This window comes from Bacillus swezeyi, assembly GCF_030908325.1.
Taxonomy (GTDB): domain Bacteria; phylum Bacillota; class Bacilli; order Bacillales; family Bacillaceae; genus Bacillus; species Bacillus swezeyi.
Genome location: NZ_CP133085.1, coordinates 2983136 through 3098478 on the forward strand (window position 1 = coordinate 2983136; position 115343 = coordinate 3098478).

Annotated in this window: 106 protein-coding genes and 14 pseudogenes (2 of these 120 running past the window's edge); 38 read left to right on the top strand and 82 right to left on the bottom strand. The window is 42.4% G+C overall.

Annotated features, from left to right (window positions below):
- A protein-coding gene (locus RBH91_RS14745) for a GNAT family N-acetyltransferase (protein WP_307892047.1) crosses the window boundary here: on the bottom strand, positions 1-310 show its start. Its footprint begins 455 nt before the window's first position; the window shows 310 of its 765 coding nt (coding positions 1-310); its start codon is at positions 308-310; its stop codon lies off the left edge, out of view.
- A 72-nt stretch (positions 311-382) separates the two neighbouring features.
- Complete coding sequence (locus tag RBH91_RS14750; protein ID WP_076761942.1) at positions 383-748, bottom strand: Na-translocating system protein MpsC family protein; 366 nt, start codon at positions 746-748, stop codon at positions 383-385.
- A 296-nt stretch (positions 749-1044) separates the two neighbouring features.
- Here RBH91_RS14750 and fdhF point away from each other — a divergent pair, with 296 nt between their 5' ends.
- Both fdhF and RBH91_RS14760 read left to right on the top strand, forming a co-directional pair.
- Complete coding sequence (fdhF, locus tag RBH91_RS14755) at positions 1045-3984, top strand: formate dehydrogenase subunit alpha (protein ID WP_307892048.1); 2940 nt, start codon at positions 1045-1047, stop codon at positions 3982-3984.
- 21 nt (positions 3985-4005) lie between these two features.
- Positions 4006-4485, top strand: coding sequence for a helical membrane plugin domain-containing protein (locus tag RBH91_RS14760; RefSeq protein ID WP_307892049.1), 480 nt, complete (start codon positions 4006-4008; stop codon positions 4483-4485).
- Positions 4486-4568: 83 nt separating this feature from the next.
- On the opposite strand, the gene RBH91_RS14765 is transcribed toward RBH91_RS14760, so the two are convergent.
- Together RBH91_RS14765 and RBH91_RS14770 are read right to left on the bottom strand one after the other, a co-directional pair.
- Positions 4569-4748, bottom strand: a complete 180-nt coding sequence (locus RBH91_RS14765; protein ID WP_307892050.1) for a hypothetical protein — start codon at positions 4746-4748, stop codon at positions 4569-4571.
- Positions 4749-4930: 182 nt separating this feature from the next.
- On the bottom strand, positions 4931-5461 hold the full coding sequence (locus RBH91_RS14770) for a hypothetical protein (protein ID WP_076797442.1): 531 nt from the start codon (positions 5459-5461) through the stop codon (positions 4931-4933).
- A 475-nt stretch (positions 5462-5936) separates the two neighbouring features.
- On the opposite strand from RBH91_RS14770, the gene sigK reads away from it, so the two are divergent.
- Positions 5937-6662 (top strand): RNA polymerase sporulation sigma factor SigK, encoded by a 726-nt coding sequence (gene sigK, locus RBH91_RS14775; protein WP_003183729.1) that lies wholly within the window; start codon positions 5937-5939, stop codon positions 6660-6662.
- Between the two features lie 99 nt (positions 6663-6761).
- Here the strand turns inward: sigK and RBH91_RS14780 are convergent.
- The 3 genes and pseudogenes from RBH91_RS14780 to RBH91_RS14790 form a co-directional block, all read right to left on the bottom strand.
- Positions 6762-6970 (bottom strand): annotated as a pseudogene (locus tag RBH91_RS14780) (recombinase family protein); the annotation flags it as partial.
- Positions 6928-7106, bottom strand: a pseudogene (locus RBH91_RS14785) (hypothetical protein). The pseudogenes RBH91_RS14780 and RBH91_RS14785, both read right to left, overlap by 43 nt.
- Before the next feature lie 542 nt (positions 7107-7648).
- Positions 7649-8206 (bottom strand): helix-turn-helix domain-containing protein, encoded by a 558-nt coding sequence (locus RBH91_RS14790; RefSeq protein ID WP_307892051.1) that lies wholly within the window; start codon positions 8204-8206, stop codon positions 7649-7651.
- A 187-nt stretch (positions 8207-8393) separates the two neighbouring features.
- On the opposite strand from RBH91_RS14790, the gene RBH91_RS14795 reads away from it, so the two are divergent.
- Together RBH91_RS14795 and RBH91_RS14800 are read left to right on the top strand one after the other, a co-directional pair.
- Complete coding sequence (locus RBH91_RS14795) at positions 8394-8897, top strand: MFS transporter (RefSeq protein ID WP_307892052.1); 504 nt, start codon at positions 8394-8396, stop codon at positions 8895-8897.
- Entirely contained in the window at positions 8898-9560 is a 663-nt protein-coding gene (locus tag RBH91_RS14800; protein ID WP_307892053.1) for an MFS transporter, read from the top strand.
- A gap of 183 nt (positions 9561-9743) precedes the next feature.
- Here RBH91_RS14800 and RBH91_RS14805 read toward each other — a convergent pair whose 3' ends face one another.
- Positions 9744-10340, bottom strand: coding sequence for a TetR/AcrR family transcriptional regulator (locus RBH91_RS14805; RefSeq protein WP_307892054.1), 597 nt, complete (start codon positions 10338-10340; stop codon positions 9744-9746).
- 230 nt (positions 10341-10570) lie between these two features.
- Here RBH91_RS14805 and RBH91_RS14810 point away from each other — a divergent pair, with 230 nt between their 5' ends.
- Together RBH91_RS14810 and RBH91_RS14815 are read left to right on the top strand one after the other, a co-directional pair.
- Positions 10571-12031, top strand: coding sequence for a DHA2 family efflux MFS transporter permease subunit (locus RBH91_RS14810; RefSeq protein WP_307892055.1), 1461 nt, complete (start codon positions 10571-10573; stop codon positions 12029-12031).
- Between the two features lie 128 nt (positions 12032-12159).
- The gene (locus RBH91_RS14815; RefSeq protein ID WP_302895595.1) at positions 12160-13419 is read left to right on the top strand and encodes a cytochrome P450 family protein; all 1260 of its coding nucleotides are present in this window, start codon (positions 12160-12162) and stop codon (positions 13417-13419) included.
- A 464-nt stretch (positions 13420-13883) separates the two neighbouring features.
- Here the strand turns inward: RBH91_RS14815 and pdxR are convergent, their stop codons facing one another.
- Complete coding sequence (gene pdxR, locus RBH91_RS14820; protein ID WP_307892056.1) at positions 13884-15284, bottom strand: MocR-like pyridoxine biosynthesis transcription factor PdxR; 1401 nt, start codon at positions 15282-15284, stop codon at positions 13884-13886.
- A gap of 349 nt (positions 15285-15633) precedes the next feature.
- On the opposite strand from pdxR, the gene RBH91_RS14825 reads away from it, so the two are divergent.
- Together RBH91_RS14825 and RBH91_RS14830 are read left to right on the top strand one after the other, a co-directional pair.
- Positions 15634-16332, top strand: a complete 699-nt coding sequence (locus RBH91_RS14825; protein WP_307892057.1) for a GNAT family N-acetyltransferase — start codon at positions 15634-15636, stop codon at positions 16330-16332.
- A 242-nt stretch (positions 16333-16574) separates the two neighbouring features.
- Positions 16575-17211, top strand: a pseudogene (locus RBH91_RS14830) (GNAT family N-acetyltransferase).
- 315 nt (positions 17212-17526) lie between these two features.
- On the opposite strand, the gene RBH91_RS14835 reads toward RBH91_RS14830, so the two are convergent.
- The gene (locus RBH91_RS14835; protein ID WP_307892058.1) at positions 17527-18696 is read right to left on the bottom strand and encodes an MFS transporter; all 1170 of its coding nucleotides are present in this window, start codon (positions 18694-18696) and stop codon (positions 17527-17529) included.
- A 660-nt stretch (positions 18697-19356) separates the two neighbouring features.
- Between RBH91_RS14835 and RBH91_RS14840 the strand changes: the two are divergent.
- A pseudogene (locus RBH91_RS14840) lies at positions 19357-19663 on the top strand (sigma-70 family RNA polymerase sigma factor); the annotation flags it as partial.
- Positions 19664-19999: 336 nt separating this feature from the next.
- On the opposite strand, the gene RBH91_RS14845 reads toward RBH91_RS14840, so the two are convergent.
- The 7 genes from RBH91_RS14845 to RBH91_RS14875 form a co-directional block, all read right to left on the bottom strand.
- Positions 20000-21106 (bottom strand): D-TA family PLP-dependent enzyme, encoded by a 1107-nt coding sequence (locus tag RBH91_RS14845; RefSeq protein WP_307892059.1) that lies wholly within the window; start codon positions 21104-21106, stop codon positions 20000-20002.
- Positions 21103-21492 (bottom strand): RidA family protein, encoded by a 390-nt coding sequence (locus RBH91_RS14850; protein WP_307892060.1) that lies wholly within the window; start codon positions 21490-21492, stop codon positions 21103-21105. Before RBH91_RS14850 ends, RBH91_RS14845 begins: the two co-directional genes overlap by 4 nt.
- 21 nt (positions 21493-21513) lie before the next feature.
- Positions 21514-22473, bottom strand: a complete 960-nt coding sequence (locus tag RBH91_RS14855; protein WP_307894764.1) for an asparaginase — start codon at positions 22471-22473, stop codon at positions 21514-21516.
- Positions 22474-22511: 38 nt separating this feature from the next.
- Positions 22512-23615 carry a threonine synthase gene (locus RBH91_RS14860; protein WP_307892061.1) on the bottom strand — a complete coding sequence of 368 codons (1104 nt, stop codon included), beginning with the start codon at positions 23613-23615 and terminating at the stop codon, positions 22512-22514.
- A gap of 75 nt (positions 23616-23690) precedes the next feature.
- Positions 23691-24065, bottom strand: coding sequence for a RidA family protein (locus RBH91_RS14865; protein WP_307892062.1), 375 nt, complete (start codon positions 24063-24065; stop codon positions 23691-23693).
- Positions 24066-24070: 5 nt separating this feature from the next.
- The gene (locus RBH91_RS14870; protein ID WP_307892063.1) at positions 24071-24736 is read right to left on the bottom strand and encodes a helix-turn-helix transcriptional regulator; all 666 of its coding nucleotides are present in this window, start codon (positions 24734-24736) and stop codon (positions 24071-24073) included.
- 340 nt (positions 24737-25076) lie between these two features.
- Positions 25077-26030: a DMT family transporter gene (locus RBH91_RS14875; RefSeq protein WP_307892064.1), complete on the bottom strand. Its 954-nt coding sequence runs from the start codon at positions 26028-26030 to the stop codon at positions 25077-25079.
- A gap of 114 nt (positions 26031-26144) precedes the next feature.
- Between RBH91_RS14875 and RBH91_RS14880 the strand changes: the two genes are divergently transcribed.
- Both RBH91_RS14880 and RBH91_RS14885 read left to right on the top strand, forming a co-directional pair.
- Positions 26145-27026 (top strand): AraC family transcriptional regulator, encoded by an 882-nt coding sequence (locus RBH91_RS14880; protein ID WP_307894766.1) that lies wholly within the window; start codon positions 26145-26147, stop codon positions 27024-27026.
- Between the two features lie 229 nt (positions 27027-27255).
- Positions 27256-27469, top strand: a pseudogene (locus RBH91_RS14885) (MerR family transcriptional regulator); the annotation flags it as partial.
- Between the two features lie 120 nt (positions 27470-27589).
- Here RBH91_RS14885 and RBH91_RS14890 read toward each other — a convergent pair.
- The 3 genes from RBH91_RS14890 to RBH91_RS14900 all read right to left on the bottom strand — a co-directional run bounded on the left by RBH91_RS14890 (position 27590) and on the right by RBH91_RS14900 (position 29622).
- Complete coding sequence (locus RBH91_RS14890; RefSeq protein WP_307892065.1) at positions 27590-27940, bottom strand: DUF2200 domain-containing protein; 351 nt, start codon at positions 27938-27940, stop codon at positions 27590-27592.
- A 160-nt stretch (positions 27941-28100) separates the two neighbouring features.
- Positions 28101-28310, bottom strand: a complete 210-nt coding sequence (locus RBH91_RS14895) for a hypothetical protein (protein WP_307892066.1) — start codon at positions 28308-28310, stop codon at positions 28101-28103.
- A gap of 100 nt (positions 28311-28410) precedes the next feature.
- Positions 28411-29622 (bottom strand): MFS transporter, encoded by a 1212-nt coding sequence (locus tag RBH91_RS14900; protein WP_307892067.1) that lies wholly within the window; start codon positions 29620-29622, stop codon positions 28411-28413.
- Positions 29623-29727: 105 nt separating this feature from the next.
- On the opposite strand from RBH91_RS14900, the gene RBH91_RS14905 reads away from it, so the two are divergent.
- Entirely contained in the window at positions 29728-30549 is an 822-nt protein-coding gene (locus RBH91_RS14905) for a MerR family transcriptional regulator (RefSeq protein WP_307892068.1), read from the top strand.
- 198 nt (positions 30550-30747) lie between these two features.
- Positions 30748-31051, top strand: a pseudogene (locus tag RBH91_RS14910) (sigma factor-like helix-turn-helix DNA-binding protein); the annotation flags it as partial.
- Between the two features lie 780 nt (positions 31052-31831).
- Here the strand turns inward: RBH91_RS14910 and RBH91_RS14915 are convergent.
- The 7 genes and pseudogenes from RBH91_RS14915 to RBH91_RS14945 form a co-directional block, all read right to left on the bottom strand.
- On the bottom strand, positions 31832-32815 hold the full coding sequence (locus RBH91_RS14915) for an alpha/beta fold hydrolase (protein ID WP_307892069.1): 984 nt from the start codon (positions 32813-32815) through the stop codon (positions 31832-31834).
- A 351-nt stretch (positions 32816-33166) separates the two neighbouring features.
- Complete coding sequence (locus RBH91_RS14920; protein ID WP_307892070.1) at positions 33167-33748, bottom strand: TetR/AcrR family transcriptional regulator; 582 nt, start codon at positions 33746-33748, stop codon at positions 33167-33169.
- 106 nt (positions 33749-33854) lie between these two features.
- The gene (locus RBH91_RS14925; RefSeq protein ID WP_307892071.1) at positions 33855-35264 is read right to left on the bottom strand and encodes an MBL fold metallo-hydrolase; all 1410 of its coding nucleotides are present in this window, start codon (positions 35262-35264) and stop codon (positions 33855-33857) included.
- Positions 35265-35534: 270 nt separating this feature from the next.
- Positions 35535-36734, bottom strand: a complete 1200-nt coding sequence (locus RBH91_RS14930) for an FAD/NAD(P)-binding oxidoreductase (protein WP_307892072.1) — start codon at positions 36732-36734, stop codon at positions 35535-35537.
- A gap of 166 nt (positions 36735-36900) precedes the next feature.
- Positions 36901-37545 (bottom strand): response regulator, encoded by a 645-nt coding sequence (locus tag RBH91_RS14935; protein WP_307892073.1) that lies wholly within the window; start codon positions 37543-37545, stop codon positions 36901-36903.
- Positions 37520-38614 carry a PAS domain-containing sensor histidine kinase gene (locus RBH91_RS14940; protein ID WP_307892074.1) on the bottom strand — a complete coding sequence of 365 codons (1095 nt, stop codon included), beginning with the start codon at positions 38612-38614 and terminating at the stop codon, positions 37520-37522. The genes RBH91_RS14935 and RBH91_RS14940 overlap by 26 nt, the downstream gene beginning before the upstream one ends.
- A gap of 289 nt (positions 38615-38903) precedes the next feature.
- A pseudogene (locus tag RBH91_RS14945) lies at positions 38904-39567 on the bottom strand (MBL fold metallo-hydrolase); the annotation flags it as partial.
- 188 nt (positions 39568-39755) lie between these two features.
- Between RBH91_RS14945 and RBH91_RS14950 the strand changes: the two are divergent.
- Complete coding sequence (locus RBH91_RS14950; RefSeq protein ID WP_076762700.1) at positions 39756-40166, top strand: Lrp/AsnC family transcriptional regulator; 411 nt, start codon at positions 39756-39758, stop codon at positions 40164-40166.
- Positions 40167-40313: 147 nt separating this feature from the next.
- On the opposite strand, the pseudogene RBH91_RS14955 reads toward RBH91_RS14950, so the two are convergent.
- From RBH91_RS14955 to RBH91_RS14990, 8 genes and pseudogenes are all read right to left on the bottom strand, one after another.
- Positions 40314-40436 (bottom strand): annotated as a pseudogene (locus RBH91_RS14955) (poly-gamma-glutamate hydrolase family protein); the annotation flags it as partial.
- Positions 40433-40844, bottom strand: a pseudogene (locus RBH91_RS14960) (GTP-binding protein); the annotation flags it as partial. The pseudogenes RBH91_RS14960 and RBH91_RS14955, both read right to left, overlap by 4 nt.
- A gap of 100 nt (positions 40845-40944) precedes the next feature.
- Positions 40945-42609 carry a nucleoside recognition domain-containing protein gene (locus tag RBH91_RS14965; protein WP_307892075.1) on the bottom strand — a complete coding sequence of 555 codons (1665 nt, stop codon included), beginning with the start codon at positions 42607-42609 and terminating at the stop codon, positions 40945-40947.
- Positions 42603-43718 (bottom strand): NAD(P)/FAD-dependent oxidoreductase, encoded by a 1116-nt coding sequence (locus tag RBH91_RS14970; RefSeq protein ID WP_307892076.1) that lies wholly within the window; start codon positions 43716-43718, stop codon positions 42603-42605. The genes RBH91_RS14965 and RBH91_RS14970 overlap by 7 nt, the downstream gene beginning before the upstream one ends.
- A 304-nt stretch (positions 43719-44022) precedes the next feature.
- Positions 44023-45732 (bottom strand): urease subunit alpha, encoded by a 1710-nt coding sequence (ureC, locus tag RBH91_RS14975; protein WP_307892077.1) that lies wholly within the window; start codon positions 45730-45732, stop codon positions 44023-44025.
- Complete coding sequence (gene ureB, locus RBH91_RS14980; RefSeq protein WP_307892078.1) at positions 45729-46103, bottom strand: urease subunit beta; 375 nt, start codon at positions 46101-46103, stop codon at positions 45729-45731. The genes ureC and ureB overlap by 4 nt, the downstream gene beginning before the upstream one ends.
- Complete coding sequence (gene ureA / locus RBH91_RS14985; RefSeq protein WP_148957107.1) at positions 46100-46417, bottom strand: urease subunit gamma; 318 nt, start codon at positions 46415-46417, stop codon at positions 46100-46102. The genes ureB and ureA overlap by 4 nt, the downstream gene beginning before the upstream one ends.
- Before the next feature lie 794 nt (positions 46418-47211).
- Positions 47212-47655, bottom strand: coding sequence for a hypothetical protein (locus RBH91_RS14990; protein ID WP_307892079.1), 444 nt, complete (start codon positions 47653-47655; stop codon positions 47212-47214).
- 33 nt (positions 47656-47688) lie between these two features.
- On the opposite strand from RBH91_RS14990, the pseudogene RBH91_RS14995 reads away from it, so the two are divergent.
- Positions 47689-47853: pseudogene (locus RBH91_RS14995) on the top strand (sigma factor-like helix-turn-helix DNA-binding protein); the annotation flags it as partial.
- Positions 47854-47944: 91 nt separating this feature from the next.
- Here RBH91_RS14995 and RBH91_RS15000 read toward each other — a convergent pair.
- Together RBH91_RS15000 and RBH91_RS15005 are read right to left on the bottom strand one after the other, a co-directional pair.
- Positions 47945-48541, bottom strand: coding sequence for a class I SAM-dependent methyltransferase (locus RBH91_RS15000; protein ID WP_307892080.1), 597 nt, complete (start codon positions 48539-48541; stop codon positions 47945-47947).
- Between the two features lie 348 nt (positions 48542-48889).
- Complete coding sequence (locus RBH91_RS15005; protein ID WP_076762709.1) at positions 48890-49939, bottom strand: NAD(P)/FAD-dependent oxidoreductase; 1050 nt, start codon at positions 49937-49939, stop codon at positions 48890-48892.
- 371 nt (positions 49940-50310) lie between these two features.
- Here RBH91_RS15005 and desE point away from each other — a divergent pair, with 371 nt between their 5' ends.
- The 6 genes from desE to RBH91_RS15035 all read left to right on the top strand — a co-directional run bounded on the left by desE (position 50311) and on the right by RBH91_RS15035 (position 56758).
- A complete protein-coding gene (desE, locus tag RBH91_RS15010) occupies positions 50311-51369 on the top strand; it encodes a Delta(5) desaturase DesA (protein WP_076762710.1) in 1059 nt (352 codons plus the stop codon).
- Positions 51370-51493: 124 nt separating this feature from the next.
- Entirely contained in the window at positions 51494-52606 is a 1113-nt protein-coding gene (locus RBH91_RS15015; protein ID WP_307892081.1) for a two-component sensor histidine kinase DesK, read from the top strand.
- A gap of 19 nt (positions 52607-52625) precedes the next feature.
- Positions 52626-53225, top strand: a complete 600-nt coding sequence (gene desR / locus RBH91_RS15020) for a two-component system response regulator DesR (protein ID WP_006637695.1) — start codon at positions 52626-52628, stop codon at positions 53223-53225.
- Between the two features lie 725 nt (positions 53226-53950).
- Entirely contained in the window at positions 53951-54952 is a 1002-nt protein-coding gene (locus tag RBH91_RS15025) for a helix-turn-helix transcriptional regulator (protein ID WP_307892083.1), read from the top strand.
- Between the two features lie 20 nt (positions 54953-54972).
- A complete protein-coding gene (locus RBH91_RS15030; protein ID WP_307892084.1) occupies positions 54973-55767 on the top strand; it encodes an SDR family NAD(P)-dependent oxidoreductase in 795 nt (264 codons plus the stop codon).
- A gap of 823 nt (positions 55768-56590) precedes the next feature.
- Complete coding sequence (locus RBH91_RS15035) at positions 56591-56758, top strand: hypothetical protein (protein WP_307892085.1); 168 nt, start codon at positions 56591-56593, stop codon at positions 56756-56758.
- 245 nt (positions 56759-57003) lie between these two features.
- Here the strand turns inward: RBH91_RS15035 and RBH91_RS15040 are convergent, their stop codons facing one another.
- The 6 genes and pseudogenes from RBH91_RS15040 to rhaB form a co-directional block, all read right to left on the bottom strand.
- Complete coding sequence (locus RBH91_RS15040; protein ID WP_307892086.1) at positions 57004-58158, bottom strand: iron-containing alcohol dehydrogenase; 1155 nt, start codon at positions 58156-58158, stop codon at positions 57004-57006.
- 335 nt (positions 58159-58493) lie between these two features.
- Entirely contained in the window at positions 58494-59783 is a 1290-nt protein-coding gene (locus RBH91_RS15045; protein WP_307892087.1) for an MFS transporter, read from the bottom strand.
- Positions 59784-59856: 73 nt separating this feature from the next.
- Positions 59857-60171: an L-rhamnose mutarotase gene (rhaM, locus tag RBH91_RS15050; protein WP_307892088.1), complete on the bottom strand. Its 315-nt coding sequence runs from the start codon at positions 60169-60171 to the stop codon at positions 59857-59859.
- Between the two features lie 27 nt (positions 60172-60198).
- A complete protein-coding gene (gene rhaD / locus RBH91_RS15055) occupies positions 60199-61020 on the bottom strand; it encodes a rhamnulose-1-phosphate aldolase (protein ID WP_307892089.1) in 822 nt (273 codons plus the stop codon).
- A gap of 15 nt (positions 61021-61035) precedes the next feature.
- Positions 61036-62252: pseudogene (gene rhaA, locus RBH91_RS15060) on the bottom strand (L-rhamnose isomerase).
- A complete protein-coding gene (rhaB, locus tag RBH91_RS15065; protein ID WP_307892090.1) occupies positions 62236-63699 on the bottom strand; it encodes a rhamnulokinase in 1464 nt (487 codons plus the stop codon). Before rhaB ends, rhaA begins: the two are co-directional and overlap by 17 nt.
- A gap of 176 nt (positions 63700-63875) precedes the next feature.
- Between rhaB and RBH91_RS15070 the strand changes: the two genes are divergently transcribed.
- Together RBH91_RS15070 and amyE are read left to right on the top strand one after the other, a co-directional pair.
- Entirely contained in the window at positions 63876-64043 is a 168-nt protein-coding gene (locus RBH91_RS15070) for a hypothetical protein (RefSeq protein WP_307894834.1), read from the top strand.
- A gap of 409 nt (positions 64044-64452) precedes the next feature.
- Positions 64453-66477 carry an alpha-amylase gene (amyE, locus tag RBH91_RS15075; RefSeq protein WP_307894768.1) on the top strand — a complete coding sequence of 675 codons (2025 nt, stop codon included), beginning with the start codon at positions 64453-64455 and terminating at the stop codon, positions 66475-66477.
- A gap of 822 nt (positions 66478-67299) precedes the next feature.
- Here amyE and RBH91_RS15080 read toward each other — a convergent pair.
- The 4 genes from RBH91_RS15080 to RBH91_RS15095 form a co-directional block, all read right to left on the bottom strand.
- Entirely contained in the window at positions 67300-69894 is a 2595-nt protein-coding gene (locus RBH91_RS15080; RefSeq protein ID WP_307892091.1) for a heavy metal translocating P-type ATPase, read from the bottom strand.
- Positions 69895-69905: 11 nt separating this feature from the next.
- On the bottom strand, positions 69906-70226 hold the full coding sequence (locus tag RBH91_RS15085) for an ArsR/SmtB family transcription factor (protein ID WP_076763512.1): 321 nt from the start codon (positions 70224-70226) through the stop codon (positions 69906-69908).
- Positions 70227-70957: 731 nt separating this feature from the next.
- Complete coding sequence (locus RBH91_RS15090) at positions 70958-71143, bottom strand: DUF3986 family protein (protein WP_307892092.1); 186 nt, start codon at positions 71141-71143, stop codon at positions 70958-70960.
- A gap of 94 nt (positions 71144-71237) precedes the next feature.
- Complete coding sequence (locus RBH91_RS15095; RefSeq protein ID WP_307892093.1) at positions 71238-72065, bottom strand: alpha/beta hydrolase; 828 nt, start codon at positions 72063-72065, stop codon at positions 71238-71240.
- A 625-nt stretch (positions 72066-72690) separates the two neighbouring features.
- Between RBH91_RS15095 and RBH91_RS15100 the strand changes: the two genes are divergently transcribed.
- Positions 72691-73320: a hypothetical protein gene (locus tag RBH91_RS15100; protein WP_307892094.1), complete on the top strand. Its 630-nt coding sequence runs from the start codon at positions 72691-72693 to the stop codon at positions 73318-73320.
- 142 nt (positions 73321-73462) lie between these two features.
- On the opposite strand, the gene RBH91_RS15105 is transcribed toward RBH91_RS15100, so the two are convergent.
- Complete coding sequence (locus RBH91_RS15105) at positions 73463-74701, bottom strand: cytochrome P450 family protein (protein ID WP_307892095.1); 1239 nt, start codon at positions 74699-74701, stop codon at positions 73463-73465.
- Between the two features lie 202 nt (positions 74702-74903).
- Between RBH91_RS15105 and RBH91_RS15110 the strand changes: the two genes are divergently transcribed.
- Complete coding sequence (locus tag RBH91_RS15110) at positions 74904-75290, top strand: hypothetical protein (RefSeq protein ID WP_307892096.1); 387 nt, start codon at positions 74904-74906, stop codon at positions 75288-75290.
- On the opposite strand, the gene RBH91_RS15115 is transcribed toward RBH91_RS15110, so the two are convergent.
- The 8 genes and pseudogenes from RBH91_RS15115 to RBH91_RS15150 all read right to left on the bottom strand — a co-directional run bounded on the left by RBH91_RS15115 (position 75237) and on the right by RBH91_RS15150 (position 84308).
- Positions 75237-77270 (bottom strand): levanase SacC, encoded by a 2034-nt coding sequence (locus RBH91_RS15115; RefSeq protein WP_307892097.1) that lies wholly within the window; start codon positions 77268-77270, stop codon positions 75237-75239. The two genes, RBH91_RS15110 and RBH91_RS15115, sit on opposite strands and share 54 nt — an antisense overlap.
- Positions 77271-77291: 21 nt before the next feature.
- On the bottom strand, positions 77292-77474 hold the full coding sequence (locus tag RBH91_RS15120; protein WP_307892098.1) for a hypothetical protein: 183 nt from the start codon (positions 77472-77474) through the stop codon (positions 77292-77294).
- A gap of 16 nt (positions 77475-77490) precedes the next feature.
- Positions 77491-78318: a PTS fructose transporter subunit IID gene (gene levG, locus RBH91_RS15125; RefSeq protein WP_307892099.1), complete on the bottom strand. Its 828-nt coding sequence runs from the start codon at positions 78316-78318 to the stop codon at positions 77491-77493.
- A 20-nt stretch (positions 78319-78338) separates the two neighbouring features.
- A complete protein-coding gene (locus tag RBH91_RS15130) occupies positions 78339-79142 on the bottom strand; it encodes a PTS mannose/fructose/sorbose transporter subunit IIC (RefSeq protein WP_307892100.1) in 804 nt (267 codons plus the stop codon).
- Between the two features lie 15 nt (positions 79143-79157).
- On the bottom strand, positions 79158-79649 hold the full coding sequence (locus RBH91_RS15135) for a PTS sugar transporter subunit IIB (protein WP_307892101.1): 492 nt from the start codon (positions 79647-79649) through the stop codon (positions 79158-79160).
- The gene (gene levD, locus RBH91_RS15140; RefSeq protein WP_307892102.1) at positions 79646-80086 is read right to left on the bottom strand and encodes a PTS fructose transporter subunit IIA; all 441 of its coding nucleotides are present in this window, start codon (positions 80084-80086) and stop codon (positions 79646-79648) included. Before levD ends, RBH91_RS15135 begins: the two co-directional genes overlap by 4 nt.
- Before the next feature lie 209 nt (positions 80087-80295).
- The gene (locus RBH91_RS15145; RefSeq protein WP_307892103.1) at positions 80296-83094 is read right to left on the bottom strand and encodes a sigma-54-dependent transcriptional regulator; all 2799 of its coding nucleotides are present in this window, start codon (positions 83092-83094) and stop codon (positions 80296-80298) included.
- 799 nt (positions 83095-83893) lie between these two features.
- A pseudogene (locus RBH91_RS15150) lies at positions 83894-84308 on the bottom strand (YjdF family protein).
- A gap of 215 nt (positions 84309-84523) precedes the next feature.
- On the opposite strand from RBH91_RS15150, the gene RBH91_RS15155 reads away from it, so the two are divergent.
- Positions 84524-84712, top strand: coding sequence for a hypothetical protein (locus RBH91_RS15155; protein WP_307892104.1), 189 nt, complete (start codon positions 84524-84526; stop codon positions 84710-84712).
- Positions 84713-84916: 204 nt separating this feature from the next.
- Here RBH91_RS15155 and RBH91_RS15160 read toward each other — a convergent pair whose 3' ends face one another.
- Entirely contained in the window at positions 84917-85408 is a 492-nt protein-coding gene (locus tag RBH91_RS15160; RefSeq protein WP_307894769.1) for a YozF family protein, read from the bottom strand.
- A gap of 316 nt (positions 85409-85724) precedes the next feature.
- Between RBH91_RS15160 and RBH91_RS15165 the strand changes: the two genes are divergently transcribed.
- From RBH91_RS15165 to RBH91_RS15175, 3 genes are all read left to right on the top strand, one after another.
- Positions 85725-86009 carry a YrhK family protein gene (locus RBH91_RS15165; protein ID WP_076763489.1) on the top strand — a complete coding sequence of 95 codons (285 nt, stop codon included), beginning with the start codon at positions 85725-85727 and terminating at the stop codon, positions 86007-86009.
- Between the two features lie 63 nt (positions 86010-86072).
- Positions 86073-86327, top strand: coding sequence for a YciI family protein (locus RBH91_RS15170; protein WP_076763487.1), 255 nt, complete (start codon positions 86073-86075; stop codon positions 86325-86327).
- A gap of 719 nt (positions 86328-87046) precedes the next feature.
- The gene (locus RBH91_RS15175) at positions 87047-87394 is read left to right on the top strand and encodes a DUF4064 domain-containing protein (protein WP_076763482.1); all 348 of its coding nucleotides are present in this window, start codon (positions 87047-87049) and stop codon (positions 87392-87394) included.
- A 42-nt stretch (positions 87395-87436) separates the two neighbouring features.
- Here RBH91_RS15175 and catA read toward each other — a convergent pair whose 3' ends face one another.
- Positions 87437-88087, bottom strand: a complete 651-nt coding sequence (gene catA / locus RBH91_RS15180) for a type A chloramphenicol O-acetyltransferase (RefSeq protein ID WP_307892105.1) — start codon at positions 88085-88087, stop codon at positions 87437-87439.
- A gap of 232 nt (positions 88088-88319) precedes the next feature.
- On the opposite strand from catA, the gene RBH91_RS15185 reads away from it, so the two are divergent.
- Both RBH91_RS15185 and RBH91_RS15190 read left to right on the top strand, forming a co-directional pair.
- Entirely contained in the window at positions 88320-88880 is a 561-nt protein-coding gene (locus RBH91_RS15185; RefSeq protein ID WP_307892106.1) for a bifunctional transcriptional activator/DNA repair enzyme AdaA, read from the top strand.
- Between the two features lie 6 nt (positions 88881-88886).
- The gene (locus RBH91_RS15190) at positions 88887-89408 is read left to right on the top strand and encodes a methylated-DNA--[protein]-cysteine S-methyltransferase (protein WP_307892107.1); all 522 of its coding nucleotides are present in this window, start codon (positions 88887-88889) and stop codon (positions 89406-89408) included.
- A gap of 102 nt (positions 89409-89510) precedes the next feature.
- Here RBH91_RS15190 and RBH91_RS15195 read toward each other — a convergent pair.
- Positions 89511-89699 (bottom strand): annotated as a pseudogene (locus tag RBH91_RS15195) (aldo/keto reductase); the annotation flags it as partial.
- Here RBH91_RS15195 and RBH91_RS15200 point away from each other — a divergent pair.
- Together RBH91_RS15200 and RBH91_RS15205 are read left to right on the top strand one after the other, a co-directional pair.
- Positions 89694-89867, top strand: a pseudogene (locus RBH91_RS15200) (winged helix-turn-helix transcriptional regulator); the annotation flags it as partial. The pseudogenes RBH91_RS15195 and RBH91_RS15200 sit on opposite strands and share 6 nt — an antisense overlap.
- A gap of 76 nt (positions 89868-89943) precedes the next feature.
- Positions 89944-90609 (top strand): Type 1 glutamine amidotransferase-like domain-containing protein, encoded by a 666-nt coding sequence (locus RBH91_RS15205; protein ID WP_307892108.1) that lies wholly within the window; start codon positions 89944-89946, stop codon positions 90607-90609.
- 231 nt (positions 90610-90840) lie between these two features.
- On the opposite strand, the gene RBH91_RS15210 is transcribed toward RBH91_RS15205, so the two are convergent.
- Positions 90841-91674, bottom strand: a complete 834-nt coding sequence (locus RBH91_RS15210; protein WP_307892109.1) for a uroporphyrinogen-III synthase — start codon at positions 91672-91674, stop codon at positions 90841-90843.
- Between the two features lie 104 nt (positions 91675-91778).
- Between RBH91_RS15210 and RBH91_RS15215 the strand changes: the two genes are divergently transcribed.
- Entirely contained in the window at positions 91779-92735 is a 957-nt protein-coding gene (locus tag RBH91_RS15215; protein ID WP_307892110.1) for a cupin domain-containing protein, read from the top strand.
- Positions 92736-92793: 58 nt separating this feature from the next.
- Here the strand turns inward: RBH91_RS15215 and RBH91_RS15220 are convergent, their stop codons facing one another.
- Together RBH91_RS15220 and RBH91_RS15225 are read right to left on the bottom strand one after the other, a co-directional pair.
- Positions 92794-93756, bottom strand: a complete 963-nt coding sequence (locus RBH91_RS15220; protein ID WP_307892111.1) for an ABC transporter substrate-binding protein — start codon at positions 93754-93756, stop codon at positions 92794-92796.
- An 86-nt stretch (positions 93757-93842) separates the two neighbouring features.
- Positions 93843-94733 (bottom strand): LysR family transcriptional regulator, encoded by an 891-nt coding sequence (locus RBH91_RS15225; RefSeq protein WP_307892112.1) that lies wholly within the window; start codon positions 94731-94733, stop codon positions 93843-93845.
- Positions 94734-94854: 121 nt separating this feature from the next.
- Here RBH91_RS15225 and RBH91_RS15230 point away from each other — a divergent pair, with 121 nt between their 5' ends.
- Positions 94855-96075: an MFS transporter gene (locus RBH91_RS15230; protein ID WP_307892113.1), complete on the top strand. Its 1221-nt coding sequence runs from the start codon at positions 94855-94857 to the stop codon at positions 96073-96075.
- A gap of 225 nt (positions 96076-96300) precedes the next feature.
- On the opposite strand, the gene RBH91_RS15235 is transcribed toward RBH91_RS15230, so the two are convergent.
- The 3 genes from RBH91_RS15235 to RBH91_RS15245 form a co-directional block, all read right to left on the bottom strand.
- Positions 96301-99531 carry a bifunctional cytochrome P450/NADPH--P450 reductase gene (locus tag RBH91_RS15235; protein ID WP_307892114.1) on the bottom strand — a complete coding sequence of 1077 codons (3231 nt, stop codon included), beginning with the start codon at positions 99529-99531 and terminating at the stop codon, positions 96301-96303.
- A gap of 35 nt (positions 99532-99566) precedes the next feature.
- Complete coding sequence (locus RBH91_RS15240; RefSeq protein ID WP_307892115.1) at positions 99567-100142, bottom strand: TetR/AcrR family transcriptional regulator; 576 nt, start codon at positions 100140-100142, stop codon at positions 99567-99569.
- Between the two features lie 362 nt (positions 100143-100504).
- The gene (locus RBH91_RS15245) at positions 100505-101107 is read right to left on the bottom strand and encodes a class I SAM-dependent methyltransferase (RefSeq protein WP_307892116.1); all 603 of its coding nucleotides are present in this window, start codon (positions 101105-101107) and stop codon (positions 100505-100507) included.
- A gap of 308 nt (positions 101108-101415) precedes the next feature.
- Here RBH91_RS15245 and RBH91_RS15250 point away from each other — a divergent pair, with 308 nt between their 5' ends.
- Complete coding sequence (locus RBH91_RS15250) at positions 101416-101583, top strand: YjcZ family sporulation protein (protein ID WP_076763452.1); 168 nt, start codon at positions 101416-101418, stop codon at positions 101581-101583.
- Between the two features lie 174 nt (positions 101584-101757).
- On the opposite strand, the gene RBH91_RS15255 is transcribed toward RBH91_RS15250, so the two are convergent.
- The 7 genes from RBH91_RS15255 to RBH91_RS15285 all read right to left on the bottom strand — a co-directional run bounded on the left by RBH91_RS15255 (position 101758) and on the right by RBH91_RS15285 (position 106416).
- Positions 101758-101907, bottom strand: coding sequence for a hypothetical protein (locus RBH91_RS15255; protein ID WP_164470266.1), 150 nt, complete (start codon positions 101905-101907; stop codon positions 101758-101760).
- Between the two features lie 176 nt (positions 101908-102083).
- Positions 102084-102233: a YrzI family small protein gene (locus RBH91_RS15260; RefSeq protein WP_076763450.1), complete on the bottom strand. Its 150-nt coding sequence runs from the start codon at positions 102231-102233 to the stop codon at positions 102084-102086.
- 385 nt (positions 102234-102618) lie between these two features.
- Positions 102619-102852, bottom strand: a complete 234-nt coding sequence (locus RBH91_RS15265) for a YrhC family protein (RefSeq protein WP_076763448.1) — start codon at positions 102850-102852, stop codon at positions 102619-102621.
- Between the two features lie 86 nt (positions 102853-102938).
- Entirely contained in the window at positions 102939-104081 is a 1143-nt protein-coding gene (locus RBH91_RS15270) for a bifunctional cystathionine gamma-lyase/homocysteine desulfhydrase (protein ID WP_307892117.1), read from the bottom strand.
- 1 nt (position 104082) lies between these two features.
- Complete coding sequence (locus tag RBH91_RS15275; protein ID WP_307892118.1) at positions 104083-105006, bottom strand: PLP-dependent cysteine synthase family protein; 924 nt, start codon at positions 105004-105006, stop codon at positions 104083-104085.
- 50 nt (positions 105007-105056) lie between these two features.
- Positions 105057-105752 carry a 5'-methylthioadenosine/S-adenosylhomocysteine nucleosidase gene (mtnN, locus tag RBH91_RS15280; RefSeq protein WP_076763442.1) on the bottom strand — a complete coding sequence of 232 codons (696 nt, stop codon included), beginning with the start codon at positions 105750-105752 and terminating at the stop codon, positions 105057-105059.
- Between the two features lie 22 nt (positions 105753-105774).
- Positions 105775-106416 (bottom strand): class I SAM-dependent DNA methyltransferase, encoded by a 642-nt coding sequence (locus RBH91_RS15285; protein ID WP_307892119.1) that lies wholly within the window; start codon positions 106414-106416, stop codon positions 105775-105777.
- 185 nt (positions 106417-106601) lie between these two features.
- On the opposite strand from RBH91_RS15285, the gene RBH91_RS15290 reads away from it, so the two are divergent.
- The gene (locus RBH91_RS15290) at positions 106602-106805 is read left to right on the top strand and encodes a DUF2536 family protein (protein ID WP_307892120.1); all 204 of its coding nucleotides are present in this window, start codon (positions 106602-106604) and stop codon (positions 106803-106805) included.
- A 37-nt stretch (positions 106806-106842) separates the two neighbouring features.
- Here RBH91_RS15290 and RBH91_RS15295 read toward each other — a convergent pair whose 3' ends face one another.
- The 10 genes from RBH91_RS15295 to ruvX all read right to left on the bottom strand — a co-directional run.
- A complete protein-coding gene (locus tag RBH91_RS15295; protein WP_076763437.1) occupies positions 106843-107532 on the bottom strand; it encodes a YrrS family protein in 690 nt (229 codons plus the stop codon).
- Positions 107533-107596: 64 nt separating this feature from the next.
- Positions 107597-109351, bottom strand: a complete 1755-nt coding sequence (locus RBH91_RS15300; RefSeq protein ID WP_307892121.1) for a peptidoglycan D,D-transpeptidase FtsI family protein — start codon at positions 109349-109351, stop codon at positions 107597-107599.
- A gap of 54 nt (positions 109352-109405) precedes the next feature.
- Positions 109406-109882 carry a transcription elongation factor GreA gene (gene greA, locus RBH91_RS15305; RefSeq protein WP_076763434.1) on the bottom strand — a complete coding sequence of 159 codons (477 nt, stop codon included), beginning with the start codon at positions 109880-109882 and terminating at the stop codon, positions 109406-109408.
- A 238-nt stretch (positions 109883-110120) separates the two neighbouring features.
- On the bottom strand, positions 110121-110756 hold the full coding sequence (gene udk, locus RBH91_RS15310; RefSeq protein WP_076763433.1) for a uridine kinase: 636 nt from the start codon (positions 110754-110756) through the stop codon (positions 110121-110123).
- A gap of 4 nt (positions 110757-110760) precedes the next feature.
- Positions 110761-112029 (bottom strand): peptidase U32 family protein, encoded by a 1269-nt coding sequence (locus RBH91_RS15315; protein WP_307892122.1) that lies wholly within the window; start codon positions 112027-112029, stop codon positions 110761-110763.
- Between the two features lie 14 nt (positions 112030-112043).
- Positions 112044-112973, bottom strand: a complete 930-nt coding sequence (locus RBH91_RS15320; protein ID WP_307892123.1) for a peptidase U32 family protein — start codon at positions 112971-112973, stop codon at positions 112044-112046.
- Positions 112960-113631 carry an O-methyltransferase gene (locus RBH91_RS15325; protein WP_076763427.1) on the bottom strand — a complete coding sequence of 224 codons (672 nt, stop codon included), beginning with the start codon at positions 113629-113631 and terminating at the stop codon, positions 112960-112962. The genes RBH91_RS15320 and RBH91_RS15325 overlap by 14 nt, the downstream gene beginning before the upstream one ends.
- A gap of 183 nt (positions 113632-113814) precedes the next feature.
- Complete coding sequence (mltG, locus tag RBH91_RS15330; protein WP_307892124.1) at positions 113815-114909, bottom strand: endolytic transglycosylase MltG; 1095 nt, start codon at positions 114907-114909, stop codon at positions 113815-113817.
- A gap of 105 nt (positions 114910-115014) precedes the next feature.
- Positions 115015-115299 (bottom strand): DUF1292 domain-containing protein, encoded by a 285-nt coding sequence (locus RBH91_RS15335; protein WP_076763423.1) that lies wholly within the window; start codon positions 115297-115299, stop codon positions 115015-115017.
- A 13-nt stretch (positions 115300-115312) separates the two neighbouring features.
- On the bottom strand, positions 115313-115343 hold the 3' end of the coding sequence (gene ruvX, locus RBH91_RS15340) for a Holliday junction resolvase RuvX (RefSeq protein ID WP_076763421.1). The gene runs 386 nt beyond the window's last position; only the last 31 of its 417 coding nucleotides appear in the window; the start codon falls outside the window, past its right edge — the gene reads right to left on this strand; its stop codon occupies positions 115313-115315.

The window sequence follows — 115343 nt, forward strand, 5'->3', positions numbered from 1 at the left end:
GCGGCTCCTTCAATCCGCCTATTAAAAAAGCATCCCAATCTTCTGAAGCCGAAAGCACGGTAAAGCGCCCGCCATTCCTCTGCTCATTCAAATAATGAAGCCATTTGTCCCCTCCGGTGTCAGGAAGCGTCCCTGCGAGGTAGTAAATGCCTGACGAGGTTTGAAAAAGCGCTGTACGCGGGTATGCGGGATCGTCGGCAAAAATTTTCCCGGGAATGATTCCTTCGGCTAAAGCATGAGAAAATGTCGGACTTCCCTCTGTTAACATTTGTTTGGCTGTTAACATGTCTGCCGGTGTCAGTTGTATCATCCGTCTCTTTCCCTCCTATCTGAAAGAAAACCGCGTGCGTAGAGCTCGAGTGTTCCATCATACATGGTGTTCTTACCCGTTTGCGCAATTTTCGCCATCTATGTTGTGATCAAATATAAAAACAGAAACGGCAATGTCTTCTTGAATTTTAATGTCTGTAAATAGGTGCTCCAGCTTGGCGCCGACTAGCTGTTCCATACCCTCAGGCGCATGATTTGAATAGTGCTTCTGAATCAGGCTCGTCCTTGCCGCATGCACCATTTCTTTCCCTTCCGGCGTACTTGCGATAAATTGCTCGCTTGCGGTCAAGTTGCCGTAAAGCGTCGAAACCGCCATATTGTCGACAAATACCGTGTGAATCCGTTCCGGCCCTTTTCCAAACAGCTCTTTTCGAAGCTTGCGAATCATATCATTAAACTCGTGTATTTTTTTAGCCATCATTGTACCCCTTCCGCTAAAACCCTGTATGTCCCCACAAACACTTAACTTGGTTAAAATTTTCCTATTCTATTGAATTATAATAAATATCACTTTATAATAAAACCCAGTTGATGGATTTGTAATAAGAACCGTGTTATGAATCTATCTATTATCAAAATACAGGATTGGTCTGTTAGTAAGTCTTGCTAGTGAACTATTCCGCCATGTATGTTTATGCCGTCATCCAGGAAGGGGCCGGTATATCTGTACATGGCTTTTTTGTGATTTCTACACATTGATGGAGGGAAACAAAGATGGATGGAAAGTCGATCAGTGTCCGAATAGACGGCACAGAATTTGAAGCGCAGGCCGGGGCAACAATTTTGGACATTTTGAATGAAAATGGAATTGAACATCCGCAGATCTGCCATGTTCCTGAGACAGATCCGATTCAAACTTGTGATACCTGCATTGTCGAAGCAGACGGCAAATTAAAACGGGCCTGTTCCCTCAAAGCAGAGAATGGAATGTCTATCAATCTGTCAGGAGAACAGGTGAAAGAAGCGCAGAAGGAAGCGATGGACCGCCTTCTTGAAAACCATTTGCTCTATTGCACGGTTTGCGACAACAATAACGGCAACTGCACCCTGCATAATACAGCGGAAATGATGGGGATTGAAGAGCAGAAATACCCATATGCACCGAAGGAAGATCCCTCTATTGCCGTTGACATGTCACACCCTTTTTACCGCTATGACCCGAACCAGTGTATAGCTTGCGGACAATGCGTTGAAGTTTGTCAAAACCTGCAGGTCAATGAGACGCTCTCCATCGACTGGGAACGGGAACGGCCCAGAGTGATCTGGGATGACGGCGTTTCTATCAATGACTCTTCTTGTGTCAGCTGCGGACAATGCGTCACCGTTTGTCCGTGCAACGCCTTAATGGAAAAATCAATGCTCGGCCAGGCGGGCTTTTTGACAGGCATCAAAACAGATGTCATGGAACCGATGATTGATCTCGTCAAAGACGTGGAACCGGGCTACAGCAGCATTTTTGCAATTTCTGAAGTAGAAGCGGCCATGCGATCAAAACGCACTAAAAAGACAAAAACCGTCTGTACCTTTTGCGGTGTCGGCTGTTCATTTGAAGTTTGGACGAAAGGCCGGGATATCTTGAAGATTCAGCCTGTTTCAGAGGCGCCCGTCAACGCCATCTCAACTTGTGTGAAAGGGAAATTCGGATGGGATTTCGTAAACGCTGAAGAGCGGATTACAAAACCGCTGATCCGCAAAAACGATACATTTGTCGAATCGACTTGGGAAGAAGCGCTCGATTTCATCGCCCGGCGTTTAGATTCAATTCACCAGCAGTACGGAAAAGATGCTGTCGGCTTTATTTCTTCTTCGAAAATTACAAATGAAGAAAACTATTTGATGCAAAAGCTGGCCCGGCAAGTATTTGGCACAAACAATGTCGACAACTGCTCCCGCTATTGCCAGTCTCCGGCAACAGACGGACTGTTCCGCACGGTCGGAATGGGCGGTGATGCAGGGACAATTAAAGATATCGCGAATGCCGGCCTTGTGATCATCGTCGGCGCCAATCCGGCCGAAGGGCATCCGGTATTAGCAACCCGTGTGAAGCGCGCCCATAAACTTAGCGGACAAAAGCTGATCGTAGCCGACCTTCGCAAAAACGAGATGGCCGAGCGCTCAGATTTATTCATCAGGCCGCGGCAAGGAACAGACCAGGTATGGCTAATGGCTGTGACAAAATATATGATCGATCAAGGCTGGCATGATCAAGCTTTTATTGAAAATAATGTGAATTTCTTTGAAGAATATCAACAATCCCTTGAAACCTATACACTTGAATATGCAGAAAGCATGACAGGCATTGAAAAACAAACGCTGATCGACATCGCCGAAATGATCCGCGACGCCGATGGCACCTGCATCCTCTGGGGAATGGGTGTCACCCAAAATACCGGCGGTTCCGATACGTCAGCCGCGATTTCAAATCTGCTCTTAGCAACCGGAAACTACCGACGGCCAGGCGCAGGCGCATACCCGCTCCGCGGCCACAATAATGTCCAAGGCGCATGCGATATGGGGACGCTTCCGGGCTGGCTGCCGGGATATCAGCATATTAGCGATGATCAGGCGCGGAGAAAATTCGAAGAAGCTTACGGCGTGGCAATCGACAGTACACCGGGACTCGATAATATCGAAATGCTTCATTCGATTGAAAAAGGCGATATGAAAGCGATGTATATCGTCGGTGAGGATATGGCCCTTGTCGATTCAAACGCGAACCGTGTCCATGATATTTTATCAGGACTTGATTTTCTCATCGTTCAGGATATATTTCTTTCCAGAACAGCTCAGTACGCCGATGTTGTCTTGCCTGCGGCACCTTCGCTTGAAAAAGAAGGAACCTTTACAAATACAGAACGCCGCGTCCAAAGGCTGTATCAGGCACTTCCGGCGCTCGGAGACTCAAAGCCTGACTGGCGCATTATTCAGGAAATCGCCAATCGCTTAGGAGCAGGCTGGAACTACAATCATCCGGGGGACATCTTCTCAGAAATGGCGAGCCTGTCTCCCCTATTCGAAAAAGCAAGCTATGAGGTGCTTGAAGGCTGGAACAGCTTTCTATGGGGCAGCTTAACTGGAGAACATACACCGCTCCTCTATGAAGACGGTTTTAACTTCCCTGATCTAAAAGCGCGTTTTGTGCTCGCAGACTGGACGGAGCCGGCCGAATTCCCTGAAGCATACGACCTTCATATCAACAACGGCCGGATGCTTGAGCATTTCCACGAAGGCAATTTGACCAATAAATCATCCGGAATCCAAGCGAAAGTGCCTGACGTATTTGTTGAGGTCTCTCCAGAGCTTGCAAATGAACGGGGAATCTGCGACGGATCGCTTGTCAGGCTCATCTCACCGTTTGGAGCCGTTAAACTAACTGCGCTCATTACAGATCGGGTGCGGTCAAATGAGCTGTACCTGCCCATGAATTCGATCAGCAAAGAGTCAGCGATTAACTTTTTAACCGGCCCGGCGGTCGATGCGCGCACAAATACGCCCGCTTATAAACAGACAAAAGTGCGTATGGAAGTGCTCGGATCCTGTGAAGCGCCGCCGCTGCCGAAAACGAATCCGCGGAACAAAAAACGCCATCCGCAAAACGGGGCTGAAGTCGAACGGAAATGGAAGCGGCCGGGATACATCCATTTGACAGACTAAATGCAAGGAGGAAATCACACAATGGCCACTCCGATTACTGCCATCCAAAAGGAAAACAATTCTGATGAGGAAACCAAGCTTGAAAAGCTGGAAGAACTAAAAGCGCTTTTAGCAGAGAATGAAGACGCCGTCTCAAAAACGATGAAATTGCTCGGCGAACTGAACGGCCTTGGCGTGCTTGACGCCGCAGACAGCATGGTTCAGGCAAAAGAAGACATCGCCAAAATCGCCCTCGACCAGCTGTCACGGGAGCCCGCCAAAAACTTGATCAATACGGCGATCGCGGCCGGCGGGGCCCTCACAAAAGCCGATCCCGAAGTCATGGGCAAACTCTTGGAAGGCATCATCGCCGGTACAAAACAAGGACAGGATTTTTTAAAAGACGATAAAAAAGTCGGCATCCTTGATCTGCTGAAAGCCATGAATGACCCGGACATCAATCGGGCCGTCGGTTTCGGTCTTCAGTTTTTAAAAGGCATGGGAAAAGCGCTGAAAGAATAAAAATAAGACAACCGGCTCACCCTTTCATGGCCCTGAGCCGGTTGTCTTATTGGCCATAAAAGCGGTCTGCCGCTTCCAGCGCCTCATTTGCCGTGTGTTTCATCCTGTTTGTTCAGCGATTCTTTTAAAATATGAAAAACAGTTGTCACAAGGACTAAAATCATTAAACCTGTCGTCAGCGGGTTCGCAAATGTTTCCTGAATTCCGATCATAATGACGCTCAACACAATCAATGAAAGAATGAAAATGCGTTTGTTTTTCATCTGCCGTGCCAGACTTTTTTAATAACTTTTACCCCTTTTTCTTGGCCGTCCGGCACCCTCACCCCCTCATCTTTATTATCGCTCACCTGTTAACTTTTGTAAATGAACAAAAGTTGGAAGCGGTTGCAAAAGGTGCGGAATGGGTGGAAACAAAAAACCGATCATGAGGTAATGATCGGCTTTCAGTATGATATAAAAAATTTGCTGATCGTGATAAACAGCAGATTAAAGAAAACGAGCATACATCCAATGATAAATGCCTTCCCTGCACTTATTTCCAAGTCCCTTTTCAGAAAAATAACATATATGGCATTTGTCACAATGACATTTACCGCATTAATAAATGGTTGATTTAACAGCTCGAATGCATTGCCTTTGATCGGAAACCATTCATAAATCAAACACACAATCACAAACGGCATTGTTCCTTTTAATACATGTGAAAAATTTCTCATAAAAGATATCGTTTTATCAAACTGAAAAAAGACTAAAAAGATTTTATACAAACAAGATTGAAAGAAAATAAACAACACAGAAAATATAACGATAAGCAAATTGATCACAAAAAGAAAAAGGTCAATATTTTGAATATTTGAGTTTTCTAATTCATCTATTTTTGAATACAGGATGGATTGAGATACAATCTGAATCCCCACTGTATATAGCAAAATCAAAATGATCGTATTAACATGCCGTTTTAATCGTGTCAGCATGTATTCACCCCCTTGAAATCAAACTTTCAATAACAGCAGCTAAAAAAAAGCATATAGATGTCAATAAAACCGTTTTCCTTCTTGGAAAAATATCTTTTTGCACAAACGGAGAGTTTTTTCACTCTACTATTCAGCATATTTCTACCGTCCTTCAATCAAATCTACTGTAAATGGTATTTTAGTCCATACTGAATTTCAACAGTGATTTTTGCCTAGTTTTGTCTATCGATGTCGAAAAAATATTTTACTTTTAATAGAAACAAGTCAATCCAACTTTAGTCTAATTTTAAATTGAGTCAAATATCACGATTATTAACTATTGCTCATTCTCCATAGATGAGGAATGGATGCAGCTTTCATATCCGCCTAAATTGATCAACAGTAATTTTGCCCCGTACAGACACAGACAGCCCCCCTCCCACATACATTTATATATAGGCTTCTGCCTACATACATTTTGTGGAGGTGCCGATTAATGACAGGTGTTTTTGCAGCGCTCGGGTATGTCATCAAGGAACTTGTTTTTTTAGTATCATATGTGAAAAACAATGCCTTTCCACAACCGCTATCAAGCAGCGACGAAAAGAAGTACTTAGAATTGATGGCCCAAGGGGATGAGCACGCGAGAAACATGCTGATTGAGCATAACCTCAGGCTTGTCGCCCATATCGTCAAAAAATTTGAAAACACCGGGGAAGATGCCGAAGACCTGATCTCCATCGGAACAATCGGGCTGATCAAGGCGATCGAAAGCTATTCGGCCGGAAAAGGAACAAAGCTTGCCACGTATGCTGCGAGATGTATTGAAAACGAAATCCTCATGCATCTTCGCGCTTTGAAAAAAACGAAAAAAGACGTCTCCCTTCACGATCCGATCGGCCAAGACAAAGAAGGAAACGAAATCAGCCTCATCGATGTCCTCAAATCGGAAAACGAAGACGTCATCGACACGATCCAGCTCAACATGGAGCTTGAAAAAGTAAAAAAATACATCGACATCTTAGACGGCAGAGAAAAAGAAGTCATTGTCGGCCGCTTCGGCCTTGATTTGAAGAAAGAAAAAACGCAGCGCGAAATCGCAAAGGAGCTCGGGATTTCGCGGAGCTATGTGTCCCGGATTGAGAAACGCGCGCTGATGAAGATGTTTCATGAGTTTTACCGGGCGGAGAAGGAGAAGCGGAAGAAGGCTAAGGGGAAATAATTTAGAAGAGGCCGGATCTAATATTCCGGCTTTCTCTATTTCATTAAAGTTTCTTTTAAAAGAAATATAGGAAAGTGTTATTAAAAACATTTTTTGTCATCGATGATAAACTCTCCGAGAAAGTCGGTCAGGATCGTAACAAATGACTTGCTTATAAGTCCTTTACTTGCACCCTCCCTCAAGCGATTCAAAGCCGGACGTTCTAAAAGCTCACCAGAAAATCCTTCATCGGCATACTTCAGCACATCCTTAGTCCCTGCTTTCTTTATACAGGCCTCGATCTGGCTGTCGATGCTTGATCCCTTGATCGCTTGTTCCTCGGCCGATACCCTTACATATATTTCCATCACTCTGGATCTCCTTCCTATAAAGTTTTATTAAATAATGATAGCAATCGTTAATGCATTTGTCAGCTTGCGGTCCCTCGATGATTATCACCTTCAACATGCATCACCCTTTGGGTAATGCTATGTAACAGCTGTTTGTCCAAATGAGGAGATTTTAAATTAAACTACAGTTTTATTAAACGTTTCAATGAATATGCAAAAAATAAAAAACACCGATAGTTTGAAACAATCGATGTTTTGTTGAGACATTTCTACACTCCTTAGATCTTCAATAGGAGAGTTTTTATTTTCTATTCAAAGCCTATTAAATCAACATGCGCTTATTATCGTTTACAAAGATTTATTCTTATTTGAGAGTAAAAATGAGAGTAGTGTTTTCATTGCCAGTTAATTAATGCAATTTCAATATTACAAATTTTTATTGAAGGGACTATTTAAGAAAACATGAAAGAAAGAGGGCAAGAATTAGAAGAAACCCTGGTATATAACAGAATACTGCCCCTATTGTAAATAAAAAAGCTACCACATGTGGTAGCCTGATCTTAAATTAACTTGCTTTTCGAATTAAGATTATCCTCATCCGGTAGTATTAAAATAACCAGTGATAAACAAAAAATCCCTCTCTTGAAAAGTTTAGGCTTAAGAGCTTGTATAGGTTAAAGAGATCATTAAGTACACTTTTTCGTCTGAACGGTTTATGTACGTATGAATCTCTTCACCTTTAAATTTAATGACATCCCACTTGTTTAGTTGGTGTTTTTCCTCTCCAACTTTCATTTCCAATTGACCATTTAATACAAGTACGATTTCTTCAGATCCAGCCAAATGTGACTCACTGTACTCACTGTTTGGATCGATACATGCTCTATACCATTCAAGCGTGCCAAATGCCTTAAACAATGGGTTGATAAACCAATCATTATTTTGTCCCGCAAAGTGATGGGGAGGCACAAATCGGTGTACTTCAATTTCCTCTTCAAAAGTTAGTAAAGATGCTAATGGAATATTTAATCCTCTACATATTTTCCATAAGACATTTATTGTTGGGTTCGCTTCGCCTCTTTCAATTTTACCTAGAGTTAATTTACTGACATTGCTTAAATTAGACAACTCTTCCAAGCTAATTTTTTTACTTCTTCGAATTTCTCTAAGTTTAATCCCTACCTGATTGGATAAGTCAATATTTTCTTCCTTCACTTTTTCACACCTTTCGCATTGATTCTATCCAAAAAATATATTATAGTATACCTAATATATAACTATAGTATACATCCAAACAAAAAAGTTAACTATATTATATCAAATAATCATCTAAACTCATAAAAGGAGCGTTTATAATTATGAAAAAAAGGGAAACATTTATATAATTTGGAGCATCTTTTCTTTGTTTGTTATATCCATGAGCTTACGTGCTTCCATTACATCAATCTCTCCAGTTTTAAAAACTATTCAGGCAGACTTACAAATGTCTAATGTTTCGGTTGGTTTACTTACAGCCCTCCCAGTTTTTTGTATGGAGGTATTTGCTCCTGTGGCTGCAAAGCTTAGTCAACGATGGGGAATTGAATTGACCATTGCATTTTCAGTCTTATTAATTGGATTAGCAACAGCGTTGCGCTTTATGGCAACCTTCCCTTTTCTATTATTAATGACAGCTGTACTTACCGGAATTGGGATTTTAATAGCCGGTCCACTTATCTCTGGATATATAAAAAAACAACTCCCTAAATATTCATCTTCAATGATTGGTGTTTATTCAGCTGGAATGGACGTTGGAGCATCCTTAAGTTCTGGGTTGGTAGTGCCTGCTATGCATTCTTTTAATAATTCTTGGAACATCGCTTTAGCAATATGGGCTTTATTCGCTGGAATTGGAATAATTGTTTGAATGCCAATAATTAAAAAATCTAAACTAAAGAAAAGTGTAGAAGGGAAGTCTGTAAAACAAAAAAACCAATTACCTTGGAGAAATCGATATGTATGGCTGCTTATGGTGATTTTTGGCCTCCAGTCTGGCATGTATTATTCTTTTACAACATGGCTAGCTCCAAAAGTACAAGAAGTAGGTTTTAGTGACACATACGCAGCAACAACTGCTACTGTTTTTTCAATCATACAGATGATTTTCAGCTTCATCCCTATTTTAATTAATAATAGTTCAAATAGAAAACCTTGGATCATTCTATGTACTTTATGTTATTTTATCGGGATAATCACGTTAATAGCTGGAAGTATTTCACCCATTATTAGTGCTATTTTGACTGGGATTGGTGCCGGAGGATTATTTCCAATAGCAATGATCCTTCCTTTAGACGCAACAACTACACCAAGAGATGCTAGTCAATGGACTGCTATGATTCAATTCGATGGTTACATTATAAGTGGTGCTGTCCCTATACTCGTTGGGGTTGCAAAAGATATAACACACTCTTATAATTTTGCATTCTTATTATTACTTTTTGTTTCAATCATATTAATGCTATTAACTTTAAAAGTTAGGAAGAAGAAAGAATCTAATTTTCAAGTAAATGAGTTGAAAACAACTATGTAATATTTTTAACACTTTAAAAACTACCTGAAATAATTAACCCAGCTTCTCTATTGTAAAGATGAAGCTGGGTTTTTTATTTAGATATTCATCTCCATTTTCATCATTTCTATATGTTTTCACGAATTTATGGTTAAAAAATAGTGATTAAATTTGTGTCCATATAGATTAAGCAAACTTAACAATTTAAACCTTATCATGAATCCCTCTATAATGAAGGAGAGAAAATTGCTCAGCTAAAAATGATGGAGTATATGGTATGTCGTTTTGAAGCCATGAAATAATTGTCCCTATTAAAGCTGAGGATTCATACCAAACAAAAATGTCTTTTTTTACCATACTGGTTATCATGTGAGGTTCTTTCTCACTTCTTTCTAACCTGGAAACTAATACATCTTTCATAAACATCGATAGCCGTTCTCTAAAAATAGGCACTTTCCTAGAAGCTAGAATACTCTTATAAAACGTTTTATGTTCAGCTATATGCTCAAGTAAATGTTCCAGAATGCTCCAACTCCACTCATTTGTTGGAACATGATCCAATGGTGTCTTAAAAAGAAATGATATATCCTCAATCATATCGTCAGCCATCTTTTCCAGCATATCTGGAATATCACGATAATGAAGATAAAAAGTAACCCTATTAATCGTTGCTCTCTCAGCCAAACGATTGACAGTTATTTTTTGGAGGTCCATTTCCTCAAGTAATTCAACAAACGCATTTTTGATTAATTGCCGTGTACGGATGACGCGGGGATCTGTTTGAGACTTTTTCTTTTCCATGATATCTTGTTTCCTTTCTTCCCGAGTCGCAAAGCTACATTTTAAAGAGATATGTCGTATTTCTCTAAAGTAAACAACACAAAACTAATATATGTAAATTATTTTACACTTCATGGATATTTGTAGCTTGTGTACTCTTTACATTGTCCGTATAATTTCATTTACACACTGTTAATTATACAACATTTTGTAAATTAGTTCTATGATGGATTTGAAAGGATGAATACATTTTGAGTAAGAGTACTGCCATCAACGACTCTATCAAAAAAGGACCTATTATGTTTGTGATGATAATAGGCGCTTTCCTTGCTACCTTTAATCAAACGATTATGAGCGTTGCCATTCCGAAATTAATGAATGATTTTCATATTAATGCTTCAACTGCTCAATGGCTCACAACAGGTTATATGTTAGTAAATGGGGTTTTGATTCCTATTACAGCTTTCTTAATGAAACGTTTTACAACTCGCCAATTATTCCAGAGCTCTATGATTATTTTTCTTGTCGGAACAATTGCTTCTGCAATGGCACCCAATTTTGCTGTACTGTTAACCGGACGGTTGATTCAAGCAGCCGGCGCTGGAATTATTATGCCTTTACTCACGAATGTTGTGCTATCCCTCTTTCCTCCAGAGAAAAGAGGGTCTGCAATGGGCATGGTAGGATTAGCCATTATCTTTGCGCCAGCAATCGGACCGACTCTTGCCGGTTATGTTCTGGAGACATTTCCTTGGCAGGCTATGTTTTACGGAATGATCCCTTTTGCAGCTATTGTTATCATCTGTGGATTTATTTATCTGAAAAACGTATCCGAAACTGTCCGTTCTCATGTTGACATGATAAGTGTGATTCTTTCCACTATTGCATTTGGCGCTTTAATATACGGATTTAGTGAAGCTGGTAACAATGGCTGGTCAAGTACAGAAGTGATAGTTTCCATCTTTGCAGGAATTATCGCCCTTACCCTATTCACGTGGAGACAGCTCACCTCTCAAAATCCACTGCTGGATCTCCGAGCATTTACATACAAAATGTTTACCTTGACCACCATTATAAATCTAGGTATTACCATGATGTTGTATGCAGATATGATGATTCTTCCCCTGTACCTTCAAAATGCTCGCGGGTTTACGGCACTGGAGTCTGGAATCCTGATGTTTCCGGGCGCACTTCTCATGGGCTTGCTAAGTCCAGCAGTTGGAAAGCTTTTTGATCGGTTTGGAGCAAAATGGCTTATCATCAGCGGTATAACGATTATCATCCTATCAACGATAAGTTTTATTAGTTTAACGGATTCAACCAGCTATACGTATCTCATCCTAATGTCAACATTGCGCCGAATTGGAGTGGCAATGGTGATTATGCCTATTCAGACTGAAGGCTTAAACCAATTGCCATCGGGATTGTATGCACATGGCACGGCGATCTCAAACACGATTAGACAAGTAGCCGGTGCAATCGGAACTGCATTGCTTGTAACTGTTATGACAAACAGCACAAAGAATTTCCTTCAGGATGAGGCCGGTGAAACATCCAAGCATATGATGATGGAAGCTTCGATCAAAGGGGTAAATGACGCATACCTTGTCATTCTGATCATTGGAATCATTAGCTTAGTCCTTTCCTTCTTTATCAAACGTGCTAAAAAAGCTTCTGGAGACATGACTGTAAAAAAAACAGCTGAAATGTAGAAGGAAAGAACTGAAGTTTGAAATAAGGAGGTCATTATATGGTATATAACGTTATCTAAAGATTTCTTATTTTGTAATTGAGTCAGCAGAAGCTTTGCTAATAAACACATGGAGAAAGGAAGGCTATGATGAATCATTCAAATTCAGAGAACATCTTACCTGAGCAAAACATATTGGACGTATTTAGCGGTAGAAGTGAAGAAAATCAGTTTCATATATTCACAAAGATGCGCAACATGGGCGCCGTTATTCCTGTCACGTTTCCAATGGGCGAGACAAAACGCCAAGCTTGGATGGTTACGCGTATAGATGAAGCCATGCAAGTGCTAAAAGATCATGCCCGCTTTACTGTAGATGAGAGCTCTATCGACGGTACCAGCAACATGTGGAAAGCCCAAGCTGATTCATCTGCCCCTCCTACCTTCTTGACTAGAAAATCTTTAAATTCTGTTGATGATCCTGATCATCGGCGGTTACGCAGATTAGTATCCAAAGCTTTTACACCTAAATATATGGAAAGCTTGCGCCCTCGTGTACAAAAGATTGCTGACGAATTACTTGACCAAGTCCAACATAAAGGAGAAATGGACCTTGTCAAAGACTATGCCTATCCCCTGCCGATTAATGTCATTTCTGACATGCTTGGTGTTCCGAAAACAGACCAAGGAAAAATTCGTAGTTGGTCTGCTGCTATTGCACATGGCCTGGGACTGGGGAGGCAAGACCCGGGAGTGGCAGAGCAGATACGCGCCTTTGGGGAATACATCGCAAAGCTTGTAGCCGACAAACGTCAGCAGCCTGCAGATGACTTAATTAGCCAATTGATTGCCATTGAAGAGGAAGGTGACCGGCTCAGTGAAGAAGAACTGCTCTCCTTAATTTCGCTATTGATTTTTGCAGGTCATGAGACAACCTCTAATTTAATTGCGACTGGCTCTCTGATGTTACTCGATCACCCGGAACAACTAAAGAAGCTAAAAGCGGACCTTCATTTGGTGCCCGCAGCTGTAGAAGAACTGCTGCGCTTTGATGGCCCTGCCACAATTGCAGGACCGCGTTTTGCCACTGAAGATATCGAGCTCGCTGGCCAGCAGATCAAAAAAGGTGATGTGGTAATTCCTGTATTAAAATCTGCAAACCGGGATGAGTTACAGTTTGCAGATCCTGAAGAACTTGATATTACACGCACAATGAAACGTCATCTCGCCTTTGGCCACGGCATTCATATGTGTTTGGGAGCACCTTTAGCACGTGTAGAAGGCGACGTTGCGTTTACAACTCTTTTAAAACGCATGCCAAATCTCAGGCTTAGCATCCCTCGGGAAGATGTCGATTGGCATTTTATGCTTAGTTCACAAGGACTAACCTCCTTGCCAGTGTCTTTCTAAGAATTGCACAAGAAGCCAGAGGCTGGTTCTAAATACATGAATATCCGAGTTAAAAGAGAACTTAATATATAAGATGTCAAATAAAAACATACTATATTTATTGGTATGTTTTTTCTTTTATAAGCTAAAAAGAAACTAGTTTTCTGTTTCAGATGTTAAGTCATCATTAATAGCCGTCCCGTTTAAATCTTTACACGTTTAGTATAGAGATAGCAATGCACCTTTAGCTATAATAGTCATCACAATCAAACACCGTTTATCAAGACTAAATTAAAAAAGTCCTTAAAAAATATAAAAGAGCACATATTTACATGAATAATATGTGCTTTTCATTTCTTCAATTGAAGCGCCCGATTGTTGAATAAACCACTCTTCCTATTTATGATACAGTTCACCTTAACGTATATAAATGAGTTTTTCTACTATCCTCTTATTTGGATATATTGATTAAGCCAACATGTTTATTACTTACTGTTCTCTCTTGATGGGAGGCAGCTAGCAAGTAATCTGACTCCATTTTCAATTTCTTCAATTGATAATCCACCAAATCCCAACATAATATAGGAATCACCTTCGGGGTTTGGATGAAGCCAAAACCTTGACGGAGAATAAACTTTGACACCTTTTTGGAAACCAGCTTCGATCAACTCGTAGGCTGCTACGCCTTTTAGTTTCAATAAGATATGTAAGCCTGACTTTTCTCCAACAATTTTTACTTGAGTGCCCATATACTGTTCAATGCTCCTTAACAGAGTCTGATGTTTTCTTTGATAAATCTTGCGCATTCTTCGTATATGCCTCTCGAATTCACCGGATTGCATAAACAGGGCCATAGCCCTCTGAATAATAGGAGAGGCAGATTGTTTGTAAGCTGCGAACTTTCGTGTATATTGAACCATTAGAGAAGATGGAAATACAATATAACTTAATCGGGCTGAAGGTAGAAATGATTTAGAAAATGTACCTAAATAAATAACCCTTTCCTCTTCATCCAAGGATTTCAGTGAAGGAATCGGCTGTCCCCTGTATCGAAACTCGCTGTCATAATCATCCTCAATAATGTATCCCCCAGTTTGATAAGCCCATTTTAGTAAACGCATTCTTTTCGATATGGACATAATCATACCAAATGGAAATTGGTGAGAAGGCGTTAAATACGCGGCTTTTGCCTTGCTCATTTGAATATGCTCCATTGACAATCCGTCCTTCTCAAGAGGCACTGGTTCAATTTGGCATCCTTGGTCTTTTAAGACTGATCGAACTCCACTGTAACCGGGTTCTTCCATGGCCACGGTTTTTTCCTGGAGTGCTAAAAGACGGCAGATTAACGCCATGGAGGCTTGTGTTCCGGCCGTTACAAGAATCTGTTCTGGTGTAGAGCGTACACCTCTGGATTGCAGTAGATAGTTTGAAATCTCTCTCCTCAATGCAAAGTCACCCTGATTTTCCCCATAATGAAATACTTGATCAACTGCGTCTGACAGACATTTTTTCCACTGCTTCAAGGGAAACTTGTCAAGATCGATGTTTCCATATTTAAAATCCACAAGGACCTCGCTCGATTGTTTACTTTCCAACCTAATAGGATGTTCCACTACAATCGGGTGTAGTAAAGGTTTCTCAATCTCAGCTACCCATATTCCACTTTTAGGGACACTTTCTAGATATCCCTCTGATTGTAGCTGCTGATATGCTGTCTCAACCGTGTTTCGGCTAACCTTTAAATGAGCCGTTAGCTGACGAATTGATGGCATCTTCATTCCTGGCAAGAGCCTACCTTCCTCAATTTCATTCTTAATCCAATGATACAATTGACTATATAACGGCTCAGACGACTCCCTATGTAAAAATGGGGTAATTTCCACTGTTAACCCTCCGTCTGTCCCTATTGATTTTTTAAATTCTGTCACTTTTATTAGGTACAGAAATTCTCTAAAATGATTTTATCATTTATAAAGAAAGTTGGGATAAAAAAATGCATAAGATCCGCCAAGAAATTTAATATGTACAGATAATAAGAGGATTGATTTTACTCAAGATACGATCGGATAAATTGTTTGGATTATTCTTGAACTAGGTACTTTATTGGGAGAATTCTTACGCTGATGGAATCCCGAAAAGTTAGAGAAATCAATCTTATTAAACATTCAATGTAATATTAACAAGCATAAGTTCCCTACTTCGTGGGTTGATCTAAGAAAGGATATGTTAAGTATGCAAATTAACCAATTTGGACAAAAAATCGGTGAGCCAGTTGAGGGGTATCAACATCCGCTAGTTCCAACAAGAAACACAATAGCAGGAAAATACTGTACGTTAGAAAAGGTATCAATGAAGCATTTTGATGATCTGTACAAAAATGTTTATGGGCCCGATAGTGACGATAAACAGTGGACCTATCTGCCAACCGAAAAATTTACAAGTGAAAAGGAATTCGAAATTTTCTTATTAAAATTAATAAAATCAGAAGACCCTTTTTACTATGCAATAGTTGACAATGACACTAACGAGGCACTGGGCTCTTTTTCACTAATGAGGATCAATATCGAAAATAGTTCAGTGGAAGTTGGACATGTAATATACTCTGAAAGACTAAAAAAAACTAGAATTGCTACTGAAGCACAGTTTCTACTGGCGCGTTACGTATTCGAAGAGCTGCACTATAGACGTTATGAATGGAAGTGTGATAGTTTAAACGACCCTTCTAGAAAGGCAGCTCTAAGATTGGGATTTCAATATGAAGGAACTTTTAGGCAAGCACTTGTATACAAACAAAGAAATAGAGATACAGCTTGGTTTTCGATAATTGATAAAGAATGGCCCAATATAAAAAATCGGTTCCAAAAGTGGCTTTTGGAAAGCAATTTTGATGAATATGGAAATCAAATTTCAAAACTAGACAACCAGTTTTGAACAAGTTTTCTCTGGTCACACAGTGTTGCTATAGGGACATTACCAACAGACAATAATCACCCAACAGTAGCTGAAATCGCACTGGAAATGTTATGTAATTCCACTTGTCATTGTCAATGGAGATTCATCGGGACAAATACAACTCTTAATCACTAAATATATTCAACTCTCTGAAAGCAATGTTAAAGTAAAAGATACGTTGCAAAACAAACTAAATTATGTAATTTAAAGTATGTGACACCATGCTAATGCCAGTTACACTTCGTGGTCGCTTAGTCTGCTTAGAACCCATGACGATTGACCACGTTAATGATCTCTTGCTGCGGCCTCAGAAGATAGGTCAACTTACACCTATACTTATGTTCCAAATGGACAAGAAGATACTAAACGTTACATTGAAATTGCTCTAGCCGACTTTTCGAAAGGCCGTGCATTGCCATTTGTAGTTCGTCACTCGATACGGGCCGTATTGTCGGAACAACACGATTTCTTGATCTAGAAGTTTTTTCATGACCACCGGGCGTTGCAAGTGGGCCTTCACCCACAGATTTGACGCCACCAACTGTGGCAGAAATCGGTAGCACCTGGTATGCAGCTTCGTTTCAACGCACTGGTGTTAATACAGAGTGCAAGCTTCTGATGCTTGCCCATGCATTTGATTCGTGGAATACGATAAGAGTCACACTGAAAACTGACGCTCGTAACATACGTTCATGTTCTGCTATACAAAGGCTTGGTGCTACTTTTGAAGGCATTCGCAGGGTACACCTCCCTGCAAGTGATGGTAGCATTAGGGATACAGCTTATTTTTCAATCATTGCCGAAGAATGGCCTGCGGTGCGTACAAATCTCAAAGATCGGCTTGAAAAATATAACTGAGTAAAGCGAACGAGAATCAGAGTGTAATGAACATAAGCCGGAGCCTCTTGTTGAGCAGGAATCCGGCTTTTTTATGAAAAGTGGCTTAGCGTGCGAAATCCGCAATTTTTGTAGGTGGTCCACCTTGAAGAAGTCAAATAAAAAAAGTCAGCCTCATTTGAAAACGTACAGGAAATTTGACTTTTTTAGTTTGAAGTTAAGCTTTGTGCAAAAAATCCACGTTTCCTAATGTCACTTTTGATATCGTGAAATTTGGAAATAAAAACAATCCTATGACCCGTCTCGGCTGAACCCCAAATAGACCTCGTTCCGTGGTCATGTATCTGTTGAAAAAGCTGATTCTTTTTTGGCTTCTTGTACCTTTTGGTTACTAAGCACAAAACTTACGATTGCTGCAACGCTACAAACATATGGAAGTAAAGAATATCCCCAATTAGATATGACATAACCTCCAATCATTGAACCAATGGTAATACCAATATACAGAGCCGTATTATTCCATGCCATAACAATTCCTCGTTCTTTTGGATATTCCACAGCTAATCGTGCTTGGTATGATGTAAATCCTGCATACCCAACTAAAGCCCACATAAAAAGAAAGAAATAAACCCAATCACCAGATGAGAAGAATGTCCCTAAACAAATGAGTATTAAACTTAAGAAAATTAGCGTAGCCTTCGAAATTTTCACTTCTCCGAATTTATCTGTTAATTGCCCACTCGTAAGGCTCCCCAAAACAGCACCGACACCATAAAAAGCAACAGCTAGTGCGATTTCTGATGATGAGAATTTATTTTTGGAGTAAAGAGCTGCACCTAGATAAACATAAAGGGTATACATTGAAATCGCCCAAATGGTAGTAACACTTACAGAACCAAGTATTCTTAGCAGATTTCCTTCTAATAGGTTTCTTGTTAAATCATTTTTAGGAATAGATTCCCATGTTTTAAAATTCACTACCGCCAATATGGCTCCTATGATTGCCATTACAACAAATACTGAGCGCCATCCAAGAAAATGCTCTAATAACGTACCGATTGGCGCTCCTGCCCAAAGAGCAGTCAAGTGCCCTGAGACAACAATCGAAAGCCATGTACCTCTTCGATTGGGTGGGGCAGTATCTCCAATGATTGCGTATATCAAAGGAGTGATTGAAGCAACGGATAAACCAGCTAAAATACGGCTAACAATCAGCCATAAAAATGAAGGAGAAAATGCAGTTAGCGTATTAGAAATAGCGAACAGCAATAAGCCAAATGTAATCAATGTTCTCCGATTTTTTATATCTGAAAGCCAACCGAAGAAAGGAGCCGAAAAAGCATATGTAACTGCAAAAACAGTTACCATCCATCCAGTGGTCGATGCACTAACTTTATATACCTCTGAAATAAACGGTAATAATGGGGATACCACAAATAAATCAGTACCCATTAGAAACAAAGTTATCCAACCAACGCTTAAACTTATCCTCCCTTGCAACTTCATATAATCCCCCGTATGAAAAATATTTTTACATGTATATTCTCTAAGGGGCATAAAAGAACTTTATGTAAGTGGGACTACCCCAATAATATGAGGCAAATAAAAAACACCGATAGTTTGAAACCACCAGTGTTTTCTCGGACAATTACTTCGTCCATTAGGCCCTCAGTAAATTTGAAGTCATTCATTACATCCATTTACACAGTTTTATATTCATTTTAAGCACAAAATGGGCACAAGTTCAGGAATCCATCCAAATAGAAAAGGAAGGTCTAATCACCTTCCTCTTTATGCACCAACTCGATCTGCGGCAATTTTGAAACCGCCATTTGAAGCACTGTCTGCATCAACAAAGTGAATTTTAATAAACTAATCTCCAAATACTGCTTAATTACCAATTGAGAGAGTTGCCATGCAAATCAAAAAGTTATTGCGGTCTCACTGAAAATTTAAATTGCGGTGCCCTATTGCCTTTTTCTGCTAACGAAAACTTGTTAATATTCACATTACTAGTAGAGTGCAGGCTTGGGTATTTCATTCCTGCCTCGTTCAATTATTGCTGCACTAGTGTCTACTGGTGATTTACCTTAAACTTTATTTGAGCAAAAACAGTCAAACTCTTTATCGCTTTAACGAAACAAAAACGGATAACCTCTGGGAGTCAACGAAATCAGCCTCATCGATGTCCTCAAATCGGAAAACGAAGACGTCATCGACACCATCCAGCTCAGGCACAGAGCTTGAAAAAGTGAAAAAATACATCGACATCCTGGACGGCAGAGAAAAAGAAGTCATCGTCGGCCGGTTTGGCCTTGATTTGAAGAAAGAGAAAACGCAACAGGAAATCGCGAAGGAGCTCGGGATCTCGCGGAGCTACGTCTCCCGGATTGAGAAGCGGGCGCTGATGAAGATGTTCCATGAGTTTTACCGGGGGGAGAAGGAGAAGCGGAAGAAGGCGAAGGGGAAATGATGAAGAAGAAGCCGGTCTAAAATTCCGGCTTTTTTCAATTGCATTTCACTAAACCCTCAAAAATCTGCAAGCTTAGCCTTTCTTATATATACCTATTTTTATATTTTTCAACTTTATTATTTACACTTATTTTCATCATTTCTAAAATGGATACTGATTTAATCTAAAAATAAACTTTAGATAGCTATGTATTGTCACTGATGACAAATTCATCAGAATAGCCATCAGGAATCTTTATAAACGTTTCGTTAAAAACTGGTTAGTATTAAAAAGAGACCTTCAGTTTTAGAAGGTCTCTTATGTTTTAAATTATTTGTTTATAAGTTAATACTGTTATTATTGTAGCTTCCCTCTGCACTCTACCAAAATCTCTTCAAGGACTTTACCTTCCGAAATAAGATAGGCTTTTTCATGCAAGTTACATACCGGACAGATGTGATTTGGAATAATCCGGACTTTATCTCCAATGTTTACTTGTTTATTGAATTCTTCATGATAAATAATAGCATGTTCGTCAAACACATCATGAATATAGACATCTTCAAATTCTTTAATTTTGCCTAGACCTTTCGTTGCTGTCAGGCCTTTATTTCTTGTTTGGGCAGTAATTCCTTTTGCTCCCACATCCGTAATGACACGTTCGTTTGTTGGTTTGCTGATGATGGTTGTGAGTATAGTTGCCGCACACTTATCGTACGATCCAATGACATTTGATTGTGAGGCATCCATTAAAATGTACGTTCCAGGTCTGATTTCTGTTACCCCTTTTGGGATATCGAATTGAAACATAAATGGAGGAGTAGATCCTATGCTGACGACCTCTGGTTTAAGTCCTATTTCAGCTGCTAACTCGGCAAAATGTAACGTCCTGTCTACACTGGCAGTATAGAGCTCTTTACATTCCTCTACACTCTCAGCTTTATACGTATGTCCATCGTGAGAAAAAATCCCTTTTAAGTGCACATTATCACTTTTTTTCACAGCTTCCACTAATGTACGAAAATCCTTTTCCTCAATGATGCCTGACCGCTTTTCCCCAACTTCTATTTCCACTAGAACTTGTGCTTTTTTGTGATGTCCTGTAAAAACCTCATCAATTTCTTTTACTTGATAAACACTATCGATTCCAAATGAAATATTAATGGTTTCTGACAGTTTTTTAATTCTCTCAATCTTTGTTTTACCCACGATTTCATTGGCGATAAAAATGTCTTTCAAACCACTTTTCGCCATTATCTCTGCTTCACCCACTTTGGCAACGGTAATTCCAACAGCCCCGGCTTCTTCTTGTACTTTCGCCAGTCTAGGCATCTTATGAGTTTTCGTATGAGGACGTAAATTAACCTTATAATGATCAGCATATTCCTGCATGAATTTAATATTTTTATATAGAATATCTTTATCAATTAGAAGAGCTGGTGTATCTAATTCTAAATAATTCATTGTGCCTCCTCCTTTATCGCTGCAATGGCTTCAACTTCAACAAGACACCCGGCATATAAATGATTTGATGGAACAACAACTCTTGCCGGTTTATGATTGCCGAAGAAATGAGCATAAACCTCATTGATATCCGGCCAATACCCTACGTCTGGGGTATAAAGTCTGCATAATATCACATCTTCCTTGTCTAATCCCCGCTCTTTGAGGACAAGCTCCATATTTGCCAATGCCTGTTTTGCTTCTTCTTTTATGCCCCCAGCTGGAATTTTTCCGGTTTCCGGATTCATCGACAACTGTCCTGAAATATAGAGAACACCATTGTGTTCCATGGCTGGCACATAATGACCCCCATCACGTGTTGAATATTTTGTGTGTACAGGCTTCAATATAATCTCCTCCTATCATTCCTAATATTTAAAGCTAGCCTCATCAATCTTCTGGCCAGCAGCCAGCAAAACAGCCAGTTTGATCCTCGCTTTCTTACTGTCATAGCTGCCGCCTAGTATGATTCCTGCATCTTCATATGTTGAAGCACTTCCTTGGAATCCATATACTCCCTTGACTTCACCTTCGTCAGCACTTGTTGTCAGAACGACAGTAATCCCTATCTCTACTGCTTTCTTTGCACTTTCTAATATTGCTGGAGCCGTATGGCCTCTTCCCGGCGCCTCAATAATGATTCCTGCGCTTCCGCACTCAGCTGCATAATCTATAAACTTTCCGTCTGATCCAAGTGCACACTTGATAAGCTCTACATTTGGCAATGGTTGAATCAGCTGATACGCCTCACGCTTGATTAATCTTTGATGAATTGCGATCTCATCTTGATCGGCCGTTCCCAAATAACCGAATCCCGGTGAGAAAAACCCATCAACATTTGACGCATGCTGTTTTTTCACATATCGAGCAGCAAAGACCCTCTCATTAAACAACACTGTTACCCCTAAGCCTCTCGCATCAGGATGTGCCGCTAATAAGAAAGCTTGCCTTAAATTCACAAATGCATCCGTTCCTTCAAGTGTCGGTCCTCTTTGTGACCCCGTTAACACGACCGGCCTTTCGTCAGAAATAACCAGATCAAGGAAATATGAAGTCTCTTCAAGGGTATCTGTCCCATGCGATATCACAATACCAGCAACATCCTCACTCCGAAAAAAACGCTCTATATTTTCTTTTAGAATGTCAAGGTGATGAAAAGTCATATGACTGCTTGACATTTGAAAGACTGACTTGATTTCAATCTCTATATGAGAAGGCAGTCGACACATTTTAGAAAGCTCTTCACCTGTCATAGCACCTGCTTCTAATAGACCTGTTTCAGGATCAGGCTTACTTGCAATTGTACCGCCGGTACTCAGCAAAATGATTTTCCCCTTTTCTCAATAGTAAGATTTCCGTTTAGATATTAATTAGATTTAATCCCAGCACCGCATAATGGAATCACGATTTTTTCATTAAAAGCACGATTGTATTTTAAATAACCTGCATAGTTAGCAGCTGTTGTTGGCTCAACATAAAAGCCTTTACTAGCTAATGCTGTACGAGCTTTTAGAATCTCTTCCTCATTGGTTGTAATGATTTGGCCGTTTGTGGCACGGATGGCTTCTAATATTTGAGCAGATCTTGCCGGTTTGGCAATCGCGATGCCCTCTGCAAGTGTTCCGCTGTTTTCGACGGGTTGAGCAGCTTGTTGATTGTTGATAAATGCCTTTGCCAACGGCGCACAATTCTCTGCCTGTATCGCAACCAGTCTTGGCATTTTGTCTATACATTTGTTCTCTAGTAATTCTTTAAATCCATAGTAAACCCCAAGTAATAACGTACCATTGCCAACTGGAATAATAAGCGTATCCGGCGCTCCATTCATTTGTTCCCAAATCTCAAAGGCATACGTTTTTGTTCCTTCATAGAAATATGGATTATACACGTGACTGGCATAGAATTTTTTCTCTATATTCACAGCCTTTTGCGCTGCTTCAGCCACATCTTCTCTTGTGCCTTCAATTTCGCGAACGTTGGCTCCATGCGCTTTCACCTGTGCGATTTTCTTAGGCGATGTACCCTTCCCAAGAAATATGTCACATGCGATGTTAGCCCGCTTGGCGTAAGCTGCAATAGATGTCCCTGCATTTCCGCTGCTGTCAGCTATCACATGCTTCACTCCCAGCTCCTTTGCCTTAACCATTAATACAGCAGCACCGCGATCTTTAAAAGACAAAGTAGGCATCATATAATCCACTTTCACAAGAGTATTCGGCTCCCCGCTGTCTAACACGATGAAAGGTGTGTACCCCTCCCCCATCGTGATGCCGCTCCATATGGCGGAATCACGATCAAATGGCATAGCATCAATATATCTCCACATAGAAGGAATATCTTTGAGCACTTTTGAATCGGACCATTCTACTTTTTCTTTTACAAGGTCTAACACTCCGCCACACTGACATTTCCATACTTGTTCAGACACCTTGTATCTCGTTCCGCAAGAATGACATTGATACTTTTCCATTATTTTCAGACCCTTCCATTATATATTTTTTTATATTTTATATATTTTTTTATATGATATAGACAAAAAAATATATTACAGACTGGCGATTGCTTCAATTTCAACCTGAAAACCGTAATGCAACTCGTTCGTCGGAACAACTGACCGTGCTGGGCGATAATCGTGAAAAAAACCCTGACAGACATTGTCAACACGGTCTAATAAATTGATATCGTGAAGATATAGCGTCATCTTTAAAATTTTGCCTTTATGGCTGCCGGCTTTTTTTAAGATATACTCTATATTTGACAATGCCTGTAAAGTTTCTTCTTCAATGGTGCCAAATTTCTTTTTCTGAGTCATTGGATCAATGGCAAATTGCCCTGATACATAGACCGTGTTTTTATGAATCACAGCTAGGGCATAATGACCGTTCGATTTTAAATTCCCTGCTTCAAAAATACTCTCCACTCCGCTCACTCCGATTGTCTTTTTTTCACTTCATCTAAGTAGCTATAGACTGTTACCTTTGAAATGCCTAATTGTTCTGCTACTTTATCAACGGCACCTTTCATGAGGAATATCCCCTTTTCATCCATAAATCTGATCAGCTCGATTTTTTCCCGGCGTTTCATCAGGGAATGTTTGCGATTCGCTACAATTTGTTCAATTAACTGATTCGTGATCTCTTCTACATTCTGAATGGAGGCTTCCTGTTCCGTCGTATTCGGAGTTTGTATTTGATTTTTCTTTTCAGTGCCAGGCATAAATGTATCTAACATTTCTTTCATTTGAATCAAGACATTCATGTCATAGTTGATGCAAAAAGCCCCAATCATCTGCTGTTGGCCATCTCTAATGAGGGTAGTCGATGATTTTATTGTTCTTTGATCATCTGTTTGGATTTCATATCCAGCTAAGTAATCCTCTTTAAATTCATCGGATAAAAGAACCTTTTTCACCAAGTGATCAAAGGATTGTCCAACCTCTCTTCCTGTCACGTGATTATTCATTGTAAAAATGACGGAGGACTGTGGTGTTGTCAAATCATGAATGACAACCTCACAATATGGACCAAACATTTCCCCTATCGTTTTTGCAAATGGTATATAACTTTTTAAAATCTGTTTTGCTTCAGTCAAACCTAAACACCTAACTTTCATTTTCCTGCATTCATCTCATGTGATTTAATTCTTGAATTCATTATATAATTTTTTATACAAAAATGAAATAAAAATATATTTTTTTATACATGGGATTGATCATTCATTACACTCATTTGCATTTTTTTATTTATTTTGGCCACAAAATGGGCACTGGTTTTTGAGCTGTAAATAAACCACTAAATAATTGTTGTCGTATGTACATGTCACTGGTACCATGTCTGCTAAAGTGACCACAAAGTGTTTACAAAAAAAGCCCTCTTTAAGGGCGGCTAAATAGTAAGATGTTAATCCCACAGGTTCGTTTTTTCTTTTAACTTTAGCGTTTGCAAGATTCCCCAATCTTCAAAATAGATTTTTCACTCCGCTTAGAAGGCCCTTTATGTAAAGCCAATATCAGAGTGATTCCTATAATACATACAGCACCAATCCACTGAAAATAACCAAATGGTTCCTTTAACCAAACAACAGTTGTGACAACTGCTGATAGTGGTTCTAAACTGCCTAATAGGCTTGTTTCTTTGGGAGAAAGGCTTTCCAAACTTTTTATGAAGAACAAGAACGCAATCATTGTTCCAAATAATATAACAAATAAAATATATGCATATGCCTCAGCAGTTAAACTTTGAAAATCCAGTTGCCATGGCGGATGGATAAAGCTTAATGCAAAACCACCGATAATCATAGCCCAACCTACAACAACAAGAGAATCAAATTTATTTAATAAACCAACGGCATATAAAGTATAAAAAGCTGCCGCGAATCCTGATAAAACTCCCCATATTACTGCAGCTGCTGGTACTGAAAGTTGAGAAATTGAACCATTTGTTAGTAGAAAAAAGCACCCCGCCAGAGCAAGCAATACTGTTATGATATCTTGTTTGGTAAGAACAGTTCGTTTTCGCAAAAGCGAGTAGATAATGACGATTACTGGGGATAAATATTGTAATAACGTAGCAACGGCAGCATTCCCATGTTCAATGGATGCCATATATGTGTACTGTACAGCGAGCATTCCAAATAAGCCAAAAATAAGAAGCTGACAAGCTGACGCTTTGTTTTTCCAAACCTTAATAACCTGAGACCGATCTTTTCTGAACAATTGGAACATCAAGAGTAAAATGCCAGCCGTAAGCAAGCGTATCGTTACAAGCCAATTGACATCAATTTGATATCCTTGAAAAAGTTTTTTGGCTACAGTACCTCCAATTCCCCAACATGTTGCCCCTGTTATAACAAAGAACAATCCCATTCTCCTATTTGAATTATTCATATCTGATCCCTCGCTAATAAATATAATAATAGTGTTATAATAAGTTCAAAATCACATAAAAAATACTTAAATTGAATGAAAAAATATAAATATATTGAGGTGATACAGTTGCAAATAAAAGATTTTATGATTGATCCAAGCTTCAAGGAATTAACAGAACACCGCACGGTAGAGTTACCGATTGCATGTTACGAGACAAGGATCAATCAAAATATAAATGGCTATATACCGCTTCATTGGCATGACGAAATTCAATTTGTACTGATTTTAAAAGGAGAAGCCGTATTTCAAATAAATGAAGAAAAAATGGTGGTTCAAGAAGGGAATGGATTATTTATAAACAGTGGCTGCCTGCACATGGCAGAAGAAAAGGAGGGCTCGGATTGCACTTATATTTGCTTAAATGTTTCACCTCACTTCGTTGTAGCTCAAGAGCTGTATTCAAGCTATGTTCAGCCCTATATTTTTTCAACCAATTTACCCTATTTATTTTTGGATGGAAATCAACATTGGGCAAATAACATTCTACAGGCTGTAAAAAAAATAAATCAATTGCTTCAACAAAAGACATCACTCTATGAAATTGAAATTACCATGCAATTAACTTTAATGTGGAAAAACCTAGTCGTTAATGGTTTTCAATTGGAGTACGATCAATCTGAAATGATAAAAAGTCATCGAATGAAACAAATGTTAAACTGGATACATCTCCATTATGCTGAAAAAATTACATTAGAGGACATTGCAAAGGCTGGCCAATTAAGCCGTTCTGAGTGCTGTCGTTATTTTAAACGAATGCTAAATAAGACGCCATTAGGTTATGTAATGGATTATAGAATCCAAAAAAGCTTATTGTTACTGCAACACCTTGAAACCAATGTTACTGAAGTGTCTTATCAAGTTGGATTTAACAGTACTAGTTATTTCATAAGTAAATTTCAACAAGCTATGAAAATGACACCATTATCATACAAAAAAATTCATATGAGGCATTAAGTCATAAGGTTGATTCTACAATTTATAAATAAAGGGAGTCCCTGTTATGGTACTCCCTTTATTTATAGGCTGTTCAACTAGCCATTGGTGCCATGTTTGTTAGAATACCCATCCAAAGAGAGAATAATCTGTCCGTATATCCTCCACTTGGATATTGAGCATCCTTGCGACAAAATCGAGCTGGTCTATCTTCATGCTGAAGGAAGGTTCTTTTTGGCTCATGGTGAGAGTGTCGTCATTGAGGACATTAGGTTTGCCAATAAATAAACTACTTGATTTTTATATTCTCTTGAGGTATATACTCTGATTCACTTGCTGAAGGACCAGCAAACTGAAATTGACTGAAAAAAGAGGAATTGGCACGCATTGAGAGAAAGATCTCTCGGCGCATTAAACAAATGGAAGACGCAGTTAATATGCCGCTAGAAAACATTTCAAAATTAGTATACATTTTTTATAAAAAGTTTGATCATTTCAGGGCTGTGATCTATCACAATTGCTTTTAATAATTACTTAAAACTAAAGCTATATAAATGGAATCAGTGTTTCTTCGTTTTTAATTATTATTTCCGCAAAATCTTCTCCATCGCTTTTCCCTTTGCTAACTCATCGATTAGTTTATCCAAATAGCGAATTTCCTGCATCGTTGGTTCTTCAATATCTTCCACTCGGACGCCGCAGACTACACCTTTGATCAATGCCCGTGAAGGATTCAATTGGGGAGCTTCCGCAAAGAAGGTCTCAAAGTCTGTCTGTTTTTCCAGTTGTACTTCTAATTCTTCCTGGCTATATCCGGTCAACCAACGGATGATTTCATCGACTTCTGATTTTGTACGTCCTTTTTTCTCTGCTTTCGAAATATAATGGGGGTAGACTCTTGCGACACTCATTGTATAAATCTGATGTTTGGTCATGATACATCCTCCCTAAACCGTTAAATGGCCCGTTTGTTGAATTGTCACAATTCAGCTATTAACGTAATTGTATCAAACGAGTTATCGAACTTTATTTAAAATGATCAATCTTTATTATAAATTATCAAACTTTATTTCAAAGCCACTTTTAAAAAAGGCATCATGACCTTCTTTCTCCACCTAATTGCCAATTTTCATCTAATCGTGGGTCAAGATCAGCTTTCCGCACAACACGAGTTTTTCCTTGATGTCTAAGTCTGATGTTTTCAGCAGCAGCTCTAGTCGTCTCTTTAGCCTCTGGAGTATTTAAAACTTCAAAAAAAGTATCAACATCTTCACTCCCCCAAGCCTCAGTCACCCACTTATTCAATTATTGAATTTACCAAAACTGCTGCCCCCTGCCTACTTGAAATACATGATTCTCATGTTTTTCGTCCAGCTGATAAAATCAAAAATGGTTCCTCACACTTTTAAAGCGGTTCATTCAAGGCTGAACCCTCATTCGTTTTTTCTTTCCAAACCATTGTAAGACTCAGGCCGACAATCATAACGATACCTGCAAAAAGGAAAGGATAATGTATGTTAACATCAAACAGAATACCGCCCAGAGCCGGGCCGAAAATATTCCCTAAGCTGGTGTAAGTGGAGTTCATGCCTGCTACGAAACCCTGCTGGTTGCCGGCAACTTTGGATAAAAACGTTGTTAAGGCCGGGCGCAGCAAATCAAACGCCAGAAAAATAAAACAAGTTACAAGCAAAACGGCTAAAAACCCTGATATGACAGCAGATACGAAAGCTAAGACCGCACCGGTGATTAAGCAAAGTTGAATCACCCTTTTCTCTCCAAGTTTATTGACCAATTTCCCGAATAATAAAACTTGAATAATGACGGCAACGATCGAACTAATCGTAATAATGGTGGCGATATCCTTTGGCGTGAAGCCGAATTTATGATCAGAAAACAAGCTGAATACCGTTTCATAGGCTGATAAGCCGAAAGCCAGTACAAAGACAATAATAAATGCAATGAAATAGACTGGATGAATGGATTTTTTTAAGTCTTTGAAGAAATTGGATTCCTTTGTATTTGACAAGAGTTGTTCGCGCTCTTTTTTCGGCAATGACTCTTTTAATATAAAAACGGAAGAGACAGCGGCCAAAAATGCTAAGGCTGCAGCGAAGAAGAACGGCATGCGAATGCCATAGCCGGAAATAAACCCTCCAGCCCCAGGCCCAATTATAAAGCCGGTACTAATCGCTGCAGAAACATACCCCATAGCCTTTGACCTTTCCTCTAGGGTTGTAATATCTGCTACATACGCTGTTACGGCAGGCATGATAAAAGCGGCGCTTATGCCGCCCAATATCCTCGATAAATAAAGAATTGAAACATGGGTTCCTAAGCCGAAAATCAACTCTGAAATACTGAAGATCAGTAATCCGAAGACAATCATTTTTTTTCTCCCGAAACGGTCAGCCCATCTTCCCGCAAAAGGTGAAATCATTAACTGGGAAATAGCAAAAACTGCAACAAGATAACCCATGGTGCTGCCGGATAAATTCATGATATTCATAAAAGAAGGCATAACCGGAATAATTAAACCGATGCCAAGAAATGCTATGAAAATGTTGCTTAATAGTATAATGAATACCGTCTTTTGTTCTTTAATTGATTTTTTCATCTTAAAACTCCTCTTTTATCTATCCATCTCTTTGATGGTCGAAGCTTCTTTCAAGTACAATAAAATCATAAAGTATATGGTTACCGTATAGTCAAGGAGGTTTTTATGAGCGAAGATTTAAAAAAGTATTTCACCACAGGTGAGTTTGCCAAGCTCTGCCGCATAAAAAAACAAACTTTGTTTCACTATGACGAGATTGGTCTATTTTCTCCAGAAATAAAAAAAGAGAATGGTTATAGATATTATTCATATAATCAGTTTGAACTTTTTCAAGTTATCAATTTGTTTAAAGAGGTTGGTGTACCATTAAAAGAAATCAAGGCTCTCTTAAAAGGGAAAACACCAGGCAGGATCGTTCCGCTTCTTAAAGAAAAGTCGGCTGAAATTGAGAACGAAATTAAAAAACTGAAGTATTTGCAAAAGATCATACAGACGAAAGTGACTTTAACTGAACAAGCGTTAGAAACCGATTTCTCCTCGGTTTCATTTCAATATTTAGACGAAGAAAAATTTATGATAAGCAGAAATACATTACATTTACCGGAACGAAAATACATTGCAGCCATTTCAGAACTCATTCACTATGTAGAGTCTCATGCATTAAATGAGGGGTATCCTGTCGGCGGGATCTTTTCACGGGAACAAATTCTTAAAAAAGACTTCTATAATTACAATCACTTTTATATAAAAGTAAAGGAAGGAAAAGATAAGATAAACGATCATGTGAGACCAAAAGGTCTGTATGTAGTTGGATACCAAAAGGATGAAAAAGTTGAAAATACCTACAACAGAATGATTCAATTCATTGAAAAGAACGGGATGCAGATAGGTGAGTATGCATATGAAGAGTACATGCTTGATGAAGTGATGGTCGATGGATTTGAAAATCAAATCACCAAAATCCTCCTCCAAGTTAAAGAGATGTAACGTTAATTGACTGTGTTGTTTGCTGTAAACGAACATGGCACCAATGAGAATGCATTAAGTATTCGAAATTTTTTATAGTGAAAAACAGTGCCCGTTTTGTGTTAATGATAAACTTCAAACGTTTGATTTAAGCAGGCTTTTGAAACTGACGACAAGCGTTCACTTTTAGGGAATAAAAACGGATAACATCTAGTAGTAAACGAAATCAGCCTTATCGATGTCCTGAAATCGGAAAACGAAGACGTCATCGACACCATCCAGCTCAGGCACGGAGCTAGAAAAAGTCAAAAAATACATCGACATCCTCAAGGCCTAGAGAGAAAAAGAAGTCATCGTCGACCGCTTCGGCCATGATTTGAAGAAGGAAAAAACGCAGCGCAAGATCACGAAGGTGCTCGGGATCTCGCGGAGTTATATGTCCGGACCTGAGAAGCGCGCGCTGATGAAGATGTTTCATGAGTTTTATCGGGCGGAGGCGAGCGAAGAGGCTGTAATAAGATAAATCCGGTCTCTTTGTCTTTTTTCACTTTGTATTCTTAGAATAACTTTTAAACTTGGGTTCCATTAGCAAATACATGCCATTTCGTGAAGAATGCTATTCAAACGATCCTTCAATTTTGTATATGGCAGATGGTCATCACTCTTTTTCCATTCAAAAAGTTGAATGTCATTACTTATCTAGAAACGCCCGAAAGGTTCTAAACAAAAGAAAAACAGCACTAAAAGACCGGATTGAAAAATCCGGTCTTTTTATCAAATTCGTTTTCCATAATTGATGTATCGTTTTGGCACACGGCCGTTATAAGAAAAGGGATCGTAAGTCCTCTTTGTCATGCTGCAGCGTAAAGATGGAATTCATTTCTGAAGGTCCATATTCTTTAATTGATCGTTCTTTTTAGCTCTCCCGTTATGTGAAAGACGGAGATGCTTGCAAACTAGCCTTCCTCTAATGTTTGTTCTGTCTTCTTGCATATCCGTCGCCTTCCAGACTCCATAGCCTGTAAAAACGAGTCCGGCTGCAATGATGAGTATAGGAAAATACTTTTTTACACCTTCAACCTAATCCTGTACGTGGATATTGGAAGTTTGCTGTTGTCATAACGCTTCACCTTTAAATTATTTTATTCTATTTTTCTGCCCCGTTAACTCAATCGTCTGGCCAATCACGCAGTCAGGCTGTGTGATAGTGATAGTACGTTTCCCGTTCTGAATCGCTCTTGAGTCTAACCCGAACAGTTTGAAAACCCTCAATCGTAGCCATGATCGTCTCTGCTGTCACGCCTCAATCGAGACTGAAAAAGGCCGTCAGTTCTCCGGCCACCACTTCTGGCTGCTCTTCTGGGAGGAAGTGTCCGCAGAAGCTTATATTGCCGCCTTGTACATCTTGTACAAAAGCTCTGAGGGGAGTAACCATATCTGCGATAGAACCCTGATCAGCGCCAAGAGCGAGAATAGGTGTCTTTAGTTTTCCCAAGGCGCTTAGTTCGCGGTTTTGTTGAGCGGACATGGATGCGTCGCGGTAATAGGCGAGGCCGGCACGCAGCCCGCCTGCCTTCTTGAAAACGCGCAGATATTCCTCGATGTCAGCCTCTGAAAACACCTCTGGGTTCGCCGCCTTTCGGCGCAAGAACCAATCGAGATATTCACGCTCTCGACCGGCGATCAGCAGTTCGGGAAGATCCGGAACTGAATGAAATGCGAAATGCCAAGTTCGCCATGCATGCTCGGGGGCGGTTGGAAGAGCATCCGGTAATGTGATGCCTGGAATTCCTGCATCCATAAGAGCTAAGCGTTGAACCTCATCGCCAAACAGCGCCGCATAAGGATAGGCGACCCACGCACCAACATCGTGAGCGGCGAGAAAATATCGTTTTGTGCCAAGCTGCTGAAGAAACTTGTGCACCATGATGGCAAGGGTCTTCGTGTCATAGCCGACCGCAGGCCGATCGGAATCACCCTGTCCAGGCAGATCCAGTGCAATGAGCTTGAAGGTCGGAGCGAGCAGCGGCATCACTTTACGCCATGCGAACCAACTCTCCGGGAACCCAGCAAGAAGCACAACCACTTCACCGTTCTCATTACCGCCTTCTACGTAATGAAGCCTTACACCGTCAACAGTCTGAAAGTAGTGCTTGAAGCCGGCCAATGCCGGATCGAGTCGATGCGCCGGAAGCGCTTCAATCATCCTCTTCTCAGCCCGGGGCGTGGCAGACTCCTTCCCTGTCATTTGGTTTTTCTCATTTTTTCGATTTTCATTTGAACTCATCGCTAACACTCCTTAATTTGTCTAGTAAGCTATATTATGTTTTCACCTTGGAGATACCATATTGATGCTGTAAGTAAAAAATAGTTGGCACAGAGCGCCTTAGTTGTTAGGGTCAAGGCTATCATTTTGCTGAGAAGCTTCTAAGGGCATTTACCCACTTTTTCAAATCTAACTTGAATCAATTGAATTATTTTAATTTGGACCCTTTTTGTAATGAATGGCTAGTAAAACCTCCTTTTTGGACTGTTTAGTTCAAAAAGGATAAAAAAACTTCTTTTAACTGACTTACCACCGATCTGACTTAAGTTTTTTCGGACCGAAAAGTCCAAAAAACTCACAAAGAACCACCTGTTACGTAAACAGGTGAAAAATGCTCTCTGAAATGTCCTCGAGGAAACACGATTCCCCTTTGACACGCGACACCACGTTCATGCCATGATTGATTGCTAACAGTAGGCGAGCAGTTTTTCGGCTATTCAATGTAGATGAGAGTTCACCGGTCTCCTTCCCCTTCTCTAGGAAGTTATAAAAAGCCTCTTCCAGCTTCCCCATACTTTCCATTACAAGTGTCTTTGTTTCCTCATCCAAGTAGGCATAATAAATAGATAAATTAGTAATCAGACAGCCACCCGGCCAGTTTTCGGCCAAAGCTACCTCCCTGTGATAACGGAAATAGTCAGTCAACCCCTCCTTGACGGTTTTAGCATTCGCCAAAATGCTTCGTCTTTTCTCACCAACCAGTTGAGAGTAATATATTGCAGCTTCATTGAGCAATGACTGCTTATCACCAAAGGTTTCATATAGGCTCGACCGGCTAATACCCATGCTCTGCATCAAGTCGGGAATACTAGTACCATCGTATCCTTTACTCCAAAAGGTCTTCATAGCGGCTCTAAGTGCCTCTTCACGAACGAACTCCTTCGAACGTCCCAATGCCATCCCTCCTTTCAAAATGGAATATAACATTTCTGGACTGATAAGTCCAATATCTGTTCAAGACAATATATCTTAAGACGGAATATTACTCATATATGGCTTGTCACACGATCGCAAGACCTTCTTTCTGCCACTGAGCCATGCCGCCGCTCAAATTCAATACTTTTTTGAAACCGTTAGCTTGCAGGATACTGGCACCAATGGCGGATCGAGCTCCGGAACGGCATTGCATAAGGATCGGCTTGTCTCTTTTGATTTCATCCAGCCGTTCTTGGAGTGTTCCCAGCATGATATGCTGTGCGTTCGGAATGTGGCCTTCTTGCCATTCAGTCAGATTGCGAACATCAACCACGTGCACGAATCCGCCTTCCACTGTTTTTGCCATCTCCAACGGTGTTACCTCCCCATATGATTCGAGTGAAAACGCACCGCTTGCAAGGATTTTGGCACTGTCCATGAACCCTGCCACATTGTCTATGCCTACAGAGTGCAGCGCTTTTAGAAGTTCGTCCACTTCATCCGGGTTCGTCATGAAGGACACAGGACGATTGTAGTCGATAATCCAGCCTGCCCAGTTGGTAAAGGCTTTGTTAAGCGGAATGTTGATTGTACCTTCCACATGCCCTTTGGCAAATTCTTGGAAAGGACGGGTATCCACAATTTGTCCGTTTTCCAGCAAGTCTTTCACTTGTTCCATCGAGGTTATCTCTGGCACAGCAGGCAAATCTTTAAGCAGCACAGGACCTTCTTTATTGACTCGTTTCATCACGGAGAAATATTTTGGTGGTTCTGGTTGCCCATCAAGCAAGGCTTCTACAAATTCCTCTTCGTGGGTATAAGCCATTGCCCAGTTAAACAGCTTTTCGTAACCAACAGTCGAAGAAGGAAGCGCTCCCAATGCCTTGCCGCAAGCGCTGCCCGCACCATGAGCCGGCCAGACCTGAAGATAATCCGGCATTTGTTTGAATTTCAAGAGAGACTTGAACATTGCTCTTGTTCCCGAATCTGACGTCCCCTTGATCCCCGCTGCTTTTTCCAGCAAATCGGGTCTGCCGATGTCACCTACAAAGACGAAATCTCCCGTAAAGATACCAATAGGACGGTCCGCATTTCCTCCACGGTCCGTCAATAAGAAGGAAATGCTTTCCGGTGTATGGCCGGGAGTATGCATAACCTCAAAAATCAGTTTTCCGATGAAAAAGCGATCGCCATCTGTCACAAGCTGATGTTTCAAATCATCGACATATTGATATTTCCAATCTGCATCGCCTTCATCGGAAAGATACAGCTTCGCTTGATACGTAACACCAAGTTCGCGGGCACCGGAGACAAAGTCGGCGTGAATATGGGTTTCTGCGGCCGCTGAGATATTTAGCCCTTCTTCTTTGGCTACTTGAAAATAAGGTTTCAGATCGCGGCCGGGGTCAATCACAATCGCGTCTCCGGTTTTTTGGCAGCCAACCAGATATGATGCATGGGCCAGCTTTTCATCGTAAAAGTAGCGCAATAACATTTTGCATTCCTCCTCTTACATCATCATTTTTTTTTCTGTGAGCACTTTACGCAACGATTGAATAACACAGCGTCTTTAAACTGAAGATCTACATTACGATAAAAACTATTGTTCCAGTTTCCTCAAAAAGATCATTCAGTGACAGATCGCCGTCCCCAATTTCAGCACATTCATTGTGAATCAACGTAACAATCGCTTACTGAGCTTTTGGAAACAAATCATACAATGACATGGTCGTTCAAAACTTCGTCTTTCCCTTCGAATCCTCCCTTACATCCGTCCTTTTAACATGCCATTCCAATATATAATAGGAAGCAATCTTCTTTTTAACATGTACATGCTGAGCCGTTCCTTAGACTGATCAAACGGAAACGTTTCTTGCGGAACCTTGTTGTAGTCAAACTCAGCAAGTACTACTTTGTTGTACCCTGTAACCAGCGGGCAAGAGGTATACCCATCATACTTTGCATCTAATGACGAGCCGTTCATCAAGGAAATTAAGTTTGGTACTATAACCGGAGCTTGTTTGCGAATCGCCGCTCCCGTTTTGGAAGTCGGCAAGTTGGTGCAGTCGCCAATTCCGAAAACATTGGCAAACTGTTTGTGTTGCAGAGTGTACGGATCAACATCCACCCATCCACCCTCATCCGCCAACGCGCTCTCTTTCATCAATTCGGGCGCTTTCATCGGAGGGGTCACATGAAGAAGATCGTATTTCAATACTTCCTGTTCTTTGGTCTCCAGATTCTCGAACACGGCTTCTTTTGAATCTGCTCTAACTTCGATCAGGTTTCTTTTGTACATCGTATGGATGCCCTTACGCTGGACGACTTTATTGAGCGTATTTGCGTATTTCGCGACATCGAAAATCATTGTCTTCGCCGATGCAAAAATAATTTCCGACTGATTGCGAACATTGGACATGCGAAAATAGTCGTCTGCCAGGTACATAATTTTCTGTGGAGCGCCCCCGCATTTCACTGGAGAATCCGGATGAGTAAAAATGGCGGTTCCACCTTTAAAGTTGCGAATGTTTTCCCAAGTGCTGTCCACCGTATGATACGAATAGTTACTGCAAACTCCGTTTTTTCCGACAGCATCCTTCAAGCCTTTGACCCCGTCCCAATTGATTTGCAGCCCGGCGGCTAAGACGAGGTAATCATAGGAAACGATCGCTCCCTGTTTTGTAAGGAGTGCATTCTGTTTCGGGTGAAACTCCGTTACGGCATCGCCAATCAAGTCAACGCCGGCGGGGATCAGGGAGGACAGATCACGCTCCGACTCTTCCTTCTTCGCTGCGCCAGCTCCAACTAGCGTCCACAAAGGCTGGTAGTAGTGCTTTGTTTGTGGGTCTATGATGGCAATTTGTCCTTTGAGTTTTTTAGAAGCCCGGACGAGACGGGCGGCTACAGAGATGCCAGCAGTCCCAGCTCCTACAATGACAACGGAATAATGAACTTGTCTTGCCATAGTCAACCCCCTTTTGCTTTTAGAAAGTTGATGTTTTTCTTAAAGATGCGTATCTCTGTTTTTAAGTTAACACTGATCTCTCTTTTTCTATATAGGGGAACTCCCCTACTTTTATGTGAGCCCCCGTCTTCTCAAGCTGACAAAAGGCAGGTCAAGGAACAGTGTGTTACAACGCCAAATCCAGATATTTGTTTTTGATCGCATATTGGATCAACTCGTGTTTCGAATCCAGCTCCAACTTCTGCATGATATTCGTTTTATGGTTTTCCACGGTTTTGACGCTGATCGAGAGTTTATCGGCGATCTCCTTATTGGCATAGCCCAGCACAATGAGTCTGACAATCTCCTTTTCGCGAACCGTTAAAACAGAAGGCGGCTTTTTGGGCTCCGTATTCAGCCATTGACTGATGATGTCTTGCGATACGGATGTCTTGTAAAAGTGTTTTCCTCGGTACACCTCGACAATCGCCTGAAAAAGCAGTTGGCAATGGCTGTTCTTTAAGATGTATCCATGAGCCCCCACCTCGATTGCTTTATGGACAAAAATTTCCTCGTCATGTATCGTCAAAATCACGATTTTAACCGATGGATTCAACTTTCGGATCTCACTGCTCGCTGTAAATCCATCCAATCCATTTGGCATCGACAAATCCATCAGCACCACATCCGGTTCCAACTGACTGGTCTTGAGGATGGCATCGCTGCCATTGTGGCTTTCCCCCACAATTTTGATTTCGGGAAAACCTTCCAAAAGCATACGTATGCCTTTCCGAATCATCGTGTGGTCATCTACCAACAATACCCTTATCACCCTCTTCACCCTCCTTGCACTGTACTATTACTTTAATAGACGTACCTTCCTGGGGGATGGAGTGAATTTGAAGACTTCCTTTCATCTGATCGACTCTCTCTTTCATATGTTTGAGTCCCAGACCTTCCTCTACTAGATCGCGCTCAAAACCGATACCGTTGTCCCGAAGCATCAAAATCAGCTCGTCGCCTTCTTTGAACAGTATGACTTCAATAAGTGTCGCTTGCGAATATTTCAGGGCATTATGCAGCGCCTCTTGAATGATACGATACAAATTAATTTCCAAAATCGGCTGCAAGCGATCGCTGACATGGCTGCAGGTAAACGTAATGGAAACATCCTTATGAGTCTTGTTCAAGCTGGAAACAAGGTGCTTGACAGTAGGAGGCAGCCCAAGCTGATCGAGACTATGCGGACGCAGCTGGAGAGAATAGAGCTTGACGTCTTGTATCGCTTTTTCCAGTTCATCCACGATCTCCTGCATGTACTCTCTAAATTTTTCTTCCTGCTGAATACGTGATTGAATCGCTTGAATGCCTACTGAAATCGAATAAAGCGATTGTCCTACACCATCGTGCAGTTCCTGAGCCAACCGTTTGTGTTCGTTTTCCTGGGCTTCCAATGTTTTTTGCAGAACCAGCTTGGAGGTCCTGGCTTCCTCTTCCTTTTTCTTCATCGTTAAATCTTTCAGGACCAAAAGGACTTCCTGCTTCATTTGTTCGCCGTTTTCATAGATGACAGCCGTGCTCATCTCCATGTCGACGAATCGCCCCTCATAGGTGGGCATTGAAGAAGGAAAATAAGGGACTTCACGCTTGGCCAGCAAGTAACAACGATCTTCTCCCGCTTTCAGTTTCCTCGTTTGACAGTAGGAACAGTATGGAACCTTGTCCTCTAATTTCCACCCCGTCATCTTCTCTGCGGACGGATTCATCACCAAAATTCTTCGTTCCTGATCCATGATAATGATTCCATCTTGCAAGTGGTCGAAGATCTGCTTCAAATAGCCGCTTTCCATTGTCTTTCCTTTTTCTTCATACCGTTCAAAAAAAGTTAGGTTTTGACACATAACGAATCCTCCACACGTAATGGTTCTTAAATCATTCCCGTTTCTTTCCTTCTACATATTTTATTTTCATCAATAAAGTGAAGAAGGGCAAGAGTAGGAAGAACCCGGTGATGAAACCTGTAACCAGCACCTTTTCTATCTCTGGACTGTTCATGATCGTGACATACGAATAGAATAAGTAGGAAATTCTGAGTGTTCCCCAATCTATTTACTTGTGCTTTCCCTCGTCTCGTAAGGTTTCAAAATGAAACGAACGTAGTCGTATTAGGTGCATGAATAAGTATCCTTCCCAGTGGTTAACAGCTTCCATGTGGCTCACGATAATCTTTCGCATGAGGAGCTGCCTAGTACGTTTCATAGATATCTTCTTTCCCCATGATGAGAGAACCGCCTTCAAAGAATTGATTATTTCCGCCATCTACTACAATGATTTCTGGTTGATGTGTATCAATCTCTTCTTGGACCGCAACATACCATACCGTATCTCCAGCTACATATAACGGTTTCTCATTTTGATGTTTGAAAACAACACCGCACACTTCGCCAGCTAGTTTTAATATTTCTCCTCTTCCGTGTTCGCCTCTTGTTTTGATGAGCTGGATACCTTCGAAAACAGTCTCTTCTATTAAAACCTCAACATTTTGGAAACCGGCATTTCTCACTTCTTCAGCATCTGCTTCATTCTGAACAAACATTTTAATATCTTTTGTAATATTTTTTGAGCAGCCTCGTCAAAGTGGTCTAAATGCAGGTGAGTAACAATGACCGTATCAACATGATTGATGATTTTATCAACAGATGTTGGTAAGCTGACTAAAGGATTTTTTTGATCTTGTCTTGCTGAATTTGGGAAAGGAGGGCAAATCCCTATCTACGCCAACATTGGATTTAATAGGAATTTTTTCCGCATATTCGACAACAAGTGTTGCATTTCGAATTTGTTGAATATTCATGTTTAAAGCTCCTTTTCTTGCAATTTACGTACAGTTTAAACGATGACCCATTCTCAAATACATGGATAAAATCAAGTCTTTTGGCCGTTTGACTTGAATTTCGAAAGAATGTATTTATTTTGTGTAAATGATCAAAGCGGTCTAAAATATACACAAATTGTAACTTCGGTTTGAAAGGATTTGGTTTTATGTTGGATCACACGGACATGCGAATATTAGAAGAGTTATCTCAAAATAGTCGGATTACGATGAAAGAATTGGGAGATAAAGTTCATTTGACAGGGCAAGCAGCTGCCTCAAGGGTTGCCAAATTAGAAGATAACGGAGTGATTGAAGGATATACGATTAAAGTGAATCAAGTTAAATTAGGGTATTTTGTACATGCTTTGATTCATATTTGGACAAAAAGCTCTTATCATGAGCCTTATCTCTCATATATCAATTTGCAAGAGAAATATGTAATCAATAACTATAAAATTAGTGGCGATAGCTGTTATCTTCTTGAATGTAGATTTCCATCTATTGAATTGTTAGATGAATTTCTGGTAGGCTTAGACAAGCATGTCAATTATAAATTGTCGATTGTTATTAATAAATAGTCCAAAATTTATCGAGAAACATACCACACGATATTGGTATGTTTTTTTATTTCAGTCTTAGATGCTGGTCAGTGTCTTTTTGTTTGACTTGAAAATCGGGCCATCTGAGTTATAAACGTTTTTGGCAGCCATTTTTTAAGCAGCAAGCTCAGCAAAGTTTTCACTAGTAATATGCAAATCTTTATTTCCATGAGATTTTTTTAGTCCTTCAAATCAATAAATAGAATATTTTTTGCTTAGCTCTCTAGCCAATTCGCTTGTCCCGCCTTCCGCTCATCTTCTTCACAGACAGCTTTCTTTTCAGTCCAAAAGGCTGTCCCCGGAATAACTGCCAAAAACGATTGGCGTTCACAACCGGCAAAATCGGGTTAAATCAATACCCAATCCCTCATCGATGTAGGAAAAGGTTGTGCAACCGGAATCAGTTCGCTGATCCCGGTTCACTCAATCGATATTCCTAACATCTAGCATCTAGTGCGGCAAATGCAGCCGTTTGACATTTCGACCGGTTTTTCATCCGTCCGCGCAAGACCTCCGCCTTGCTTGACAAGTCCGGCGTCAATGTTGACTTCACTCTTGTTATTAACGGTCACCTTCATGCCCTGGCGATTTTGCAATATGTAACTAGCAAAGTCGTTTGGCCCGCCACCAGGTATTCATCAAAACTGTTACAGTCATTTTTTGTTCATTTCGTTCTCCTTCTTCCTCACATCAAACAAATCGAAACAATTACGATTTTTATGTTATTTCACTACATTGCAAGTAAAATGAAACACATTTATAAGGACAGCAGCTTAAACATGCACAGCAGCACAAGAGCTGAAACCGCCGCTGTCAGCATCTGTTTGCCGATGAGCCCGGCAGCCGCTTTGATTCCCAATTCATTTGCAATTGTCCAGACCGTCACCATACAGGATGAAAAGGTCGATGCAAGATAAACCAACAAAAACAGCGTTCCTCCAGATAAAGCATGCAGAAGGGCTCCGCCGCCTTCATTGAAAAGCAATATACCGTCTTTCCTAATCATTGAGAAGACAAGACCGGGCGCAGCTTCTTCCGGGGCGCCGAACGCTTTTAAAACCGGCGATGCAAGCATTGTGAAGAAACGAAGCACACCGAGTTCATGTAATATCGTTGCCGCGAGACAAATGACAAAAAAGATCGGCATAGCCTGAAATATAAACTGCCTGAGCACCGTTTTCACCCGAAATACGGTTCCTTTCCATGAAGGCCGCTGCAAAAAGGATTTTCTGCTTTTAAAATAGGCGGACCACTTTTGCTCAACTGGATACCAAAAACGATTATGAACGGCACCGACTGCCGCGAGAGTCAAAAGATATGGAATAAACAGCCACTCCTGCCCCGCAGCATGAAAAATGGACAGCGATGCTCCGATTTGATAACTGCATGCAGAACCGAAAGAAATCATTGATATGCATGGCCTCCGGGTACACATGCTGCAGGCGCGGGTCTGCTGAACAGCCACGACATTGCAGCCAAATCCGGTGAGCAGCGGCACTAAATCCTGGCCGTTCATACCGATTTTTCTCATGAAGGGGTCCAATGAATCAACAATTCGATCCTTTAAGCCCGAATCATCTGCTGCCGCATTTGCGATGGACATAAATAAGACGACCGGAAACGCCCAGACGAATGAATAAATACCGAGAGAAAAAAGGCCATAGCTTCCCGCCAATATCGCTTCAAGCCAGGACGGCCAGCTTACCGCCGCTTCTTTTAGCGGTTCGATCAGCCATTCGTCCGCATACTGCTGGGCCCATTCGGAAACATGAAAAGCCAACATAACCGGCAGCATGAACAACACACATAAAACCGGCAACGAAAGGAACGGCCCCCAGATGCGATGATCCAACCACATGTTTTGAGGCGGCGCAGATTCAAGCTTTAAGCATTCGATCTGTTTGCGTTTCAGCGGATGAAATGAAGCATCCTTTCTTAAAAAAGCGAAGAGGCGCTCTCTTTTACTTTCCGTCATCTTTCGCGAATCGATGGGCAAAACCGGCAAATCGTATCGATTGATTTGATCAGAAAGTTTAAGGCGCATCTTCGGCGTCATTTTATCCTTAAAGGTCACGATAAAATAGACATGCTGACAATCCGGGGGAATGAGCCCGAGGATCGTTTGAAGCTCTTCGGAAAAATGCGTGCCGCGCAAAACGGCTATCGTGTGGTCCGCTTTTTCAATTTCTCTCTTCACCGCTCTTTGAGCAACGCTATCATCCAGCCTAATCCCAGGCGTATCGACGATCATCCAGCCTGGAAGGCTCTTGATCTCCCTTTCGGTCACAAAAGCCGTCGAACCTTTGACATTGGTCTCTTCTCCGACTTGCTGATCTGTGATGGAGGAAAACAGCGTCGTTTTTCCGACTGACTCCAGTCCGATCAGCAGCAGGCGCTGCTGTTGCTTCGGTTTTTTTAACATTCGCAATGAACCTCACAACAGCTCAAATCAGTCAGAAACATTTGATTCTCTCTGTATTCTGAAAATACTTTTTTATCCGGCGGATAGCCTAACTTTTTCAGCAAGTGCTCTGCAATCACCGCAAACCTTTGCCGGAATTTATAGATAAAACAAAAGACGGCTTTCTGATGCTGGACACTGGGCCCGATTAAATAGAGGTCATCCGTGATTGTCGACATATCCGCTTCTGTCAGCAACGGTTTGCCATTTTCAGCCCACTCAAATAGATGTTCGATTTGTTTGGCTCCCGAATGAAATCCGGTCGCAATAATCGGCCGTGTATCAGAACGAATTTTTCTGCCGTTAGCCAAGTACAGATCATATGCTGAGCATCCCTTTTTCGTCATTTTCTCTACCTTGGCGTGTTCTAAGAATTGCACTTTCTCTTTTTGATAAGCCGCTTCAATGCGCTCCCATGTATACGGAGAAAGCGACAGGCTCGGGTCGGCCTCAGCGTTTTCTTTTATCGAATTCGGCATAATCACCGTCACATCACTTCCATACTCCGCCAGCTGAAAAGCCGCATCCATCGCGCTTTCATAACCGCCGACCACATAATAATGAGCTTTTTCAAATTGGCTCCATGCAGTTACTTTGCTGTTATGCAATCCAAGCTCAGCGCCCGGAAACGAATGCTTCGGAAACTGAAACTCCCCTGCCCCCCAAATCACCGCTTTTGCTTTTATCTTGCCTTGATCCGTTTCAAGCAAAAAGCCGGCGTCATCTTTATGCACCTTCCGAACTGCCGCGCCTTCGACAAGAGGCAGCTGAAAATGGTCGGCTAAAAGAGACAAATACTCCGCGTACTCCGATCCGCTCAAATGCTCGCGCTGAAATGTAAAGGCCGGTGATGTACCCGGAGCGACGGCATTTAAATCTAAAGCGCCAAAACCCTGTCCTGTAAAGGAAGGTGTAATCAGTTTCATTTCTTCGGGCCATAGATTAAACGAGGCCCCTGCACGGTCTTTTTCTAAAATCGCGAACGATTCAAAACCGAGTTTTTTCAGAACGATTCCCATCCCAATGCCTGCGGGACCCGCTCCGACTATAACGATTTCGCAATCATGCAACGTTATCACCTCTTAAACGAAATCACTTCAATTGATGTCGTGTTTTTGTTCAACACGATCAATAGATTTTATCACAGTGCTTCCTTGAAGTAAATAGTAATGATTACGATTTAAAATGTGAGAAGATATCTACCTATGGAACGTTTAATGATCCGCAAACGGGAACAGACAAAGCGATTACTTACACAGCTTTCCTTTGCAGGTAGTAATGGACTTTGGGGAGATGGATGATGTTCCTCACGAAAAGAAACATTTATGATGCCGTAAAAATATGAAAACAGCTGCCCGAAGGCAGCGTGCTCGTTTAAAACAAAAAATAGCGCTGTGCGAGTGGAACTTGGCAGACAGGCTGGCAGGAAAGCTCCTCACCATCGGCAAACACCTGATAAGTCTTATGGTTGACTTCGATTTTCGGCAGTGCGCTATTTAACTTCATGTCCAGTTTGCTCAATCCGCGAATATGACGCACAGGTGAAACCATTTTTGTCAGTCCTAATGATTGAGGCACACCGCGCTCTATACTTCGCTGTGACATAAAGGTCAGGGATGTTGACTGATTGGCTTTGCCGTAACCCGCGTACATTTTTCTCATAAGCACGGGTTCAGGTGTCGGAATTGAAGCATTCGGATCACCCATTTGAGCGCGGGCAATCATTCCTCCTTTTAAAACGAGTTCAGGCTTGACACCCAAAAAGGCCGGGTCCCAGAGGACGAGATCAGCGAGCTTTCCTTTTTCAACAGAGCCTACCTCATGGCTGATGCCATGGGTAATGGCTGGATTGATCGTATATTTTGCAATGTAGCGCTTGGCGCGCACATTGTCATGTTGATCTTCTCCCGCCAGCCGGCCGCGCTGCTTTTTCATTTTATCGGCGGTTTGCCATGTCCTGATGATAACTTCACCGACTCTGCCCATCGCCTGCGAGTCAGAGGAAGTCATGCTGATCGCGCCGATATCGTGCAAAATATCCTCCGCTGCAATTGTCGCCGCCCGGATTCGTGAATGGCTGAAAGCCACGTCCTCAGGCACATTGGCATCAAGATGGTGGCAGACCATCATCATATCCAGATGTTCGTCCATCGTATTGACTGTATACGGAAGCGTCGGAGTTGTCGAAGACGGCAGGATATTTGAATAGGAGGCAAGCTTCAGCATATCGGGGGCATGTCCGCCGCCCGCTCCTTCGATATGGTACGTATGGATGACACGATCACCGATCGCTTCAAGCGTATTCTCCAAGAAGCCCGCTTCATTCAGTGTATCCGTATGGATAGCAACCTGAACATCGGCTTCTTCAGCGATTTCCATACACGTCTCGATCGCCCTCGGCGTTGTGCCCCAATCTTCATGAAGTTTGAGACCAACCGCGCCCGCTTCGATTTGCTCAAGCAGGGGCGCCGGATGAGAAGCGTTTCCTTTGCCGAGAAAACCTACGTTCACGGGAAACTCCTCGGCTGCTTCAAGCATTCTCGCCATATACCAGGCGCCTGATGTACATGTCGTGGCTTTACTTCCTGTCGCCGGCCCCGTTCCCCCGCCAATTAACGTCGTCACACCGGAAGAGAGGGCTGATTCCATTTGCTGCGGGCATATAAAATGAATGTGTGTATCCACCGCACCGGCAGTCAAAATTTTCCCTTCGCCTGAAATCACTTCCGTTCCGGCGCCGATGATCATATTCGGCTCGACTCCGTCCATGATATCCGGATTTCCGCTTTTTCCAATGCCGGCAATCCGGCCGTCTTTGATCCCGATATCAGCTTTCAGAACCCCTGAGTGATCCAGCACGATTACATTTGTAATCACAAGATCGAGCGCTCCGTCTTTCCCTGTCACCCTTCCATTTTGGCCCATGCCGTCCCTGATCGTTTTCCCTCCGCCAAAGATGACTTCCTCGCCGTATACGGTAAAATCTTTTTCGATCTCAATCCATAAATCTGTATCGGCAAGCCGCACTTTGTCTCCTGTCGTTGGTCCGAACAATTCTGCATACTGCTGTCTCGTCAGTTTCATTTAACCACCCCCTCAATCCAGCCTTCGCCATGCAAGCGCTCGATCGTTTTTTGCCGCCCTCTTTCATCCATGCACCCATCAGCAAGTCCGTTAAAACCGCGCACCGTTTTTCTTCCGCCAATAGCTGTCAGTGTTACCTTTCGCTCCTCACCCGGCTCAATCCGAACTGAAGTGCCTGACGGAATATCAAGCCGCATGCCGATTGCTTTTTTGCGGTCGAACAAAAGGGCGCGATTAGCTTCCGCAAGATGAAAATGCGATCCGACTTGTACAGACCGTGATCCAGTGTTTTTTACAGATAATTCTGTCTTTTCTCGTTCCTCGTTAAGCGTGATGTATCCGTCAACAATTTGAAAAGCTCCCGGCTTCATGACTTCACCTCCTGGACAATCGGCTGATGAACCGTTACAAGCTTCACACCGTCAGGAAATGTCGCTTCAACCTGAATGCTGTCAATCATTGCAGGCACGCCATCCATCAGTTCTTCAGCTGACAACACATGCCGTCCCGCCTCCATCAGCTCTGCGACGCTCTTCCCTTCCCGCGCCCCTTCCATGATAAAACATGTCAAATAGGCGACAGCCTCTGGGTAATTTAACAGCAGCCCCCGCTCTTTTCGTTGTTTTGCCAGTTCCCCGGCCGTAAACATTAATAGTTTTTCCTGTTCTGTCGGTGTTAGTTTCATGCTACCCCTTCCTTTCACAGCAAAATAAAAACCGATTATTTCATATTTTATCTTTCCACCTGATGCTTGCCAACGTACAATGTAACTAAACTTAATATTAAACTTCATAAACTATTTTACTTATAAAAGGAAGCAGCCCCATCTTATTTACGTGCAAAAAGCCCTGTGTTCGCCACCAGAACACAGGGCTCGGCATTTGTTTCTGAATGACTGCAATACAAAAAATGAAACAAACAATTGTTTACTTCCCAGATTTGTTGACAAGAAAAGCGTTTGTATTTGACGGCGGAACACTGTATTTTATTTCATAAAATCCCCTTGAGAAGTATGGTGAAGTCGATAAAAAAGCCCCGATATGTACCGGGGCCCTCATGTCTCTTCCAATGAACTTTTAATTTGCATAGAGTTAAATACCCTTATATTAACCTTACTTTTTGATGGTTTACCGTTTTTCAATATCTTTCTACATCGATATAGACCCTGTCTTTCATGTTTTCTTTCGATTTCCCAGTGACCGATATTAGCCTTAAAGAGATCTGTTTTTATGGAAAAGCGTTGGCCAACCTGTGAGTGGTATCGAAATCAGCTTGTTCGACGTCCTGAAATTAGAAATGGTGTCTTGTATCCACTGCGACTGTATGAGGTTTGGCAACACCTTTTTTACGTGTTGAAAAGGAGCCTTCATGACATGGGGATGGCTCCTTATTTAAGAATTCATATTGCTTTATACCCGCAATTATTCAATATATCTATATACTCTTGTAGTATTATCCCTTCTAAACTAGGAGTACGTGTTAGCTTTCTATTTTGACAAATTCTTGCGGATTAGATCGAATATACGTGCTAATTTGTTTCAGACTATTTGGAGAAATCTCCATGAAACGTTCAAACAAAGAACTTACAGTGACTAGGAGTTGATGATCGTGATCCAAGTCTTTAAAAGTAGCTTCATTCCATTGAAGACCACTCATGCGGTTCCTTGCTTCGAGAACTCCTTTCGTTTCATCAAGCAAGCGAATCATGGAAGTATCACCAAAGAAACGTAAACTACCCGTCACTCCAATCCAATAACTGGGTTTATCCAGCAAATAGGATATCCAAGTATAGTACTCACTCACCGAATTTTTTGCATGATCGTACAATACTCTAAACATGCATAAAGCTTGTTGTCCCTTGGTAAGTTGAGATGCTTTCACAGACATATCTTTTCCACGAATTTTTAGAAAGGTTGGCTCCATACATATCCATCCAAGCCTTTTATCATCTAATAAATCGTCGGCCGCTTCGGCCTTGATTTGAAGAAAGAGAAGACGCTTGCGAAGGAGCTCGGGAGCTCACGGAGCTATGTGTCGCGGATTGAAAAGCGTGCGTTGATGAAGATGTTTCATGAGTTTTATCGGGCGGAGAAGGAGAAGCGAAAGATGGCGGAGGGGAAAATGCAGAAGAAGCCGGATCTAATTTTCCGGCTTGTTTCTTTTAAAACTTATCGTAATGACATATATATGGAGTTATAAAAAAAACAAGAAATCACTTTATGCTACTGGATATAAACATTGAGGCATCTTGATCCATAAAAATACGATGACCGTGATAGAATGTCTTAATTTCAGTTGATTTAAATCCAACATCGGATAATCTTTTTTTCAATTCTTCGTGCGAAAAACCGTTATGAACTTTCGGATGTTGTATTTTATCGTTTTTGTCAAAATCAATAATCATGAGCTTACCGCCATTATTTAAAATGCCGAACAATTCCTGTAAAATTTTATTCGTATCCGGAATATGAAGAAGGACGAGTGACATTAAAACGATGTCTGCCTTCAGTTCAGGAGTTTCTTGGGTAAAATCTGAATAAAGCACTTTTGCGTTGGCAATTCCTTTGCGAGAAATTTTAGCTTTCGCCACCTCCAACATTTGTTTTGATGAATCAACCAACAAAATAGAATTTACTAAATCTGATAATTCTAAACTAATTAGACCAGTACCACTCCCATAGTCAATTAAAGATTTTGATTTACTATTTCGTAATTCCGGTCTTACTTCATTAACTATCACTTTAGCTAATTCAATTCTTTCTTCTGTATCATATCGTTTTGCCATCTGTTCAAAAACGTTATTTTCCATATTCCACTTCCTATTTATTAAAATTAAAGCTACATAGTGGTCATTATAGCAAAAGCGATGCTCTCCTTAAACTTATGGCGGATTCTATGTACTCTTTTATAATTTCAATGTTAAAGGAAAGAAGCAATCAATTAGTAAGCTTCTTCATCCATTATGACTGATCTTATAAAAGACAAAACAATGAAAGAAGTCGAAAACATGGACGCCTTCGGTTTGTCCCGCCCTGCTTAGATTCGATATATGTATAAAAGGTGAAATCAGTTTAAAATTAACAACGGGCGTTCCGCGGTCTGAAATATCAGAGCCGGCGAACGCCCTTTTGACTTACGTTTTGTATTTGAGTCTTACCTACCCAAACATCTTCTTCACAAGCTCGCGGTTGCGCTCTTTGAAAACCTCGTTATGCGATGACACCATCGCGCTCTTGTGCGCTTCAGGATCAATAAAGCGCTTGGCGCTGTTCACCGCGTTTGCTGCATCCTGAAACGCTCCGGCGATCAGGTGCAGTTTGCCTTCGTAATGCAGGATATCTCCCGCCGCATACAGCCCTGGCACCGAAGACTGGCAGTTGGCGGTACCCGCGATAAAATAGTCATCGACCCGGGTAATATCCAGCCGGCTGTTCTCCAGCAGCGATTTGTCGCGTTCATATCCGTGGTTAATAATCACCTCGTCCACAGGCAGCACTGTAACCTCACCGGTTTGAGCGTTCGTCAGCTCCACGCGTTCGATCGCCTCATGATCGTCCGAAGCGATCAGCTTTGTAATCTCGGTATGGAAGAAGCAGCTCACCGAGCTGTTCAGAAGCTGATCCACCTGGGCCTCATGCCCGCTGAGCGCTTCTTTGCGGTAAGCGAGGTAGACCTTCTTCGCTACAGGCTCAAGTTCGTTGGCCCAGTCGACAGCCGAATTGCCGCCGCCTGATACAATAACCGCTTTATCTTTAAAATGCTGCAGTGACTTGACCGTATAATTCAGATTGGACACTTCAAAACGCTCTGCCCCTTCAATCTGAAGCTTTTGCGGATTCAGGATACCGCCGCCCACGGCAACGATGACCGTCTTAGACAGATGCACGCCCGTTGCAGCCGTATGTAATTCAAACAGCCCTTCTTCATTGCGGGCAATTGAGTCCACTTTCTCATTCAGCAGCACTTCGGGATGAAACGTTAATCCCTGCTGCACCATCTGTTCAATCAGCTTGGCTCCCGGAATCGGTGTTTGCCCTCCGATGTCCCAGATCATTTTTTCCGGATAAACGTGAACCTTTCCGCCCAGCATCGGCTGATATTCAATAATCTTTGTTTTCATTCCCCGCAGTCCGCTATAGAACGCGGAATATAACCCAGCCGGCCCTCCGCCGATAACAGTCACATCAAACACTTCATTCCTGCTCATGGCTCTTCACTCCCAGTATATATAGTGCATGGCTTATTAAGTTCATATCGCCATACCGCAAATGATTATCATTATCACTTAGTATACTTTAGACTTCTTCAATTTTACAATCGATTATTGAGAAAAAATTCACCTTTTGGTCATTCCCAATTGCTTGAAAATAAATATCTTAGAGTTCTCTACATTTATTAAATCTGTTAAAGCAAACATCAAAAATCCTTTTCACAAGCTACTTTAGAGCGGCATTTAACGCAAGCCAGACGAGGGTACATGACAAGTGTCATGTATGAAGCATGATGTGTGCTACTACAAAAGGCTTCTCTCATTGGCGTATACTTAACCGAGACCCATTAATGAGAGGATCCTTTACTATGACTGAACAAATCATTGCACATAAACAAAAACAGCTAACAAAACAAGTTGCTGCTTTTGCTCAGGCTGATACCAAAAACAGTCTGATTCAGCTCTTCAATACGTTTATTCCTTTCTTCGGACTGTGGTTTCTTGCATATCTGAGCCTCAATGTCTCCTATCTCCTTACTTTAGGATTAACAGTGATTGCCGCAGGGTTTTTGACTAGAATTTTCATTATTTTTCATGACTGCTGCCATCAATCTTTTTTCAAACAAAAGCGCTATAACCATATTCTCGGTTTTCTGACAGGTGTTCTGACTTTATTTCCTTATCTTCAATGGCAGCACAGCCATTCGATTCACCATGCGACCAGCAGCAACCTGGATAAGCGCGGAACGGGTGATATCTGGCTGTTAACGGTAACCGAATATAAAGCCGCACCTTTGCGAACAAAAATCGCATACAGACTTTACAGAAATCCGTTTATCATGTTTATTCTCGGACCGATTTATGTTTTTCTGATCACAAACCGTTTTAACAAAAAAGGTGCAAGACGGAAGGAACGTGTGAACACATATCTCACGAACCTTGCAATCGTGGCATTGGCTGCTCTATGCTGTCTCATCTTTGGCTGGCAATCGTTTTTGCTTGTACAGGGTCCGATTTTTCTGATCTCCGGTTCTATCGGCGTTTGGCTGTTTTATGTTCAGCATACATTTGAAGATTCTTATTTTGAAGCGGATGAAAACTGGAGCTATGTTCAGGCCGCTGTGGAAGGAAGTTCATTTTATAAACTCCCGAAACTCCTTCAATGGCTCACAGGCAATATCGGATACCATCACGTTCATCATTTGAGTCCAAAGGTGCCTAACTATAAACTAGAAACAGCACATGATCAACACGAACCATTAAAAAACGTCCCGACCATCACTTTAAAAACAAGCCTGCAATCACTTGCATTCCGCCTTTGGGATGAAGAAAAAAAGAAATTTGTGACATTTCGGGACATCAAAACAAAATCTATCCACCTTCCGCCTGATTTAACAGAAAAACAGCAACTGCGGAAGAACGCCTGACGATTAGGGGGTCTTCTTATACAACAAGAAGGCTTCCTTTTTGTTGTGTGAAGATGCAATGACACTCTGGCAATGGTATGGTAAAGTTACGTTTAAGATGAAAAGCTGAAAATGAGGTTATATCATGGTCAAAAAGCATTTTAGATTTCAAAAACTAAGCGGGATCACGCCATATATATGGACGATATTTTTTATCCTCCCCTTCTACTTCATATGGAAATCATCATCTACATTTGTTATCGTCGTCGGCATCATTTTGACACTTTTATTTTTTTCGATATACAGATTTGCTTTTATCTCAAAAGGCTGGGCCGTTTATTTGTGGGCGTTTACTTTAATCGGCATTTCAACCGCCTCGATTATGCTGTTCAGTTATATTTATTTTGCTTTTTTTATCGCATATTTTATAGGAAACATTAGAGAACGCGTTCCTTTTCACATTTTATATTACGTTCATTTAATAAGCGCAGCCGTCGCTGCCAACTTCAGTCTCGTGTTAAAAAAAGAATTCTTTCTGACACAAATTCCTTTTGTCGTCATTACGCTCATCAGCGCGATTTTATTGCCATTCAGTATCAGAAGCCGCAAGGAGCGCGAACGGCTGGAAGAAAAACTCGAGTATGCAAATGAACGGATCGCCAATTTGGTGAAGTTAGAAGAACGGCAGCGGATTGCCCGCGACCTCCACGATACACTTGGACAAAAGCTGTCTCTTATCGGTTTAAAAAGCGACTTGGCGAGAAAATTAATAGACAAAGATCCCGAACAAGCAGCGCGTGAGCTGAAAAGCGTTCAGCAAACTGCGAGAACTTCTTTAAATGAAGTAAGAAAAATCGTATCCTCCATGAAAGGCATCCGGCTCAAAGATGAAATCATAAACATCAAACAAATTCTTGAAGCAGCTGACATTGCGTTTATCTATGAAGATGAGAAATTGCCGGACAACATCTCATTGCTTAATGAAAACATTTTGAGCATGTGCTTAAAGGAAGCTGTCACAAATGTCGTCAAACACAGTCAGGCTAAAACATGCCGTGTTGACATTCAGCAGCTTTGGAAAGAAGTTGTCATTACAGTGGCTGACGATGGAACGTTTCAAGATGAAGAAAATTACTTTTCAAAAGGACATGGCTTACTCGGTATGAGAGAACGGCTTGAATTTGCAAACGGGAGCCTTCACATCGATACCAAAAACGGCACCAAGCTTACTATGACAATCCCTAATAACTCAAAATAAACAAAAAAGGATGGCTTACATGATTCGTATATTTATTGCGGAAGATCAGCAGATGCTGCTGGGCGCTTTAGGATCGCTTCTGAATTTAGAAGATGATATGGAAGTCGTCGGCAAAGGAACAACCGGACAGGATGCCGTTGATTTCACAAAAAAACATCAGCCTGATGTATGCATTATGGATATTGAAATGCCCGGAAAGACGGGGCTTGAAGCTGCTGAGGAATTAAAAGATACAGGCTGCAACATTATCATCTTAACCACTTTTGCCCGCCCTGGCTACTTTCAGCGAGCCATTAAAGCCGGTGTTAAAGGCTATTTGTTAAAGGACAGCCCGAGCGAAGAGCTCGCGAGCGCCATCCGCAGTGTCATGAACGGAAAGCGTATCTACGCACCTGAATTGATGGAGGATATGTACAGTGAGGCCAACCCTCTCACAGATCGAGAAAAAGAAGTGCTCGAACTTGTGGCTGACGGAAAAAACACAAAAGAAATCGCCCAAGAACTCAGCATCAAAAGCGGGACGGTGCGAAATTATATCTCAATGATTCTTGAAAAGCTTGAAGTGAAAAATCGAATAGAAGCCATTACTCGTTCAAAGGAAAAAGGCTGGTTTAAATAAAAAGAGGATCTTGTCATATCTCCCAAGGTCCTCTTTTCTAATCAGCCGCTCCCGACGGCGAAAACAAGCAATATGCCGCCGCCACAAGAATGAGCATGACGACAGCTTCACGTGCTTACAAGGCGTTAAAGACGGGCTTGTATTTTGTTTTGCGCGAACGCAGCTTTCCTACAAGAAGCATGACTCAAAAAGGAAAGAGAACGGTCAAAGATAACCAGCTGTTTATTAATTATTCTTATGATTTGCCATTTAAAAATCGCCTACCTTCTTATAAATCCAACTTATTCCACGAGATTTTCATAAAAACTAAACCACAGGAAACATTTAGCAGGAAAACTTCAACAAATAACTGCTTATTACTTAAATTATTTGGTAGACTTTAACCATTGCTCATTCCACTCTGGTCTTTCTTTTCATTTGAATGTGCAAAGCCGCCAGTTTTGATCTCCAGGATAAAATCCTTTCATCTCTGTTTAAATTGCAAAGTCTCCCCCGCATATTAGAGGTTAATGATAGAATAAAGCGCCGGCTCTAGTGATAGAAGCAGGCTTGGGGTACCATTACCAACAGACTTATTCGACGTAATCGGCAAGTAAAATGTCGCACTTTGCTAGTTACACAGCGCCATTGGATAGGTAAAGTAATAACTGTCCCGCCAACAAGGCAGGACGCAATCACAGCCAAAACTAGCGAATGTGCAGAAAGCTAAAGGAGTGCTCATCTGTATGACATCTCATACTCGTATTAAAATGCCGGCAGGATTTTGGGCAGGATTGCGTCAATTAGGGATTGCCGCCCATGACGTGATTCGAAAAGCACGACTGCCGCTCACTATTATGGCTGAACCAGTTGTCACTACCGCCCAATATTTCGCGATCTGGCAGGCTTATTCCGATCTCATGGATGACATTGCCGAAGGAATCATCAAGCTTACGGCCGCCTTTGAGACAGCACATTACCCACCGGCCGTCTTAGCGACTTACCATGCTCGTGACTACCGTGACGCTCTAAAGCGAATGGCCCGGTACAAACAACTGTGTCCTCCCGAAAGCTTGCGCATCACCGAGGAAGGTGAGCACTGTACAATCGAACTGGAATGGCTGGATAGCGAGCAACCCGGTCCCCCGATGCTGGTTGGTATCACACTGGCATTTCTTCTGGAGCTTGGGCGCCGGGGCACAGGTCAGCCTTTGAAACCAAGGTCAGTCGAATTTTCGCACTCAATGGGTGACGTACAGGCACTTGAAGCTTACTTCGGCTGCCGTATCAGGGTCGGTGCAAATTGTAACCGGTTGACGCTGCATCGAGGAGATCTGGACCGCCCCTTTGTCTCGTACAACGCAGAGTTGCTGGAAATTCTGACTCCTGTACTGGATCAATCGTTGAATGAACAGCAACGCAGCCTCTCAATCACCGAGATGGTCAAGTGGATCATGAAACGCAGCCTAACAGGAGGACGCCCTGACATTCAGACTGTCGCGAGCGAGTTGGGAATGAGCGATCGCACCTTGCAGCGCCGGCTTACTGACGAAGGCACAAGCTTCAAACAGCTGTTGACACAAGTCCGGCATGAGCAGGCGCGAGAGTACTTGGCAGACCCTTCGCTCGATATTAAAGAAGTGGCCTTCCTGATTGGATATGAAGACCAGAATTCATTCTACCGGGCCTTCCGACTTTGGGAAGGTGATACGCCTTCAAATTGGCGTACTGAACATTGTGGACTTTGAATGAAAAGGAGAAATGTATGATGGAGATGGGATTAAACAATAAAACAGCTCTTGTTACCGGATCAACGAAAGGTATAGGTAAAGCAATTGCCATTGAGCTTGCCAAAGAAGGTGTGAATGTACTCATTAATGGCCGAAATGATGAAGATGTAGAACGAACAGTAAATGAAATCAAATCAGATTTCCCGGCTACCTCTCCTCAAAATGCTGCAGCCGATATTGTCGATATTGAACAAAGAGAAGCTTTATTTGAAAGATACCCCAATATAGATATTTTAGTTAACAATATGGGGATTTATGAAATCATGCAGTATGAGGACATTGACGATGAAGTCTGGGAAAAATACTTCCGTACGAATGTTCTTACCGCAAATGGTTTATCTAAATTTTATTTACCTAAAATGTTGAAAAATAATGATGGCCGTATTATCTTCATTGCGAGTGAAGAAGCCATTATGCCTTCAGGACAAATGCCTCAGTATTGTATGACAAAATCAATGCTATTATCATTGTCAAAAAGCCTATCTAAATTAACAATAGGAACAGAAGTTACAGTCAATACGATCATGCCGGGACCGACACTCTCTGAACATGTGCAACAAATCATTGAGGGTATGTACCCTAATGAAGAGATGACGTTTTCAGAAAAAGAGAAAGAATTTATGGCTGCAAACCTGCCTCAATCTGAAATACAGCGATTTATCCAGCCTATTGAAATAGGCAGACTAGCTGCATTTGTGTGTAGTCCTTATGCATCCTCATTTAAAGGTTCTCCAATCCGAATGGATGGGGGAATGGTACCGACTGTTTTTTAACATTTTTCTATTCTAAATATTATGTTTGGATTAACCATGACCCTGGAAATAAATAATGAAAAGTTTTGCAGCTCCTGAATGGGAGCTTTTTTATACAATGGATCAATTAGAAAGAGACTGGCAGATTACAGCCCTTTTTCCCTAAGCATTAACACACTTGCGCTGACATATTAAAATACTAATTTAAACACAAAGAAAATAATTAAAGTTGTGACGATTTGGCTCCATATAAATAACACATACACATTACGAATTTGCTTATCCTTATAAAATTCACTTCGCTTACGAAAACTCACTTGATTTTTCTCTTCGAAATGTTTAATAACTAAATACTCAGTAGCAAAACAAGTGAAATTGGCGAGAAATAAGAAAATTAACGTTAAATACAATCCATTCTCTTCGCCTATGAATGCTCGCGAAAATGATAAGATTGTCAATCCAAGAAAAATATACGAAAAGTAGAATTTTCTCAAATAACTCATGATCCCTCAACCCTTTATTAAAATTTACACATGACTAGCATAATGTGCTTCCTAAATAATATAATGAATGTTTTTCCATGTTAAGGGATGTACTGATATGTGTCATCCTTTTGATACCAATTGACTTCCCCATGTGTAAAACTTTTTGTTTTATCGCCATCTATTTGGCTTCAAGCAAAAACGGATAACCTCTAAGTGCTAACAAATCGGAAAACGAAGATTTCATTAACACCATCGTCAGGCGTCAGAAAAAAAGAAATCCTTGTCGGCCGCTTCGGCCTTGATTTAAAGATAGAAAAAACATCGTGAAATGACGAAGGAGCTGGGGATTTCGCGGAGCTATGTGTCCCGGACCTGAGAAGCTGCTGCTGAAGATGTTTCATGAGTTTTATCGGACTGAGAAGGAAGGAGCCGGAAAAAAACTTCTGGACCCTTCCCCCGGTTTAGACGTATCAATCGTTACCGCTTATCTTGAAGTAGAACAAGCACAGAATCTCGTCCAGTTTTAGAATCAATTTTAGCATTCATTCCTGTTTTTCCATTTGAACCAGCGGCCCGGCTGTTTCATCCCGTCACATTGCACAGCCACTTGGCGCAGTGACAACCTTTTATGGCGCAAAACCTTTAACGAATAAATCTAACGAGACAGGCTTTCGGTTACATACCAACGGCAGAAGGCTGCCTCCATCTAGCATGTGTGGGAGATCTGCATGGTCATAAATTATGCCATTAGCGCCTTAATATCTGATCATGATCATAGAATTTGTTCAAGCATTTTGATCGTTTCTTCTTTCGTTGGCATAAACGGATTTCCCGGCGCGCATGCATCGAGCAGACTGTTTTCCGCCAGTTTATCCAAATCAACATCTGTCAATCCAATTTCGGACAGTGTTTTAGGGATGCCGACTTCCTCGGATAAGCGTTCAATTTGCATAATGACATATTCCGCACACTCCGCATCGTTAAGTTCTTTCACGTCTGCTCCAATTGTTTTAGCTATTTTCCGAAATTTTTGCGGGACATATTTGGCATTCTCTCTTTCAACGATCGGCAAAAGCATTGCGTTGCAGACGCCATGCGGCATGTTATAGACTCCGCCCAACTGGTGAGCCATGGAATGGACAAAGCCTAATCCTGCGTTATTAAACGCCAGGCCGGCAAGGAAAATAGCATGCACCATCTGTTCACGCGCTTCTATGTCCTGACCGTTCTTCACGGCGCGGGGCAGATATTCGAAAATCAACTCAACAGCTCCCAGCGCCAGCGTTTCGGTTACCGCATAGCTGCCAGGTGTAACAATCGATTCGATTGCATGGGTCAGCGCGTCCATTCCTGTCGCCGCAGTCAGCTCTTTTGGCTTATTGATCATAAGTGTTGGATCATTAACCGACAACTGAACCAAGCTGTTTTTGTCGACCATGACCATCTTAACCTGTCGTTCTTCATCTGTAATGACATAATTAATCGTTAATTCACTCGAAGTGCCGGCAGTCGTATTAACCGCGATGACCGGAAAAGAACGGTGGATCGATTTATGCACCCCCTCATAATCGCGGATATGTCCTCCGTTTGTTTTGATAATACCGATCGCTTTCGCACAGTCCTGAGGAGAACCGCCGCCAATCGACAAAATCACGTCACTGCCCGACTCATTGAGCAGTTCAAGGCCGCGATGCACGATAGCGCTTGTCGGATTCGGCTGCACTTCATCAAACAGGCTGCAGGAGACATTGATGCCGTCCAGAACATCCAGCACCTTTTGCACAATTCCCGTTTTCACCAACACTTTGTCCGTAACGACAAATGCTTTTTTATACCCAGCTGCCTGAACGAAATCACCCATTTCATGCAGACATCCTTGACCTATTAAATTGACGGATGGAACATAGAATGTTTTACTTGTCGTCATTTTTATCGACCTTTCTGGTTTTTTATTGACTTGCGGCTTTTTAAACCATAAATCGCAATTTACAACGAGAAAACAAGCCATAAGTCTTTTCTAGCAACTTCAACATAGCGAAGTATTAGAGACAACATCTTGACACCAATCACAACTATTTGTTACAGCGCCGACCGTTTTGGATTTGTCTAAACATGTGGGAAAACATCTCGATGAATGGTGTCGGTGACATTTTGAAGTAAGGTCTCCGGATTTCATCGAATACAGATGCTTTCGGCCACTTGGTTTATCCATCTATAAACACTACTAGCCTGAACCCTATTAACCTACCAGAACAATATTGTTCAGTTTCCGATACCGGCATCCGTTCCATAGCGTTCCTGTTGAATGTTCTCCAACGATTTTCCACGTGTTTCAGGCGCCAGAAGTACCCCGATGATGACATGCAGAACCAGAAAACCAATCATAATCAGTCCGGAAGTTTTGAAGCCCAGTTGCGAAATCATAACCGGAACGACGAGAGAAATCAGGCCCACGCCGATGCGGACGAGGAAAAACATGAAGCCTTGCGCTTTGGCGCGATAGCGGGTATGAAATAATTCACTAGACCACAAGCCGTAAAAAGCTTGCGCTCCGAAGCCGGCTGCCACACCCCAAAGGAAGACAAACAGCCAAAGTTCTGTTATGCCCATGCCGCCGAATACAAGCACAGCCCAAGCTGCTATCCCCATGATCGCTCCGACCGAGAACAGAAATTTCCGATTTACTTTGTCACCCAACTTGATAAAAACAATGTATGTTGACAGTACCGTAAATATCCAGAGAGTTCCCTGCAGCAAGTTTGCCTGCGCTGCGGAAAGCCCCCCGACAGTTTCATAAATAAACGGCATGAAATATCCCATTGTTCCTGCGACCAGGTTCCAGAAAAAGTAGATTCCTACAAGCAAGACGAGCGCTTTCAAGTTTGCTTTAACCGTAAACAGCTCTTTGATGCCGCTTGACTCCACATTGCCTTTTAATTTACCTGCTTGTTCACGCTCTTTTTCTTCTGTCCATATCTTAGACTCATTGATTTGCTGTTGCATGATCCAAGTGATTAAAGCGATTACAAATAGTAATAAGAAAATGATACGGCTGCCCAGCAGATTGAGCGGAGCAAGAAACACGGACAGAAACAGCGCAATTGCCGGTCCTACTGACCATGCTAATTGTCCCCATCCTACACGTGCTGCCCTTTCCCCGTCAGGAGCTTCCTCCGCAATATAAGTCCATGCCGCCGGAATACCCGCACCAACGGCAATACCTGTAATGATATAACCAATTAGAAGCATCGGGAAATTAACTGAACATGCAATGAGCAAAACACCCAGCATATAGACAATCAGATCGTACTTGTAAATGAATTTCCGACCGTATTTGTCTACCAGCGCCCCGCCAATCAATGCTCCGACCGCCGCACCAAATCCGTTGGCACTGAGGGCTCCAAGGAGGCCTACTTTATAATCGGACAAATGCAAGTAATTGACCCATAACGACAGGCCGCCAGCTCCAGCCACAATCGAACCGGCTTCCAAAAAATTCGACATAGCGACAGTGATCGTTGATTTCAAACTGCCTTTCGATGAATCGGACATGATTCTTTCCCCTTTCAGGAATAACTGTTATTCGCAGAGGTGTGTTCACGAAAGCGGGAACACGGAAAAGAAATTACCGCAAATAAAATACCTGTTTTAAGTCTGTCGATACCGGGCTGTTGTCCACATTCGTCTTCATTAACGGCGCCATGTAATCCCACCATTTACGGCAGATTGCCGTATCAGACATTTGCGTCCATTTGTCTTTGTCCTCAATTTCCAAGTAAGCAAACAGCTGGCCGGACTGTTCGTCCAGAAAGATACTGTAGTTCTGTGCGCCATGAGCCTTCAGTTCCTTCTTCATTTCAGGCCACAATTCATCATGACGCTTCGCATATTCCTCATAATGTTCCGGAAAAAGATACATGATACTCGCTACGCGGATCAAACGGCATTCCTCCTGTCAGAATATGAATTAAACATGTAATACTCCAGCGCGGGGCGTCACTTGAAATGCGTCCGCCAAGTCCTGAAGCTGGCGGTCTGTAATTGTTTGTTTAATACCGCCCTGTGAGCAAACGGCTGTATATACCTCGGCTCCTTTTTCAGCGGTCTCGATTAAACCGAACGTATCGTCCATTGTCGGTCCTGCCCCGAAGATACCGTGATGAGGCCATAAAACAATGCGCATATCGGCCATTTTCTCGGCGGTTGCCTTACCGATCGAATCCGTACCAGGCACCATCCAAGGAATGATTCCGACACCTTCCGGAAACACAACCAAGCATTCCGTGCACATTTGCCACAACGTGCGTGTAAACTCTACTTCATCAAGATCATGCGTAAATGTCATCGCAATCAAATGGGTTGCATGACAATGAATTATTACACGGTGAGTTGGGTCAACAGATAAACGCTTCGCATGGTTCATCAAGTGAGTTGGAAGCTCGCTTGTTGCCAGTCCGCCGTCTTCAAAACCCCACAATAGTTCGTAAGCGCGGCCATCTTTGGCAATACGGATGATGCCGAGATTCAGGGCAGGCGCATCAATCACGTTTTTAAAGTACTTTCCTGACCCGGTTACGATAAAATAACGTCCAGCAAGAGCGGAAGCGTCAAAATTCATTGGAACTACCCGTCTCACACTGTTCAGATCGAGATATGGAGCCAGTTCTTCTTCGTTCAGCAAATAACTGATGTTTCCCCCATTTCGTTCATCCCATCCCAAACGGTACAAGTTAGAGGTGGTTTTCGTCATTTCTTTCATAAATGGTGCAGTTAAAATATCCAGCATCATAATCTAACTCCTCCTTCAAATTGCTCTATGTTTCAATACACTTTCTTCGTACTGTTTAACTTCCTGCAGCCATTGCTCACGGACTGACAAACCTTGCTGCTCACAACGGATACATTTTCAATTCTTCACGCAGCGCGAGACGCGACGTATAATCACCCGCAAGTTCCATCTGCTTCAACTGATCGGTCGGTTCAAGCATAGAGCGCAGCAACGCTTTTTGCATGTTCCGTGTTCCGATAACCCATGCGGCAATCCGGTTAATGCTTGCGTCAGAAAAGTCAAGGCCGATCGCCGTCTTGGGCAGCAGATCATGTGTGATCAGTTCACGTGCGATTTCAAGCAGCTCGTCATCGAGCGTAACAACATGGTCGCTGTCCCAGCGTACAGGACGGCTCACATGCAGCAGCATGCCGTTAGCGAATATAGACAAGGCAGAAAGTTTGTTGGATACAACCTCTGTTGGGTGGAAGTGTCCGGCATCTAGGCAGATCAACTTGTTACGGGTTAAACCATATCCCATATAAAATTCATGTGAACCAACCACATAGCTTTCGGAACCGATCCCGAACAGCTTGCTTTCTATAGCATCCAGATTATAGCGTTCATCAATTTTTCCAGCGAAAACTTTATCCAGTGCCGCTTCAAGCCGCTTCCGAGGCCCTAAACGGTCTACCGGGACATCCTTGAATCCGTCAGGAATCCAGACGTTTGTAATACATGTTTGCCCCGTTTCTTTTCCGAAGTATTCCCCTACTTTTCTGGCCCGTTTGCAGTGTTCAATTCAGAATGAACGAATGTCCGAATTCGGATGGCTAATGTAAACCCGTCGGCCGATTTCGGATGTGAAAAACATGTTGGATTAAAGTCCAGTCCCAATCCCAGTTCTTTTGCCCAAGATACCCATTTTTCAAAATGGCGGGGTTCCGATTTCATGAAGATCAACTTTTTCTTCTGTATCCATGTAAATCGCATGCAGATTCAGCTTATGCTTTCCGGGAATAAGCGAGAATGCTTTTTCCAGATCCTGACGCAGCTCTTCCGGAGTGGTCGCCACCCCTGGATAGTTACCTGTGACAGAGATCCCGCCGGTCAATTCTTGATCTTGATTCATAAAACCGCGTACATCATCACCTTGATCCGCTAATTTCTTAATCACTTCCTCTGTTTCGATTGACATGAGACGCATACAACTCTTTTACCTGCTGGTAATTTTGCTTAATTAACGTACTCATCATTTGTTACCTCCTTAAATTGTTTTATCAGTTTTTCGCGATCCAGAGTCTGCGGCTCAAACTTGTTAATTTCAAATGAACTCCGGATGAGCCGTCTGGCTTCCTCGATTGACGCCACCTCTCCAGCCGCCATCATCTGCACCAGTACGTTGCCAATCGCCGTTGCCTCCGTAGGTCCGGCATATACGGTTTTTCCACTTACATCGGCGGTCAACTGATTGAGATAAGCGTTATTTGCTCCGCCCCCGACAATATGAAGGCTTTCAATGGATTGGCCTGTCAGCTCAGTAAGCTTGTTCATCGCAATGGCATAAATAATCGCTAAATTCGAGTAAACACATCCCGCAAGCTCACCTGCTGTTTTTGGAATCTTCTGATTTGTGCTCACGCAGTATGCTTGTATTTCAGCCACCATATTGTGTGGATTCAAAAAGCGGTCTTCATTGAAATTAACAAATTGCTGAAATGGCTTTTCCTTTTTGGCTTCAACAACGAATCTAGCAAAATTGTAATCTTGCGGCAGTATTCTCCGAATTTCTTGCATCACCCACATACCGATGATATTTTTGAGAAAACGCGTCGTCTTGTTCATTCCGGCTTCGTTCGTAAAAGCTTCCTTGAAAGCCGCTTCGGTTACAATTGGATGTGCCGATTCAATCCCGATCAAAGACCAGGTGCCACTGCTAAGGAAAGCCCAATTGTTTCCTTCTCCGGGCGTACCGACAACGGCCGATGCCGTATCGTGGGAAGCTACAGTATACACATCACAATCGGGAAGGTCGTAAGAAGGAAACAAGGTTGGATCCAGCTTGCCGATGAAAGTGCCTGGTTCCACAATCTCGGGAAACTGATCGGGCTTTAAGCCAATAACCTTTAACAGTTCCTCGTCATATGTGCGTGTTTGCAAATTAAAGAGTTGCGTTGTCGAGGCGTTTGTTACCTCCTGAACAGCTTTTCCGGTAAGCCGGTAATTCAGATAGTCAGGAATTAAAAGAATTTGCTTGGTTTGTGCCAGCTTATCTTTTTCTTCTTCATACAATTGATACAACGTGTTGAATTGGAGAAACTGGATGCCTGTCTTGCGGTAAATTTCTTCCTGCGGAATTTTGCTGAATACCTTTCCCATCGTTTCCGCCGTACGTGAATCCCGATAAGAAAACGCTTCCTGCAAGTGCTTTCCATCATCGCCAAGAAGGAGATAATCAACTGCCCAAGTATCAATCCCTACCATACAACTGTTATGCCCGTGAGATTTCACAATCGCCAGTCCTTTAATGGTCTCCGTTAACAAGTGGTCTATGTCCCAAACACATTTTCCATGGTGGTTGGTGAAGCCATTGGCAAACCTGTGAACTTCTTGCAGCTGCAGTTTTCCCTCCTCCATGCTGGAGAGTATGAGTCGTCCGCTGGAAGCGCCTATATCAACAGAGACGTATACTTGATTCATTTCGCTTTCACCTTGCCTTTCACATCTTGAGGAATGTGTATTGAAACCTGCAAGTCTAGATTAATCCTAAAACAAAAATAAATCAACACTAATAACTTTGTTTCGTTTGTATTTTATGTGTATTTTTTTGTTTGACAAAAAAAGAACAGTGTCATGCAGTCTAAAAGTACATAACTATGTTCACTCAGCCTCACCAATGTCCTCAAATCGGAAACGAAGACGTCATCGACTCCTCAGACCGTAGTGAAAAAGGAGTCATCGCCGGCCGCTTCGGCCTTGATTTGAAGAAAGAAAAAACGCAGCGCGAAATTGCAATTGGGGTCTCTTTTGGACATAACTCTTGAGGCGGTTTGACCAGCTCCTTTTTCCCCCGTATTCCGCACAAACTTTCGCAGCACGCGGTGCCATTGCTAATCATTCTTCTGATTTGCTGAACAAATATTGTGGATGTTTTTTTGCTTTCGTCAAATCTTTCAAAAACCCTCCCATCCGAACTGGTTCGCGATGCCGGGTTGCTGGATCAATCCTCTGGGTGTTTGAATGAAGATAAGAGAATGATTGCTTGGAATCACTCTATCAAGTTGTATTAATAGATATCATGTGATAACTTAAAATGTAAGCGCTTAACTAAAATTATCCAGTCTTCACAAGAGTTTGAAAGGAGGAAAGGGAAGAATTGAGTACGAGGGATTTTTGACCGCCAGAAAGTCTTTAAAAATGAAAAAAGAAACAAGGAGTGTTTGAATGTTCGGAATGTTTAAAAAACTATTAAATACCTCTTTACTTCCGATTTTCGCTGGATTATTGTTATTGTTTCATTTGATTTTAGGAGGACCCGCGGCAGCCAATGCCGGGGCAACGAACAAATCTGATGAGTATACTGCGCCATCAATAGAAAGCGGAACCATTCTGCATGCTTGGAATTGGTCGTTTAACACTTTAAAAAATCATATGAAAGATATTCATGATGCGGGATATACAGCGATTCAGACGTCTCCGGTAAACCAAGTGAAGGAAGGAAATAATGGGGATAAAGGAATGGCGAACTGGTACTGGCTCTATCAGCCGACCTCTTATCAAATTGGCAACAGTTACTTAGGGACTGAAAAAGAATTTAAAGAAATGTGTGCCGCGGCTGAAGAATATGGTGTGAAGGTCATTGTTGACGCAGTCATAAATCACACAACAAGTGACTATGCTGCGATTTCGAGTGAAATTAAGAGTATTCCAAATTGGACCCATGGAAATACACAAATTAAAAACTGGTCCGATCGAAAAGATGTTACACAGAATTCATTGCTGGGGCTGTACGACTGGAATACACAGAATACACAAGCACAGTCATATCTAAAACATTTCTTAGAGAGAGTATTGAATGATGGTGCCGCCGGGTTTAGGTATGACGCGGCCAAACATATAGAGCTTCCGGATGATGGTGATCACGGCAGTGATTTTTGGCCGAATATGACAGATACATCTGCAGAGTTTCAATATGGAGAAATATTACAAGACAGTGCCTCCAGGGACGCTGCATATGCGAATTATATGAATGTAACAGCATCTAACTATGGGCATACCATAAGGTCTGCTTTAAAGAATCGTAATTTTAGTACATCGAATATCTCCAATTATGCATCAGATGTGCCTGCAGATGATCTGGTCACATGGGTGGAATCACATGATACGTATGCCAATGATGATGAACAATCAACATGGATGAGCGATGATGATATTCGCTTGGGCTGGGCGGTTATTGCTTCTCGTTCAGGGAGTACACCTCTCTTTTTCTCCAGACCTGAGGGCGGCGGAAATGGCGTAAGATTCCCTGGAAAAAGTCAAATAGGTGATCGCGGGAGTGCCTTGTTTAAAGATCAAGCCATCACAGCGGTCAATAAATTTCATAATGTAATGACTGGAAAGCCTGAGAAACTCTCTAACCCGAATGGAAACAACCAGATATTCATGAATGAGCGCGGATCTGAAGGCGTAGTTTTAGCGAATGTAGGTTCATCATCGGTTTCTATCCATACTTCAACAGATTTACCTGATGGTGATTATGATAATAAAGCCGGGGATGGTTCGTTTAAAGTAACGAATGGTAACCTTACAGGTACGATCGGCAGCAGAGCTGTGGTCGTTCTTTATCCTGACGATATCGCAAATGCACCTAATGTCTTCATCGAGAACTATAAAACAGGTGTGACACATTCTTTTTATGATGATCAACTGACGATCACTCTGCGTGCAGATGCTAAAACAACAAAAGCTGCTTATCAAATAAATAATGGTGATGAGGCAGAGTTTAAGGATGGAGATCGATTAACCCTTGGAAAAGGAGAACCATTTGACACAACATACAAGGTCACTTTAACAGGAACGAACAGTAATGGAGTAAGCAGGACAAATGAATACACTTTTGTTAAAAGAGACCCATCTTCCGTAAAAACAATTGGCTATCAAAATCCAAATAATTGGGGCCAAGTAAATGCATATATATATAAGGAAAATGGAGGTCAGGCAATAGAATTGACCGGATCTTGGCCGGGAAAAGCAATGACTAAGAATGCAGATGGAATTTACACTTTGACGTTACCAGCTGATACTGATACAACCGGCGCCAAAGTGATTTTTAACAATGGCAGCACCCAAGTACCCGGAATTAATCAGCCCGGATTTGAGTATGTGCAAAATGGTTTATATCATGACTCTGGCTTAACGGGTTATCTGCCTAATTCAGGTCGGACATTCGTAAACATTAATATCAATCAGCCTAAGTGAAGAATCGCTTACTTTATCTGATGGAGCAGGCCAAGCGGCCTGTTCTTTCCTGTATTATAGTCCATTTTTAAACTGTAATAGAACTTTCCGCAGTTTATCCAATAGGAAAAAAATAAAATAGAATAGAAAAAAATTGAACAACAAATTAAATACTTGAAAACCAAATAACCAATCTCCGGAATAACCAAACCATTCAGCTGGATAACCAAAAAAATAATGAGTCTCAGAAAATTCATTATCTGTTCGAAGTCCTATTCCAGGAATAAGAGATAAGCTAACAATTGTAATCAAGCTTAGAAGAGAATATACTTTCTTTCTCGCTGGTTTCATATTATTTCCTTTTATGTAAATTTATATAGAATTAGATCATTTTATATAACATTATAACATACGTTACAATAATATATAAAAGAACCGTATTATAAAAAAGCAGGAATTTAGTAGCAGACTTATCAATGGCTTTAATTCATTTAATATTAAAGCATTCACACAGATCAAACAGATTCGGAAACTATAAACAAATTTGATAAGCAAACGGATCGTGTAGACATTGTTTATGAACTTCCAGAAGGCATACCTACTGTCAATTTCGACTCGGAAAACGAAGACGTCATCGACGCGATGCAGCTCAGGCATGGAGCTTGATAAAATGCTCCCACATCCTTAGGCCTCCGATTCACTCTCTCACTCTTTTAACACAGTATTCGGCGGTACACTTCTGTAACTGTCACATGTTGTGTACCTCTCGCTCATCCTCTCTGTCCATTTCTCTTATTCTCAAAAATATAAGGATGTCTCTATGAAGAAACATCCTTATCACATCTATCCTTTAAATTTTAACAACCTTAGCGCATTTAAAATGACGATTAAGGCTGCGCCTGTATCGCTTAAAACAGCCATCCAAAGGGTAAGCCAACCGGGAAAGATGAAGAGTAGCGCAATAATTTTAATAATGATAGAAAACCATATATTTTGCTTTATAATGGTTAAAGCTTTTCTGCTTAGTTTTATTGTGTGTGGGAGTTGATCAAGGTGATCTGCCATTAACACAATATCGGCCGTCTCCATTGCTGTGTCGGTTCCTGCACCGCCCATAGCGATCCCTAAATCTGCCGTTGCTAGGGCTGGGGCGTCATTTATGCCGTCTCCGACCATAGCCGTTTTACGTCCCTCATTTTGTAGTTTCTTTATGATATCAACTTTATCCTCCGGTAATAATTCTGCAAAATAACGATTGACTTTCGCTTCTGAAGCAATCATTTTTGCAGTTCCTTCATGATCTCCGGTCAATATGACAGTTTGATTCACTCCGCTGTATTTTAATGTTTTCAAAACAGAAGCCGTTGTTTCACGAATTGGATCAGAAACTGCAATCAACCCTATCACTTGATGTTGTGTACCTATCATCACGACCGTCTTTCCTTTATTCTGTATCTCTTGAACATGTTTCTTTACATTCTCTAAAGATATATTCATTTCAGTAAATAGTTTAGGATTTCCGGCATAAAAAAGGGTTCCATCAATTGTCGCTTGAATGCCTTTTCCAACAATATTTTTGAATAGCTCACCATTTTTAGCTTGAATTCCTTTTTCATTCGCATGATCAACAATCGCTTTTGCAATCGGGTGTGTGGAGTAATTTTCTAATGTTACAGCTATTGATAGTAATTCTTCTTCTGTCACATTCAACGCTTTCATTTCTGAAACTTTGGGCTTGCCTTCGGTTAAAGTCCCTGTTTTATCAAATGCAATCGTATTGATGGAGCCTGCGGTTTCTAAGAATGTTCCACCTTTGATTAAGACCCCGTTTTTTGCGGCATTCCCAATGGCAGATACGATTGCAACAGGAGTAGAAATGACTAAGGCGCAAGGACAAGCAACAACTAATAGTTCGAGCCCTTTATAAAACCATTCTCCCCAAGTGCCAAATCCAAGGAACGGGGGCAGCACCATGACTGCTAAAGCTAAAATAAAGACAATAGGTGTATAAATACTTGCAAACCGATCAACAAATGCTTCAGTCGGTGCTTTTTGCTCCTGTGCTTCTTCAACCAAGTGGATGATTTTTGATATGGTTGTATCTTCAACCAGCTTTGAAACTTTTATCTCCAGTGATCCATTTTCATTTATCGTCCCTGCGTATACTGTGTCACCCAGCTCCTTATCCACAGGAATGGATTCTCCTGTAATAGGAGCCTGATTGACACTTGATTCTCCTCGTATGATTTCACCGTCTAAAGGAATCTTATCACCCGGCTTCACGATGATGGTGTCTCCTATAGATATTTCTTCAACAGGCTTCTTCATGATCTCGGCATTCACTTTGACCCAAGCTTCAGGAGGAGCTAGATCCATCAGGTTTCGTATCGAGTTCCTTGTACGCTCAATTGATTTTGTTTGCAGAAAGTTACCGATGGCAAACAGCCAGATAACAGTAGCACCTTCAAGCCATTCACCTATAAGAGCAGCTCCGATTGCCGCAGCAGACATCAGAACATTCATATCAAGTGACCGACTTTTTATTGCATAAAAAGCACTCTTAACTGGCTTATAACCACTAATCACCATTGCAGTGGCGTAAAGCAAAGCAGACATTAATGCTGAAACACCAGTAAAGGATCCGATAAAACCAAAAGCTATTAATAAACTGGACATGATAATTAAGCCGCTTTCCTTATTACCCTTATTCAATTGTAGTGGTTGATTTTTTGAATGTAATGAAGCTTTATAGCCGATTTTAGATACTTCAGAAATCATCTCTTCGACACTGCTGGTATGTTCAATTTTCATTTTCCCAGTGGAGAAATTCACACTGACATTTTGAACTGATGGATGAGTATTAAAATGATTTTCAATGCTTTTAGCACAACTTCCACAGTCCATGCCTTCGATATTGTATATTTTTATATTGTTATTCTGATTTATGGGTTCTATAGAGTATCCGAGTCTTTTCATTTCATTCTCAATGGGAATAAAAGCATCTGCGTTATTTGCAGTCACTTGCATTTTTGCCGTACTGTAATTAACCTTTACATCAACTATATCCCTTAAGGTCGTTAAACCTTTTTCAATTGTTTTTGCACAAGCGGGACAATCCATGCCATGAACTCTAAATTCTTTCCGTTCTTCAATCGTATTGGAGCTCGCAATCGTTACTTTTTGATCATGGCTGTTACAGCAATGAGGCTTTTCTGAACGGTCAGCTTCTTTCATCGTTGATTTGCTGCTGCAACAGCTATCGGCTTCTTGTGTACTCTTGATGGATTGAGAATGACTGCAACAATTAGCTTCATCCTGCATGACATCAGATACTGAAGAAGAATCGTTTAATAAATCTTTGTGAGTGTTACAACAACTCGTCTCCATTTTTTCAGTTCTTTCGATACTGTTATTTGTACTACAACATTTGTCAGCCATTTTTAATCCCCCTAATCTATATGCCGGTCACAGCACGCCACATCATGTTGAACATCATCTAGAACAACATCGAACATTTCCAACAAATCCCTTATATGCTGGTTGCGTAAACTGTAGTAGCCATATTTCCCCTCATTCCTTCTAACAATCATTCCACAACCTTTTAAGCAGGCGAGGTGTTGTGAGATATTTGATTGATTACCGTTGATCTCTTCTACAATCTGGGAGACTGTTTTTTCTTTGTCTTTAATACATTCAAGAATTTGAAGCCTTGTTTTATTTGAAAAGCCGTGAATTAATTTAACTTTTGTGTCTATTTTGTTATGTTCCATATGTTATCCCCCCTAACATATTAGATAGAGCTAATATGTTCTGTTGATATCATATTAGCTCTGTCTAATATGTGTGTCAAACAATCGAAGGCTGACTAAAGAAAAACGGAAATGAAAAAATGTCGCCACCGGCTTTTAAATTAGCAGCTTTACGTGCACTGACTCCTTTTTGACAACAGTACAGGGGTTACCACAGCCTTCCCTTCTGTTGCATCTAATCCTATGGGTTAGTCTTTGAGTTGAAGAAAGAGAAAAGGCAGCGCGAAATCTCGAAGGAGCTCGGAACCCCGCGGATTGAAGAGGGTTTGTATAGGGCGAAGAAGAAGGATCTGAAGAGGCTCGGAATGATAATCATTATGACTCTATTTTAGAATTGTTAATTATATTTATATGGTTAATTGGCGTGTCAGAATACAAGATACTTTAACAAACAATGTTCCGGCAGGCACTCATACGGAGCCAAAAAACAAGCGTCTGCAATGAACACTATGAATAATCTTATTTTCTTTTTCACATTTCTTCCTCCCTTTTCAGTTGAATTTCCTTTTATCTTATAAAAAGGTTTTATTTCACACAATACTTTTGTCATCATATATTCCCTAAAGTCAATAAGTTTCAAAATTGAAAGGCCGGAAAACAAAATTCCTGCCACTTTTTTAGTTTAAAAGCCAATTTAAACGAATTACCGAAAAAATAAGAGCCACTATCTATAAATAGGACTCTCATAAAAATTATTGATTTAACTCCATTTCAATCCAATTTTTGAAATACACGGAATCTTGTTCATTCATAGCATGATCCTGAAAATTGAAATAAATGTCCCATACATCTGCGTCTAGTTGTTTTAATCCCGCTTCTTCCAGATCTAACCCTTTTCTATTGCAACTAATATGCAGATGCTGTTTATCAGCGTTCATTTGGAATTCCCTCTCCCCTTTAAAACATGATCGGATGTTTCTTCATGTTAGGCGGCACATGAAGAGGGTCTGAGCAGAACCAGCTCTTTCAAGCTTACTCGTTTTCCTTCTTTAAAAACGCCATCACAGCTTTTGTCATATCCTGCGCTTCTTTTGGTCCATCCGGAGAACCGAACATTTTATTTAAATCGCTGTGAGATAAGTTCTTGACTTGATAAACAAAATCAGACCCTGTCGCTTTGTTTGCGGTTTCTGCAAATTTGTAAACAGAAGGATCTTCCCAGCGGGTCACTAGATAAGCCGGCGGCAAATTTGAATTGTTTATGTAGGTGAGCGGTGATGCTTCTGTCCACACCTTTTCATCAGGGCCATACACTTTTTTGTAAGATGGAATCGCTTCGATGAATGCCTTGATATTCAAAGGTCCATCTAATATAACAATCGAATTGAGTGATTCCGGTTTTAGGCCGACGCTGTTTAAATATTTTGCATCTGCTGCAATTAAGCCCGTCAAGTGTCCCCCTGCCGAATGCCCCATTACATTGATTTTCGATTGATCAATTTGATATTCATCTGCATGATTCTCAACCCATTTAATGGCCTTTGCAACATCATAGGCCATATCATCATACTGAACATCAGGATGAAGCCGATGGTTGACAGACACGAAAACATAGCCGTTTTCTGTAAAAAACGCCGGCTTTGAGGCAGCCCTGCCTTTGTCCCCGCCTGTCCATCCTCCTCCATGAATGTAGATGAGAGCGGGATGTTTCTCTTTCTTCACCGTCTTCGGTGTATAGATATCCAGTGTCTGCTTTTCGTCATTTGCGTAATGAATATTTTCTGCATTCTTGTTTGCAGAACATGCGAATAAGCCAATACATAAAGTGACTAATGCTGCCCATTTGATTATTCGTCTCAAATTTAAAACACCTTTCTTCTCTGGCCATGTTGTTATGTTCAGTTTGAATAAAATTATACACAAATTTCAATTTAAATGCGGAACTATTTTCCGATACTCGATAAAAAGAAAGAATTGTTTTTAACTAGTCAAATATATCTAGATCCTCCAATCACTTTAGCTCTATTAAAAACGGACAAGCGGCAACGAGAAACGAAGACATCATCGACATTCTCTGTCGACCGCTTCGGCCTTGATTTGCTGAAAGAAAAAATACAGCGGCAAACCGCAAAGGACTTCAGGGTCTTGCGGGAGGCTTATTCGCCCCCTTTTTACTGCTGCCTGGCTGTCGAGTAAAACAATATATTCTGACGTTTATCTTTTATCCTGTGAAAATCCCTGAAATTGACCCAGAGCCTGCCTAAAGCATTCACTGATACCTGTTGCGTGATGAAATTAGATCACTAAAATAAGGCATCATCGTCGTTAATCGAAAAGCGGTGTACGCTGAATTCGAGATTCACACACTGAAAGCCCGGCAAACAGCTGTGAAGCGTTTTACAAAAATGGAAATTATCTATTGAATTTTTAGGAATTTTATCCTATGATTAAAGACGTACATACAATTATAATCTGGAGGTTAATCATGAAAAAAGTATTAATTTTATTTTTAACTATTTGTTTAGGAGTTATTTTGGGGGCTTGTGGTTCTTCAGAAACCGCAAAAAACAGCGAGGATACTAAGAAAGTGGACACAAACGAAAACAAAAATTCTGATAGCGAAAAAGAAAATGAGAATGTACAGGAAGATGAAAATCTTAAAGGGAAAGATGTCTATACTAATAATAAATTGAATATAGATGGCACTGTCGGCCCTATGAAATATACTATCAAAAGTATTCAATTAAAAGAAATGCAGCCGAAAAATGAACAAACAGCCTCTCTACTCGGTGTTAAAGTTGGCGATACTGTTAATGCCGTAACAATTGAAATGTCAGGTGAAAATACATCAGATGATGATGTGAATTTCTATTTGGGACAGGCAACAATTGTCACTAATACTAAAGAACAGCTTGAGCCTGAAATGCTTATTTCCAAACATATTGAAGGAGAATATCTAGGAAAAGTTAAAAATGAAGGTGCAAATGTTTACATTTTGAAAAAATCGTCTGTTCAAGACTTGAAATCAATTGAAATACGGATTAATGCTCCGACAAACAACGATTTTGAACCTCTTGGAAAAGATGTAAAACACACTATTAAAGTGAATCATTAAAGACGGCCCTTTTCAGGGCTTTTTTAAGTTAGAATAAAACTTATCCAACAAGATCCATCCGCTTTTGAAGTGAAAAATGTAAAGAGTCCTTTTGTGATAGCCTAAGGACTCTTCTTCCTGCAGATTCTAAGTGACGTCACTATCATGAGAAAGATAGTGGCAGCTCTTCTAAAGCTCTCATCAGAAAGTTCCCTTTCCATTTCATTTGTTCCCTTTCGTCTTTTATCTTTATATTTGGGCAGCGGCGCAATAATGCGGAAATGGAAATCTTTGCTTCCAAACGGGCAAGCGGTGCGCCGAGACAAAAGTGACTCCCGTGGCCAAAGGCAATATGGCGGTTGTTCTTTCTTTCAATATCAAACATCTCAGCATTCGGGAATATTTCTTCATCACGGTTGGCGGATGCTAATGAAATGATGATTAAATCTTTTCGTTTAATCTCTTGCCCGTGCAATACAAACGGTTCAGCCGCCCAGCGAATGGTCGTTAATTCCACGGGACTGTGAAACCGCAATGCCTCTTCTACGGCTGAATCCATCAAGTTCGGTTGTTGGCGAAGTTTCTCCAATTGATCGGGATAACTCAGCAATGCGTATGTCATATTGGTGATTAAATTTACGGTTGTTTCATGCCCTGCAACGATAAGCAGCATAATTGTCGAGTACAGTTCTTCTGTACTTAATGTTGTTCCTTCGTCTTCTGCCTGAATTAATGCACTGATTAAATCTTCTGCAGGTTCGTTCCTTTTTTTATGAACTAAGTATTCCAGGTATTCAGCGAATTCTCCTATTTTATGATTGTTTTCCTCCATGCTTTCAAGTGTATCTGCAAAATCAATAACCGTTTGCGACCAAACCCTGAATTTTTGACGATCTTCAAGGGGAATGCCAAGCATTTCACTTATCACGATAATCGGCAAAGGGAAAGCGAATTCGTCGACAAGGTTCATGGAATGATTGGGTTGTACTTTATCCAATAAAGAATCGGCGATCTGTTGAATTCTGTCTTCAAGCTGCAAAATCATTCGGGGAGTAAATGCTTTCTGAACAAGGGAGCGCAAGCGGCTGTGATGAGGGGGGTCTGAGTTGAGCATATGCTTTGATAAAGGCTCTTCATTTTCCAATAGAACGGGACGGTTCTCTTCTTCTTCGGTAAATACATTTTCATAGTTTTTCTTTAATCTTGCATCCTTTAATAGATGTATGGCATCATCATATCTCGTAATGAGCCAGCCTTCCCCCAGATCTCTCAAAGATACAGGGTAAAGAGAGCGAGATGCGCGCCATTCTTTGTAAAAATCATACGCTTCATCTTTAAATGCCGCCGAAGACAATTGACTTTCCGACAATATGGTGGAGCTCTTCTCATGTTTTGAAGACATTCAGACAACCTCCATCTTTGTTAATATAAGCCTTTAATAGAATTATAAACCACGACGGTTTGTTATGCTATCAATAACCAGCATTCGAACATTTCATTTTATCAGGGCATGACACTTTTAAATGCTGGTTCGATCTAAGTATTCTTAAATATATACACTAGTGATCTCTTACTTATTACATAAATTCTCATAGGATGTTATGATGTTTTGTAATAAAAAACAGATAGATAAGCCGCTTGAAAAAAACAAAGAAGAACCTAATGAAAGGTTTGGAACAGCTTTTATTGCGGTTTTCTTTATTTCTATTTTTCTCTCCATATGTACGTTTTTTATAGAATATAAATATTTCCTTCTTGTATTATTCGCACCCTCAATGAGTGTGATGTTCATCAACCCTCCTTTCTCTGAAAAAAAGAGGTTTTTTCGTTTATTTGCCGGTCTTTATTTACTTTTACTGGCACCAGAAACGGTTTCAAACATAAACAGTCCGGATTATAAAAATCCGGACTGTCAGGCTGGAATTCCAGCCTCTTTGTCATTGATTAACGTAAACATTCTGGAAAGCTGCCGTCGCATCCCAAACGTTTAAACCAAATGTTCCATTTGCAAATGCAGAGTCATCGGCATCTATCACTAATCGATCATCCAGATAAATTTTAAAGTTGGTGCCGCTGGCCACCGTTTTCAAGTGATAGGTTTGATTGACATCGATCGGTGTTTTGTGTTCGGCAATGACAGCGGCCATCCCGTTTTCAAACTTGAAAAATTTGACGACGTCATTTTTGGCATCGACATTGGCAAGATAGCCGTTTTTAACCTCTTGATCAGCCCGAAACACGAGAGCTCCCGCCCCTCTTCCATTTCCATCCTTAACCGTGATATCAGATTCATATGTGAAGTCTGATCCAGATGATGAAGATAAAATGAAGGAATCGCCGTCAGAGCGCCCTTGCTTTCCATCAATTGTGTCCGCCCAAACACCGTTTACAGTCGTCCAGCCGGACAAATTGGATGTAAATGGCGACTGTCCCCATATTTTTTTCAGAGGATGGATCGTCATAGAGTTCAGTTTTACAAAACCGTTCGACGCATACACTTCTAGCCCTTTGCTCGATTGATCCGGGAGAATGATATCGGTGATCACCTGCCGCCCATCGTTTCCAAATACCTCGACTGAAGAGCGGTCAACAAAAATGCGCATCTTTACCTTTCCATTTACCGGACGCAGTGGAGCCGCATGCTTCCCGGTGTTAAAGCTCGGATTGAAGGAAACGTTTCCGGACCTGCTCCGGTCAACGAACAATAAAGCGCTGTTTTTGTGATAGCCGATTTTTGTATATTGATTTCCTCCTTTTCGAACCTTAAAACCGAATTCAGCAGCCGATCCGGCATGCACTTGGAATTCTGCATTGATTTCGTAGGCGTCGCCAGATTGACCTGGCAGCAAATGACTGCTTGCAGGCGATATGATGTTGTTTTTCCACCCTCGAGACGCCCCCCGGATGGATTGCAGCTCTGTTATTGGGGATTGAATGACTCTGTACCCTTCAGAAAGCGCTTTCAATTTTAGCTCGCGTGGAATCGTCATCGCACTTCTCCATGGGGATGTAGGAACATCGTTTGCATATTGCCAATTGCTCATCCATCCCAGCCAAAGCCGCCGTCCGTCTGATGACGGGATATCAGACCAGGTGACAGCCGCATAGAAGTCTTTACCATAATCCGTCCATAACACTTGTTCTGGCGGGTTTTCATTTTTAAAAGCCGTTCCATCAAAATCCCCTATGAAATATTGCATGCCTGATCCTCCTGAAACAGCCCCGTTTCCAACACTGACTTGCAGCACCCATTTCTTTTGATTTGGATTGCCGTCTACAGAAAGCTCAAACAAATCCGGACATTCCCATACTCCTTCATGGCTTCCATGTCCCTGTCCAAATTCACTGGCATAAGTCCATTCCTTCAGATTGCTGGATGTGTAAATGAGGATTCGATCACCGGCCGCAATCACCATTACCCACTTTTTTGTCTCTTCATGCCAAAATACTTTCGGATCGCGAAAGTCCTTTTTTCCCTGGTTGGGAATGACGGGATTGCCTGAGTATTTCGTCCATGTTCTCCCTTTGTCATTGCTGTAGGCGATGCTTTGCGCTTGAACGCCTTCCCGATCCTGCGTATAAATGGCTACAAGCGGCTTCTCCTCCCCTGTCTGAAAACCGCTTGTATTATTCCAATCCACTACTGCGCCGCCTGAAAAAATCGTGCCTTTCTCATCCGGAGACAATGCAACGGGCAGGTGCTCCCATCTGACTAAATCTTTGCTTACCGCATGCCCCCAATGCATCGGCCCCCACTGTAATCCATAGGGGTGATATTGATAGAATAGATGATATTCCCCCGCATAATAAACCATTCCGTTTGGGTCATTCATCCAGTTTGCTTCAGGGGTGAAATGGTACGCCGGCCGATGCTCTTCATTATAGTAGCTTGAGTCGGCTGCATAAACAGGAAGGGCCGCAGAAAGTAGCAGCATCAACATGATTCCAATTTGCATGAGTTTTTTCTCCACTTTCAAACTTCTCTCCTCTCCTTATACTTTCATCTTTCCGACGCCGCTTTCTGCTGCCGCTAAACTGCTATGATTGTTAAAATCGCTGTCTGCAGCCAAGGTTCTGTCGTTGATTGGCCGCACAGCATATTTCATTTCACGGTAAATTTTTTGCCCTGCCGGAAGGGCCTGACTGTCTCGGTTTGCACTTTGCTTAATTTTCAATCTCGCCTAAAACAGCTTATTTCAGAAATCCGGCCCAATAGCCAAGAATTCCGATGATGAAGATGCCGAATATAATGAGAAGAGGATTCACTCCTTTGCGCAGCATCCACGCCACGAGCAAGGTCAACCCTAAAGGCAGTGCACCCGGCATGATGCTGTCTAAAACATTCTGCACGGTCTGAACATCAACTTTGCCGGATTCATCCTTAATTCTTGAAACAACGATTGGAATGTTGATGGTGGTCCATTTTGAGACCAGAGCCCCCATCACAAACAGCCCGAGTATGGAAGCGCCTTCCGTCAGTTTTTGAATGCGATTCCCAACCAAATCCTGCAAAATTTCCATTCCTTTAACATAGCCGTACTTTAAACCGTAATATTTCGTGCTTAATCTTACGGCGTTAATTAAGAAAAAGAATAGCAAAGGCCCGGCGATGTTTCCCCCTAAGGCAAGCGAGGCTCCTAAAGCGGCCAGTACCGGACGCAATGTCCCCCAAAAAATAGGATCGCCCACACCCGCTAACGGGCCCATTAAACCGATTTTCATCCCATTGATTGCTTTTGCATCAATTCCTTTATTGTTGGCCATTTGTTCTTCCATGGCGGCTGTCACACCGAATATGGGCGCTGTCAGCCACGGATGTGTATTAAACCATTCCAAGTGGCGCTTGAGTGCTTCGCTTCTTTTTGCTCCCGGACCGTACAGCTTTTTAATCGCCGGTATCATGACATAGCAATAGCCCATTGCCTGCACGCGCTCAAAGTTAAAAGATCCGAGCAAAAAATTTGAACGAATAAACATGCTGAAAATTTCTCTTTTCGTCAATCTTTTTTCTGTTTCCATCATTTCATCCCTCCTTAATGTTAGGCATCAAGATCATCATCATCATCATAGACGGCCATGTTGTTGTCCGCAGCTGCGGCGACTGCTCCCTGCGCCTGATTTTTTTGCATGACCTGCTGATATAAAAATGCCAGACAGAGTCCAAGGGCTCCGAATCCTACTAAGTTAAAGTCAGTAAATGCCGCCAATAAAAAGCCGATATAGAAGAATGGCTTCAAATAAGGAATGTTCATCATATTGATCACCATGGCATACCCGACGACAACGATAATTCCTCCTCCTACCTGCAAACCTTTTGTAATGACTTCCGGAATATTCCCCAAGAAAGCTTGAACGGCGCTGACACTGATCAATGCCACGATCAATGTAGGAATCATGACGCGCAGCGCCTGAAACGCCATGGCGGTGATATGCATGATTTCGATTCCTTTAAAATTGCCATCCTTTGCGTATTTGTCAGCGCGGTGAATTAAAAAGACCGTGATCGTGCGGACAAAAATGGTCAGCGCCTGCCCTGCAGCGGCCAAAGCGACAGCGACGGCAATGCCTTCGCCGATTCCCTGATCAGCCGTAATGACTAAAATGGTTGAAATAACAGAAGCGATGGCAGTATCAGGCGCCATCGCAAGGCCGACATTCATCCAGCCCAGCGCCATCAGCTCCAGCGTTCCGCCCAGAATGATTCCTGTCTTGAGATCCCCGAGCACCAAGCCGACCAAGGTGCAGGCAATCAGCGGGCGGTGCGTCTGCCCCTCATCCAGTACACTTCCTATGCCTGTAATGGCGGCGATGATCAACAACAAAATGATTTGTATTGTAGTCATCTTCTAATTCCCCCTTTATGAATTGATGACATTTCTTACAATCTGCATAAAGTCTTCACTGTTGTCTGAAGGAAGCTGCCGCAATTCCAGTTTTACGCCTTTTTCATACAATGCTTCAAACGCCTCGATATCTTTTTCTGTGACGCTTACCGATTTCGTAATTTGCCGGCGGTTATTCTCGAAGCGCATCCCTCCGACATTGACTGTATCGATGGGTACGCCTGCTTCAATAATTGATACAATATCGCCCGGTTTTTCAAATAAAAGCATCGCTGTTGTATCTTGGTAGCGGGGACTATGAAACGCTTTTGCCATCTTCGAAATAGAGACGGCGCTCGCTTTTACATTTGAAGGTGCAACCGAAAGGATCAGCGTTTTTCTCATTTCATCAGCGGCAATGTCATCTGAAACGATGATGATTCGATCAGCGGCATGAATTTTAATCCACCGTGTTAAAACTTGGCCGTGAATGAAGCGGTCATCAATTCTTGACAAAATAATTTTCATAATAATTCATCCTCTCTTTCTTGATCGGCGCTTTTTATGTTTTCTAAATGTTCGCTGCACACTTGGAAAGTTTGTTGACTCATGTTTTTCAATTGATTTAGCAATTCTTTAAGAGGCATATGTCCTCTCAGGCTTAAGGCTTCCAACAAAATCGGCAGGTTCACACCGGCGGCCATATCCATTCTTCGATCGCCGACGATGTACGGTGTGGCCGCGTTATATGGCGTCCCTCCAAAAATATCCACCAAAAAAAGCACTTCATGTTCTTCGGGAATGCCCTTCAGCGTCTGTTTATATTTTTCTTGCAATGTTTGGATGCCTTCCCCTTTTAAAAACGGCACCGCCATGAGGTTGTCTTCTTCGCCGAATATCATGCCCGAAGACTCTTTTAATGCTGTGGGAAAATGTCCATGACCACTAATAATGACTGAAATCATGATGTTTGCTCCTTTCCTTTTTCGTTCGCTTATTTATAATGCAAGTATCGTGCCAAGGTAGGAGTGTTAAGAATTTTTATTGAATCTTAAGTCGGTTATTTTTTCTTGACGAAACACATTCACATAAAAAAATAAACCTGTATTAAAATGGGGTTCCATTTAATACAGGTTCGCGGGAAAAAGCTGTATTTAAAACAGCCTGCTTTTGACTATGGCTGCAATTCTTCAGCAAAAATCGAAGCGATAAACATTTTTTCATCACGGCTTATGTTGAGTCCAAGTTTTTCTTCATAAGGTATTAATGTCTGCTCAGTCACGTGATAGACCTTTTCCAGTTCATCGGTAATTTCTTCTTCATCCGAAAAAGCGATCGGGTTCTGTTTAATCACCCTTTCAAAAGCAAAAGCCGTGTGCACGATGACTTTGATCATCACTGAATTGTTTAATATGATGCCTAATTCGTCCTGGATCGTTTGCAGCCACTCCAGTAAAATTTCTGTAATATGATACGGGTTCAAAAACACGAGATATTTTTTCAAACTATCCTCGCAAAGCTCCCGCACAATGATATTCGGGCTGGTTAATCCGCCGTTTATCGGAGCATGGCCTTTTGTGATCGCCTGTTGAATCATCTTTTCTCCTTCTCCTTCAATTAATACTTCCAAAGATACATGGGGAGCATCAATTTTTGGGTTTTTCGTTCCAACTGTGGCAACGATCTCATACTCTTGTTCGATCTTTTTTATGCTGTTTGCCAATTTAATCGATGAAACGGTCAAGATTTTAATTGGATCATCAGAAGCCTTGTTTACGATTGTTGTTAATATCTCTTCCAGCTTTTTGGCCGTTCCGCTGCCTGTCGTGCAAATGGAGACCAATGCCTTCTTTTTGCCGGATGCCGCCGGCTGTTTGTCCCATAATTCGATAAAATCCTTTTTAACTGAATCATAGATCGCATGCAGATTTAAATTCAAATAGTTCACCTTTCTCACGGCATCCAGCACCATTGATGTGGTAACATTGCTGATTGTTTTGATCTTTACGCCGGTTTTTTCCTCGAGTCTGCTTTCCAGCATCGCAAGCGATCCCATGTCGACAAGCATTAAAATGCCTTCCCCTTCGTCAACCTCCTGAATTTTAGCCGCCAGGCATTCGATGATTTCTGATGGGGAAACCGCAAGAGGCATATCGACTGCGACGATAGGGGTGCTGCCTAAAAGTTCAGTCGCCACTTCAACCAAGGAATTTGCCATGCTGTTGCCGTGCGCAGCGACTACAATCCCCACCCTTTTGTTTTCTTCCAATGATTTGATCGAATGAATCAGCATCGTTAAGTAGATGACTTCTATTTCCGGAATGACGACTCTGAAATATTCTTCAATCTTATCTTTAAAAATCAGTGCGACCTGATATTCTTTCACATGGGTATCGCGGATTTCGTCGGTCTCCTGTGTATTTAAAACATCGATTTGCTTTCCGCGCTTTAAAAATGAATCAATATGCATGCTTAAGAAGTAGATGAATTTACGGTCGAATTTGCAATTCAGCTCATGTTCGGCCACTTCTTTCAGCTCTTTCGTAATTTGAAGCACATCGTCTTCAACAAATTTCAGCAAGTTGTAGTTTTGAAACGTTCTTTGATTAAAAAAACTTCGAACATGCAAATGGATATCCGTCAAAATATACTGATTAATATCCTTTCTTGATAAGCCTTCTTTATTTAACATTTTGACTTTTTCCTCTATCAAATGATACAAATTAAACGAAAGGTCTTCATCAATCTTCGTTGTTTCATCCTCCACAATCGGCGATATGATGGTTGTAATGTTGACGTATTCAGAAATCATTTTGCTTCTTTCAATATTTTTGCTGCTTGAAATCCAGTCTTGCTTGATGTCCTCCGGCAGATCCCGGACGGTCAGTTCCACAATATCATCCCTGTCCAGATTATTTAAAAAACCGTGTGCACAAACCAGCTGTACATTCGATTTCAGCTGGCCCACATTTCCAAATTTCGCAGAATGAATCAGCGCGTTGTAGACATCAATGTGGACGCTTAAATTTTTCTTGATCCGCTCCGCTTCTTTCCCCAGTAAAAACGTCGTCAGCTCGACTCTTTCTTGCAGAGAGCGTTCTTCAAGCGAAGGAATATGTATCGTCATCGGAATTCTTCGCAAAAACGTTTTTAATAAGGAAGAACTTGGGTTTTCTGTAGTCGCGCATACGAACAATACCTTTGATGTCCTTTTATGCTCTGTTTCTCCAAGCCGGTTATAAGTGCCGCTGTCAATAAAATAAAACAGCATTTCCTGTCCTTCCGGAGGGAGGCGGTGTATTTCATCCATGAAAAGGATGCCTCCGTCGGCCTGTTCGACTAAGCCGACTTTATCGTCGCCCGCTCCGGTAAAACTCCCTTTTTTATGTCCAAATAATTGAGAGAGCAGCAATTGGGGATTGTTATAGTAGTCTGCACAATTAAATGTAATAAATGGAGCGCCCGGCTTCAAAATTTCAGAATAAATGGCGAACTGATAAATCCGGTTGGCAAAAAGCGATTTACCGGAACCCGTCGGCCCTAAAAGCAGCATATGGAGACCGTGCGGAGGATAAAAAACAGCTGCTTTTGCTTGGGAGATCGCTTTCTTTAAGCTGCCTTTTGCCCCGATCATGAGTTCCAGAGGATTCGTAGAAATGTCTTGGCGCATCCTTTTTGGATGACCGGAATGCTGCTTCAGCTCTTCCACTTCCATATCGTCTGTATTCCATTTGCAGCCGAACGTTTTTTCCACTGTTTCAACCGGGACATAGCGAACAGGGAACGTTTTAACCTTGATGACCTTTTTGGATCGAACGAGGTTGTTCAATTCAAAGCTGACATTGGAGCGCTCCATTTGCAATTGTTGAGCAATTTCCTTTGCTGAATTTCCTTGCACCTTTAAAAGCTGATTTATAGTAGATTCACGAAAATTATCCAGTAGCTGATGGTATATTTTATCGATTCTTTTCATGTATATCATCCTTTTTTAGTGTTGGAAAAGCTGGTTTGGCATCAAGACCGGACATCCGTTTCCATTGCCGATTCGATTTCCAGGCCTTTGCTTCCTGGTTAGGATTGACATGTCCCTGCCCTGTTTTTTAAAAATTCAGAATTTATTTATTTTCATTTGGTCAGTCGTTCTATCAAAGACCATTGACGAATTTTAAGTCTGCGCCTTCCTCATGAAAATGACCCCAATCGGCCGCATCGAGAAAGGCCTTTTACAGATTGACAAACTTCTCTCTTATGATTTTGTATTCATCTTAGCGATCTATAATCACTGTAACTAGTGTTTTTGCTTCATATATTTTCATAGCTCCCCCCTCCCAAAGTAATAACTTGTCAACAGTTTACCATCCTCCGAGAATGCATTGGTGAAAAATCCCGATATCGATGAAAATGAAACTTATAGAATAGGTCTAAAAACCCAATCAATGACAGCCTCGCATCATCTTCCTGATGTCTGGAAATAAATTGCCCTCTGGCGGAGTGTTTCACTTCAAACTTACAGACTATCATCAGGAACTCAGCAATTTATATTCGAATATGAGAAAGCAGCGGGACAGGAAGAGACGAATTCAGTACATTTGATTGGATGATGGAAGGAATGCTGGATAAAGCTAAAAAAGAAAGCCGTCAAACGGATTTGTCATGGAGTATTTCTGCAGGAAAGTTGAAGAAATAATGAAGAAGGCCCTCAATATTTGAGAGCCTTGAACAGCTTTGTCTACGGATCGTAGTACATAACGGAAATATTCTGAACCTTTCCGCTACTTTCCTCTATGCTTAGCTTTAGCCTTTTGTTTTCTCAAAAGGTGTTTTTGTTCTTTTTCTGCCTCCCGCTGCTGTTTATTCAAGCGCTTTTTCTTTTCTTTAGTTGCTTCAAGGTCCTGTTTCATTGCTATTCTGAGCTTTGGTAGATATCGGGGCATTTTTCATTTCTTTAGAAACTTGGCGCTGCAATCTTTTTGGATTTATCTTCCCTTTAGCTTCAGCTTCTATACGAATTCCTTCTTGTTCAGAACGGGAGACGATCTGGAAGAGCTGATGATGGACAAAATCCAGTACTTCCACATCTTTCGGCTCCTTGCCGAACATATGGCGAAATGCCCTGAGCCTGCCTTCTTGCACAACTTCAATGATCCCTACATAGAACTGGCCGTCATAATAAATCGTTAATTTCATAACGATTCCCTCCTCATCAAAAATAACCGAAGAATGATGGACATCCCGAGGAGGGGAAGGTTACTGACATGATAAAATGCATCCGGACTACCAACCGAATCGTGTTTTTTCATTCTCCAATATCAATTTAGCAAACTTTGCAATCAAATGAAAGGGGGTTTTGGTTGGCGCACTTGCAGAGTAAAATATAGACTGATAACCAGAGGAGGGAAACAATGGATAAAACAAGAATGAGCTTATTGGTGCTCTTGACTCTATTGATCAGTTCGATTTCGATGGGAATATTCGCTTTCAATTTTTTCAGCGCAGATGACATCGGATTCGCCATAATGTTTACGGTTTTATGCGTCTTTCTGCTTTCTGCGGCTATTTACGGATTCATGAGGGACCGCTCAAAATCATGACCTCATCCCCAAAATGAAGTGTCCGCTTGATCAAAATAGACCGATTTTAGAACAGTCTCAAAGTTAAAATAAATATCCCAGACATCCAGGTCAATGCGTCAAGAACGGTGCAGCTGATATGAAGGCGGAGTTTCATCATCAGGTATTTGAAAAACGCCTTGCTGTTCAAAACAGAAAAAGGCTGTGGGTTGCCCGACACCCTTTTCATTTGCGGTCATTTCCGGTGAATGTAAATGTCTCTTTCAAGGCTCTCCCTTCGCTCCCCTTTTCTGTCCAAATGATGTCCACTTCTAATTCAGTCGCTTTTTCGGCCAACAGTATATTGTTGTAGCGGACAGGCAGTCCCTTATTCAAGCTTTTTGCTAAAGAAATCGCCTCTTCATTATCGTCGCTTTGATGACGCTTGCCGAAAAGTGAAAACTTAGTTGCAGAATGCGGATGATTTCTAAATAAATGAATTTCAGCAGCGGCTGCATCACCACCGATTTTCTTAACCTCGACAGAATACGTTTGATATTTGCCTTTCTCAGGTTTGGCCAATCCCTTCTCTTCCTTAGCCTTGCTAATCGCAACCGCCCATTGGTTTGTGGCTTGTTTGACAGGCAGTTCTTTAAAGGTCAGAGCTTTTGTTTCCGCAGCTTGTGCGAAAAAGCCCGCAAAACATAATGTACATATTGTAAACAGGATTTTTTTCATCATGGCAGAACCTCCAGCATTATATTTTTCAATATGTTATCCCCGTTTATATGAACTATGCATGCAGCAGAATGAGCCCCGAATCGATATCTTCCGGCTCATTTATTGAACAAATAATCATTTTTCGAGTTTAGAAATCGCATTCTCCTTTTCCAAAGGTCTGTAAACCGGAAGCTTTAAATCAGGTGCATCGTATATTTTGCTCCATATACATCATACAGGCCAAGGGGTGTCGACCGCGATTGATGCGGTATGGGTATGTTTATAGACGCTTTCAAAGAGGGAAAGAAACAAGAGATGGGAGGGGAAAGAAGCTGTGTCAAAAGAAGCAAATGAGCTAAAGGAGAAAATCAATCGATACGAACAGTTTTTCAAAAAAAGATATAAGGTACTTTATACATTGAACGATTTTATCATTGGCGTTTTATTTTTTGTCGGAAGCTTTTTCTTCTTTTTTGATCAATTAGAGCCGGCGGGAATTTGGCTGTTTGCGATCGGAAGCCTTCAGCTCTTAATCAGGCCGACGATCCGTTTGATTCATGATGTTCATTACAGAAGGCACATTAAGCATCAATACAGGTATCAACCTCCAGCCGATTAGTTTTTATTATTGATTTTCCTTTTTGTGCTAAAATAGAGGTACTTTTTTGGGGAGGAATCTATGATGAAAAGATATTTACTCATGACAACCCGGACTGAAAATTTTAATGATACATATGTACCGGCTCATTATGATTTTTTAAATCGGCTAAAAGCGGAAAACCGCTTGGAGATGTACGGCCCTTTTAGCGATAAAACCGGCGGCGCCTATCTCGTCCGAGCTCATTCTTTTGAAGAAGCAAAAAAAATCGGAGAGTCTGATCCGCTCATTGAAAACGGCTCTTCCACCTTGGTTATTAAAGAATGGCTGACAAAATAAAGGCCTGGCTTTTTACAGTCGCTGCATAAGTGAAATAAGCCTTTCTCATTTGAGAAGGCTTATTTTTATTCCTCAAGGTAGATCCATTTAAGGATGCATCGTTTTAATTTCTCACAGATCACCACGACCAAGAACCACGTACTTCCTCTAGAGGGAATTTTCTCTCAAATATCCACATCTCATGATCTAATTAAAGAAATAGAAGCGGCAGCCGATGTTACATTCGGGTATTTAAGCTCTGAAATGATCGTTTTTCCAAAAAAACGGTTGAAAAAATGGGTAATTCATCCTATGATAATAGAAGTGTTCATTTGACTGGAGGTGTTGATCAAAAAGTTTTTTGCCCCTGTTTTTTAGTGTTTGTGCTTTGATAGCATCCCGCTCGGCTGATGATGTTTTAAAACGGCGGTGATCGTTCATCATTCTAAACAGCAGCCAACGGCTGAAGTTTAGGAATCAAGGATTACGTGGTATCAACATCTACATACAACCGATACGTTTATTTCATTTTTATCCTGATCAAGGTTATATGCAATTATAAACAAACATATTTTTAAGTGGATATGATGCTTGAGGCAAAGTACAGAGAGCGTTAAACAGTTCCGTTCCAAAGGGCAAAGCAATTGGCAGTGAAACATCACATTCAATATTGGCGGTTTTTTAGAAAAAATAAACCTGTATCCATTTCAGTACAGGCGAAACAGAGGAGTTTTTACATCATGAAAAGAACGACGGAATTTGTATTAGGTTTAATAGGCGGTATTTTCGGTTTTATCGGAGCTTTTATTGCATTGATGATCGGCGGCATCGATGCATCATTCAGTTCATCTGGAACAAGTCAAATCATTGGATTAGGCTGGGGAGCGGTATTCCTCTCCATTCTCGGCATTGTTGCCTCTGTCCTGGTGAAAAGCAAACCGAAGCTTGGCGGTATTTTACTCATTGTTTCTGCTGTCGGCGGATTTATTTGTATTTTTATGTTCTACATTTTACCGGGTGTCCTTCTGTTGATCGCGGGCATTATGGGATTGGTGAGAAAAGAGAAAACAACTTCTACAGCCGCATAATGAAGGAAAGAGGCCGGGTGAAAACCCGGCCTCTTTTTTTCATCAAACCAGCCATTCCTCACATGAGTCAGCCAGCCCCTGCAAATCATTCATAAAAACACCTGCATGGTAACCGTCACATACTGCATGGTGAACCTGCAGAGAAACGGGCAAAAATGTCTCTTTTCCGTCTGAAAAGAATTTCCCGTTTGTAATAATAGGAAGCAAATGACCGCTGCGGGCAAGGTTCAGATTGAAGCTTGTAAAGGGAACCCATGGAATGGAGGAAACGGAAAACACGTTGGCAGGAATGTTTTCCTTTGCCCATAGTCCTTTTTTGTCTCCAAATTGCTCCATGTCCTTCAGATAGTTATGATAAAAACGCGAAAATCGACTAGAATATTCCGTCCATACGGCAGAAAAGGTTTGATCCTCTTTATGAAAGATCGTATAACAAGGATTCATCTGATCCCAATAACCGAGCTGCCCTTTTTCATTAAATGAGGTTCTAAATTCAGCATAGGAATGAACAACCCTTGACACCATGTAGATAAAAGCAGGATAAAGCTTGATGTTCTTCTGACGCAGCACTTCCAGCAATACGGTTATATTGACGTTTGCCGTGATGCTGAAAGAGCATTTCCCTTCTTTCATGTAGTGTTCAAAATAAGGTTTTCTATTCCAGTGCTCCAGATTGATTGTTTGAAAGTTCATGTTTCATCCTCCTAAAATCATAAAATGTCTATTTTAGGAGGCAAATTTCTCTGACTTCAGCAACAGTCTCACCTCGTGTGCCTTTTCCTAAGTGTAACCCTTTAAAGATTCACAATCAATTATGGAAAGGCTTTTGAAGTGATCTCTTTTCTTTGTCATCTTGCGCTTCCATTCTTTGAACACACACATTTGGCTTTTTTCAGGTTATACTGACATACAGCGGGGTGATCGTATGAATAGCCAATCCGGCTTGACGCCTGAAAAGTGGCGGGCGATTGTTGGGAACGATTCAGCTTTTGACGGAACGTTTTTCTATGCGGTGAAAACAACGGGCATCTTTTGCCGGCCTTCCTGTAAATCGAGAGTTCCACAGATTGAAAATGTACGGATTTTCCCGGATGCACAGCAAGCTTTATCAGCAGGCTTTCGTCCTTGCAAGCGCTGTAAGCCGGACGGGCCGCTGCTTCCCAGTGAAGAGCTGGCGGTAAGAGCTGCACACATCATCAGCGAACATTTTCGTGAGCCGTTGACGCTCACAGCTTTAGCCGAGTTGTGCCATGTCAGTCCCTTTCACCTGCAGCGGACATTTAAACGAATCAAGGGTGTTTCTCCCATCGAATATATTTGGGAGAAAAGAATCTCCAAAGCGAGTGAGCTGCTCGTCTCTTCAGATGAAGCAATTGCAGAAATTGCTGCGAAAATAGGCATTCTGAATGCGGACTATTTTGCCGCGCTGTTTAAAAAGAAGACGGGACAAACGCCGACGGAGTACCGGCAAATAAAACAGGGGTGATAGCATATGTCCGAACAAATCATCTATTGGGGTCTGCATGAATGCGGACCGTGGAATCTCTATCTTGCGGCAACATCGCAAGGGCTTTGTTATACAGGTTCAGATCATTTTGAAAAGCTGGCCGCCTGGGCTCAAAAAAGATGTCCGTCCCATATTGTCATCCGCGATGATAAAAAGCTTGAGCCGTATGCCGATGAATTGACAGCGTATTTGAGAGGGCGGCGCAAGTATTTCAGTTTGCCTGTTGATCTTTACGGCACACCCTTTCAACTGTCCGTCTTACATGCCTTGCGCGAGATTCCTTATGGCAGAACAAGCTCATATACGGAAATCGCCGAGCATATCCAAAGACGGGGCGCTGTTCGGGCCGTGGGGGCGGCGATCGGCGCCAATCCAGTATTAATCGTGATCCCCTGTCATCGGGTCATCGGAAAAAACGGTAAATTAACGGGATACCGGGGCGGCTTAGAGATGAAACAGCATCTGCTCAGACTGGAAGGCAGCGGTACCGGGGAATGCGGAGCTTAGCCTAAAACAAACACCGTTCGAAACTTCGAACGGTGTCTCATTTTAAAAATCAAAGTTGTCAGGATCAGGGCCGATACGGGTGTTTTCATTCAATCCGGCAATTTAAATCATTTCCTCGGCCGTCAGTTCAAAGCCGAATATATCGGCGTTTTCCGCAATCCGCTGCGCTTTTGTCGATTTTGGAATTGTGATGACGCCGTTTTGCAAGTCCCAGCGCAAAATGACTTGGGCAGCGGTTTTGCCGTGCTTTTTGGCGATTTCCTTCAGAAGCGGATGATCGAGCAGCTGGTTCCTCCAAAAGTGGAATATGAACTCAGCGAATACGGATGGACGCTGCAGGGCATATTGGACTCGCTTTGCGCCTGGGGTGAAAAACATATTACAAAAGTATACGGAGATAAATTTGCTGTGTTGGAGGACAGTGTCCTGAATGATAAATTGAAGCAGGATCATGAATGAGGTTACGATCAAACAGCAGTTCGTCAAATGATTGGCAGATCGCTTTTTTAAAACAGCAAAGGGCTGGAGGTTTTTTATGGGAAAATTGTTTCTTTCCGGAGGCGGAGATGCAGATCAGACGCAAGCATTGGATCGGCGTTTTGCAGAAGAAATCGATCAAAATAAGCCTTTATTATATATTCCTATTGCCATGGATGCCTCACGATTTGACAGTTGCTTCGAGTGGATCAACAAAATGTTGAAGCCGCTGGGCATAGAAAACATTACAATGTGGACGAATGTTAGAAACAAGAGTATACAAGATTTAGATGCTTTTTCTGCTGTTTATATCGGAGGAGGAAACACATTCCATTTACTTAAAAGTTTGATGGATTGTCATGTTATCGATATTTTAAAAAGCTATGCAGAAAAAGACGGCATCATCTATGGCGGAAGCGCAGGCGCCATCATTTTGGGCAAAAACATCATGACGTGTTCCCATATGGATTGTAACAATGCTGGATTAAACCATTTCAGCGGATTAAAGCTGACAGAAGAATACTCGATTTGGTGCCACTACAAACAGGAACATGACACGTTAATTAAAAGATTTATGACAACCTTTCAAACTCCGGTGATTGCTTTGCCTGAAGAAACAGGAATTGCCGTCAACGGTCAAGAGATGCAGGTAATTGGAGTCAGGCCCGCCTATGTATTTAGTGATGTAAACAAATCCGTTGTCCATGAGAATCATTTTATATAAACAAGGGAAACCCTAATGTTTTAGCCCATGGAAAACTTGGCGAAATGAATACAATCTTTTAGTCCCCGCAGCCGATTGGGTAAATTTACGGAAGTTGATTTTATGCGATTTTGAAATGGAAAATATCCAAGCTCTTCTTCATCAAAACTTAGGTTCTATTAAACTAAAAAAAGCCCTGGCAAGAGGGCTTTTTTAAACGGTCTTTGACGAGCAGCACCGTATGATACAGCGCTAAACTTCCTTCCCGCTCAGATCCTTTTCCGCTTCATAATGCCGGGCCAGCTCAACAATCATCGCGCCCATCCGCTCAAGTTCAGGAGCGAGCAGCCGCTTCACTCCTTCTTCTTTTAATGCCTCTGCCGTCACTTTTCCGACAGCAGCTGCCAACACATGATCCTGAAAGGATTGGACAATTTTTTCTCCATATCCTTTTTCCCTCGCGAACTTGAAAAGCGAGCGGACTTGAACGGCCGTTGTGAAGCAGACCGCATCAACTTCATGATTGAGCAGCTCCTCACACAATAAAGCGACGGTTTCTTGATCTGGCGCGACATGCTGATATGGAAGAAGCGGGAATACAGATGCGCCCTTCTCTTCCAAAAATGTCAGCAATGATGGTGCGTTTTCGCCGTGGAGCTGGACCATGACCCGTTTTCCGGCAAAATCATGGGATGCAAGCGATTCGATCAGCCCCTTCGTCGTGCCGTCTTCATCCGCCGCAATCGGTGTGATGCCAAGCTTCTTTAAAGCAGAAATGGTTTTGTATCCTCTTGATGCCGCTTTCGCCTGGCGGATCACCTTAAGAAAACGCTCGCCGATACCGAGTTTCTCGGCCAGGCTGACAAGTGTCTCCGTTCCGATGCCAGTCGTAAAAATCACCCAGTCGGCTCCTGTTTCAACAAAAGCCTGCAAATCAGGCCCGACTTTTTTGTCTGCCAAAAATACGGTTCCCTGGAGGGAGCGGACGACGGGGATTCCGCCTTGCTTTTTGATGAGTGTGCTCATTTCCTCAGTTTTTCGAGATGCGCCGATGGCAATTCGCTTGCCGTTCAATCCTTTTCCCACAGACAATCCCTCTTTCTGTATCGTTTTATTTCCACACAGGAGTTTACTAACATCTTCCAAATGAGATATGATTGAATTATCAAAAAATAACAGGAGGTTTTTTCATGTCAACTCATCCTCAATTTGAAACCAGAGCCGAGCATTTGACGAAACATGCCCGTTTTTTCGAGTATACCACTGCCTCTGACCCGATTGGAAGCGGAATAATCAGTCAGGTGCCTGTAAAGGAATTCGGTCCTGAATTATACCAGTCCGGCGAAACGAGGATCATCCCATTGGACATCTCCAAGGAGCTCAAAACAGATTATCCTGCGTCAAGCCCTTCCCTCCTCGCCCATTTCCTCAAGATTCGTTCGGGTGAGACGGTCAATACTGAACCCCATGCGACAAGCGAATTATATTACATCATTGGAGGTGCGGGGAGGACTGAAGTGAACGGAGAAGCGATTGACTGGAAAGAAGGAGATTTTTTAACCTTGCCGGCAGGCTCAAGCAGCCGGCATACCGCAACAGAAGATGCGGCAATCTATTATATTACCGATTCACCGCTCCTTCATTATTTAGGAGTGAGACCTGCAGAAGCACGCTTCAAACCAACGCTCTACACCGCTGAACAGGCAAAAGCCAAATTAGCTGAAGCGGCCGATTCCCCTGACGCCCATTTACGAAACCGGATTTCCGTTCTATTAAACAACGATACATTCGATCAAACGTTGACGATCACCCATGTTTTATGGGCGATGTTCGGGATCGTTCCGCCCGGCTCCAATCAAGCGCCTCATAGCCATAAATCGGTGGCTCTTGACTTTGTCGCCTATGCCGCTCCCGGTACGTACACACTGGTCGGAACCCAAATCGATCCTGTCACAAAGGAAATCATTGACCCCATAAGAGTGGACTGGGTGACCGGAAAAGCCTTTATAACTCCGCCTGGGCTGTGGCATTCTCATCATAATGAATCAGATGAACCGGCATACATTATTCCGATTCAAGATGCAGGCCTGCAAACCTACCTTCGCACATTGGATATTCAATTTCAGCATTACGGGGGAAAAAGATGAGGAAAGGTTGCAGCGGGAAGCCAGCGTGTGAGATGCTGATTTCCCGCTGTTTTTCAAGCTACTTTTCAGCCTGCTTTTTTTGCTTCACGATCATGTCCGCAATTTCTTCGGCCTGTGCTCGAACGGCGTTTGGATCATAGGGCCAGAACCTGTCAGGGTCAAGGAAAAATACCCGGCCTTTTTTCACTGCGTCAAGCGACTTCCAGACTGGATTGTCCTGATCAAGGGTGCCGTTGTAGGATTCATCGACAAATATGTAGTCTCCGGCATATTTCGGGAGGACTTCGAAGGAAATGACCTTGTATCCGTCTGCCGCCTCAATGGCATCTTTTTTGACCGAATCAGGCGGTGTCAGCCCGAGCTGTCTATAGATGGCTTCTCCTCCCCGATACCCGTAAGCGCCATAGACATACAGCGATTTTGCATAGGCGCCGATTAAAGAAAATGTCTCATCTTGAACAGCTGCGTTTTTGATTTTCGCACGGGCTGCTTCCATTTTTTGATTGAATGTTTTCGTCCACTCTTCAGCTTCTTTTTCTTTGCCGAGCAGTTCGCCGAATGTTTTCATTTCTTCGCGGGCATCTTTAAATGTGCCGAACGGATAGACGACGGTCGGAGCGATTTTTGACAGTTTTTCATAGACTTTTGAATCGTTGTTCATCGACACGATCAAATCGGGTTTAAGCTCAAGAATTTTTTCCACAGACACGGAAACACCGTCTTTTGCTCCGATATTTTTAACACCGGATACTTGATCTTTAATATAGGGGCTTTTAAGGTATTTTCCCGTTTCTCCAAGCGGCTTGATTCCAAATGCCAGCACTGTTGCCGCATACCCTATCGTAACGACCCGCTTCGGTTTCGCGGGTACTGTAATATCCCCGTTGACCGTTTCCACCACTCTTTTTTCTTCCGCGTTTTTCCCTGAGGCTTCTGTTTGAGTCTTGCTTTGGCATGCTGAAAGAAAAACGGCAAAAGCGAGCAAAAGAGCAAATACAGCAAAATCATACTTCCGATACATAACAAACCTCCCATTGATAACGATTATCATTATCAATATACACGATATTCATTTCAATGGGAAGTTTTTATTTTACCGCTGACTGCTCAGGCCTTCTGCTTCCGCCGGTAATATTCGATAACAAACTGTTTAAAGTTGGAAGCCGCAGGCGATAAATATTGGTCTTTTAAGACGGCGAGGGCTATCGTCCGTTCGCATTTGTAATCCGATACGCGGCAAAATGCGACAGGAGAATGGACATGCTCCGCCGTTTTCGGCAAAATTGCGGCCCCGAGTCCCGCTGATACAAGCCCCAAAATCGTCGAAACCTCTTCCCCTTCAAACGCAAGTTTCGGATTGATATTCAAGTCCCGGCACATTTGATCAAAAACATAGCGAAGCCCATATCCGGGCTTAAAACCGACAAAATCTTCATCCGCTATTGTTTTGATCGCGATTTCTTTCCGGCCTGCGAGCTGATGATCGGCGGGCAGCACCAAATAAAGCGGTTCTTTATCCAAGACCGTCCAATCAAGCAGTTCGTTCGGCAGCGGCGGAGAACTCAGGCACATATCGGCTTCTCCCGTCTCCACCATGTGCTGAAGCGGTTCATTCGCAGCCTGATAAAGTCGGAAAGCAACCTGCGGATACTGCTGTTTAAATTCGGCTATGATCTGCGGCATCAGCCGCGATCCGAGCGTATGCAAAAAAGACACGGAAATGTCGCCGCAATCGGGGTCTGCACTTTGTCTGACCCGCTGAACACCTTCATCAAGTGCAAGGCGCGCTTGCTTTGCTTTGATGAGAAACAACTCGCCATACTTTGTCAGCCGGACAGATTTCGTTTTTCTCATCAATAAAGGAACGCCCAGTTCTTCCTCAAGTTTCTTGATGGATCGACTCAAGGCCGGCTGGGAAATGTTTTGTTCCAATGCGGCTTTTGTAAAATGCCGATGTTTGCTTACGGCAATAAAATTGTCGATTTGATAGAGCTCCACTGTCCCACCCCTTCTTTCATAACTGAAACGCATGATAATCATAATTATTATAAATTAGACACATTACAATTGAAAGCGTAGGATGGATCATAGATCAGCACTGACGAAAAGAGGGACCACCATGAAATACATTCAGCCGCATACGAAGGATTATCAAAAAGCAAGTATTGCTTTATTTATCAGCGGTTTTGTCACTTTTGCGACGTTGTATACTACACAGCCTCTGATGCCGATGTTTGCTGAGGAATTCGGCATATCAGCGGCGGCGGCAAGCTTAACATTATCCATTTCAACGGGCATATTGGCATTTGCATTACTTACAGCGGCAGCATTGTCGGACGGATTCGGCAGAAAAAATATCATGACCTTTTCGCTTTTTGCAACGTCCATTCTCGGCCTCTTGACAGCGTTTAGTCCAAGCTTTGCCGCACTGCTTGTGATGAGAGGTCTGCTCGGCTTTGTTCTGGCAGGGGTGCCGGCCATTGCGATGACTTATGTCGGTGAAGAATTTGATCCGAAAGGGCTCGGCAAAATGATGGGGCTGTACATTAGCGGCACTAGCCTGGGAGGCATGAGCGGGAGGCTTTTAACCGGCCTTTTGACAGACCTATTCGGTTGGAGGGAAGCGCTCGGAATCATCGGTGCGCTATCTCTGTTATTAAGCTGTTTGTTTTGGCTATTGCTCCCTCGGCCCCGGCGCTTTGTGAAAAAACAAACCAATGTGAAAAAGATGTGCCTCGCCTATGCTGCGGTTTTCGCAAATAAACGGCTTCTGCTGATGATTTCTCTTGGTTTTTTATTGATGGGCAGTTTTGTGACGCTGTTTAATTACATCGGGTTTCAATTGATGGAGCCGCCGTATCAATTGTCACATACGGTCATCGGGCTGATCTTTATCGTTTATTTGGCGGGTACGTTCAGTTCTGTCTATATGGGAAAGAAAGCCGACAGCTTAGGAAGCTCATTTATGTTGAAAATGGCCATCGGCATTATGGCCGGAGGCGCCTTGCTTACACTACTTCCCCAGCTCCTGCTGAAAATAGCCGGTATCGCTGTTTTCACCTTCGGATTTTTCGGAGCGCATTCGATCGCCAGCTTCTGGGTTGGCCAATCGGCAAATGAACAGCGCGTTCAAGCCTCTTCTCTTTATTTGCTCAGCTATTATCTCGGCTCCAGTCTGGCCGGTTCATTCGGAGGGTTTTTTTGGACTCATTTTAAATGGACGGGAATCATCGCTTTCATTATGGGATTGCTTTTTCTTGCTTATCCGGTTATTCTCTTTGCCGGAACAGAACAATCCAAAAATATTTCGAACCGACATAAAAGCCAGACTCCAAGCTAAACTTTCTTCAAAATATGCCGATACATAAATCAAAGCCTGCATGGCAATTCCTTCTGAAGATCAGCCGTTTTTAGAAAGTTTGAATGCAGCCGGTCATGTTGGCTTTTTTCCTTATACCTCTCAATTTGAATCATAAGGGAAGGCTGCCGCTTCAAACATGTTTAACCTTATCAAAAAGAGACATCCTGATTTCAGAATGTCTCTTTTTTTCTGCTTCTTTCAGCATTATGCTCTTACAGTATGTTCTGCCCCGAAGGCTTTAAATACACCGCCTGAAACATCGCCTCCATCCCAGACGTCTTTTGCGTAGCGTCCTTCTTCCTGCAGGGCGGAGATCCAGTTTTGTGCTTCCTCTTGACTTGCCTGATATACATGTTCGTATGCCTCACAAAGCGTTTGTTCAACGGCAGGAGCCATGCGGCTGCCGTCCCCGCAAACGTACAGGCGGGCGCCGTTATCCAGTAGGTGAATCAACCTTTCGCTGTCCACTTTCATCAGGTCTTGGACATATGTTTTCGGCCGGCCTTCAAGACGTGAAAATGCTGTGTGCAAATGGACGAGTCCGTCTTGTGCTGCCTTTTCTAACTCCCTCTGATAGAGATAATCCTGTTCAGGATGGCGGCAGCCAAAATACAAGTGTGCTTCTCCAAGGTTTATGCCGGCATTTTGTTGAATACGGCGGGCCTGAAGGAAGCCTCGGTAAGGCGCGATCCCCGTCCCCGGACCGACCATGATGATTGGTGTTTCAGGGTCAGCGGGCAGCCGGAATCCCGACTGAGGCGAGCGGATAAAGCATGCGATGCTGTCTCCGGGGGAAAGCCCTGCCAAATAGTTTGAGGCGACCCCGCTGTACTGCCCGCGTCCGCTTAGCGCCGGACCGCTTACAACGGCAACGGTGATGCTTGTTTGCCGCTCATTTTGCAAAGGCGAGCTTGAAATGGAATAATATCTTGGTTTGAGTGAAGGAAGAAGTGCTAAAAAGCGAGCAAACGGCAGTTCACAAGCCGGATACTGCTCAAGCAAATCAAGCATCGACACACGCTTCTTCAAAACCCGCTCCTTATAGACTCCGGCTTCCAATAGTTCTTCCAGCTCCCGTTTATGCGGTGGACAGACTGTATGTGCAGCCAATTCACGAAGCTGCGCTCTTGTGGCCGGTTCCTGCAGCTCCAAACTGTTTTGAAAGAGATCTTTTATATCGACTGGACGGCCTTGCGGCAAATGGGCGGTGTGATGCTCTCCTGTGATCAGCACTTGTTCATTTCCGCTTAATCCAAATCGGCTGAAGACCCGCTCGATCAACTCCATACTGTTTTGCGGCAGCACTCCGAGATGATCCCCTTCCAGAAATGAGATGCCTTCAGGCAATGATATTTCAAGATGTCTTGTGCTTCTCCCGCTGTCTTCGTACTGTAGCTCACGGTTTGCTGATATTTGCGCTGTAAATGCCTGATACGCTTTAGCGAGCGGCGAAGCAGCAGGTGTGCTGACAAACTCGACGGACAGTTCTTGTCTGTCTGCCTCTTGGTGAATAAGTTCTGCTAAAGAAAAGGCTTTTCTTAAAACTGGCCAAAGATCATTTTGCCAGGCTTCGAACTGTCCTTCAAAATCATCGCCCGCATCCCCTTCACCAAGCTTTAGCAGCCGATGTGCGCCTTTCTTTTCCAATTCGCTGTCAATCAGGCGGGGAATCCGTTGATAAGTGCTGGCCCAGCTGCGGTTTCCGCATCCGAACACAGCATATTTGACGCCTGACAAATCTTCTTCATGACCGTGCTCAAGCCAATCCATAAAATCTTTAGCATTATCAGGCGGATTTCCGTTATAAGAAGCCGTTACGATGATCACCGCCCCCTCTTTTGGAATCCTTCCTTGATATTGGTCAAGCTCTGCCGTCTCACACTTATAGCCTTGCAAACGCGCCTGATCGGCAAGCTCTTTTGCAATCCCTTCGGCCGTCCCAAGGTTTGATCCATACAGTACAAGAAACGGAATGCCGTGCGTGTTTTCCCCCGCTGGTTTAGTCTGCGGTTCTTCCTGCGGGTCTTTTTGTTCTGCTGTCTGTGCAGGGAATGTCATCAGCATTTGTTTTTTTCTCGGTTTCACTCGTATGGTGAATCCTTCAGGCTTCAAGGTGAGTGATTCTTTTACCGCTAAATGATAATTCGTATGATCTTCCAGTTCAAAATGCTGAAGGATCATGCCAAGCACCAATGTCGCTTCATGAAGGGCAAACTGCATCCCGATGCAGGCCCGCTGCCCATTGCCGAACGGTTTGTACGCATGCTGCGGAATACTGTCCATCTGTTCAAACCGCTCCGGCCGGAACGCTTCTGCATCTTCTCCCCAAACGCTTTGATCCCTGTGCAGTTTTGGAATCAATACCGTTATGCCTTGCCCTTTTGGTATCAAATATTTTCCGCCGATCACCGTTTCCTCCTTTGCGTACAAAGAAAAGGCGGGAGCTGTCGGCCAAAGCCTTATCGATTCATTCAAAATCATGCGGATGTATTTCAGCTGCTGCACTTGTTTATACGACGGAACAGGTTCGGTCAGCACACGGTCTGCTTCTTCATATGCCTTTTGGAGCTTATCCGGATGCTTGAGGAGCAAATAAAGTGCAAATGATAATAAACCGCTGGTCGTCTCGTGCCCCGCAATCAAAAATGTAATGATTTGATAACGGATATTTTCGTCATCAAGCTTTTCACCCGTCTCAGGATCCTTCGCATGAAGCATGAGGGACAGCAGATCATTGCCGCTCTGGCCGCCGGCTTGTTTTCGTTCGGCGATGATCCGGTCAACAAGGGAAAACATCGATTCAACGTCCCGGTTAAACTGGCGTCTCGTTTTGACCATCAGCTTATCCTGCAATTCAAAGCGCTTTGTCTGTCTCATCGCTTCGTTCAATCCGCGTACCATGCTTTCAATGAACGGATGCTGCCCTTCGCGGTAAAAGCTGTTAAAGCGGTAGTTGAACCCGCATAAGCCGATCGTATCCAGCGTCAGCCGCGTCATATCCTCCGGCACATCGATACTTTCATTTTGATTCAGCCGGGACCACTTTTGAATGAGCTGAACCGCAATATCCTGCATCATAGAATGGTATCCCTTCATGGCTTTCTGGCTGAAGCTCGGCAGAAGAATATTGTGGGCTTTCCGCCAGTTCGGCTCATCCGTCCAGCTTGTGAACAGCCCGTCTCCGCTGAATTCGCGAACTTTTAAAAGGCCTTTCCCCATGTTTTTATCAAATCTGGTTTCGTCACAGACCTCTGAAACCAGTTCATGGCTTGAAACAAAGATACCGATCCCATCAGCAAATTGGAATTGAAATATCGGTCCCATCTCGTCTGCGATTTTCCAAAGGGACTGAGAGACCTTGGTTTTGTCGATCAAAGGAAGATTGCCAAGCGGTCCATATGTTTTAGGGATTGGAATTGAACTTAACTTCTTCATGAAAATCATCCTTTCTATTTTTGAAAAAATAGCTTTCACCCGCGATGTTTGATAGCATGCCAAGAACACGCTTCAATCTCTTTCATCAGTCCGGAAGGGTCTTCGATTTCTCCGGCTCTCACCAGCTTTTGAATGTGGACAAAAGAGCCGAACACCATCGCGGACAAGATATGGGAAGGCAGCGAACGAATGATGCCCCTCTCTTTGCCTTTTTCAAAAAATAAATAGATAAAATCCAAAAGGTCATTCAGTACAGCCCGGCTTGTTTCATTCAGATAATGTGAGGTTTTATCAATTTCCAAAAAATAAAGCGCGTGAATATTTTCCTGCGAAAACTTGTACAGGCAGCGGAAAATATGCTGAAACTGCTCATGTATGCCTGCTGAATACTCCGGGTAGCCTTCCTCTATCTTTTCTTTAAAATGCTTCACACTGTCTTGAAACAGAATATTCACAAGCCCTTCCTTGCTGTCAAAGTATCGGTAAATCGTGCCTGCTCCAACGTCCGCCTTCTCGGCAATCATCGGAATGGTTGTAGCATCAAAGCCCCTGTCTGCGAAAAGAACGAGCGAAGCCTCAATGATCTTCTGATATTTACTTTCTTGTTCCACGTAAATTCGCCCCCCGCAGTTCGGAATGAATGTTCATTCCGCAAATTTCTTTATATTCCCTTTTGACAGATCATTCGAAAATTCCTTTTTTAATATAAAAATTTTTAAATAAAAATCAAAATGAGGATGATAGACCCATTTTCCAGCATGTGCTAAAATACACATTTAAAAAGCGAACAGAACCATTCCGCTCTGTTCACTTGATGGTATTCTTATATATTAATTTTCATACCTGATTTGTTCTGTCAAATCTATCAAGCCGAGCATAAGCTTGGATTCCAGCGAAAAAAAGATGACAAAATCCTTAAACCGTTATAGGATTTTGTCAACAATCTGAAACGTCTTATTTTGAGAGAATTTTTTTATTTTACCGCCGTTATGCAGCAATCATTTTTTCGCATATGTACGGTGATTTCCCTGAAATGACTTTCTTCAAGCTGCCGCTTGATCTGCTCTTCAGTGTATAAAGCAAAGTCCTTTGTTTTTTTCGATTTTTTCATTTGATCCTTTAGGTGGATAGAGAGATAAAGAGTGCCGTCAAGCTGCAAAACCCTGTAAATTTCTTTTAAAGCTTGCTGAACATCCGTCCAAAAATAAATCGTATGGACTGAGAATACTTTATGAAAGGAACGATCATCAAAAGGAATGTTTTCGGCATAGCCGAGCTTCAATTCCGCTTTCCCTTCCTCTCTTATATTCCGGGTGCGGCGCAAACTTTGCTTGACCATGCTTTTGGAGGAATCGATTCCACAAGCTTTGCCGCTTTCAAGCTGTTCAGCTATCCGGCACAGAGCCGCACCGCTTCCCGTTCCGATTTCAAGGATGCGTTCATGCGGGCGGACATCCAATAAATGAATGGTCCATTCATTTATATCATGGTTTCCGGTTTCCATATAAGAAGCGACCCATTTTGCTAAAATGCCTCTCGGACTCCGCAATTGTTTTCCAAGCCATTGTTCAAACACGTCAAAACACCTGCTTTAATTCTTTTTAGCCCGATTTTAGGTGTGGACAAACCAGAGGACAAAACGGGCCTTACTCCAATCACATCGGCAAATTAACCGAATATTAAAAGCAATCGCAAAAATGAACTGATTCTTTTCCTGCATTCCATAACTAGACGGCTTCTTCATTGAAAATGTTTCGCCCTTAAAAAAACAAATCAAATCCCATGGTACAAAAAAGGCGTTGATGAAATGGTCTATCCGCCCTTTCAACCTTTCATATAAATGCATAGGATGTATGGAACTTTCACTAAAAGGTGGTGCTATTCATGGGCTTTGGTTATGGCGGTTTCGGCCGCTGCTGCGGCTACGGCGGAGCCGGCTATGGCGGTTATGGCTACGGCGGCGGCTATGGCGGCGGCTATGGCGGCGGCTTTGCGCTTATCGTGGTTCTGTTCATTCTTTTGATTATTATTGGCGCTTGCTATGTCTGCTAAATCAACAGTGGGGGGCGTTTTCGCCTCCCTTTATTTATATTGGCGCAAGCTAAAAAGAGAAAACTTCGAGTGTCCCTCACCTTTTCTATTTCACAAGCTTCATTCTATATATAGTGAACTTAAAATGTAAAAAAGGCTGTCGAGAAATTCTCGACAGCCTTTTTTTGCTCCTTCTTAATAGTACCAATAAGGCGGCCAATAGCCGAATTGGCGCGCTCTTTCCATTCTTAGACGGCGATACGGATTCCCGTAGCCGTGTTTAAAAGAATGGGGCATTGATGTATAACCGTGGCCGATAAAAGGCATTCTGCCGTTTTTCTGCATGTTTATCACCTGCATTCATCTATTGCATTCTTCATCCATATTATGCAGCCCCATAACCATGCGGAACTTGGGCAGCCCACGCTAAACCTGGTCCTTCTCCTGTGTGTAATGTGCCAGCAGTTCCTTTCTTTGCATCATGATCATCTCCTCCTTTTTTTATTTTTTTGCCGCCGCCATTAGCGCTGGCTGTTCATATAAAGATATTTTAACTGCAAGTCTCTCATTTCATTGTACATTTGTTCAATTTCGTGTTCTCGCTCGTACTCTTCCGGACTTTTAAATTTTTTTTGAATGGTCAATGTTAAGAAGAATAAATTAATCGTCATGTCGCTCACCTCCTTTCAAGTTCGCTTCTAATAAATAAACCCGCAGATCATCTGACAAACCTGCGGGCGCAAACAAAAACCGCCAGATAAAAACAAATCGTGTCTTTATCTTGCGGGAGGAGCAGCGTAATTGTTTTGACTTCCTAACGTTTCACTGTGCTGATAAAGCATCGGTTAAGGAAGGGCACAATTTCTCCCACAGGTTGAATGTAACATGGTATTCACAACGTCTAGTGTATGTAGTCATTAGGGTTTTCATGTTCATCAACCTCCTCTGCTTTTTGTTTACTTTGTAAGTATATCCATCAAATTCCTGTTTGTAAACCGTTTTTTCAAAAAATAGACGCTTTAAAAAAAGCAGAGAACTCTCCCGGAGTTTCTCTGCCTATGATTCTTCCATTTCATCCAATTGTTTTTTATATTTAAGCGAGCGTTTCACACAAAAGAAAGCGCCTGCCAAAAAACCGCATGTTGCGAACATCATCATCGTTTTTTGGCCTGTTCCCAGTCCATGGTCAGGGATGATGGAACCGATATATAAAAATGCGCTCACACTGAGAAGTGTAAAAGCAAACTGCTTGTAGTCTTCCATTAAAGACTTGACTTTTTTCTGCTGCATATCATGATCACCTGCTCCGCTTCATTGTGGATATGAATCAGAATAACATAGTTTAACAGTTGACCAGACATGCAAATTCAGCCAATTTAAGAAAGCGGGGCCAGCGCTTGTTTTAAGTCATCCAATAAGTCATCAATATCTTCAATACCGACAGAAATGCGGATCAAGCCGTCGGTGATGCCCAGCTCCAGCCTGCGTTCACGCGGGATTGATGCGTGCGTCATCCGGGCCGGCACGGAGATCAGGCTTTCAACCGCACCAAGGCTTTCGGCAATGGTAAACAGCTTTAGCCTGCCTAAAACGATGTCCACATTCTCTTCTTTGCCGATATCAAAGGAGATCATTCCGCCGAATCCCGCGCTTTGGCGTTTGGCAAGCTCATGGCCGGGATGGGACGGCAAGCCTGGATAATATATCTTTTGGACAGCTTCATGACGTTCCAAAAACTCGGCGATTTTCCGGGCATTTTTCTCATGCGCTTCCATTCTCAAACCGAGTGTTTTCATTCCTCTCATCAAGAGCCATGAATCCTGCGGCCCCAAGATGCCGCCTGTCGAATTTTGAATAAAATGAAGCTCTTCCCCAAGCTCTTTCTCTGCCGTCACAACCAATCCGCCGACGACATCGCTATGTCCACCCAAATACTTTGTCGCACTGTGGAGTACGATATCGGCTCCGAAGGAAAGCGGATGTTGGAAATACGGTGTATAAAACGTATTATCCACGATCAGCAAAAGACCATGCTTTTTCGCCGTTTCAGAGACCTTTTGCAGATCGGTGATTTTTAAAAGCGGATTTGTCGGGGTTTCGACATAAATCGCTTTCGTGTTCGGCTTAATGGCTTTTTCGATGTCTTCTATGCTGCTCGTGTCGCTGAAGGTCGCTTCAATGCCGATCCGGTTCATCACCTTTGTCATCACCCGGTAAGTGCCGCCGTAAACATCATCTGTCAAAATGATGTGGCCACCGCTTTCAAACAGCATCATGACCGCCGTTACAGCCGCCATGCCTGAACCGAACGCATAACCTGCCGCACCGCCTTCAAGATCTGTGATTAAAGATTCGAGCGCGGTTCTCGTCGGATTTCCCGTCCTTGAATATTCATATCCCGTATGCTCTCCGGCCCGCGGCTGTTTGTACGTGCTGACCTGGTAAATCGGAACTGAGACAGCGCCTGTTTGTTCATCTCCAGTAATACCGCCGTGGATCATTTTCGTTTTTTGTTTCATGTCAAATTCCCCCTTCATATATCTTTTTGCTTAAATAACGGTCGCTGCTGTCAGGAAAAATCGTCACAATATTTGTGCCTGGCTTGGCTTTTTCAGCTTCTTTTAATGCCGCAAATAAAGCCGCGCCTGATGAGCTTCCGATCAAAAGCCCTTCCTTTTCGGCGGCTTCTTTTACAAGCCGGAACGCATCTTCGTCCAACACTGTGTAGATCTCATCGAAATGGTTTTCGTCCATGTATTCCGGAATGAATTCCATTCCGATTCCCTCGGTTTTATGCCCGCGCGGTTCCCCTCCGTTCAATATGGAGCCTTCCGGTTCAACGATGACCGTTTTAATGGACGGATTTTTTTCTTTCAAAAACCGGGCAGTCCCTGCAAAAGTGCCGCCCGATCCGGCTCCGGCGACAAACACGTCAATTTGTCCGTCAAGGTCATCCCATATTTCGGGGGCCAGCGTTCTATAGTAAGCCAATGGATTTACTCGGTTTTTAAACTGCAAAACACAATAAGAATCGGACGTCTCCTTCTCAAGTTCAAGCGCCTTTTCAATCGCGCCTTTCATTCCTGCGCTTCTCGGTGTATGAACAATCTTTGCTCCAAGGGCTTTCATGATCGATTGCTTTTCCATACTGAAATGCTCAGGGACGCAAAAAACAGGTGTGATGCTGTGTTTTCTGGCGGCCAGTGCCAATCCGATTCCCGTATTGCCGGCCGTCGCTTCAATAATCGTACCGCCCGGTTTAAGTTTTCCTGAACTGAGCGCTTCGGCAATCAGCATCTCTCCAAGCCTGTCTTTAATACTCCCGCCCGGATTCATCATTTCAAGTTTTGCATATATGTTGACACCTTTAGGTATGTGGAAATTCAATATTTGCAGCAGAGGCGTTTTGCCGATTAATTGTGTGATATCTGTGATCACATTCATGTTCCTTCCTCCTTCAAGAGGTGCAAAACAGAGGGGGTGTCCCCCCTGCTTTAATTGATTCTTTTGATCATGCGGAGCACGAGGTCTGTCGAATGCTTTGCAGCCTGCTCCAAAAATTTGTCAAATGATACTTCAGATTCTTTTCCGGCAATATCTGAGAGCGCCCTGATGACAACGAACGGGGTATCAAATTGATGGCAGACTTGAGCGACGGCCGCCGCTTCCATTTCAACCGCATAAAGGTCTTGAAACTTGCCGCGGATGAAGGCCACGCGTTCAGGGTCGCTCATAAAGGAGTCACCCGTCGCTATCGTTCCTTTGACAACCTGAATGTGCCCCAGTTCAGACGCTTCTTCTTCTGCTGTTGTGACCAATGTGCCGTCAGCTTGATAAGCGGCCGGCAGGTTTGGAACCTGTCCATATTCATAATCGAAAGCCGTGACATCAACATCATGATGGCGGACGTCGGTGGAAATGACGATATCCCCTACATTAAGCGAATGATGGAAGCCCCCGGCTGAACCGGTGTTGATCACAACGTCCGGCTTAAAACGGTCAAGCAGAATGGTCGTACTCATGGCTGCATTGACTTTGCCGATGCCGGATTTCAAAAGCACAACCTCTTTTCCTTCATAAAGTCCGCTTGTAAATTCACAGTTTGCAATGACTTCCTGATTTGTCTGTTCCAATTTGCTTCGCAAAATTGTGACTTCTTCTTCCATTGCTCCGATAACTGCTATTTTCATATCATAAAACTTCCCTTCAAATTTACAATTTTGCCGCTTCCATTACCCAGACAAAATCATTATGCTTTTGAAAGGCGATACTGAAATGTTCTGAGGTAAAGATCGTTTCCATCTCGGAAAGCGTCGGATAATGTTCCGTTTCAAGGTCTTCCGCCAATTGGTGAAACCCTTTTTTTTCCGCATCCTTGACGGCGGAATGAAAGGCTTTGCGGTCCTTGAAGACGGTATCAGCAAATACTATTTTACCATGCTTTCTAAGCATTTTTCCATATTGCCTTACCGCTTCCCGCTTTTCTTCGTTTGTCAGATGGTGGAAAGCATATGAACTGACGATCGTATCAGGTGAAAACGGAGGTGCTGGAAAGTCGAGAAAATCCCCGTCTAAAACGGCTGCATCTTTCGGCAGCTTGCCTGCGGCCATTTCCCTCATCGCTTTTGACGGTTCAATACCGCAGACCTTTTTTCCGGCTGCCAGCAATTTAGCGGTCAGATTTCCAGTGCCCACACCGAACTCGATCACCTGATGACCAGAACGTTTCACAACATCGTCCAAAATGCCGTCATAGTTACGAAATACTTCTTTATATTGAAGGTCATGCCCGACTACTGTGTCATCATAAGAATCTGCCCAATTCTCAAATAAAGAAATGAACTCTCTTCCCATTTTATCCACTCTCCATTTATTATTACAATTCCTATAAGTATAGTATGATTAAATCATTAATTAGTTCTTATCCTATCATAAGTTCTTCATTTTGGATAGAAAAACGGCTTGGTTATATTTTCCTTGCCTCCTTAGAGCTTCTCTGATTTAATAAGAGTGACTTGAAACACATGGAGGATTGGTTTATGTCATTCAAACTGGATCTGATCAAAGATAAAATTGAGTTTTTTGAAGCGCCGACCGTAGAGGAGCTTGAAAAGAAGGTGAACGAACAAATTGAAAATAATCTGGCCCTTTTGCTGAGGGTCCATTCGGTTTCCCACCAGACGGCAGTCGTTGACGGACGGATGATATACAATGCAGCTGTTCATTTTAAAGCTGAATCATAAAAAAGCGGCCGGTTTGATTAAACCGCCGCTTTTTCCTTTATTTCAGCTTTTCCACCTTTGTCGGCTTCCAGCCTTTTTCATCTACCCATGTGATGGCTACCTGATATTTATCTCCGCTGTCCGTAGCCTGAATCGTTCCTTTTGCATCTTGAGGACCGCCGTTGTTTCCGAGCCAGATCACCGTCATGTTGTCTTTGGAAACACCTGTTGCATAAGAGATCGCCTCAAGCATCTCCGTCCAGTCTTGTGATGAAGAATCATATGTGGCCGTATGTTCTCCGCTTTGTTTTGTTCCAACAGGCTCCCAGTTCGGATTGATGATCGTCTTTTCGACATTGCCGCTGGAGCCTCCTTCTGTCACTTCAGCTCCTTCAAACGGATCATCGGATTTTGATTTGTCGTCGTCTGAAGCATTCTCTTGATCTTTATCTTTTTCGGAATCTGATTCGGCGTCTTTTTTGTCAGCAGAATCGTTTTTTCCTTTATTCTCATCTTTTATATCTTCATCAGAGGTTTGTTTTTTATTGCCAGATGCAGGCGCTTCTGTCGTCTGTTCATCGTTTTTCGAGACATCCTGCTGCGCTTGCTCTTTCGGGCTGTTCATCATCAGGCTGCTGGCAACGACAACAATTAACACCAACACAATGCCTATTAAAATGTTAAGCACAAGATTCGCTTTCCTGCGCTTATCACGATTTTCAAATCGAGATTCCCTTGTTTTGCTCAATTCTTTGCACTCCTTTACTCCCTCTTGCCTCGTTTCTTATTTTATCATCACCTGAGGCTTTCTTCTATGTCTGGTTCTTTTCAATTTCATATACTTTTTTAACAATATCATAAAATGCAGCATTTGTCGCAGCCTTGCCATCCGGCGTGTCCATATGGACGACAGCGAGCGCATATTTCGGCTTGTCCGCCGGAAAATAGCCGGCGAACCACTTATGATAAAGCGTTTTTTTATCTTTTGACTGCCGGCCTGTCTGCGCCGTTCCCGATTTCCCCGCTACATCAAAGGGGAGATCGCTGAAGCGCCGGCCTGTCCCTTTATCAGATGTAACGACTTTTCTGAGCAGTTTTTGCAGCTTTTGGGCTGTAAATGAATCGATCATTTCTCCTGAGAGCTTCTGATCTTTAAAAGTCGTCATCATTGTGCCGTTTTTGTATTCGATCTGGTCTGCGACTTTGACTTGCTTTTTCTCCCCGCCTCTCGCGATGGTCGCCATCATATTGGCGATCTCCAAAGGGGTCAGCTTTACATTCTTTTGGCCGATGGCGGTCTGCGCTACTGCTTTTTTGATTTTTTTATCTCGTTCATCCCCCCAGATTGACCCGGTGACTTCATGGTAAAACTGCCTGAAATGGTCTTGATGATAAAGCTTCCCTTCCCACCCGACACGTTCGGTCAAGCCAAGCTTTTGAGCTGTATCTTCGATGATGGAGCTGTTTTTTTCCACAAGCTGTCCAGCGAGATTCGTAAAGGTGTAATTGCAGCTTTCTGCAAAACTGTCTGCCAGGTTCAGCTTCCCTTTGTCTTCCCCGGGTTCACCGTACAGATTCAAATTGCAGTTGAATGTTTTTGATGGATGGTCCAAGCCGTTTTCGATGGCTGCTGCAGCGATCACGGTTTTAAAAACGGAACCCGGATACATCGGAGTCATCATGTAGTTCTGCCGTGTTTTTTGTGAAGCCATGTTTAAATCGGGTTTACTGGCGATGGCCAGCACACTGCTGTTTTCAATGTCGAGCAGAACAGCCCCGCCTTTTTGCAACTTGTGTTCATTCAAAACATCTTCCAGCGATTGCTGAACCTGCTTATCGATCGTTGTTTTGATTTGCAGCGGATAGAATGGATTGGCATCTGCCGTATATTTGACGTCCATGCCAAACAAAGGGTTTCCCAATCCGTCGACATGATATAACAGTTTTGTATCTTGCTCGGGAAGCAGGAACTCGTCAAATGTCCGTTCCATCCCGAAGGTGCCGATTTTCGTGCTGATGGATAGCCCGTCTTTATGCGGATATTTGCTGCGGAGAAGGTCCGGGTCTTGATTTGTCATTCCAATCGTATGGGAAGCCAGTCTGTTTTTTTCTGTTTCTTCTATGTATACGCCGTAGATCCCCGGATATTTCAATTGATTGATTTTTTCGAGCGCCGTCTTCGAAAAGGTCTTTTCTTCATTTTTGGTGAGAATGACGGGTTTTTTCGCCTTTTCCAGCTTTTCATTGAGCTCTGCTTCAGACATGTTTAAAATGTCTGAAGCTTCTTCAATCGGCCATGGCTGCTTTTTTAAAAAAGGAAATAAGACAATGGCTGGCTTTTGGCTGACGGACAAATGTTCGCCGTTGCGGTCTAAAAAAGATCCTCTCCCGTCTGAAATCTGAACCTCTTCCGTGCGCTGTTTGACGCTTTCCTGAATTAAGTTCACATTCCGTTTTGAAAAGGATTCCGTAAAAAACAATTGAATTTCCGCCAGTCTGATCAGCAAAAATAATAATGCAGCCGAAATTAAAATCGACACCCATCTCATACGCTTTCGTATTCTCATTATAAAAACACCTCATCCACATTGTGGACGAGGTCATGGTTTGCTAAACAAATTTTATGAAATTTTCACAATTTTTACAAGCATTTCTCCGCCGGGCGTCTGTACGGTAACCTCGTCTCCGACCTGTTTGCCGATAAGGCTTTTGGCAATTGGGGAATCGTTTGAGATTTTTCCTTCAAACGGATCGGCTTCCGCGCTGCCCACAATCGTATAAGATTCTTCTTCACCGTCAGGAAGTTCTGTAAATGTGACGGTTTTGCCAAGTCCGACAATATTTGAATTTTCAATATCGTCTTCAATGATCTTTGCATTTCGAATCATATTGTCAAGTGTAGTAATACGCCCTTCTACAAAGGCCTGTTCTTCTTTTGCCGAATCATACTCGGAGTTTTCAGAAAGGTCGCCGAAACTTCTTGCAATCTTGATCCGCTCCACAACCTCTTTCCGTTTAACCGTTTTCAAATACTCAAGTTCTTCTTCAAGTTTTTGCTTCCCTTTTTCTGTCATTGGAAATACTTTCTCTTGTGCCATGTTCCTTCACTCCTTCTAGTTGGTCCCTCATCACTTGTATGTGAGAGTATAGACTTGAATATACAAGAATGAGGACAACCCATGTCCCCTTCTTCTCTCCCATATTTGTAAAGTATAATGAAAACCGGATGGAAGGCTCCGGTTAATCGTGGTTATACAGTTAAAGAAGGGCTCGAGCGAGATCCCTTCATTTTCTATACATAATATGGTCAGAGTTGACTTTGTCTATGCTATGTTATTATAAAATCGCGTTTTGTTCAAGAATTGTTTGTATTTTTGTAACCATCAGGTCGATTGCGACGCGGTTTTGGCCGCCTTCCGGAATTATGATATCAGCATAGCGTTTTGTCGGTTCTACAAATTGATTGTGCATCGGTCTGACGACGGAGATGTACTGTTCAATGACAGAATCAATCGAGCGTCCCCGTTCTTTAATGTCGCGAAGCATTCTTCTGATGATCCGCAGGTCGGCGTCCGTATCGACATACAGCTTGATGTCCATTAAATCGCGGAGCCTTTCATCCTCGAGAACAAGGATTCCTTCCAAAATAATAACATCTTTCGGATCGACATGCACGACTTCTTCTGAGCGCGTATGCAGCTTGTAATCGTAAATCGGCTTTTTAATCGGCCTGTGTGCCAGCAATTCGTTTAAATGCTCGATTAAAAAGTCATTATCGAATGCAAGCGGATGATCATAGTTTGTGTTCAGCCGTTCTTCAAATGGCAGATGGCTTTGATCTTTATAATACAAATCTTGCTCGAGCATTAAAATGGAGTGGCCCTTGAACTGTTCATAAATGGATCTGGTGACGCTCGTCTTGCCGGATCCTGAGCCTCCCGCTATTCCAATGACTACCGGTTTCTTCCCCATGCCATTACTGCCCCTTTCTCATCATGTTGCTCTTATAGATCTTGTTGTCCACTTTAAATCTGACGATTTGCAGGGGATGGCGGGCTGCGTCAAGTACATTGCCTTTTTCGTCCCAAATCGTTTCAATTTTGCATGTGAAGTTTTCAATTTCCGGACCGAAAAATTCAACTTCATCTCCGGTTTTAAAGAAGTTGCGCTGCTGGAGCGTCACGATTTTTGTTTCCTCATCATAATCAAGGACAAGGCCGGCAAAGTCATATGTCGTCTTTTTGCCGTGTACGCCGAACATTTGCTCTTCATAGCCCGGTGTTCCTTCAAAGAAGGCCGGCGCCGTGTCTCTGTTTGCGCATTTGTCCAGTTCTTTCAGCCATTCTTCCTTGATGACGAAGCCTTCAGGATCTGCACAATACGCATCGATCACTTTTCTGTAGACACTGACGACTGTTGCAATATAATGGATCGATTTCATCCGTCCTTCAATTTTCAAGCTGTCAATGCCCATTTCAATCATTTGCGGAATCGATTCGATCAGCTTCAGATCCTTGGGGCTCATTGCAAACGGCTCATCTTCTTCTTGATAAAGCGGAAGCGCATTTGCCCCGTCCGTCTGGTACAGGTCATAATCCCAGCGGCAGGACTGGCAGCAGCCTCCGCGGTTTGAATCCCTGGCCGTCATGTGATTGCTCAGTACGCAGCGTCCTGAATAGGCGATGCACATCGCACCATGAATGAACGTTTCGATTTCGATGTCGACTTTTTCTTTCATTTCTTTGATCTCAAGCGCACTCGTTTCACGTGCAAGCACAACCCGCTCAAGACCTTCCTCCTTCCAAAACTGAACAGCTTTCCAGTTTGAAAGGGACTGCTGGGTGCTTAAGTGCACTTCAAGCTTTGGAGCGACCCTCCGGCACGTTTCAATGATCAGCGGATCGGCAACGATAATACCCGAGACGCCGGCACCTTGCAAATCGCGCAAATAAGCTTCAAGGCCGTCGATGTTTTCTTCATGTGCAAAAATATTTGTCGTCACATATATCCTGGCACCGTATTTTTGGGCAAATTCAACGCCTTCAGCCATTTCTTCAATGGAAAAATTATCTGCGTTTGAGCGGAGTCCATATTCACGTCCGCCGATAAATACCGCGTCTGCTCCGTAATGCACGGCGATTTTCAGCTTTTCCAAATTTCCCGCCGGTGCAAGAAGTTCAGGCTTTTTCGTAATGACGCGCTTCCCATTCACGATTTTGGAAATTTTATCTTGTACTGCAGACATGGTGATCCCTCCTTTTAATATACGGTCTCTTTGTAAAAGAATCCGGTATCGATACTGCGGTTTACGGGCTGGAGGCCTTCCATCCGCTCGATCCATTGTTCTTTTTTATTTTCGTATGCTTCCCTGTCTGAGACGCAAAGATCGATAGCCTCGCGGTACATGGCTGTCACTTCTGCCATGTAGTCGGCTGATTTTAAAATGCCGTCAATTTTGAACGAATCGATTTCGGCATCAATTAAATCCTCAAGCTCGTCAATGATGCATACATCATTCGGGCTCATGATGTGCGTGCCGTTTTCATCTTCAAAAATCGGATATTTGTTGCCGCGCTCTTTGTCATGAAGATACATGCCTTTTTCTTTTTTCTTGCCTTCGATATCCATGACTTTTCCCTGGTATTCAAAATAGTTTCCGATCAGCGAACGCTTTGACTGGAACATGCACGTCATGCCGTGAACCTGGATTTCGATGTCCACTTCAGCCTTTTCTTTAATGTCGATGATGCTGTCCATGTTCAGCTCTCTCGCCAAAACCGCGCGTTTCGCTCCCTTACGCCCCCAATAATTGCAGGAGTGGTGATTCGTTGCGGTCGTTTCCGTATTCCAGTGGAGCTTCATGTTTGGCGCTGATTCGCGAGCAGCCATCAAGACCGCCGGGTCGCCGAAAACGACAGCATCGGCGCCTGCCTCGTCCAAAAATGAAAGGTAGTCATTCAGTTCGGGGACTTTATCGTTATGAAAAATCGCGTTCATTGCCACATAAACTTTTGCCCCTTCTTCATGGGCCTCGCGGATGGCTTCTTGAACGTCCGCTCTGGAAAATTCCCCGGCCAAACGCAAACCGTACCTTTGTTCGCCGATGATAAACGCGTCGGCGCCCGCCTTAGCCAATGGCTTAATATCTTGAACAGCTGTCGGTGTTACAAGCAGTTCAGGTTTTTTCATATCCCTTCACCTCTTTTTTGCTAACGGCCAAGCCATCTCCGATCGGCAAGATTGCCGTTTGATAATCCGGATGTTCCATTAGCCAATGATTATAATGATCTATTTTGGATACAAGCTTTTTAATGCGCTTGTTTTCGATTTGATTGTAGTCTCCGGCGACGAGCCCTTTGAACAGGACATTATCGGTGAAGATGATCCCGCCTTCTGCGAGCATTTTCTCATATATGGTGAAAAACTTCTGATACTGTCCTTTTGCGGCATCAATAAAAAGCGCGTCATAAGGAGCCATCGAGTGAACGGCGTCCGACTCGCTGAGCGCATCTCCGAAGAAAACGTGGATTCTGTTTTCCAGCTGGAAGGACTGAATGTTTTTAATCGCTTCTTGATACCTTCTTTCATCCCGTTCAATCGTAAAAATTTCTGCTTCAGGGAGTGCAAGCGCCATTCGGATAGACGAATATCCGATTGCGGTGCCGATTTCAAGAATTTTTTTCGGATTTTTGAGTGAAAGAAGCTGAAGCAGCGCTTCAATTCCGGTCGGTTCCATAATGGGCACGCCATGCTCCTCGGCATAGGCCTCCAATTTCATAATTTCCGGCGGCCGGGGCTTGATAAGCTGTTCCAGATAGCCGGTTAGTTCCTGGTGTCCGATCTTCACGGGCAGAGAGCCTCCCTTTCATAAAAAGAGCTTTAGGTCAGATGTTTAGAACTCTCCTAAAGCAGTGAATGTCTTTTCTCGAATAAACAACCCGATATATTTTACCATAAAACCATTGCATTTGCGAATAAAAGGAGAGTATTTTTTACTCTCCCCTCATTCCCTTCCGGCCTTGCCTGCTCGCTACTGAGTGTTGGTGATGTACTTTGATTTTGCATGATTATGCTCTTCAAGTGTTTTTGTAAAAACAACTTCTCCGTTTTTCTTAGCGAGAAAGTAGACATATTCTGTTTTATCCGGGTTTAATGCTGCTTCCCAGGATGTTTCCCCCGCATTTGAAATCGGTCCTGGCGGAAGCCCGGTATTTTTGTACGTATTATATGGGGAATTTGCCTCAAGGTCTTTATAGACGACACGGTGTTTATGTTTTCCAAGCGCATATAAAACAGTCGGATCTGTTTGCAGCGGCATCTTTTTGGCTAAACGATTGTAGAATACGCTGGAAATTTTATGGCGGTCCGCTTTTTCCGTCGCTTCTTCTTCAATTAAAGATGCCATTGTAAGCGTTTTGTGAACAGTCATTTTTTGATCGCTCATCTGTGACTGATATTTTTCGGCAAGTCTTTCGGTTTGCTTGATCATCGCTTCAATGATGGCCTCAAGCTTCGTATCCGGATCATAGAAAGGATATGTCGCAGGATAGAGATATCCCTCAAGCGGATGTTTGATGTTCTTGCTGAACACCTCGTCCGTGATCAATTTCGGATATTTCTTTTTTAATGTCTCGATAAATTCCCGGTCATCAAGCTTGTTCATAATGTCTTGTTTGGAGAAGTTGGTTTCTCCGGCGATAATGTCGGCGATTTCGCTGAGCTGTCTGCCTTCAGGAATAACGATTTTAAAGGCCGGCACGTGCGACGCGCTTGTCAGCTTTTCAATCATGCCGGCAGGGTCCATTGATTGGCTCAGCTGGAAGTTTCCCGCTTGGAAGCCGGGGGCGTTTTTAAATTTGACATAGGCGATAAATACTTTTTCGTTTTTAATTAAATGTTGTTCTTTTAATTTCGCAGCAATGGAAGAAACAGTCGATCCTTTCGGAATATAGATGTTGACCATTTTTTGGCTATTTTTATCGACCGGTTCAAGAGCTGATTTGACATACAGCGAAAAGCCGCCCGCGCCTAAAATCAGCAGCACGGCCGCAACCGCCAGCCAAAACTTTATTTTATGATTAAGGAGTTTTTTAATGAACGATTTCTTGGTCTGATCTTCAAACATTTATGTCCTCCTCTCCTCCCATGCTATATACTACATGATTCGTTTTCATTCGGCAATTTATTACAAAATGTTTTCATAAAAAAAGCCGCCTTGCGGCAGCTTTTTTTATTCTTCCTCTTCTTCATCCGCTAAAAACGTGTTCAGCGTCTCTTCGATCATATCCCATTCTTCTTCTGTTTCGATCGGCATCAATTCTCCGTCTTCACCGTTTTCATTCGGCTGAAAGCTTGAAGCATGAATTTCAATTTCTTCTTCATCCTGTGACTCGATCGGATAGTACAGCACATAGGACTTATCAAATTTATCGCTGTCAAATGTGAAGAGAACCTCACAAAGCTGTTCATTTCCTTTATCGTCTACAATCGTAATGTTTTTTTCTCCGTGTTCCATTATGATCACCTCATTAGTTTAGGCTGTCGAGATATCCTTGCAGG

What these genes read in the sequence shown, in the direction of transcription:
- RBH91_RS14750 (WP_076761942.1), bottom strand. Translation starts at nt 748, where the DNA reads ATGGCTAAAAAAATACACGAGTTTAATGATATGATTCGCAAGCTTCGA.
- fdhF (WP_307892048.1), top strand. Translation starts at nt 1,045, where the DNA reads ATGGATGGAAAGTCGATCAGTGTCCGAATAGACGGCACAGAATTTGAA.
- RBH91_RS14760 (WP_307892049.1), top strand. Translation starts at nt 4,006, where the DNA reads ATGGCCACTCCGATTACTGCCATCCAAAAGGAAAACAATTCTGATGAG.
- RBH91_RS14765 (WP_307892050.1), bottom strand. Translation starts at nt 4,748, where the DNA reads ATGAAAAACAAACGCATTTTCATTCTTTCATTGATTGTGTTGAGCGTC.
- RBH91_RS14770 (WP_076797442.1), bottom strand. Translation starts at nt 5,461, where the DNA reads ATGCTGACACGATTAAAACGGCATGTTAATACGATCATTTTGATTTTG.
- sigK (WP_003183729.1), top strand. Translation starts at nt 5,937, where the DNA reads ATGACAGGTGTTTTTGCAGCGCTCGGGTATGTCATCAAGGAACTTGTT.
- RBH91_RS14800 (WP_307892053.1), top strand. Translation starts at nt 8,898, where the DNA reads ATGCCAATAATTAAAAAATCTAAACTAAAGAAAAGTGTAGAAGGGAAG.
- RBH91_RS14805 (WP_307892054.1), bottom strand. Translation starts at nt 10,340, where the DNA reads ATGGAAAAGAAAAAGTCTCAAACAGATCCCCGCGTCATCCGTACACGG.
- RBH91_RS14815 (WP_302895595.1), top strand. Translation starts at nt 12,160, where the DNA reads ATGAATCATTCAAATTCAGAGAACATCTTACCTGAGCAAAACATATTG.
- RBH91_RS14825 (WP_307892057.1), top strand. Translation starts at nt 15,634, where the DNA reads ATGCAAATTAACCAATTTGGACAAAAAATCGGTGAGCCAGTTGAGGGG.
- RBH91_RS14835 (WP_307892058.1), bottom strand. Translation starts at nt 18,696, where the DNA reads ATGAAGTTGCAAGGGAGGATAAGTTTAAGCGTTGGTTGGATAACTTTG.
- RBH91_RS14845 (WP_307892059.1), bottom strand. Translation starts at nt 21,106, where the DNA reads ATGAATTATTTAGAATTAGATACACCAGCTCTTCTAATTGATAAAGAT.
- RBH91_RS14860 (WP_307892061.1), bottom strand. Translation starts at nt 23,615, where the DNA reads ATGGAAAAGTATCAATGTCATTCTTGCGGAACGAGATACAAGGTGTCT.
- RBH91_RS14875 (WP_307892064.1), bottom strand. Translation starts at nt 26,030, where the DNA reads ATGAATAATTCAAATAGGAGAATGGGATTGTTCTTTGTTATAACAGGG.
- RBH91_RS14890 (WP_307892065.1), bottom strand. Translation starts at nt 27,940, where the DNA reads ATGACCAAACATCAGATTTATACAATGAGTGTCGCAAGAGTCTACCCC.
- RBH91_RS14900 (WP_307892067.1), bottom strand. Translation starts at nt 29,622, where the DNA reads ATGAAAAAATCAATTAAAGAACAAAAGACGGTATTCATTATACTATTA.
- RBH91_RS14905 (WP_307892068.1), top strand. Translation starts at nt 29,728, where the DNA reads ATGAGCGAAGATTTAAAAAAGTATTTCACCACAGGTGAGTTTGCCAAG.
- RBH91_RS14915 (WP_307892069.1), bottom strand. Translation starts at nt 32,815, where the DNA reads ATGAGTTCAAATGAAAATCGAAAAAATGAGAAAAACCAAATGACAGGG.
- RBH91_RS14925 (WP_307892071.1), bottom strand. Translation starts at nt 35,264, where the DNA reads ATGTTATTGCGCTACTTTTACGATGAAAAGCTGGCCCATGCATCATAT.
- RBH91_RS14930 (WP_307892072.1), bottom strand. Translation starts at nt 36,734, where the DNA reads ATGGCAAGACAAGTTCATTATTCCGTTGTCATTGTAGGAGCTGGGACT.
- RBH91_RS14940 (WP_307892074.1), bottom strand. Translation starts at nt 38,614, where the DNA reads ATGTGTCAAAACCTAACTTTTTTTGAACGGTATGAAGAAAAAGGAAAG.
- RBH91_RS14950 (WP_076762700.1), top strand. Translation starts at nt 39,756, where the DNA reads ATGTTGGATCACACGGACATGCGAATATTAGAAGAGTTATCTCAAAAT.
- RBH91_RS14965 (WP_307892075.1), bottom strand. Translation starts at nt 42,609, where the DNA reads ATGTTAAAAAAACCGAAGCAACAGCAGCGCCTGCTGCTGATCGGACTG.
- ureC (WP_307892077.1), bottom strand. Translation starts at nt 45,732, where the DNA reads ATGAAACTGACGAGACAGCAGTATGCAGAATTGTTCGGACCAACGACA.
- ureB (WP_307892078.1), bottom strand. Translation starts at nt 46,103, where the DNA reads ATGAAGCCGGGAGCTTTTCAAATTGTTGACGGATACATCACGCTTAAC.
- ureA (WP_148957107.1), bottom strand. Translation starts at nt 46,417, where the DNA reads ATGAAACTAACACCGACAGAACAGGAAAAACTATTAATGTTTACGGCC.
- RBH91_RS14990 (WP_307892079.1), bottom strand. Translation starts at nt 47,655, where the DNA reads ATGGAGCCAACCTTTCTAAAAATTCGTGGAAAAGATATGTCTGTGAAA.
- RBH91_RS15000 (WP_307892080.1), bottom strand. Translation starts at nt 48,541, where the DNA reads ATGGAAAATAACGTTTTTGAACAGATGGCAAAACGATATGATACAGAA.
- RBH91_RS15005 (WP_076762709.1), bottom strand. Translation starts at nt 49,939, where the DNA reads ATGAGCAGGAATGAAGTGTTTGATGTGACTGTTATCGGCGGAGGGCCG.
- desE (WP_076762710.1), top strand. Translation starts at nt 50,311, where the DNA reads ATGACTGAACAAATCATTGCACATAAACAAAAACAGCTAACAAAACAA.
- RBH91_RS15015 (WP_307892081.1), top strand. Translation starts at nt 51,494, where the DNA reads ATGGTCAAAAAGCATTTTAGATTTCAAAAACTAAGCGGGATCACGCCA.
- desR (WP_006637695.1), top strand. Translation starts at nt 52,626, where the DNA reads ATGATTCGTATATTTATTGCGGAAGATCAGCAGATGCTGCTGGGCGCT.
- RBH91_RS15025 (WP_307892083.1), top strand. Translation starts at nt 53,951, where the DNA reads ATGACATCTCATACTCGTATTAAAATGCCGGCAGGATTTTGGGCAGGA.
- RBH91_RS15030 (WP_307892084.1), top strand. Translation starts at nt 54,973, where the DNA reads ATGGAGATGGGATTAAACAATAAAACAGCTCTTGTTACCGGATCAACG.
- RBH91_RS15035 (WP_307892085.1), top strand. Translation starts at nt 56,591, where the DNA reads ATGTGTCCCGGACCTGAGAAGCTGCTGCTGAAGATGTTTCATGAGTTT.
- RBH91_RS15040 (WP_307892086.1), bottom strand. Translation starts at nt 58,158, where the DNA reads ATGACGACAAGTAAAACATTCTATGTTCCATCCGTCAATTTAATAGGT.
- RBH91_RS15045 (WP_307892087.1), bottom strand. Translation starts at nt 59,783, where the DNA reads ATGTCCGATTCATCGAAAGGCAGTTTGAAATCAACGATCACTGTCGCT.
- rhaD (WP_307892089.1), bottom strand. Translation starts at nt 61,020, where the DNA reads ATGATGCTGGATATTTTAACTGCACCATTTATGAAAGAAATGACGAAA.
- rhaB (WP_307892090.1), bottom strand. Translation starts at nt 63,699, where the DNA reads ATGAATCAAGTATACGTCTCTGTTGATATAGGCGCTTCCAGCGGACGA.
- RBH91_RS15070 (WP_307894834.1), top strand. Translation starts at nt 63,876, where the DNA reads ATGTTCACTCAGCCTCACCAATGTCCTCAAATCGGAAACGAAGACGTC.
- amyE (WP_307894768.1), top strand. Translation starts at nt 64,453, where the DNA reads ATGTTTAAAAAACTATTAAATACCTCTTTACTTCCGATTTTCGCTGGA.
- RBH91_RS15080 (WP_307892091.1), bottom strand. Translation starts at nt 69,894, where the DNA reads ATGGCTGACAAATGTTGTAGTACAAATAACAGTATCGAAAGAACTGAA.
- RBH91_RS15085 (WP_076763512.1), bottom strand. Translation starts at nt 70,226, where the DNA reads ATGGAACATAACAAAATAGACACAAAAGTTAAATTAATTCACGGCTTT.
- RBH91_RS15090 (WP_307892092.1), bottom strand. Translation starts at nt 71,143, where the DNA reads ATGAACGCTGATAAACAGCATCTGCATATTAGTTGCAATAGAAAAGGG.
- RBH91_RS15100 (WP_307892094.1), top strand. Translation starts at nt 72,691, where the DNA reads ATGAAAAAAGTATTAATTTTATTTTTAACTATTTGTTTAGGAGTTATT.
- RBH91_RS15105 (WP_307892095.1), bottom strand. Translation starts at nt 74,701, where the DNA reads ATGTCTTCAAAACATGAGAAGAGCTCCACCATATTGTCGGAAAGTCAA.
- RBH91_RS15110 (WP_307892096.1), top strand. Translation starts at nt 74,904, where the DNA reads ATGTTTTGTAATAAAAAACAGATAGATAAGCCGCTTGAAAAAAACAAA.
- levG (WP_307892099.1), bottom strand. Translation starts at nt 78,318, where the DNA reads ATGGAAACAGAAAAAAGATTGACGAAAAGAGAAATTTTCAGCATGTTT.
- RBH91_RS15130 (WP_307892100.1), bottom strand. Translation starts at nt 79,142, where the DNA reads ATGACTACAATACAAATCATTTTGTTGTTGATCATCGCCGCCATTACA.
- RBH91_RS15135 (WP_307892101.1), bottom strand. Translation starts at nt 79,649, where the DNA reads ATGAAAATTATTTTGTCAAGAATTGATGACCGCTTCATTCACGGCCAA.
- levD (WP_307892102.1), bottom strand. Translation starts at nt 80,086, where the DNA reads ATGATTTCAGTCATTATTAGTGGTCATGGACATTTTCCCACAGCATTA.
- RBH91_RS15145 (WP_307892103.1), bottom strand. Translation starts at nt 83,094, where the DNA reads ATGAAAAGAATCGATAAAATATACCATCAGCTACTGGATAATTTTCGT.
- RBH91_RS15155 (WP_307892104.1), top strand. Translation starts at nt 84,524, where the DNA reads ATGGATAAAACAAGAATGAGCTTATTGGTGCTCTTGACTCTATTGATC.
- RBH91_RS15160 (WP_307894769.1), bottom strand. Translation starts at nt 85,408, where the DNA reads ATGAAAAAAATCCTGTTTACAATATGTACATTATGTTTTGCGGGCTTT.
- RBH91_RS15170 (WP_076763487.1), top strand. Translation starts at nt 86,073, where the DNA reads ATGAAAAGATATTTACTCATGACAACCCGGACTGAAAATTTTAATGAT.
- RBH91_RS15175 (WP_076763482.1), top strand. Translation starts at nt 87,047, where the DNA reads ATGAAAAGAACGACGGAATTTGTATTAGGTTTAATAGGCGGTATTTTC.
- catA (WP_307892105.1), bottom strand. Translation starts at nt 88,087, where the DNA reads ATGAACTTTCAAACAATCAATCTGGAGCACTGGAATAGAAAACCTTAT.
- RBH91_RS15185 (WP_307892106.1), top strand. Translation starts at nt 88,320, where the DNA reads ATGAATAGCCAATCCGGCTTGACGCCTGAAAAGTGGCGGGCGATTGTT.
- RBH91_RS15190 (WP_307892107.1), top strand. Translation starts at nt 88,887, where the DNA reads ATGTCCGAACAAATCATCTATTGGGGTCTGCATGAATGCGGACCGTGG.
- RBH91_RS15205 (WP_307892108.1), top strand. Translation starts at nt 89,944, where the DNA reads ATGGGAAAATTGTTTCTTTCCGGAGGCGGAGATGCAGATCAGACGCAA.
- RBH91_RS15215 (WP_307892110.1), top strand. Translation starts at nt 91,779, where the DNA reads ATGTCAACTCATCCTCAATTTGAAACCAGAGCCGAGCATTTGACGAAA.
- RBH91_RS15220 (WP_307892111.1), bottom strand. Translation starts at nt 93,756, where the DNA reads ATGTATCGGAAGTATGATTTTGCTGTATTTGCTCTTTTGCTCGCTTTT.
- RBH91_RS15230 (WP_307892113.1), top strand. Translation starts at nt 94,855, where the DNA reads ATGAAATACATTCAGCCGCATACGAAGGATTATCAAAAAGCAAGTATT.
- RBH91_RS15235 (WP_307892114.1), bottom strand. Translation starts at nt 99,531, where the DNA reads ATGAAGAAGTTAAGTTCAATTCCAATCCCTAAAACATATGGACCGCTT.
- RBH91_RS15250 (WP_076763452.1), top strand. Translation starts at nt 101,416, where the DNA reads ATGGGCTTTGGTTATGGCGGTTTCGGCCGCTGCTGCGGCTACGGCGGA.
- RBH91_RS15255 (WP_164470266.1), bottom strand. Translation starts at nt 101,907, where the DNA reads ATGCAGAAAAACGGCAGAATGCCTTTTATCGGCCACGGTTATACATCA.
- RBH91_RS15260 (WP_076763450.1), bottom strand. Translation starts at nt 102,233, where the DNA reads ATGACGATTAATTTATTCTTCTTAACATTGACCATTCAAAAAAAATTT.
- RBH91_RS15265 (WP_076763448.1), bottom strand. Translation starts at nt 102,852, where the DNA reads ATGCAGCAGAAAAAAGTCAAGTCTTTAATGGAAGACTACAAGCAGTTT.
- RBH91_RS15270 (WP_307892117.1), bottom strand. Translation starts at nt 104,081, where the DNA reads ATGAAACAAAAAACGAAAATGATCCACGGCGGTATTACTGGAGATGAA.
- RBH91_RS15275 (WP_307892118.1), bottom strand. Translation starts at nt 105,006, where the DNA reads ATGAATGTGATCACAGATATCACACAATTAATCGGCAAAACGCCTCTG.
- mtnN (WP_076763442.1), bottom strand. Translation starts at nt 105,752, where the DNA reads ATGAAAATAGCAGTTATCGGAGCAATGGAAGAAGAAGTCACAATTTTG.
- RBH91_RS15285 (WP_307892119.1), bottom strand. Translation starts at nt 106,416, where the DNA reads ATGGGAAGAGAGTTCATTTCTTTATTTGAGAATTGGGCAGATTCTTAT.
- RBH91_RS15290 (WP_307892120.1), top strand. Translation starts at nt 106,602, where the DNA reads ATGTCATTCAAACTGGATCTGATCAAAGATAAAATTGAGTTTTTTGAA.
- RBH91_RS15300 (WP_307892121.1), bottom strand. Translation starts at nt 109,351, where the DNA reads ATGAGAATACGAAAGCGTATGAGATGGGTGTCGATTTTAATTTCGGCT.
- greA (WP_076763434.1), bottom strand. Translation starts at nt 109,882, where the DNA reads ATGGCACAAGAGAAAGTATTTCCAATGACAGAAAAAGGGAAGCAAAAA.
- udk (WP_076763433.1), bottom strand. Translation starts at nt 110,756, where the DNA reads ATGGGGAAGAAACCGGTAGTCATTGGAATAGCGGGAGGCTCAGGATCC.
- RBH91_RS15315 (WP_307892122.1), bottom strand. Translation starts at nt 112,029, where the DNA reads ATGTCTGCAGTACAAGATAAAATTTCCAAAATCGTGAATGGGAAGCGC.
- RBH91_RS15320 (WP_307892123.1), bottom strand. Translation starts at nt 112,973, where the DNA reads ATGAAAAAACCTGAACTGCTTGTAACACCGACAGCTGTTCAAGATATT.
- mltG (WP_307892124.1), bottom strand. Translation starts at nt 114,909, where the DNA reads ATGTTTGAAGATCAGACCAAGAAATCGTTCATTAAAAAACTCCTTAAT.
- RBH91_RS15335 (WP_076763423.1), bottom strand. Translation starts at nt 115,299, where the DNA reads ATGGAACACGGAGAAAAAAACATTACGATTGTAGACGATAAAGGAAAT.